This is a genomic window from Stenotrophomonas sp. Steno-C18 (genome assembly GCF_056393195.1).
The window spans coordinates 284,021-399,363 of record NZ_JBWJOX010000004.1 but is presented as its reverse complement, the minus strand read 5'-3'; the positions used below and the strand labels follow the sequence as shown (position 1 = coordinate 399,363).

The following is a 115,343-nucleotide window of genomic DNA, read 5'->3' as shown; positions in this document are numbered from 1 at the left end:
CGGCGCCCAGCTTGAAGGCAACGCCGGCGACCATGAACACCGCGCCGGTCAGCAGCAGCAGGCGCTCGTCGGAATGGGCGATGGCGCCGTGGATGACGTCCAGGTGCAGCGAGCCGGTGGCGCCATAGATCAGCGACATGCCGTACAGCAGCAGGCCCGAGGCCAGCGAACCCAGCACGATGTACTTCATGCCGGCTTCGGCGGCGAGCTTGTTCTCGCGGTTGCTGGCAACCAGCGCGTACGAACACAGCGCCAGCAGCTCCAGCCCCAGGTAGACCATCAGCAGGCTGCCGGCCGACACCAGGATCATCATGCCGGCGGTGGCGAACAGGATCAGCACCGGGATCTCGCCCTGGTACAGGTTGCGTTCGCGCAGGTAGCTCCAGCCGTAGATCAGGCTCAGGCCACTGACCAGCACCACCACCGTCTTCATGATGTCGGCGGCGTTGTCACGGATGAACATGCCATGGAACACCTCACCCTGCCCGCCCACGCCACCCAGCAGCAGGCCGAAGGCGACGGCCAGCACGGCCACCGAGATGAAGTGGGTCCAGACCTTGTGCCGGTTGCTGATGAACAGATCGAGGATCAGCAGGGCGAAGGCGCCACCAATCACCACCAGTTCTGGCAGCAACGGCGGGAGGTCGGCGGTGGTCAACGGCAGAAGCGTCGGCGTTGTCATCATCAAATCCTGGAATCAATACTCTCGACGGGCCGCTTACAGCAGCTTGCTCGATGCGATCTGCATCGCCAGCTTGGCGATGGACGGCTCCATCAGGTCAGTCAGCGGCTTGGGATAGAAGCCCAGCACCAGCGTGCCGACGGCGAACACACCCAACACCAGCCATTCACGACCGTTGATGTCCTTCAGTTCGGCCACATGGGCATTGCCCACCTCGCCGAAGAACACGCGCTTGTACAGCCACAGCGAGTACGCGGCGCTGATGATCAGCGTGGTCGCCGCACCCAGTGCCACCAGCGGGTTCCACTGGAAGGACGCCAGCACGATCATGAATTCACCCACGAAGCCGCTGGTACCTGGCAGGCCCGAGTTGGCCATGAAGAACAGCAACGCGAAGGTGGCGAACCACGGCATCACGTTGACCACGCCGCCGTAATCGGCGATGCGGCGGCTGTGCATGCGGTCGTACAGCACGCCCACGCAGGAGAACATCGCACCGGACACGAAGCCGTGCGAGATCATCTGCACCATGGCGCCCTGCAGGCCCAGGCGGGCGGCGTCGGCGTTGCCGGCCTCACGCACCAGCCACAGCGCGGTGAACGTGCCGAGGGTGACGAAGCCCATGTGTGCGACCGACGAATAGGCGATCAGCTTCTTCATGTCGTCCTGCACCATCGCGACCAGGCCGACGTAGATCACCGCCACCAGCGACAGCGCGATCACCAGCCAGGCCCACTCGGCGCTGGCGTCCGGCACGATCGGCAGGTTGAAGCGCAGGAAGCCGTAGCCACCGATCTTCAGCGCGATGGCCGCCAGGATCACCGAACCGGCGGTCGGCGCTTCCACGTGCGCATCCGGCAGCCAGGTGTGCACCGGGAACATCGGCACCTTGACCGCGAAGGCGATCAGGAAGGCGAAGAAGATCCACGTCTGTTCCTTGGCCGACAACTGCAACTGGTACAGGTCGGCCAGCTGGAAGCTGCCGCCCTTCAGGTACAGGTAGATCAGCGCCACCAGCATCAGCACCGAGCCGAGGAAGGTGTACAGGAAGAACTTCATGGCCGCGTAGATGCGACGCGGGCCGCCCCAGACGCCGATGATCAGGAACATCGGGATCAGCATGGCTTCGAAGAACACGTAGAACAGCATCGCGTCGGTGGCGGCGAAGATGCCGACCGTGACGCCTTCCAGGATCAGGAAGGCGGCGACGTACTGGTTCACGCGCTTGTCGACCACGCCCCAGGCGCCGATCAGGGCCAGCACGCCGACCAGGGTGGTCAGCAGCACCAGCGCGATGGCGATGCCATCGACGGCGAGGTTGTAGCCGATACCGAAGGCCGGGATCCACGGATGCTGCTCGACGAACTGCATCACGTCGGCGGCGCCGCGGTCATAGCCGCTGAGCAGGCCGAGGCTCAACAGGAAGGTGAGCAATGCCACCGCCAGCGACGCCCAACGGGCGGTCTGGGCGTTGCGCACGGCGAGGATCAACGCACCGCCGATGATCGGCAGCCAGATGAGAACACTAAGTAGGGGCCAGTTCGACACGTCTTCTATTCCGTACAGGTCAACGCCAGAAATGCATCAGCAGGCCCAGCAGGGCAATCAGGCCGATGATCATCGCGAAGGCGTAGTGGTAGAGGAAACCGGATTGGGTGCGGCGCAGCAGGTTGGCAGCCAGGTCGACCAGACGGGCCGAACCATTCACCACCACACCGTCGACGACCGTGCTGTCCACGGCACGGGCGGCCTTGCCGAGCTGCACACCACCGCCGGCAAAGCCGTCGATCCAGAGCTTGTCGAAGCCGTACTTGTTTTCCAGCACCGAAACCAGCGGTGCCAGGTTCTTGCGCGCCTGACCGGCCAGTTCCGGCTTCCAGACGTAGAACACCCACGCCAGGATGAAGCCCGCAACCGTCAGCCAGAACGCCGGCATCATCATGCCGTGCAGCGCGTAGGCCACTGAGCCGTGCCAGAACTCCTTGCCCACGGCGGCGATGGTGTCGCGTGCCGGGTCGTAGAAATCAACGATGCCGGTGAAGAACGACATGGCCTGGCCCGGCACGCCACCCTCGGCGGCATGACCGTCCCAGCCGGTGCCGAACAGCATCGGGCCAATGGTGAAGAAGCCGATCAGGATGGACGGGATGGCCAGCAGGATCAGCGGCACCGTCACCACCAGCGGCGACTCGTGCGGCTCGTGGGCGCCGTGACCGTGGTGGTCATCGTGGCCATGGCCGTGATGGCCGTGGTCATCGTGCGCGTCACGGAAGCGCTCCTTGCCGAAGAAGGTCAGGAACAGCAGGCGGAAGCTGTAGAAGCTGGTGACGATCACGCCACCAAGCACCGCCCAGTAGCCATACGTGGCCACCCAGCTGGACGAATGCTGCGCGTGGTGCGCGGCGGCTTCGATGATGGTGTCCTTGGAGTAGAAGCCCGCGAAGAACGGGGTGCCGACCAGGGCCAGCGTACCGATCCACATGGTGATGTGGGTGATCGGCATGTACTTGCGCAGGCCGCCCATCTTCAGCATGTTCTGCTCGTGGTGCATGCCGATGATCACCGAGCCGGCACCCAGGAACAGCAGCGCCTTGAAGAAGGCGTGGGTCATCAGGTGGAACACGGCGCCCGAGTAGGCGGACACGCCCAGGGCAACGGTCATGTAGCCCAGCTGCGACAGCGTCGAGTAGGCAACCACGCGCTTGATGTCGCTCTGCACGATGCCGATCAGGCCGGTGAAGAAGGCCGTGGTCGCACCGATGAACAGGATGAAGTCCAGCGCGGTCTGCGACAGCTCGAACAGCGGCGACATGCGGGTGACCATGAAGATGCCCGCGGTCACCATCGTCGCGGCGTGGATCAGCGCCGAGATCGGGGTCGGGCCTTCCATCGAGTCCGGAAGCCACACGTGCAGCGGCACCTGGGCCGACTTGCCCATCGCGCCGATGAACAGGCAGATGCAGATCACGGTGGCGATCGACCACTGGTGGTCACCGATCAGCTGCACCATGGCATGGCCGGTGGCATCGGTACCCAGCACGGTGCCGGCATTGGCGAACACGGTGGCGTAGTCCAGCGTGCCGAACGCCCACAGGATGCCGCCGATGCCCAGCAGGAAGCCGAAGTCACCGACGCGGTTGACCAGGAAGGCCTTCATGTTGGCGAAGATGGCGCTGGGCTTCTTGAAGTAGAAGCCGATCAGCAGGTACGACACCAGACCCACCGCTTCCCAGCCGAAGAACAGCTGCAGGAAGTTGTTGCTCATCACCAGCGTGAACATCGAGAAGGTGAACAGCGAGATGTAGCTGAAGAAGCGCTGGTAGCCGTCGTCCTCGGACATGTAGCCGATGGAGTAGATGTGCACCAGCAGCGACACGAAGCTCACCACCACCATCATCATGGCGGTCATGCGATCGATCATGAAGCCGACGTGGGCCGCGTACTGGCCGACCTCGAAGAAGGTGTAGATGTTCTGGTTGAACGGCTGCGCCCCACCCCACAGCAGCTGGTACAGCGTGTGTGCGGACAGCACGAAGCTGATCGCCACGCCGAGGATGGTGATGTACTGGGCGCCCTTGCGCCCGACCTGGCGTCCGAAGAGGCCGGCGATGATGCTGCCGAACAGTGGTGCGAGCACCACTGCGATCAACAGACTCTTGGAGAGAGTGATTTCCATCTCGGATCAGCCCTTCAGCGAATCAACTTCGCCCACGTTGATGGTGTGGCGAGTACGGAACAAGGTCACCAGGATCGCGAGGCCGATTGCAGCTTCGGCTGCGGCCACGGTCAGGATGAAGAACACGAACAGCTGGCCGGCGGTGTCGCCCAGCTCACGCGAGAAGGCGATGAAGTTGATGTTGACCGACAGCAGCATCAGTTCGATCGACATCAGCAGCACGATGATGTTCTTCCGGTTCAGGAAGATGCCGGCGACGGAGATGCAGAACATCACCGCGCCCAGCGCGAGCATATGGCCCAGGGAAATCATGGCTTGGCCTCCTCGCCACCTTCGTTGTTCGCTTGCACCTGCACCACCGGCTTCTCGGCGGCCATCTTGACGATGCGCAGGCGGTCTTTTGCCTTGACCATGGTCTGCTCGGTCGGGTTCTGCGTCTTCAGGCCCTGACGGCGGCGCAGGGTCAGCATCACGGCTGCCACCACGGCGACGGTCAGGATCACTGCGGCGAACTCGAACGGCAGCAGGTATTCGGTGAACAGGCTGCGCGCCAGCCAGGTGATGTTGGAGGTGTCCGCGGCGACCGCGGCGGCGTTGTCCACGGGGAACGGCGCCATGCGGGCCTTGATGCCGATCAGGGTCAGCATCTGCACCAGCATCACCACCGCGACCACCAGGCCCACCGGCAGGTAGCGCACCCAGCCTTCACGCAGGTTGGTGGTATCGATGTCCAGCATCATCACCACGAACAGGAACAACACCATCACCGCGCCGACGTACACCAGCACCAGCGTGACGCCCAGGAACTCGGCCCCCACCAGCAGCCACACGCAGGCCACCGAGAAGAAGGTCAGGATCAGGCACAGCACGGCATACACCGGGTTGCGCACGCTGATCACCGACGCGGCCGAAATGCCCGCGATGATCGAGAAGAACCAGAAAGCGATATTTACCCAATCCATCTCGAGACCTCAGCGGAAAGCAGCGTCGGCGGCGCGGCGCTCGGCGATTTCGGTTTCAAGCCGATCGCCGATGGCCAGCAGCTGCGGCTTGGTGATGATGTTTTCGCCACGCTTCTCAAAGTGGTACTCGAGAATGTGGGTCTCGACGATCGAGTCCACCGGGCAGCTTTCCTCGCAGAAGCCGCAGAAGATGCACTTGAACAGATCGATCTCGTAACGCGTGGTGCGGCGGGTGCCGTCCTCGCGCTTGGCCGAGTCGATGGTGATGGCCAGCGCCGGGCACACCGCTTCGCACAGCTTGCAGGCGATGCAGCGCTCTTCACCGTTGGGATAACGGCGCAGGGCGTGCAGGCCGCGGAAGCGCGGCGACTGCGGGAACTTCTCCATCGGGTACAGCACGGTGTACTTGGGCTTGAACGTGTACTTCAACGTCAGCCACAGGCCTCCGAGCAGCTCCAGGAGCAGCAGGCTCTTGAAATAGTGGGTGATCTTATTCATGAATCAAACGCCCTTCTGGATCACGCCGTAGAACACCATCAGTGCCGTCACCGCGATCCAGAAAATGGTCAGCGGGATGAACACCTTCCAACCCAGACGCATGATCTGGTCGTAACGGAAACGCGGGAAGCTGGCACGGAACCAGATGTAGGCGCTAGCGAAGAACAGCACCTTGAGCAGCAGCCACGGCCAGCCACCGTCCCAGATCCAGTTGATCCACGGCGACACATCGCCGCTGACCCAACCCTGCAGCGGGCTCAGCCAGCCACCCAGGAAGAAGATCGAGATCAGGAAGCTGACCAGGATCATGTTGGCGTATTCGGCCAGGAAGAACAGCGCGAACGCACCGCCGGAGTACTCGACCATGTGGCCGGCGACGATTTCCGACTCGCCTTCCACCACGTCGAACGGCGCGCGGTTGGTCTCGGCGACGCCGGACACCCAGTACACGACGAACAGCGGCAGCAGCGGCAGCAGGAACCAGTCGAACAGGCCCGAATCACCCTTCTGCGCCAGCACGATGTCGGTCAGGTTCAGGCTGCCGGCGGCGATCATCACGCCGACCAGTGCGAAGCCCATCGCGATTTCGTAGCTGACCACCTGGGCGGCCGAACGCATCGCGCCGAGGAAGGCGTACTTCGAGTTGGACGCCCAACCGGCCAGGATCACGCCGTACACGCCCAGCGAGGTCATCGCCAGCAGGTACAGCAGGCCGACGTTGGCGTTGGACAGCACCAGCTTGTAGTCGAAGGGCACCACCGCCCACGCCGCGAACGACGGCGCCAGCACGATCAGCGGCGCGATGACGTACATCGCCTTGTGCGCGCTGGCCGGAGCGATGATTTCCTTGAACAGCAGCTTGGTGACGTCGGCGAACGCCTGCAGCAGGCCGCCGAGGCCCACGTACATGGGCCCGTGGCGGACGTGCATCCAGCCGATCAGCTTGCGCTCCCACAACACGTAGAACGCCACCGAGATGATCACCGGCATCGCGATGAGCAGGATCTTCAGCACCGTCCACAGGACGATGCCGATGTCGCCCAGGGCGAGGAACCACTGGTGCAGCGGGTCGACCGCGTTCAACAGCAACTCGTTCATGCAGCCACCACCGTTACACGTGCGGCACCCAGCGGCGCGGTCGCGCCGTGGCCCGATTCAATCCAAACCGTACCGGCGGCGACGCGCGCGTCGACCACCACCGGCAGCGTGGCACGACCGGCATCGTTGCCGACCTTTGCCATCTGGCCCTCGCCCAGCGACAGGCGCGCGGCATCGTCGGTATTGAGCACGATGCGCGGGTCGGTGTTGAGCGGATGCGCCTGCAGTGCCTGGGCACGGCGGACGACGGCATCGGTGCGGTAGATGGCCGGGGTCGAAGCGACCTCTAGGCCCTCGCCCACCACCTGCGGCTGCGCCGAAGCGGCCACCTTGACCGACACCGGCGCGATGCTCGCGCGCAGGCCGGCCAGATCGGTGAAGCCGAACCCGGCCAGCTGCATGTCACCGCCCAGCGCACGCAGCACGCGCCAACCCTCGCGGGCCTCGCCCTGCAGCTTGCCACCGGCACGGGCGACCTGCTCGCGGCCGTCGAGGTTGGTCAGCGTGCCGTCGACTTCCGGCAGCGCGCCGATCGGCAGGATCAGGTCGGCGACGTCGCGGGTCGAGGCACAGGCGTACTGGCTGAAGGACACCACCTTGGCACCGGCCAGCGCCTTGCGGGCGGCGTTGGTGTCGGCGAAGTCCAGGCCCGGCTCGATGCCGTACAGCACGTAGGCCTTGCGCGGCTGCGCCAGCATCGCGTTGACGTCCTTGCCGGCCGGCAGCACGCCGACGCGCGACAGGCCAACGGCATTGGCGCCCTGCGGGATGCGGCACAGCTTGGCGCCGGTGGCGGCGGCGAATGCACTGGCGGCCGAACGGATCGCGGCGGCCCGCGGGTGATTCTCGGCAATCGCACCGACGATGATGACGGTGTTGGCACCGCCCTTCACCGCATCGACCAGCTGTGCGTTGCCCAGGGCCTCGACGAAGCGCGACGGGGCGACGATGTGCTTGCCGGCCAGCTTGAAGGCGAAGTCGAACTCCACCGGGTTGACCGCGAAGATCTGCGCGCCACGCTGGGTCTGCGCCTTGCGCAGGCGGGCATGCAGCAGCGGCAGTTCGTGGCGGATGTTGCTACCCAGCACGACGATGCGGTCGGCGTTCTCGATGTCGGCCAGCGAGGCGCCGAATACTTCGGCAACCGGCGCGTCGGAGAAGTCGCGGTTGTTGATGCGGTGGTCGATGTTGTTCGAACCCAGGCCGGCGGCCAGACGAGCCAGCAGCGCGCCTTCCTCGTTGGAGGTCGACGGATGCACCAGCACGCCGAGATCGTCGCCACGGTTGGCGTCAAGGATCTCGCGGGCAGCGGCCAGGCCCTCGGCCCAGCTCACTTCCTTCCACTCGCCGTTGACCTTCTGCAGCGGCTTGACCGCACGGTCAGCGGCATACAGGCCCTGGTGCGAGTAACGATCGCGGTCGGACAGCCAGCACTCGTTGACCTGCTCGTTGTCACGCGGCACCGCGCGCAGCACTTCGCCGCGGCGCACGTGCAGGAACAGGTTCGAGCCCATCGCGTCGTGGTAACCCAGCGACTCGCGCGCGGTCAGCTCCCACGGGCGTGCCTTGAACTGGAACACCTTGTTGGTCAGCGCGCCAACCGGGCACACGTCGATGACGTTGCCGGACAGCTCGGTGGTCAGCGGCTTGCCGTCGTAGGTGCCGATCTGCAGGTTCTCGCCGCGCGACATGCCACCCAGCTCGTAGGTGCCCGCCACTTCGGCGGTGAAGCGCACGCAGCGGGTGCACTGGATGCAGCGGGTCATCTCGGTGGCGACCAGCGGACCCATGTCCTCGTCGGCCACCACGCGCTTGCGCTCGTTGAAGCGGCTGACCGAACGGCCGTAGCCCAGCGAGACGTCCTGCAGCTCGCACTCACCGCCCTGGTCGCAGATCGGGCAGTCCAGCGGGTGGTTGATGAGCAGGAACTCCATCACCGAACGCTGGTACTTGAGTGCCTTCTCGTTGCGGGTCTGGATCTTCATGCCATCCATGACCGGGGTCGCGCACGCCGGTGACGGCTTGGGCGACTTTTCAACGTCGACCAGGCACATGCGGCAGTTGGCAGCGATCGGCAGCTTCTCGTGGTAGCAGAAGCGCGGGATCGGGATGCCGGCCTTGTCGGCGGCCTGGATGATCATCGAACCCTTGGGCACGACCAGTGCCTGGCCATCGATCTCGATCGAGACGTGGTCCGGCGGCACGTTTGGATTTACCGGTTGCGCGCTCATGCGGCAGCAGCCTCCACCTTCTTGCCGTCAACCATCGAATGACCGTTGACGATGTAGTACTCGAATTCGTCCCAGAACTGGCGCAGGAAACCCTGGATCGGCCATGCCGCCGCTTCACCGAACGCGCAGATGGTGTGGCCTTCGATCTGGCCGGCCACCGTCTTGAGCTGGTGCAGGTCGTCCATCGTGGCCTGGCCGGCGACGATGCGCTCCAGCACGCGGTGCATCCAGCCGGTGCCTTCACGGCACGGGGTGCACTGGCCGCAGGATTCCTTGTGGAAGAACTGGCTGATGCGGCAGGCGAACTTGACGCAGCACACGCTGTCATCCAGCACCACGATCGCACCCGAACCCAGGCCGGAGCCCAGCGCACGGATGGTGTCGTAGTCCATCGGCAGGTCCTTGAGCTGCTCGGCGGTCAGCACCGGCATCGAGACGCCGCCCGGGATCGCCGCCTTCAGCTTGCGGCCCGGGCGCAGGCCACCGGCCATTTCCAGCAGCGCGTCGAAGGTGGTGCCCAGCGGCACTTCGAAGTTGCCGCCCCTGGTGACGCAACCGGAGACCGAGAAGCACTTCGGGCCGCCGTTGTTGGTCAGGCTCAGGCCCTTGAACCACTCCGGACCGTTGCGGATGATCGCCGGCACCGAGCCGTAGGTCTCGGTGTTGTTGATCGTCGACGGCTTGCCGTACAGGCCGAAGTTGGCCGGGAACGGCGGCTTGTAGCGCGGCTGGCCCTTCTTGCCTTCCAGCGATTCCATCAGCGCGGTTTCTTCGCCGCAGATGTAGGCGCCGGCGCCCAGCGCACCGTAGATGTCGATGTCCACGCCGCTGCCCAGCACGTTCTTGCCCAGCCAGCCATGCTTGTAGGCATCGGCCAGGGCCTGCTCGAAGTGCTCGAACGGCTCGTGGTGGAACTCGCCCCGCAGGTAGTTGTAGCCCACGGTCGAACCGGTGGCGTAGCAGGCGATGGCCATGCCCTCCACCACCGAGTGCGGGTTGTAGCGCAGGATGTCGCGGTCCTTGCAGGTGCCCGGCTCGGATTCGTCCGAGTTGCAGAGGATGTACTTCTGCACGTCGCCCTTGGGCATGAAGGACCACTTCAGGCCGGTCGGGAAGCCCGCGCCGCCGCGACCACGCAGGCCGGACTGCTTGACCATCTCGATCACGTCGGCCGGCGGGATCTTCTCTTCGAGGATCTTGCGCAGCGCGGCGTAACCGCCGGTCTTGAGGTAGCTCTCGTACGACCACGGGGTGTCGTAGTGCAGCGTGGTGTAAACCACGTTGTGCGGAAGCGGCGCCGGTCCGACCGGGCCCTTGGATTCGTGGTGTGCCATGCCTTACTCCAGCCCGTCCAGCAGCGCGTCGACCTGGTCCAGCGTCAGGCGCTCATGGTAGTGACCGTTGATGACCATCATCGGCGCGCCCGCGCAGCCGGCCAGGCACTCTTCCTCGCGCTTGAGGTAGACGCGGCCGTCCGGGGTCGATTCACCGTGCTTGATGCCCAGCTTCTTCTCGCAATGGCGGACGATGTCGTCGGCGCCGTTGAGCCAGCAGCTGATGTTGGTGCAGATGGCGACGTTGTTGCGACCCACCTTCTCGGTCTCGAACATCGAGTAGAAGGTGGCAACCTCGTAGGCCCACACGAACGGCAGGTCCAGGTACTTGGCCACGCCGGCGATCAGCTCGTCGGTCAGCCAGCCCTGGTTCTGCTCCTGGGCGGCGTGCAGGCCCTGCAGCACCGCCGAACGCTTGCGCTCCGGCGGGAACTTGGTCAACCAGTGGTCAATGTGGGCACGCGTCTTGTCACTCAACACGACCATCGGGTCGACGTCGCGTGCTGCCTCGTAATTACCTGTCGCCTTCATCGGCCGACCTCAACGAATACCAAATCCTGAAAAACCGATACCTGCAGCAGGCAAGCCGCGCAGGCACCGGGCGCTGTGTTGTTGCCCGGCATTACCGGTCGACCTCACCAAACACGAGGTCGTAGGTACCAATCATCGCCACCACGTCGGCCAGCATGTGGCCGCGCACGATCGAATCGATCGAGGACAGGTGGGCGAAGCCCGGCGCACGCAGGTGCACGCGGAACGGCTTGTTGGCACCGTCGGACATCAGGTAGCAGCCAAACTCACCCTTCGGCGCCTCGACCGCGGCGTAGGTCTCGCCGGCCGGCACGCAGTAGCCTTCGCTGAACAGCTTGAAGTGGTGGATCAGCGCTTCCATGTCGTCCTTCATCTCGGCGCGGGCCGGCGGGGCGATCTTGAAGTTCTTGACCATGACCGGGCCCGGGTTGGCCTTCAGCCACTGCACGCACTGCTTGATGATGCGGTTGGATTCGCGCATCTCGGCCACGCGGACCAGGTAACGGTCGTAGCAGTCGCCATTGGTGCCCAGCGGGATGTCGAAATCAACCGCGTCGTACTTGGCGTACGGCTGCTTCTTGCGCAGGTCCCAGGCAATGCCCGAACCGCGCAGCATCACGCCGGTCATGCCCCATGCCAGCGCATGCTCCGGGCTGACCACGCCGATGCCGACCGTACGCTGCTTCCAGATGCGGTTGTCGGTGAGCAGGGTTTCGTACTCGTCGACGCGCGAAGGGAACTCGTTGGTGAAGTTCTCCAGGAAGTCCAGCAGCGAGCCTTCGCGCGAGGCATTCAAACGCTTCAGCGCGTTGCCCTTGTGCCAACGGGACTCCTTGTACTTCGGCATCGTGTCCGGCAGGTCACGGTACACACCGCCCGGACGGTAGTAGGCCGCGTGCATGCGCGCACCGGAGACCGCCTCGTAGCAGTCCATCAGCTCTTCGCGCTCACGGAAGGCGTACAGCATCACCGCCATCGCGCCCAGGTCGAGCGCGTTGGAACCCAGCCACATCAGGTGGTTCAGAATGCGGGTGACTTCGTCGAACAGGGTGCGGATGTACTGCGCACGCTCCGGCGCCTCGATCCCCACCAGGGTCTCGATCGCGCGCACGTAGGCGTGCTCGTTGCACATCATCGAGCAGTAGTCCAGGCGGTCCATGTAGCCGACCGACTGATTGAACGGCTTGGACTCGGCCAGCTTCTCGGTGGCGCGGTGCAGCAGGCCGATGTGCGGGTCGGCACGGACGATGGTTTCACCGTCCATTTCCAGGATCAGGCGCAGCACGCCATGCGCGGCCGGGTGCTGCGGGCCGAAGTTCATGGTGTAGTTGCGGATCTCCTGCCGGGCTTCGGCGGCATTGCTGGCGAAGGCCTGCGAGGCCTGATGGAACTCACTCACTTGATTGCCTCCGTCAGCGCGCGCTCGCCTTCCGCGGTCTGGAAGCGGGCGTCATCGCGGATCACGCGCGGCACGCCGACGCGCGGCTCGACCGAAGTCACCGGCTCGTACACCACACGCTTCTTTTCTTCGTCGTAACGCACTTCGACGTTGCCGATCAGCGGGAAATCCTTGCGGAACGGATGGCCCACGAAACCGTAGTCGGTCAGGATGCGGCGCAGGTCCGGGTGACCTTCGAAGATCACGCCGTACAGGTCGAACGCCTCGCGCTCGAACCAGTTCAGGCCCGGCCAGATGTCGGTCAGCGAGGCCACCACCGGCAGTTCTTCACTGGGAGCGAAGCAGCGCAGGCGCAGCAGCTGGTTGTGCTGGTAGGAACGCAGCTGGACGACCACTGCGAAGCGCTGCTTCGGCAGTGCATCCGGGCGGGCGCCTTCGGCGGTTTCGTGGCTGGGGAACTCGCCCCACGCGAAACGGCCGGCGCCCTTGCCTTCCACGCCACGGCTGAAACCGTGCGAGGAGACGTCCGAGGTATCCCACTCGTCGCTGCCGTAGCCGAGGTAATCGACGCCGCACAGGTCGGTGGCATGCTCGAAGCCGAGCTCGTCACGCAGCACCTGGGCCGTTGCATGCCAGTCCGCGGCGGGCACCTCCAGCGTCACTTCGCCACGCGGTTCGACCACGCTGACCTGCGCACCGGCGAAACGTGCGGCAAGTCGGTCGATGATTGAAGGTGCTTGCTGGGCCATGGGGGCTGGCGTGCTCTTGATTTGAAAGGGGGATCGTCAGCGGGAGATGGTCTGGGTGCGCCAGATCTTCTTCTGCAGCTGCAAGATGCCGTAGACCAGCGCCTCGGCGGTCGGCGGGCAACCCGGGACGTACACGTCCACCGGCACCACGCGGTCACAGCCACGCACCACGGCATACGAATAGTGGTAATAGCCGCCGCCATTGGCGCAGCTACCCATCGAGATGACCCACTTCGGGTCGGGCATCTGGTCGTAGACCTTGCGCAGCGCCGGGGCCATCTTGTTGACCAGGGTGCCGGCCACGATCATCACGTCGGACTGGCGCGGCGACGGGCGGAACACCACGCCGTAACGGTCAAGGTCCAGGCGGGCGGCGCCGGCGTGCATCATCTCCACCGCGCAGCAGGCCAGACCGAAGGTCATCGGCCACATCGAGCCGGTACGCGCCCAGTTCAACAGCGCGTCGACGCTGGTGGTCACGTAGCCCTTCTCGAGCAGGGGGTTCTCGCCTTCAGGCCGCAGAATGTCATCAACCCGCCCTTCCGGGACGGGGTTGTTCATCAGGCCGTCGAGAGTCTGAATCACTCCCATTCCAGCGCTCCCTTCTTCCAAACGTAGATAAAGCCGAGGAACAACATGCCCACGAACAGGCCCATGGTCACGAGCGAGCGGGCGCCCAGCTCCATGAAGACCTGGGTCCAAGGCACGATGAAGATGATTTCCAGGTCAAAGACGATGAACTGGATGGCGATCAGGTAGTAACGCACGTCGAACTTCATGCGCGCGTTTTCGAACGCCTCGAAGCCACACTCGTAGGCCGAGAGTTTCTCGTTGTCCGGCGAACGGGGAGCGAGGAACCGACCGATCAACATCAGCGTGACGCCGATGCCGGTGGCGACGATCAGAAACAGCAGAGACGGCAAATATTCGGCCAGCACAGCGATTCTCTCTTGCCTCTGCCCGGGACACCCGAAGGGCGCCAAGGCATGGGGGATTGACGGGACTTGCCACGACGGGAGGCTGCTGCATCCCGTGTACCCGCTTACAAACTATGGTGCCCAAGAGGGGACTCGAACCCCTACGACTCTCGTCGCTACCACCTCAAGGTAGTGCGTCTACCAATTCCGCCACCTGGGCTTACGTCGGCCCTGCTGGTTCAGCAGAGCGCCGCGTATTGTAACCGTCTTCAGTCTTTCTGTGCGCCTTCGGCAGGCTTTTCTTCACTACTGGACGGAATATTTTCTACCGGGGCTGCTGCCTGCGGCACTTCGCCGGCCGCCGGGGCCTGCGGGATGGACTGCAACTCACCGGCCGGCGCGGCCGGGGTAGCCGCCGGGGCCTCGATCTGGGTCGACATCAGGCCCAGGCCTTCACCGGAGGAGCGGGCGCCATGGCTGGCGTACCAGGCCATGAACAGGCTGATGCCGAAGAACACCACGGCCAGCCACTTGGTCGACTTGGACAGGAAGTTGGACGCGCCACGCGCACCGAACACCGTGCCCGAGGCGCCGGCACCAAAACCCGAGCCCGCCGCCGCGCCAGAACCGCGCTGCATCAGGATCAGCGCGATCATCGCGATCGCCACCAGCACATAGACCACATTGAGGATCAACATCAGCATTTGAAATCCGTCCCGGACAATTCACCCGTTAGCGACCGGCTGCTGCCCTCGCGATGGCCAGGAAATCCGCCGCCACCAGCGATGCGCCGCCTACCAGCCCGCCATCAACGTCAGGCTGCGAAAACAGCTCTGCGGCATTGTCGGGCTTGACGCTGCCACCATAGAGCAGCGGCAGCGAATCAGCGATTCTAGCATCGCGCTTGGCCACTTCGCCACGGATGAACGCATGCACGGCCTGCGCCTGCTCCGGCGTGGCGGTCCGGCCGGTGCCGATCGCCCAGACCGGCTCATAGGCCACCACCGCCCTGGCGAAGGCCTCGACCCCGGCCAACTCCAACACCGGCGCCAGCTGTGCGGCGATGACCTGCTCGGTCTGGCCGGCTTCACGCTGCTCCAGCGTCTCACCGACACACAAGACTGGGACCAGGCCAGCATGGATGGCTGCCACGAACTTGCGTGCCACCAACTCGCTGCTCTCATGGTGGTACTGGCGGCGCTCCGAATGCCCCACCAAGCCATGGCTGGCGCCGACATCAATCAGCATGCTGGCCGAAACTTCACCGGTATAGGCACCCTTTTCATTACAGCTGACGTCCTGCGCACCAAATTCCAGCGCCGTACCCTCGAAGTCCTCGACCAGGTCGCCCAGGTATGGCAACGGCGGCAAGATCACCACCTTCACTCCCTCCAGCGGCAGCCCGGCAGCCACCTGCCCCACCAACTCGGTGGCGAATTGACGGCTGCCATGCAGCTTCCAGTTACCGGCAACGATCTTCTGGCGCATTCAGGAGTGACTCCCAGTTCTAAAAAGGTGGGCGAAGGATAGCCGAAATGCAGACATCGGCAGGACAACTGCGGACAAAGCGGGACAACATGCACAAACGCCGCCGGGCCAGGGGCCGCGACGGCGCTTGCGGACGAACCGGAACCGGCAGAGCCGGCACCGGGCGTTACTTCAGCTTGATCTCGCGCAGACGCTCTTCCAGGAAGCCATGGGCGGTGATCGCCTCCGGGTACCGGCTCGGGTTCTCCGGGGTGATGCACGAGGGCAGCACATCGATCAGGAAGTCCGGGTTCGGGTGCAGGAAGAACGGCACCGAGTAGCGCGGCTGGCGAGCCAGGTCGCCCGGGGGGTTGACCACCCGGTGGATGGTCGACGGGTACACGTGGTTGGTCAGGCGCTGCAGCATGTCGCCGATGTTGACCACGATGGTGTCCGCGTCCGAGGTGAACGGCACCCACTCGCCCTCGTGCGACTGCACTTCCAGGCCGGCGGCGCTGGCGCCCACCAGCAGGGTGATGAAGTTGATGTCGCCATGTGCACCGGCGCGGACATTGGGGATGTCGTCGGTGGTGATCGGCGGGTAATGGATCGGGCGCAGGATCGAGTTGCCGTTGTTGGTCTTGTCGGCGAAGTAGTCCTGCGGCAGGCCGATGTGCAACGCCAGCGCCGACAGCACGCGCGAACCCAGGTTGTCGAGCTTCTGGTACAGGCCATAGCCGTACTCACGGAAACCCGGCACCTCGCTCGGCCACAGGTTCGGCGGCATCACGTCGCGGTACCTGGAATCGTCCGGGATCTCGCGACCGATGTGCCAGAACTCCTTCAGGTCGAAGTGCTTGGAGCCCTTAGCCGTTTCCACGCCGAACGGGGTATAGCCGCGGGCACCGCCACCGCCGGCGATGTGGTACTGCTTCTTCACCGCTTCGGGCAGGGCGAAGAAGGCCTTGAACACGTCGTAGGCAGCATCGATCTCGGCCTGCGGGATGCCGTGGTTGCGGATACCCGCGAAGCCCCACTCGCGGTACGCCGCGCCCAGCTCGGCCACGAAGGCCTCACGGTCGGTGTCAAAGCGGGTGATGTCGAGGGTGGGAATACGGGAACTCATTTGAAACTCCAGAAAGGGAAACGGGGCGGCGGCCATTGGAACCGAGCGCCCCGGGACAACACCATGATCCAGCTCAAACCTGTGCGGCAGCCGAACGCACCGCATCGGCCAGGGCTTCCAGCGTGGCGCTCATCAGCCCGGCCTCGTCGGCCTCGACCGTGACACGCACCACCGGCTCGGTACCGGAGAGACGCAGGAACGCCCTGCCCCGCCCGGCCACAGCCCGCTGCGCGGCGGCCAGCGCCTCTTGTACCGGCGCACTGTTCACCACCTCCCGCGCCCCGGACTCCAAGCGCACGTTGATGGTCTTCTGCGGCACCTGGGCCAGCCCCTGCAGCGCCTGGCGCAGGCTGGCGCCATCGCGTCCCAGCACTTCCAGCACCTGCAGCGCACTGACGATGGCATCGCCGGTGGTGGCGCGGTCCAGGCACAGGATGTGGCCGGACGCCTCTCCACCGAGCACGCCATTGCCTTCGACCAGCGCCTGGTGCACGTACCGGTCACCGACATTGGCACGCACGAAGGCAATACCCAGCTGCTCCAGCGCCTGTTCCAACCCGTAATTGGTCATCAGCGTACCGACCACCGGGCCGCGCAGACGGCCACTGGCCTGCCAGGCCTTGGCCAGCAGGTACAACAGGCCGTCGCCATCGACCGCCGCGCCAGTGTCATCAACCATCAGCACGCGATCGCCGTCACCGTCGAAGGCGATGCCCAGGTCGGCACCGACCTCGACCACCTTGCGCGACAGGTTGTCGATGTGGGTGGAGCCGACACCGTCATTGATGTTCACGCCGTTGGGCTCGGCACCGATCGCAACCACGTCGGCGCCCAGCTCGCGGAACAGCAGCGGGGCGACGTGGTAGGTGGCGCCGTGGGCGCAATCCAGCACGATCTTCAGGCCACGCAGGTAGAAGTCGCGCGGCACGCTGGCCTTGCAGAATTCGATGTAGCGGCCCACCGCGTCACGGGCACGCATCGCCTTGCCCAACTGCTCGGACTCGACCGTACTGAAGGGCTGGTCCATCGCTGCTTCCAGCGCCAGTTCAGTGGCGTCGTCGAGCTTCTCCCCTTCTCCAGAGAAGAACTTGATGCCGTTGTCGTAATGCGGGTTGTGCGAGGCACTGATGACGATGCCGGCATCAGCGCCCAGCGTGTGCGCCAGGAAGGCCACCGCCGGGGTCGGCATCGGGCCGATCAACTGCACGTTGACGCCGGCCGCGACCAACCCCGCCTCCAGCGCCGATTCGAACATGTAACCGGAGATGCGGGTGTCCTTGCCGATCACCACGGTGGGCTGGCCACCGTTGCGCTCGACCAGCACCCGGCCCAGCGCATTGCCCACGCGCAGCACGAAATCGGCGGAAATGACCCCCTTGCCGACGCGACCACGGATGCCGTCGGTACCGAAATACTTGCGTGCGCTCATCAGGCCGCTTCGTCCTGGTTCTGGGGCTGGCGCATCATGATGGCCAGCAGGTCGGACAGGCGGTCGCGCATTTCACGACGGTCGCAGATCTGGTCGATGGCGCCGTGTTCGAGCAGGAACTCGGAACGCTGGAAGCCTTCCGGCAGCTTTTCACGCACGGTCTGCTCGATCACGCGCGGGCCGGCAAAGCCGATCAGCGCCTGCGGCTCGGCGATGTTGATGTCGCCCAGCATCGCGAACGAGGCCGACACGCCACCGGTGGTGGGATGGGTCAGCACCGAGATGTACGGAAGGCCGGCCTCGCGCAGCTTGCCCAGCGCGGCCGAGGTCTTGGCCATCTGCATCAGCGAGAACAGACCTTCCTGCATGCGCGCGCCGCCGCTGGCGGAGAAGCACACGTACGGCGCCCCCATCTCCAGCGCGGTTTCAGCCGCCAGCGAGAAGCGCTCGCCGACCACCGAGCCCATCGAACCGCCCATGAAGGCGAAATCGAAGGACGAGGCCACCAGCGGCCGCCCCTTGAGCAGGCCACGCATGGCCACCAGCGCGTCGTACTCGCCGGTGTTCTTCTGGGTGGACTTGATGCGGTCGCTGTACTTCTTCTGGTCCTTGAACTTCAGCACGTCGGTCGGCCCGAGGCGGGCGGCGATCTCGGTGGTGCTGTCGGCGTCGAACAGCGCGGCCAGGCGCGCGCGCGCGCGGATGGCCATGTGATGCCCGCACTTGGGGCAGACCTCGAGGTTCTCCTCCAGCTCGGGGCGGTACAGGGCCGCGCCGCAGCTGCTGCACTTTTCCCACAGGCCTTCGGGGACGCTGCGCTTCTTGGAGGGCGTGTTGTCGGTGCGGATGCCGGACGGCATCAACTTGCTGAGCCAACTCATGCGGAATGATGGTTCCATTCAGGGCGGCCCGCAGGCCGCGACAGGGGCGACAGTCTAGCTCACCCCTGCGACCACGGCGTAGCCCGAAACCCTACTGCTGCGTACGTTTACAGCGCCGGCAAACCCGGCAGGAGCAGCCTCGGCCGCGGAGCCGATATCACCGACTGCCTCCCAGCGGGCCGGCGATTGCCTGTGTTCTGGCGGTATCGGTTTCGCGGCTGAAGCCGCTTCTACGGGCCGCTCAGTGACCCAGCGCGTCGCGCAACGGGACCAGGAAACGGGTGGCGGCTTCGGCAGCAGCCTCCGGGGTCGACGTCTCAGCCAGCGCGGAGACAAGCGCACTACCGACCACCACGCCATCAGCGTCCACCGCCATCGCCGCAGCGCTGGCCGCATCCTTGATGCCGAAGCCGGCGACCACCGGGGCCTTGCTGCGTTGGCGCAACAGGCGCAGGCGTTCACTGGCCGCCTGGCTGTCCAGCCGCTCGGAGGCACCGGTGACACCGGCAAAGCTCACGTAGTACAGATAGCCCTGCGCGGCTTCGCACAGCGTGGTGAGACGCTGCTCGCTACTGGTCGGCGAGGCCAGCAGGATCAGCGCCAGGCCGGCGGCCGTGAACGCCGCCCGGGTTTCCTCGGCCTCCTCGGGCGGCAGGTCGACCAGCAGCACGCCGTCCACGCCGGCGCTCACCGCTTCCTCGGCAAACCGGGCCGGGCCGCGGATCTCGACCGGGTTGAGGTAGCCCATCAACACCACCGGGGTCTTGCTGTCCTGCTGGCGGAAGGCGGCGACGCTGTCGAACACGTAGCGCAGCGTGGCACCCCGCGCCAACGCGTGCTCGGAGCTGCGCTGGATGGTCGGGCCGTCGGCCATCGGGTCGGAGAACGGCACACCCAGTTCGATCACATCGGCACCGGCGGCCACCAGGGCATGCATCACCGGCACGGTCGCCTCCAGCGACGGATCGCCGGCGGTCACGAACGGGATCAGCGCCTTGCGCCCGGAAGCGCGCAGGCGTGCGAAACATTCATCAATTCGGGTCACGGACATCTCAGGCACATCCTTCAATCAGTTCAACCGCGTCCGGCTGGCCCCAATAGATCGCGGTGACCACGCCATTGAGGGTTTCCAGCCGAATGGCCAGCTTGCTGGCCTTGTCGGTCCAGGTCAGGTAATCGCCATCCGGGGAGTTGTAGGCATGCGGCGATGTCACCACGCCGGCGGGCAGGCGCTTGTTGGCCTCGGCCACGCGCATGCCCGTCCACAGCCCGAACGGAAGAGCAGGCGCACCGGCCGGCGGCGCATCGAGCGCGACGCCGGGGTCCTGCTCCAGGTCCACCTCGAACCGGGCAATGCGGTCACCCAGCACCATCATCGACATGCTTTCCGGCAGGCTGCCCTGGTCGTAGTACTCGCAATCGCCTTCCATCAGCTCGCGCATGCCAGCCGAAACGAAGGCGCGGTCACCCGGCGCCTTGCCGAACGGCGCGCCGATGCGCAGCTCACCAAACCGGGAGAGATCGGCGGGCGCGGCAGCTGCCGGGGCCGGGGTCGGGGTCGGGGCCTGCACTGCAGGTGCAGGTGCCGCCGGGGCGGGCGGCACGACCTCCGGTTCGGCCGGCGTGCAGGCGGCCAGCCCGGCCACCACGCACATCAACGCTGCACGCAGCACCGGCACGCTCACAGCACCAGCCCTTCGCGGGCGGCGATGGTATGCACGTCCTTGTCGCCACGTCCGGACAGGTTGCACAGCACCAGCGCGTCCTTGGGCAGCTCGCGCGCCAGCTTGATCGCCTGCGCGACCGCATGGCTGGATTCCAGCGCCGGCAGGATGCCTTCGGTACGGGTCAGGCGATGGAAGGCGGCCAGCGCCTCCTCGTCGGTGATGCCCAGGTACTGCGCACGTCCGGTGTCGGCCAGGAAGGAATGCTCCGGCCCGACGCCCGGGTAATCCAGGCCAGCCGAGATGGAGTGGGTCTCGGTGATCTGGCCGTCGTCATCGCACAGCACATAGGTGCGGTTGCCGTGCAGCACGCCGGGGCGGCCGGCCGAGATCGAGGCGGCATGGCGGCCGGTGGAAATGCCGTCACCGGCGGCCTCGGCGCCGTAGATCTTCACCTGCGGGTCGTTGAGGAAGGCATGGAACAGGCCGATGGCGTTGGAACCGCCGCCGACGCAGGCGGTGATCGCATCCGGCAGCCGGCCGTAGTCCTCCAGCATCTGCGCGCGCGCCTCGCGACCGACGATGGCGTTGAAGTCGCGCACCATGCGTGGGTACGGGTCCGGGCCGGCGACGGTGCCGATGATGTAGAAGGTGTCGCGCACATTGGTCACCCAGTCGCGCATGGCCTCGTTGAGCGCATCCTTGAGCGTCGCCGAGCCGCTGCTGACCGGCACCACCGTCGCGCCGAGCAGCTTCATGCGGTAGACGTTGATCTTCTGCCGCTCGATGTCGGTGGCGCCCATGTAGACCACGCACTCCAGGCCCAGCCGCGCGGCCACCGTGGCCGAGGCCACGCCGTGCTGGCCGGCGCCGGTCTCGGCGATGATGCGGGTCTTGCCCATGCGTGCGGCCAACAGGGCCTGGCCGATGGTGTTGTTGATCTTGTGCGCGCCGGTGTGGTTCAGGTCCTCGCGCTTGAGCAGGATCTGCGCCCCGCCCACGTCCTTGCTCAACCGCTCGGCGTGGTAGATCGGGCTGGGCCGGCCGACGTAATGCTTCAGGTCCTTGTCATAGGCGGCGATGAAGGACGGATCGACCCGCGCCTGGTCGTAAGCCTGCGCCAGCTCCTGCAACGGGCCGACCAGGGTTTCGGCGACAAAGCTGCCGCCATAGCGGCCGAAATGGCCCCGGGCATCGGGAAAAGCGTGGAAATCGTCGATCGGGGCAGCGGTCATGGCAATCAGGCAACGAGGAACAGGCCCGCACTCTAACGCAGCCCTTGTTACATAAAAATCGATTCTTTCTGGGTCATGTGTTAGAAAAACTCACATGAAAGACCCTGCCACCCTGCCCTCGCTCAACGCCCTGCGTGCCTTCGAGGCCGCCGCCCGCCTGCGCAGCGTCAGCCATGCCGCCGCCGAGCTGCACGTCACCCATGGCGCGGTCAGCCGCCAGCTGCGGGCCCTGGAGGAGGAGCTGGGCGTGACCCTGTTCGAGCGTGACGGCCGCGGCATCCGTCCAACCGCCGCCGGTCATCGCCTGCTCGAAGCAACCTCCGGCGCGTTCGCCCAACTGCGCGATTGCGTGGCGGCCCTGCGCCGGCCGGCGCGCAACGCCGCGTTCGTGCTGGGCTGCCCGGGCAGCCTGCTGGCGCGCTGGGTGATCCCACGCCTGCAGGCATTGCAACGCGACCTGCCCGGGCTGACCCTGCACCTGGCCGCACAGGACGGCGATTTCCCGCCCCGCCTGGAAGGCATGGATGCAGCCCTGCTGCTGGGACAGGCACCATGGCCGGCCGGCTGGCAGGTGCATCACCTGGCCACCGAACGGATCGGCCCGGTATTCAGCCCTTCACTGATCGGCGCACATGCACTGGCACGGCAACCGCTGGAAGCGCTGCTGTCGCACGAGCTGCTGCATACCCGTTCGCGCCCACAGGCCTGGCCGACCTGGGCGGCGCTGAATGACCTTGACCCCGGGCAACTGCGCTACGGCACCGGATTCGAACACCTGTACTACCAGCTGGAAGCGGCGGTGGCCGGGATCGGCGTTGCCATCGCACCCGAGCCGTTGGTGGCCGAGGACCTGGTCAATGGCCGGCTGATCGCCCCGTGGGGCTTCGTCGATACCGAAGGCAGCTGGGCACTGTGCACGGCTGGCAACGGGGACGATCCGCGGGTGGATGCACTCTCGGCATGGCTGCAACGCCAACTGGCCTGACACCCGCCGCAGGCGCGGCCTCGGCTGCGAAACCGACACCCATCGACCGCTTACCTGAGCCGCACCCCGAGCCTGCGGGCTGGCACTGGTTTTGCCGACACCCGGATCTGCATCTGCGTCGCGGCCAAGGCCGCTCCTAGCGGCAGGTCAGCCTTGGGTGGGTTGGGCCAGGCGCTGCTGCACGTCCTCGCGCAAACGTGCCAGCTCCACTTCGGCCTGCTGGCGCTGCTGCATGCCTTCGCGATGGATGTTGCGCACCTCCTCCACCGTGGCGATCAGCTGCTCGTGCACATGCCGCAGGGTGGCCACGTCGATCACGGCGCGCTGGTTGGCCTTGGCGGTGTCCACCGAGGTCTGCCGCATCAGGTCGGCATTGCGGCGCATCAGTTCGTTGGTGGCGTCGTCGATGGCATTGGACAGCTCCACCGCGTTCTTCTGTTCCCCCAGCGACAACTGGATCGCGAACTGGCGCTTCCACGACGGGATGGTGATGTCGCGCACGGTGTTGAACTTCTCGATCAGCTGGATCGCATTGGCCTGGATCAACCGGATCATCGGCAGCGACTGGTCGGCCGCGTGCTGCATCACGGTCAGGTCGCCGACACGCTTGTCGAGCAGGCGCACCGCGTTGTCGATCTCGCCGCGACGGATCCGCGACTGCGGGTCTTCCAGCCCGACCAGCGACTGCAGCTCCTGCTGCAGCTCGGACAGCCGCTGCTTGCCGGCGGCGATATGGATGCCCAGGCTCTGCCGCTCGTCGCGGACGATAGCATGCATGCGGTCGAACTCGCCGACGCGCTGGCCCATCTGTGCCTGTTGGGTACCGACGTCGCGCATCAACTGCTCGATCTGTTGGTTGGTGTCACTGAACTTCTGCACCAGCTCGCCCTTGGAGGCGCGCATGCGGTCGATCAATCCGCCAATGACCGGCACCTTCGAGCGCTCCTGAAGGCTGTCCAGCTTCAGCGAACGGGCGATGCGCACCACTTCGCCCAGCTTGTCGCCGGAGGCGTCCAGGTCGCGGTTGCGCACGTGGTCCAGCAGTTGGGTGGAGAACGCGGCGCTCTTGCCCGCCGCTTCGCGGCCGAACACGTGCAGGTTGCCCGGGCTGATGTCGTCCAGGGTCCGCACGACCTGCGCGATCTGCGGGCGGTCGGCGTCGCTCAGGCCCAGCGCGACCAGCGTACCGGCATCCACTTCGGTGGAGGGGCCGCTCGGCACCGGGATATTGTCCTGCGTCATCAGCAACTCTCCTTGGGTGTAGATGCGCGGGCCATGCCGCGCCAACCAACATCAGAAACCGGGATTCACTCAGCGCAGTCTAGCCTGCATGGCCGCCACCTCGTCGAGGATGCGCGCCTGGCTGTCGGCCGCCTGCTGCAGCCGCGCCGGCATCTGCGCGGCCCTGACCGCCAGCGCCTGCTGCCGCCATACCGGCAGCAGCACGTCGCGGATCCGCTGGTAGCGCTCGCTCAGCTCCAGGCCCTGCGCATGCAGCAGGTGCAACTGGTCGGCCTCGATCTGGCGCAACCGGGCCACACCGCGCAGGTGTTGCAGGCGCCGTTGCAGGGTCAATTGCACGGCTTCTCGCGTCGGCGCCGGCATGGCCTCGCCGGCGTCGGCCCACTGCTCGATGGCGGTCACCGCCACGTCCACCCGCGCCGCCTGCCGCTGCTGGGCGACCATGTCCCGCTGCAGGCCGCGCAGCTCGGCATCGGCGCGCAGCAGGCAGATGTCCAACTGCTCGGCCAACTGCTCGGCGCGCTCCTGTGCCTCGACATCGCGCCCCAGCAAACGGCCGATCAGGCCTGCCGAACGCCGCAATGCGGCCACGTCCGTGGCCTGCAATGCCAGTTGGATGTTGGCCATCTCATCGACCAGCCGCTGCGCGGCCGTTGCCCGTTGCGGCGGGCCGATCAGTCGCTCCGCCGCTGCCAGCACCTCGTTGCCGAAGCCGGCCGCCTCCAGCGGATCGTCCACCTGGCGTGACCGGTCCGGGGGCGGCGGCAGGGCGACGAGCGCGGACTCAGGCATCGTCGGGCGACGGCTTGGCCTGGCTGCCCTGCTGGCCCGGCACCACCACGCTGCCACCGTAGAAGTGCCGCATCAGTGCTTCGTCCAGCGCTTTTTCCTCGGGCGTGCGTGCGCGGCGCACGCGCGGGGTCGCCGCCTTGCCGGTGCCCTCCTTCGCCAACCACTCCTGCAACTGCGTGGCCAAGCCGGCGAGCGCATCGCCCACCTGTCCCTGCCGCGCCTGCGTGGCGGCCAGCGCCTGCAGCAGCGGAGTCAGGTCCGGTGGCTGCGCCGGCGTGACCGCAGGTGCCTCCACCACCGCCGGCGGACGCGCGGCCAGCGCCTGCAGCAGGTCGACGATCCGCGCCCACGGGGCTTCCTCGGCGGCCGCAACCGGGGCAACCACCTGCGGTTCCTCGACCCGCAGCCCCTGCAGGCCGGTGGCGATGTCGGCCAACTGCGCGACCACGCGGGCGCCGGTGTCGGCGTCGTCACCGCCCATCGCCTTGTCGCGCATGAAGTCGCGCTTGATCTGCTCCCAGCGCGTCTGCTGCGCGGCATCGAGCACGCCGCGCAGTTCGGCCAGCTTGAGCAGGTTTTCTTCAGAACCACTGGTCAGCAGCTGTGACTCGCCCAGGTAGTGGTCGGACACCAGCTGCTGCAGCTCGGCGGCATTCATCACCGGCGAGATCTTCTCGGTCAGCTTGTTCATGTTGCGGTAGCTGCCCTGCAGCTTGAACGGCGGCTCGACGCGGTACTTGTCCGCCTGCGCCGCGCTGGCGATGTATTGCTGGTTGACCCGGTAGACCACCTCGCGCACCTGCATCAGCCGCTCCAGCGTGGCGACGATCTCGTTGATCTCCGCACCGCTATAGGCATGGCTCAATGCATTGGTGGACACCTCCTTGCCGCTGGCCTTGTCCACCAGCACGTACAGGTCGGCCATCTCGCGCGTGGCCATCGGTGCCAGCACCTGGCTGGAGGTCAGGCTGTTCTCGATGTAGCTGAGCTTGAAGGCGTCTTCCATGCCACCCAGCACATCGCCGAGGTTGTAGATGTCGGCGCGGTTGGCCAGCATGTCCGGCACCTTGAACACCTCGCCGGACTCGGTGTACGGGTTGCCGGCCATCACCACGCAGAACTTCTTGCCGCGCAGGTCGTAGGTCTTGGTGCGGCCCTTCCACACGCCCTCGATGCGACGGGTGCCGTCGCACAGCGAGATGAACTTCTGCAGGAACTCCGGGTGGGTGTGCTGGATGTCGTCGACATACAGCATCGTGTTGTTGCCCATCTCCAGCGCCAGGTTGAGCTTGAGCAGCTCCTGCCGGGAGGTCGCATCCGGGGCCTGCTCCGGGTCCAGCGAGCGCACCTCGTGGCCCAGCGCCGGGCCATTGACCTTCATGAAGACCAGCCCCAGCCGGTTGGCCACATATTCCATCAACGTGGTTTTGCCGTAACCCGGCGGGCTGATCATCATCAGCAGGCCCATCAGGTCGCTGCGCTTGTTCTCGCCGACCGTGCCCATCTGCTTGGCCAGGTTGTCGCCGATGATGGGCAGGTAGACGTCGTTGATCAGCTTGTTGCGGACGAACGAACTCAACGGCCGCGCCTGGAACTCGCTCAAGCGCAATGCATCGCGTTCACGCGCACTGATGCGCTGGCGCAGCGCCTGGTAGCGCTCGAAGCCAGGCTGGAACTGGCGCCGGTGGGCCTGCCAACGTTGCAGGAAGTCGTCCACCGACAGCTGCAGGTGCCCCTCGCGCACGCGTGGATGCTCGCCGAGCAGGCCGGCGACATCGGCGATCAGGGTCACCTCGCGGACCTGGCTGCGCAGCGCCCGCTCGCCCAGCAACATCGCCGCCGCTTCGGGCACATAGCCGGTCAGCGCCGCGAACTTCGGCTGGCTGCACATGGCGTTCAACCACTGCACCACCTGCGCCCACTGCAGCGAGAGGCGCTTGGAAAGCCGCTGCAGGCTGCGGTCGAAGGCATCGGCCTGCCCGGCCGCCTGCAATTGCTCGCGCAAGCCGGCCTGCAACTGCCGTGCATAGCCACTGAAGCCAAAGGTCGGCTCGCCGCTGGCCAGTTCGGCCAGCAGGTAGTCGCCGGCCAAACCGGCGATGGCGGCATCGAACGGCAACTGGTGTTCGGCCTGGAAAGCGTCCAGCGCACTGCTGATTTCCTGGCGCAGCGCATCCAGTCCTTCGCGCGCGTTGAACAGGCGGGCGATGGCGAACACGCCGGCGGCACGCTCGGCCCATTGGCTGACATCCTCGCGCTTGCCCTCGCGCGCCCAGAACAACACCGCCAGCGCACGCGGCGCGGCGGCGTGCACCAGCGTGCCGGCGTTCTGGTACAGCGGCAGCAGTGCCTGCAGGATCAGGGTGGCGTCGTGGTCGTGGATGCCCTTCTCGTAGCCTTCGCGGTACCGCGGCGCGGCGAAGTCGCGCATACGCTTGCCCAGCGCCTCCGGCTGCGCGGCATCGCGCTGCAGCAGTTCCAGGCTCAGGCCATCGCTGCCACGCAGGGCCGCATCCAGCACCAGCCCGGCCAGGTACTCGCCGCGGTACAACGCGGGCGACTCCGAATCCAGCGCCACCGGCCAGTAGTCGCGCAGCTCCTCCAGCTCCGGATCAACGATGGACTCGTAGTAATCGGTGCCGGTGAGGTGCACGGCCAGGCCGTCGCCGCGCGGCAGGATGGTCAGGTCCAGCGGCTGGGTATTGACGCTGAAACGGTGGCGGCCGAGCCGGATCACGTTGCCGCCGCCCTCGAACAGGTCGCTGCGGTCGCGCAATGCCCGCACTGCCTGGTCGCGCACGCCCTTCAGGCGGGCCTCGACGTCATCGGCCTTGACGCTGTCCTTGTACTCGCGCAGCCGGTCGGCCAGCTCGCGCAGCTTCAGGATCAGCGGATCACCGGCAAAGAACGCATTGAGCTCATCGACGCTGGCAAAGCGTTCGGTACGCTTGGCCAACCCATCGAGGATGCGGTTGGCCGCGTCCAGCACCGACTGCGCCTTGCGCTGGCGTGCGTCCAGCAGGGTCTGCTTGTGCGACTCGAAGGTGTCGAGCAGTTCCTCGCGCTTGCTCAGGATGTCGCCCAGGAATTGCTCGTGCTCGCCGAACTGGCTCTCCAGCTCCTCCAGCTGCACCATCAGGCGCGAGAGCTGCTCGTCGGCCCGTTCCGGGTCGGTGGCCAGGCCCAGCGCGCTGGTGATGGCCTGGCTGAACAGCGAGAACTGCGCGCCGAACTGCGCCACGGCTTCGGCCGAGCCCAGCGAACGGCGACGCTGGTCGGCACGCGCACGCGCCTGGTTGAGCTTGGCGTAGATGCCGGAAATCGCCTCGACCACCTGGGTGCGCTGCGCGGCATCATCCACCTTCAAGCTGGCCATCAGCTCGGACAGCATGTCCAGCTCGCCGGACATGCCCTGCATCTGCTCGATCTGGTCGGCAAGCTGGCGCGCGGTCTGCGCCTGCTGCGCGGCGCCATCCAGCGCCTGCAGGCGTTCGGCGAACGGCTGCAATGCCTTGTCGCTGCCCAGGAACTGGCCGGTCGCCGCGCCCACGCGGTCATGCGCTTCCTGCAACGAGGCATTCATCGCATCGATGGCTGGCACGTCCACGTAGCGGAAGTCGCGCACGGTCAACAGCCGTCCGCGCAGCTTGCCGATTTCACCCAGCGCCTCGACGAACTCGCCGATCTTCGACCAGTTCTGCGGCTGCAGCCGGCCAAGCAGCGCCTTGTGCTGTCCGGTGACCTCGGCCATTGCCTGCGCCGATTGCTTGCGGATGCTCTCGACCTTCTCGTACTCGTCGAGCATCGACTCGCCGGTCGCGCTGATCTCGCGCAGCAAGGTAGCCGCGCCCTCGCAGTTGGCGTCATCCAGCCAATGGTGTGCGTCGAACAGGCGCCGCGCGTTGTGGGTCAGCAGTTCATAGCGCGTCAGCGACACCTCTCGGCTGTCGATCTCGCGGCCGAGATCGAGCAGGTTGGAGATGCCACGCACCAGCTCGGCGTTGCCGATGCGGGCCATGAAGCTGGTGCCGGCCGGGCGGTGCGCGGCGAACTCGTCGCTGCTGAACGGCGTCTGCCAGACCTGCATCGGATGGATGCGGGTCGGCTCCTGGTTCTCAGCGTTGAACAGCACCATGCGGCCATCGCGCAGGAACGCGTAGCCCAGGCCGAACACGGGGTTCTGCAATGCGCGCTGGATGCTGTTGTAGACGAACAGCGCCGACTTGCCGGCCTCGCGTTCGTAGAAGATGTACAGCATGTCCTCGCCGTTGGGCGAGCGGATCGAGCGCTTGTAGCGCATGCCCTGCATCGAGGCATCGAAGGCCTTGTGCTCGCCGTTCTGCAGGTAATAGCCGCCCGGGAAGATGATGCCGTGGTCATCGGGCAGCTGTACGCAGGCCTGCACGATGGCGTCGTTGCGCACCACCTTGCCGGTCAACGTGTTGTAGATCAGGCCACGCCAGGTGTCCTCGCGGTAGGGCTGCACCTTGAGCAGGATCAGCGAGCCGACCTGGGCGAAATCGATGGTGGCATCGTCCACCGATTGCGTGCTGTCCTCGACCGGCTCGCTGTACACGCCCTGCCCGGTCTCGGTGTTGTTCTCCACCTTGATGGTCAGGTCGCCACCGGTGGTCTCCACGAAGATGGTGTCCAGGATGTTCAGGTGCGGGAAGCGTCCGGTCACCAGCATGTCGCGACTGGCGCGGGTCCACTCGAAGTCGAACGGCGGCGGCAGTGCGATGTCACGTTCGCCGCGCGCATCGATGTAGGTCAGCTCGCCCCCGGGCGCGACCGCCCAGCGGAACACGCGCACGTCGGTGCTGCGCTCGCCGATCTGGAACGCCGCCAGCAGCTTGCCGTCGCGCACGATCAGCTGCAGCAGCCGGGCGTGCTTGTAATAGGCATAGAGCTCGTTGAAATCGTGGACGAAGCCGGGCTGGGCCAGGAAGCTGCTCTTCAGGTCGACCGGGGTGACGTCATAGCCTTCGGCGCCGTCCACCAGCCGGTACAGGCCAAACACGTCCTCGACCCGGGTCTGCGTCTTCAAGCCGATAAATACGTTGTAGCCGAACAGCAGCAGGTCATCGCCGACCTGCACGATGTCGCGGCCGACGCAGTTGTTCTCGGTGCGGATGCGGAAGCGCCCGATCACCTCCATGCGGCTGTCGCCGAACTCCTGCAGGCGCCGCTGGTTCAGCACATCCACGACCTGGCGCAATCGCGCGCCCTGGTCACTCAGGCGCTTGCGCAGCACCTCGTAGGCACCGCCCTGGGCGACTGCCTGATCGGCGATGGAGCCGGCGTCGCTGACGGCGGCCTCCTGGTTTGTATCGGCCATCGATTGTTCCCTGCCATGGCAACCGCCCGGCCACCGCGTCGGCGGACCATGCGCGCCATCATCCACGCAGGCCGCCCGCTGTTGGCGGACGGCCCCGGTTGCGCCCCCGCGCGGCCGCGCCGCGCAGGGACGTACTCACTCAGCCGGCGTCCGCTTCCGCGGCACCTTCATTGGCGATGCGCCTGGCCGGCTTGCCGCGTGCGCTCATGTCCACGCCAAGGTAACGCTGCATCAGGTCCTGCACGATCGGGCTCTTGTCGGTCAGCCCTTCGATCGACTTGCCCAGCGAGACCGCCTTGACCAGGTTCTCGAACATGCCGCCGTCGCCACCGACCATGTCGATGTCGGCATTGCGCAGCGCGCTGGCGATGACCTCGGCGTTTTCCTTGGAGATTTCCTTGCCGGCGTCCAGCGTGGCCAGGGCCTGCTTCAGGCTGGTGTCCAGGGTCATGCGGAACTCTTCGTGGCCGCGCGCGGTTTCGCCCAGCGAATCGATCGCCTGGAACTTGCGGGTCAGGCCCTCGGCCTCGGCGGTCAGCTTCTTCTCGATGACCGAGGCTTCGGCCAGGCCCAGCGTCTCGGCGGCGGTCGCCTTGGCACGGCCCATCTGCTCTTCGCCGCTCGCACGCGCGGCCAGCTGTTCGGCCAGCACCTTGGCCTCGGCGCTGCCCTGCTTGAAGTTGGCATCGGCCATCGCATCGACCACGCGGGCCTCGGCGATGCCGACCTTCTCGATCGCCAGCGCACCGGCTTCCTTGACCTGCGCATCGGCCAGGCCCGGCGCCGCACGTTCGGCACGGATACCTTCGGCCAGGGCCTTCTTGGCCTCGGCCTGCTTGCCGGCCGCGTCGAACTCGGCCTGCGCCAGCGTGGTGATCTCCACCGCGCGGTGCTTGGCCGCCGCTTCGGCGGCCTCGGCTTCCTTGACCTGCTTGAGCAGGGCTTCCTGCGCCTCGGCCTCGGCCTCGAGGATGGCGACCTGCTTCAGGCGGTCGGCCTCGGACACCTGGCGCACTTCCTTGATGCGCTCTTCTTCCTGCGCTACGGTCTTGTCGATGGAGATGCGTTCGCGGGTGATGTTGGCTACGTCCATCTTGCCCTGCTCGACCACCTTGTCACGCTCCACGCCCTGCAGCTGCACCTCGCGGTCGGTGGTGACCTGCTCCAGCTGGCGTGCACGGGCCACGCGCTCGACCTCGATGGCCACCGCGCGCTGGCGGTTCTGCTCGGCCACTTCCACCTCGCGCAGGCGGTTCTGCTCGCGGATGTCGATCAGCTGCTGCGCCTCGATGCGGGCATTCTCGGACAGCTGGCGTTGCTCCTCCTGCACCTTGAGGGTTTCGGCCTCTTCGCGGGCACGGATGGTGTCCACCTCGCGCTTCTGGCGCGCCTCGGCCTCGGCCTGCTGGCGTTCCAGCGCCAAGGTCGCTTCCTTGGCCTCGACGTTCTTCTTGGTGATGGCCAGGCGCTCGTTCTGCGCCAGCTCGTTGGTGATCACGTTCTGCGCGGCGGTCAGTTCGGTGATCTTGCGGATGCCTTCGGCGTCGAGGATGTTGCTCGGGTCCAGCAGCGACTTCGGGGTCTGCTCCAGGTAGTCGATGGCCACGTCTTCCAGCGCATAGCCGTTGAGGTCATTGCCGATCACCGCGATGATCTCGTCGCGGAACTCCTGGCGCTTCTCGAACAGCTGGGTGAAGTCGAACTTCTTGCCCACCGTCTTCAGTGCTTCGGAGAACTTGGCGTTGAACAGCTCGTCCACCGCATGCCTGTCCGAGGCGCGGTCGGCACCGATGGCCTTGGCCACGCGCAGCACGTCGGCCTGGGTCTCGTTGACGCGCAGGTAGAACGCCACGGTGATGTCGGCGCGCATGTTGTCGCGGCAGATCAGGCCTTCCTTGCCGCGGCGGTCCACCTGCAGCGTGATCAGGCTGATGCGCATCAGCTCGGCGCGGTACAGCACCGGGATGATCAGCGCGCCGGTGAAATGCACCTTCGGCGTGGAACTCATGTCATTGACGATCAGGGCGGTGCCCTGGTCGACCTTCTTGTAGAACGCCTTGAACAACCCGGCCAGGCCAAGGAGGAATACCAGCAATATGCCCACGCCGATAATGAACGGGGCCAGCGCAGCTAAACTCATCAGTGCTTCTCCTTGTCGCCTGATACTTGGGGAATGAAAACGTCCAACGCTGGCAGGTCGGCTTCGCCAACCACCAGGTAATGATTGTGTTGCGGGAAATACTGGACCAGGCGCACGCGGTCACCGCGCACGAAACGGCTGCCCGGCTGCGCACGCACCTGCAGGATCAGGCCGGCACCGCCATCGTCGACGCTGGCGTAGCCCTGCTCGGCGGTGACTTCCGGCGAGGAGACCCGCCCGGCCTTGCCGAGGATGGACTCCTGCGGCACCGCGCGCAGCTTCATCAGGAAACGACGGATCGGGCGCAGCACCCATGCCGACACCACGGCGCCCGGGACCAAGGCAGCGATTGCCACTGCCGTGCCCACGCCCCAGCGCAGCAGCGCCGGCAACGGCTGCAGGAAGAACAACTGCACCAGATAGGTGATCGACCAGCCAAAGAATGCCAGCAGCAGGACCACCAGCATGGTCGGCGCCCCGCCAAGGCCCATCCGCGCGAACATGCCCGCAAGCCCGGTCGCGCCGGCGTCACCGGAGTGGAAATCCGCGCCATCGCCACTACCGATGCCCCCGTCGTCGACGATGCCGGTCGCAGCCAGCAGCCAATAGATGACGGCAAAACACAGCACGACGCTGTAAGGCAGCGTCGGATAGGACAGCGCTACTTCCAAGAATTCCGCCATGCACCCTTTCCTTGTGGCACCCGGCCGCCGTGCGGACCGCCCTGCACTCCTTACCCGAAGTGATGCGCGTGGTTCCCCATCCGCCGGCATCCGTGCTTTCGCCGATTTCCCGATGATAAGGGAATTGCCGTGACGACAACGACCAGGTCCACGGTTTTCATCGGGAATGTGCGTGCCGTCGCCGGCATCTGCGGCCATTCAGCCAATTGCAATGACTCAGTCCTGCGCCGGCTGCGCATCCGCGCGCCGCACTTCCTCGACGAACTGGCGCATCCGGTAGCCGTCCTTCAGGCCGGGCGCCGACTCGATGCCGCTGGATACGTCCACGCCCCACGGCTGGGTCGCGAGCACCGCGTCATGGACGTTGTCAGGGGTGATCCCGCCGGCCAACAGGTAGGGACGATGCACGCCGGGCGGGATCCGCGACCAGTCGAAGGCCACCCCGCTGCCGCCGCTGCCGCCCTTGACGTGGCTGTCGAACAGGAAGCCGGCCGCATGCGGGTACAGCTGCTGCAACCCGCGCGCGGTGACCTCGGCATCGCCGCCCATGGCGATCGCCTTCAGGTAGGGCATGTTGAAGCTGCGGCAGAACGTGTCGTCTTCCTCGCCATGGAACTGCAGCAGGGTGGGCCGCACCGCGCGCAGCACCTCACGCACTTCCTCGCGGTTGTTGTTCTGGAACAAGGCGACCACGTCCACCATCGGCGCGATGGCCTGGCGCATCGCCCGCGCCTCGGAAGGCGCCACGCGGCGCGCACTGGACCGGGCAAAGATGAAGCCGATCGCGTCCACGCCCAATTCGCTGGCCAAGCGGATGTCGCCGGCCCGGGTCATGCCGCAGAACTTGATGCGGGTACGGAACAAGGTACGGCTCACAGCGTCACCTCTGCCGGCAGATGCCAGTGTTCAGGATACAACGGCCCGACGAACACCAAGCCCTGCGCAGGCGCGGTCGGCCCGGCCTGGTTGCGGTCACGCCGCGCCAGCACCTCGCCGATCCAGCCCTCCGGCTTCTCGCCGGCCCCCACCATCAGCAGCGAGCCGACGATGTTGCGCACCATGTGGTGCAGGAACGCATTGGCCTGCACTTCCACCTCGACCACCTCGCCCAGGCGCCGCACCGAGATGGCCTGCAGTTCGCGCCGCGCATGCAGGGCCTCGCACTGGGCACTGCGGAACGCGCTGAAGTCGTTCTCGCCCAGCAACGCCTGGCCGGCGCGGTGCATGGCATCGGCATCCAGCGCGCGGCGCTCCCAGCTCAGGGTCTGGCGGTACAGCGCCGGCCGCACCTGGCGGTTGAGGATGCGGTAGCGGTAGCGACGCGCCCTGGCCGAGAAGCGGGCATGGAACGCATCCACCACCGGCACGCACCAGCGCACGCAGACCGAGGGCGGCAGCCGCGTGGTCGTGCCCAGCACCCAGCCGCGCGGGGCACGGCTGACCTCGGTATCGAAGTGCACCACCTGGCATTCACCGTGCACGCCGGCATCGGTACGGCCAGCGCAGACCACGCTGATCGGCGCATCGGCCACCGAGGACAACGCGTCCTGCAAGGTGGCCTGCACGCTGGCGCAGCCGCTCTCGCCGAGCTGCTGCCAGCCCTTGAACTCGCTGCCGTCGTATTCCACGCCCAGCGCGTATCGCATGTTTGAACCTCTTGATTGCAGTCGCCGCGGCCGGGCGCGATGGATCAGTCGCTGTCGCGCTCGGACCAGATGGCCAGCTCGTTGCCGCCCGGCTCGATGAACTGGAAACGGCGCCCGCCCGGGAAGGTAAACACCGGCTTGACCACCTTGCCGCCGTGCGCTTCCACCGTGGCCTGCAGCGGCGCCAAGCGCTCGGCATACAGCACCACCAGGGCCGCCCCCGCCTCGCTGGTCGACGGCGTGCCGCGGAAGAAGCCGCCCTGCAAGCCGCCGTCATCGAAGGCGGTGTAGTCCGGGCCGTAGTCCTCGAACGTCCAGCCGAACACCTGTTCGAAGAAACGGCGGCTGGCGGCCGGGTCGCGCGAGGCGAACTCGACGTAGTCGATGCGTTGCTCACGTTTCATGCGGTGTCCTCAGCCCAGTCGGTTCAGCAGTTCAAGCGCTTCGGCGCGCGCCTTGGGGTCGGTGCCGACCGCCACCTCGTTGAGCAGGGTACGCGCGGTCTCGGCATCGCCCAGGTCCAGGTAGGCGATCGCCAGTTCCAGCCGCTCGCGGCCGGCCGGCGCGGGATTGAGCGGCGCCACCGCGGCCATGTCGCCGGCCAGCCAGCCAGCCTCGTCACGGGCGCTGGGTTCGGGGGCCGCCGGCGTCTCGAGCGCCGGCCGGTCGAACTGGCGCGACGCCTCGAACAGCAGCACCGGCTTGGGCTCGTTGCGCGACTCCGGCACGACCTCCATGGGCGCGACCACCGGCGCGGTCGGCTTCAACCAGGCCGGCATCGGCTCGTCATATGGCGAGGGCTCGGCGACCTGGGGGGCTTGGACAACGGCCAGGGCCTCGGCAACGTCGTCCCGCCTCGCTTCCTCGAAGGACACCTCGGCCACATCCTCATCATCCAACGGGTCCGCCTCGGCTGGCTCGCCGGCCGCGGTTGCGGCGCCCGCCACCGGCAGCGTGGCCGCCAATGCATCGACGTCGAACCCGCCGCGCGGGGCCGCCGGTAGCGGCGAGGGTTTGCGGCGACGGGCCAACCACCAACCAAGGCCGGCGACCACCACCAGCGCCAGGCCCAACCACAGCCACATCGGCGAGCTGCCGCCCTCACGCTTGGAGGCCTCGGCCAGGCGCTGCTGGGCAGCGGCCAGGTCCGAGTCCTTCATCGCGATCAGCGACTGCTGCTGTGCCTTGAGCTTTTCCAGCTCACCGACGCGCTCACGCAGTTCCTGCAACTCCGCATCACGGGTGGCAAGGTCTTCCTTGGCCTGACGCAACTGTTCATTTGCCAACATGTCACCCTCACCACCGGCATCGAGCCCGGTCGTCATTCCTGCTGTCTGTTGCCCACCGGCCACGGCCGGCGCGATTTCCAATCGTGCGCCATTGCTGGCCGCCGCGGCGGACGGATTGGCGGACGGCGATGCCGCCGGGGCCGTCGCATCGGCGATGGCCGGCTGCGGGATCGCCGCACGCGCCTGCCGCCATTGCGCGGTCTGTTCCTGGACGATGGCCCGCGCCTGGGCGGCATCGACCCGCGCCAGTTCCTCCTGCGCCGGGGTGCGTAGCACCGCGCCCTGCTTGAGCAGGTTGATATTCCCGCGGATGAAGGCCTCCGGGTTGGCACGCAGCAGCGCCACCATGGTCTGGTTCATCGACACGCCGTTCTGTCGCGACAGCTCGCCGGCGATCTGCGACAGGGTCTGGCCACGGCGCACCGGCGCCAGCCCGCCCTGCACCGGCATCGCCGGAGCGGGCACCGCTGGACGCGTCGCGACCGCCGCGGGTGCAGGCACGGGAGCAGGCGTCGGGGCCGGCGGCGCGACAGGCGCCGGCACGGGGGCCGGGGCTTCCGGCAGCGGTTCGGGCTCACGCGCAATCAGGTTGGACGGCGCGGCGGCCGGGGCCTCGATCACCGGCTCGGCGAGCGCGGTGGCTGTTTCCGGCGCGGCGACCAAGGCCGAATACTCACGGACCAGGCGGCCCTGCCCCCAATCCACTTCGATCAGGAAGCCCACCGACGGCGCGTCCACCGGTGTGGCGCTGGTCACACGAATGACCGAACGGCCTTCACGGTCCTGCGCGAAGGTGAACTGCAGCTCGTTGACCAGCCCCTGTGGCGGCGGCAGGCCCACGCGCTCGAACGTGGCTGGCGACGCCAGCCCGACATGCGCGTTCTCGATCTCGCCCGGATCACTGGAAATGATCGGGATCTCGGCCACCAACGGCTGGCCCGGCTTGGAAAGCACGCGGATGTTGCCCAGTCCCAAGGCCATCGCGGCACTGCTGAACAGCGCCAGGATGAGAACCAGCACGCCTTGTAATGAGCGCATCACGCCCCTGCCCCAAAGTTTCATGGCGGCAAATATAACGGCTGCCCCGCCTTTCGAATACCGCAGCCGTGCACGGGAGTGGAAACGCCGGCCCTCGGGCCGGCGCTTTGGGAGGGGCTCAGCCGCCGTTGGCGACCAGCTCGGCCAGCTGCACCGCGTTGAGCGCGGCGCCCTTGCGGATGTTGTCGGCCACCACCCACATGTTCAGGCCACGCGGGTGCGAGAGATCTTCGCGGATACGCCCGACGTAGACCGGGTCGGTGCCGGAGGCATGGGTGACCGGGGTCGGGTAGCCGCCGGCCTTGCGCTCGTCGACGACCTTCACGCCCGGGGCGCTGGCCAGCAGCGCGCGGGCCTGCTCGGTGCTGATCTTCTTCTTGGTCTCGATGTTGACCGCCTCGGAGTGGCCATAGAACACCGGCACGCGGACGGCGGTCGGGTTCACCTGGATGCTGTCGTCGCCGAGGATCTTGCGGGTCTCCCATACCAGCTTCATTTCCTCCTTGGTGAAGCCGTTGTCCAGGAACTCGTCGATGTGCGGGATCAGGTTGAAGGCGATCTGCACCGGGAACTTGGTCGGCTCGATCTCCTGGAAGCCCAGCAGCTGCGCGGTCTGCTTGCCCAGTTCCTCCATGCCGGTCTGGCCGGCACCGGAGACGGACTGGTAGGTGGCCACGTTGATGCGCTCGATGCCGTATTCGCGATGGATCGGCGCCAGCACCGGCATCAGCTGCATGGTCGAGCAGTTCGGGTTGGCGATGATGCCGCGCGGGCGGCTCTTCGCCGCTTCCGGGTTCACCTCGGAGACCACCAGCGGCACGTCGTCGTCGTAGCGGAACGAGGACGAGTTGTCGATGACGACCGCGCCGGCGGCGGCGAACTTCGGCGCATATTCCTTTGAAATGCCGCCACCTGCCGAGAACAGCGCAATCTCCACGCCGGCCGGGTCAAACGTGGCCAGGTCCTGGATGGTGATCTTCTGGCCTTCGAAATCGACCTGCTGGCCGGCCGAACGCTCGGAAGCGAGCAGGCTCAGCGTGCTGATCGGAAAATTGCGCTCGGCCAGGATCGACAACATGGCCTGGCCGACGGCGCCGGTGGCGCCAACAACGGCTACGTGGAAACGACGGGCTTCATTGCTCATGGGGTGCACTCGAAAAAAGGATGGGGGGACACACGTCGAGCCAGGTTCGGGGAACCTCCGGCAGACAGCCTCGGAGGCTCCCTATCGTTTTTTGGTGTCGATGATGCGGGCGTTGCCGCCGGCCAGCAGCTCACCATTGATGGCATTGGCCGGCTGCCCGGCCGCCGGGCCAAGACCCAGCCCGGCCAGCAGGTTGTCCACGGCCACCTGCACCATCGCCCGGCGCGTGGCCAGCGAGGCGCTGCCGATATGCGGGGTCAGCACGATGTTGCGCAGCGCCAGCAGCTCCGGGCGCACGTTGGGTTCGTTCTCGTAGACGTCCAGGCCGGCCGAGGCGAGCCGGCCGCTGGCCAGCGCGTCGGCCAGCGCCAGCTCATCGACGATGCCACCACGGGCGATGTTCACCAGCGTGGCACTGGGCTTCATCTTCGCCAGGGCAGCGGCGTTGATCAGGTGGTGGTTCTGCGCGGTGTACGGCAGCACCAGCACCAGGTGATCGGCCTGCGCTAACAGCTCGTCGAAACCGACGTAGTTCGCCCCGACCGCCTGCTCCACGTCCTGCAGCAGCCGCGAACGGTTGTGGTACAGCACCTTCATGCAGAAGCCGTGATGGCCGCGGCGGGCGATGGCCTGGCCGATGCGGCCCATGCCCAGGATGCCCAGCGTGCTGCCATGCAGGTCGGCGCCGAGCATGGTGGTGAACGACCATTGCCCCCAGTTGCCCTCGCGCAGCCAGCGGTCCGATTCGACGATGCGCCGGGCCGCCGCCATCAGCAGCGAGAAACCCAGGTCGGCGGTGGTTTCGGTGAGCACGTCCGGCGTGTTGGTGGCGATGACGCCGGCCGCGCTCAACGCCGCGATGTCCAGGTTGTTGTAGCCGACACCGACGTTGGCGACGATCTTCAGGTCCGGCGCGTTGGCGATCTCGGCCGCACCGACGCGCTCGTTGAGCGTGATCAGCGCGCCGTCCATGCCGGCCAGGCGGGCACGGATCGACGCACTGTCATGCGCGGTGACCTCCGGCGTGGCGACCACCTCGCAGTACGCGGCCAACTGCGCGACGGTGTCGTCGAACAGCGGCTGCGATACCCAGACGCGGGGCCGTGGTTCAGCCATCGATGCTGCCCGGGATGCGCGGGCTCTTCTGGCCGACATCACCGCATTGCGCGCGGTAGCGCAATGCCTGGTCAACCAGCACCAGCGCCAGCATCGCCTCGGCGATGGGGGTGGCGCGGATGCCGACGCAGGGGTCGTGGCGGCCGGTGGTGATCACATCGACCGCATTGCCGGCCGTGTCCACCGTGGCGCCGGGCAGACGCAGGCTGGAGGTGGGCTTGAGCACCATCGAGGCGACGACCTGCTGCCCGGTGGAAATGCCCCCGAGGATGCCGCCGGCATGGTTGGACTGGAAGCCCTCCGGGCTGATCAGGTCACGGTGTTCGGTGCCCTTCTGCGCGGCACTGGCAAAGCCGTCGCCGATCTCCACGCCCTTGACCGCGTTGATGCTCATCAACGCGGCGGCGATGTCACCGTCGAGCTTGCCGTAGATCGGCTCGCCCCAGCCCGGCGGCACACCGTCGGCGACCACGTTCACGCGCGCACCGACCGAATCACCGGACTTGCGCAGCGCATCCATGTACGCCTCCAGCGCCGGCACCTGGGCGGCGTCGGGCCAGAAGAAGGGGTTTTCCTCGACCACGCTCCAGTCGAAACCGACCGGGGTGATCTCGCCCAGCTGCGACAGGTAGCCACGCACGGTCACCCCGTGGCGCTGCTGCAGCCATTTCTTGGCGATGACGCCGGCGGCCACGCGCATGGTGGTCTCGCGCGCGGAGGAACGGCCGCCACCGCGTGGGTCGCGGATGCCGTACTTCTGCCAGTAGCTGTAATCGGCATGGCCCGGACGGAACTGCTGGGCGATGTTGCTGTAGTCCTTGCTGCGCTGGTCGGTGTTGCGGATCAGCAGTGCGATCGGCGTGCCGGTGGTGCGGCCTTCGTAGACGCCGGACAGGATCTCGACCTCGTCGGCCTCGCGGCGCGCGGAGGTATGGCGGCTCTTGCCGGTGGCGCGGCGCTGCAGGTCGTGGGTGAACTCCTCCGGCGCGATCTCCAGCCCCGGGGGACAACCGTCGATCACGCAGCCAATGGCCGGCCCATGCGATTCGCCGAAGGTGGTGACACGAAAGAGTTGTCCGAAGGTATTCACGTTGCCGATTCTGTCCTGCGCTTGTGCCGTCAATCCCGCACCGGGGAAACCACGGCGAAGGCCCGGGCCCTCGCCGCCTGCGCCCTTACGGGCGCTGTGCCGCCAGTTCGGCGATCCGCGCATGGTGGGCGCGCAGCTCGGCCGCCTCCACCGCGAAGATGCCCATCTGGCCGACCTTGAACTCGATCCAGGAGAAATACACTTCCGGCAGCAGCTTGATCAGGTGCTGCTCGGAGTCGCCCACCTCGCAGATCAGCAGGCCTTCCTCGGTGAGGTGGTCCGGCGCATCGCGAAGGATCTTCAGCACCAGGTCCAGGCCATCGTCGCCGGCGCGCAGGGCCAGGTCCGGCTCGTGCGAATACTCCTGCGGCAGCGCATCGGTCTCGTCGTTGGTGACGTACGGCGGGTTGGTGACGATCAGCTCGTACACCCGGCCCTGCAGGCCGTTGAACAGGTCGCTCTTGACCAGTTCGACGTTGTGCGCGAGCAGGCGTTCCTTGTTCTCGAACGCCAGCGACAGCGCGGCGTCGTTGACGTCGCTGCCGTCGACCTGCCAGTTCGGGTAGTAGTGGCCCATGGCGATGGCGATGCAGCCCGAGCCGGTGCACAGGTCCAGCGCGCGGGTGACATCACGGCCGGCCAGCCACGGCTCGAAGCCGTTGAGGATCAGCTCGGCGATCGGCGAGCGCGGCACCAGTGCGCGCGCGTCGCTCTTGAAGCTCAGTCCCGCGAACCAGGCTTCGCCGGTCAGGTAGGCCGCCGGCTGGCGCTCGTTGATGCGGCGCTCGAACAGCGCCAGCACGCGTTCGCGCTCGTCCGGCAGCAGCCGCGCCGCGCCGTAGGCCGGGCCGAGGTCCGGCGGCAGGTGCAGGCTGTGCAGCACCAGCTGGGTCGCCTCGTCCAGGGCGTTGTCATAGCTGTGGCCGAAGGTCAGGCCTGCGGCATTGAAACGGCTGGCGCCGTAGCGGATCAGATCGATGATCGTGTGGAGTTCGGCAGCCGCCTGGGCAGTCATGGCAATACGGAAATACTTGAAAGGTCTGCGATTATAGGCGCGTGCCCGGTATATTGAGTGCCCAGTTGCAGCCGAAACTTCGGCAACGGCCGCCAGCACCCGCCCGGCGGGGCCTTCCCGGCCCATGGGAACAGGCCTGCAATCCCCTACACTCCCGTGTCCCGCCCGTGGCCCACTCCCGCAGTGGCCACCTCCGAACGGAAGCAACGGCCCATGTTCAACCGCAATATCGGCATCATCCTCGCCATCGCCCTGGCGGCCGGCCTCGGCCTGGTACTGGCACAGAAGGTATTCGGCCCGTCCAGCAAGGGCACCAACGGCACCCGCTCGATCATCTTCTACGGCACCCCGCGCACCCTGCCGGAATTCGACCTGGCCCAGTCCGACGGCACCCGGCTGATCCCCGGCGAACTGCATGGGCACTGGAGCCTGGTGTTCCTGGGCTTCACCGCCTGCCCGGACGTCTGTCCCACCACCCTGGCCGAGCTGGCCCAGGCCCAGAAGCAGTGGCAGGCCATTCCCGACAGCCTGCGCCCGCGCGTGGTGCTGGTGTCGGTGGACCCGGAACGCGACACCCCGTCCAAGCTGGGCGAATACGCCCATGCCTTCCACAAGGACACCCTGGCCGCGACCGCGGACATCCCGTCGCTGGAGCGTTTCGCCACCGCGCTGGGCATGGTGTTCCAGAAGGTGCCGGGCAAGCATTTCGAACAGAACCCCAACGACTACAGCATGGACCACTCCTCCAGCATCGCGGTGCTGGACCCGAAGGGCCGCCTGGCCGGCCTGATCCGCCCCCCGTTCAACCCGCAGGCCATTGCCAGCGACCTGACTAAGCTCACCGAGAACACCGCCCCATGAGTCTGGTAACAACGCTCACCTACGTCCTGCCCCATCGCCTGCTGTCCTCGATGGCGCGCTCGCTGGCCTATTCGCAGAACCCGCGGATCTCGCGCTGGCTGATCGACACGGTGACCGAAAAATTCAACGTCAACCTGGCCGAGGCGGCCAACCCGGACCCACGCAGCTACCCCAGCTTCAATGCGTTCTTCACCCGCGCCCTGAAGCCGGGCGCACGTGCGGCCGCCGCCGACCCGCGCACCCTGACCATGCCGGCCGATGGCCGCATCAGCCAGCTGGGCCCGATCCAGGACGGTCGCATCTTCCAGGCCAAAGGGCAGTCGTTCACCGCCGCCGAGCTGCTCGGCGATGCCGCCGACGCCGTCCCGTTCAACAACGGCCTGTTCGCCACCGTGTACCTGTCCCCGCGTGATTACCACCGCGTGCACATGCCCTGGACCGGCACCCTGCGCGAAACCGTGCACGTGCCGGGCCGTCTGTTCAGCGTCGGCACCGACGCGGTGGCCAACGTGCCGCGCCTGTTCGCCCGCAATGAGCGCCTGGTCTGCCATTTCGACACCGATTTCGGCCCGATGGTGCAGGTGATGGTCGGTGCGCTGCTGGTCAGCGGCGTGGAGACGGTATGGAGCGGCGAGGAGATCCCCGCCTACGGTGACCGCATCACCCGCAAGGACTGGCGCGGCAAGGGCATCACCCTGGAACGCTTCGCCGAGATGGCGCGCTTCAACTATGGCTCCACGGTGATCGTGCTGCTGCCGCCGGGCGTGGCCGACTTCGAGCCGTCGTTGAGGGCCGAAAGCCCGGTGCAGCTGGGCCAGGCGCTGGCGACGTTGAAGTAGGCCAGACGGAGCCTCCCCCTCCCCGACCCAAAAAAAGGGCGCCCTGCGGCGCCCTTGTTCATTGCAGGAACCGCCTCAGCGGTCGCAGCCTTCCAGCTTCAGCCGCTGCCCCGGCTTGATCGCATAGGCCGGCGCGCGCAGGCCATTGGCGCGTGCCAGGGCCGGCACCTCGCACTGGAAGCGGCTGGCGATGCGGCCCAGCGTGTCCCCCCGCGCCACCGTGTAGCTGCGTGCCTGGCGGCGTGCCGGAGTGGCCGGACGCGGCGCCGGGGCGGGCGTGGCGACTGGCGGCGGCACCTGCCCGCCCTGCATGGCCTGCACATCGCCCACCGCCACGCTGCCGGTGAAACTGGTCGCGGTCGGGCGCTTGATCGCCGCATTGACGTCGGCGGTGATCAGCGTGCGCGCCAGATCCGCGCGCGGGCCGCTCACGCAGTAGCGGTTGTACAGGCCGGCAATGCGGGTGGTCGCGTTGATCGTGGTGCCGCCCGGGATCCAGCCATCAGCCTCGTAGCGCGGGTTGAGGTTGCGCAGCGCACGCATGTAGCCATCGCGCGTGCCGGTGCTGCCCAGGCAGATGGTCAGCTCATAGATGGTGGTCGAACGGGCCAGCCGGATCGTCGCCGGCTGGCCGTTGATCTTCGGGAACTCCACGCCGTACTGCTGCGGGTGCAGGAAGATCCAGGCCGCAGCGATCACCATCGGCACGTAGTCCTTCGTTTCGCCCGGGAACTGGTTGTACGCCGAGTCCGTCCAGAAGCTCTGCCCGCCCATGTCGCGGTAGATGCGGGCCGCCCGGCCCTCGCCGCCATTGTAGGCGGCCAGCGCGTATTCGATGTTCCGGTTGAGTCCGCGCATGCGCTCGTTCATGTAGGCCGCACTGGCCTCGGCGGCGCTGCGCGGGTCAAAGCGCGTGTCAAAGCCGGTACCATCCGGGCCCAACCCGAAGCGGCGGCCGGTGGCCGGCATGAACTGCATCAGGCCGGCGGCGCCCACCCGCGAGGACGCATGCACACGGCCATTGGACTCCTTGGCCATGATGCCGAACAGCAACGCCTCCGGCAGACCGCCCTTCTCCCACTCCGGCCACATCACGCCGCGCAGGTTCATGTAGTTCTCGTAGCTGGTCAGCAGCGCCGGGCGCATGTCGGTCAACCAGCGGCGGATACCGGCCTGGATCGCCGGGTTGTACTCGACCATGTCGTCGAAGGCATGGCGGTGGTCGTTGAGCAGGGCCGCGGCACGGGCCGCTTCCGGGACATCGGCCCGCAGCGGCGCGACATGGTCCGGATCCGCCTCGACCGGCATGCCGGCGTCGTCCTCCTCGTCGGCCGCCGCACCGTCCACCTTCTGCTTGAGCAGGCGCTTGTAGGTGGTCAGCAGGCCGCTGACCGTACAGCCCTTCTGCGCGATGCAGGCGGTGATCACGTCCTCCATGTCCTCCAGCGCCGCATCCGACTCGGCGGTGCCCTTGGGATCGGCGTTGTTCACCAGCACCAGCGCGTCGCTGTAGCGCTTCTCCGCCGCCGCCATGCGGGCCTCGATGGCCTCCACCCTGGCCTTGTCGCGGGCCGACAGCGCATGCGCCGCCGGCACCACCGTCAACAACGAAACCGCGACCAGCAGCGACCAGGGACGAAGAGAGAACAGGGATACGGACATCAGCAACACTGCGCGCGAAAGGTCAGGCAGGGTAGCCGCCGGACTTGCCCGGGGGCAACAATGACACCGTCCCGATACAGTCGGCCGTTAGAATCCCCCTTCATTCATCTATGAGTGCTTCCATGGACCCGATCCTGCTCGGCAAAGGCGTCACCGACGACATCGCCGTCACCCTGCTCCCGCGTTTCGGCAACCGCCATGGCCTGATCGCAGGGGCGACCGGCACCGGCAAGACGGTGACCCTGATGACCCTGGCCGAGGGCTTCTCGCGCCTGGGCGTACCGGTGTTCATGGCCGATGTGAAGGGCGACGTGGCCGGCCTGGCCGTTCCCGGGGAGGGCGGCGAGAAGCTGGCCCAGCGCGCCGCCGAGATCGGCGTGGACGGTTACGCCCCGGCGGCCAGCCCGGTGGTGTTCTGGGACCTGTACGGCCAGCAGGGCCACCCGGTCCGCACCACCGTCAGCGAGATGGGCCCCACCCTGCTGGCGCGCATCCTGGAGCTCAACGACACCCAGTCCGGGGTGCTGGACATCGTGTTCAAGCTGGCCGACGACCGCGGCCTGCTGCTGCTCGACCTGGACGACCTGCGCGCCCTGCTCAACCTGGTGGCCGAGGAACGCAAGGACATCTCCACCGAGTACGGGCTGGTCAGCGCGCAGTCGGTGGCCGCCATCCAGCGCTCGCTGCTGCGGCTGTCGCAGGACGGCGGTGAAGCCTTCTTCGGCGAGCCGGCGCTGGAACTGGCCGACATCATGCGCGTGAACCATGACGGCCGCGGGGTGGTCGGCATCCTCGCCGCCGCCCAGCTCATCCTCAAGCCGCGCCTGTACTCGACCTTCCTGCTGTGGCTGCTGTCCGAGCTGTTCGAGCAGCTGCCGGAGGTGGGCGACCTGGACAAGCCCAAACTGGTGTTCATCTTCGACGAGGCGCACCTGCTGTTCGACGACGCGCCGCCGGCGCTGGTGCAGCGCATCGAGCAGGTGGTGCGACTGATCCGCTCCAAGGGCGTGGGCGTGTACTTCTGCTCGCAGTTCCCGGATGACGTGCCGGCCAACATCCTCGGCCAGCTCGGCAACCGCGTGCAGCACGCCCTGCGCGCCTTCACCCCGCGTGACCAGAAAGCGGTCAAGACCGCGGCCGAGACCTTCGTCCCCAACCCCAAGCTCGACGTGGTCGCCACGCTGTCACAGCTGGGCACCGGCGAAGCCCTGGTCTCCACGCTGCAGGACAAGGGCGTGCCCTCGCCGGTGCAGAAGACCCTGATCGCCCCGCCCCGCTGCCGGATGGGCGCGATCACCGAGCCTGAGCGCGCCCAGGTGCGCGCCGGCAGCCCGGTCGGCACCCGCTACGACACGGCGGTCAACCGCGAGTCGGCGGCCGAGCTGCTGGCCAAGCGTGCCGAGAAGGCGACCGAGCAGGCGCAGGCACCGAAGGCCCGCACGCGCCAGCAGGACGAGGAGCAGGAAGGCGGTTTCGGCCAGAGCATCAAGGACGCCATCTTCGGCACCAAGCGCCGTCAGGGCATGATCGAGACGATGGCCAAGCAGACCACCCGCACCGTCGGCACCAAGCTCGGCAACCAGATCGTGCGCGGCATCCTCGGCAGCATCTTCGGCGGCAAGCGCTGAGTAGGCCGGGTGCCGGCCGTTGCCGGCACCCGGCCCTGACCCCCAGAATGTGCGCAGCACCACGGGGGATTCATGGAAGATCGTTCGCATCGCAACTCGTCACGCAGCACGCCCGAGCCGTTCTGGCAGCGGCTGCCATCCATCACGTTCTACCCGGTGCGCGGCGCGGCGCTGTATGCACTGATCGCGCTGACCCTGTGCACCCTGCTCGGCCTGCTGCCGGGCATCGGCTGGATCCTGGCCATCGTGGTCTGGGTCGGCGTCTACCGTTACGCCTTCGAGATCCTGCGCGAGACCGCCAACGGACGCCTGGCCGCGCCGGAGAACACGCTGTACTCCAGCGACGGCACCGTGATCCGCCTGCTGGCGATGATGATCCTGATGGGCATCTTCGTGGTCGTGGTGGCAGCCTTCCTGGGCCCCATCATCGGGTTGGCCGCACTGGCCGCGGTAGTGTTCCTGCAACCGGGCTGCGTGATCTCGCTGGCCATGGACGGCAGCCTGCGCGCCGCCCTGAACCCGGCCACGCCGATCACCCTGGCCGTGCGTATCGGCTGGCCCTACCTGGCGGTGTTCCTGCTGCTGTTCGTGATCCAGGCCAGCGCACTGACCGCCGGCAAGTGGCTGCATGCGGTCATGCCCCCGATCATCGGCGACCTGGTGCTGACCTTCTTCAGCATCTGGGGGTTGTTCGCCACCTTCCACCTGCTGGGCTACATGGTCTACCAGTACCACGATGTGCTCGGTTTCGAGCCGGAAGGCGCGCCGCAGCCCCTCTCCCGCAATGCCCCTGACCAGGCGCTGCTGGACGAGGCCGAGCACTTCGTCCGCGACGGCCACCCCGAAGCCGCCATGGATGCACTGCGCGCGGCCGTCCGCAGCCGCGCGGTCGGCTTGCCGGTCCATGAGCTCTACCATCGCCTGCTGCGCCGCAAGGGAGTCTCCGACGCCCTGCGCGAGCACGGCCGCCAGTACATCACCCGCCTGCTGGCCGAAAAGGAGGAACGCCAGGCGATGCAGGTGCTGCGCGAGCTGCTCGAAACCGATCCGGACTTCACCCCGGCCGATCCGGAGCAGGCCACCACCCTGGCCGAGCGCGCCCACCTGAGCGGCCAACTGCAGCTGCAGCTCGATGCCCAACTGGCCATGCTCAAGGCCTGGCCGCGCGCGCCGCTGGCACCGCAATGGGCGGTGCAGGCCGCACTGCTGCTGGCCGAACGCTACAGCCGCGATGACGAAGCGCGCGCCCTGCTGGAAGACGCACTGGGCCGCTGCGAAGACCCCGAACAGCGCCGCAAGCTCGAAGCCGCGCAACGGGCATTGAGCCCGCACCTGGCGTGAACCGGTTCGGCCCCTGACAGTGGCGGGGAGTTCATCCCCGCCTATGGTCTGGCGACCGGGGCACGACGGGCCTCAGTTGTTCTCGAGCAGGAACCGCGCCTTCCCCGCCTGCTCCGAACCGGGGTAACGCCGCGCGATGCCATCGAGCAGGCGGCGCTGCTCCTCCGGCGCGTGCAGCTCACCGTGGCGCAGGGCCAGGCGCAACCACAACTGGGCCTGTTCGCCCTCCGGCAGCCCGGAGGCCTTCAGCAGCAGGGCCTCGGCCTCCGCCAACCAGGCCTGCTTGAAGCAACGCGCCAGCACTGCCCGCAACGTCGACGCGGGCGGCATCACCGGCGAGGCCTGCAGCTTTTTGACCAGGTCATGCTGCGCGGCGCGCTCGGCGGGGTCCGCCGCCTCCAGCATCATCGCCTCACCCAGCCGCGCCTGTGCGGCCGTACCGCGGCCATCGTTGTCGGCGACACGCAAGCGCGCCAACGCCACGTCCAGCCGGTGCGGCTGCTCGGCGGCCAGCGCGGCGAGCAGCCGTTCGGCGGCGGCATTCTCCATCCGCCCCATGTGCAGCAGCGCCTGCTCCCAGCGCGTGTCGGGGGCTGCCGGGGCCTCGTCCTCACGCATGAAGAATTCGCGGGTCTGGTGGGTGAGCACCAGCACGCCGCCCAGTAACGCGCCACAGACCAGGCCACCGGCGTGTGCGTCGAAACCGATGCCCGCCCCCTGGTTGGTGAAAAGGTTGAACACTTCCCAGCCCAGCCAGACCGGCAGCAGCCAGATCGCCGGCGCGCGCACGTAGTTGAAGAGGATCCCGAACCAGTAGAAGAACCGCACCGGGCGCAGCCCCCACACCACGCAGAATGCCCCCATCACCGCGGCGATCGCGCCCGAGGCCCCCAGCCCGCCGCCGGCCTCGCCCCAACGCCACAGCACGCTCACCGCACTGGAACCCAGCGCGCCCAGCAGGTAGACGGCCAGAAAGCGCCAGCTGCCGATCGCCCCTTCCAGCAGCAGGCCCAAGGCCACCAGCAACACCATGTTGCCGAACAGGTGCAGCGCGTCACCATGCAGGAAGGCCGAGGAGAACATCCGCGGCAGCGACCATTCCGAACTGCGCAGCAGATGGCGCAGGGTGAACACCTGGTCCAGCCGGGACTGGTACTGCTGGTGCAACGGTGCCCATTCGTTGCGCTCTTCTTCCGTCTCGAACAGTTCGCCGTGCTGCAGGGCCTGCTGGAATGCGACGTCAGTCTGCGTCGAGGCGGCCAGATAAACCGACTTGTCACGCGCGGGCAGCGCCTCGAACGCCTGCAACGCTTCGACCTGCCCGGTTTCGATCAGGTGCTTGCGGTAGGCCGGCACCTCGCGGGCGTCGAGGCCGGAGGCCAGGTACCAGGCCTGTGCAGCCTGGACCTTGTCCTCGTCCGGCACCTGCCAACCGAAGTAGATCAACACATTGACCAGCACCAGCAAGGCCGTCACGCAGGGAAACGTGGCCAGGCTCAGGGGCTTGTGCAACGGCAGGATCAACATCGACGGACATTCCCTTGTCTGGACGGCGCAGCTTCAGCGATCCGATAGCCGCGCGCAAGCGCCCGCGGCTACCATGGCGTCCTCCCGCAAAGCATGCATTCCCGCAATGAGCCGTTGGCGCCCACCTGCAGAAAAAAGCACCGCGCTGATCACGCCCCAAGGCCACGCGCGCCTGAAGGCCGAGCTGGACGAGCTGTGGCGCCAGCGCCGCCCGGAGGTGGTCAAGGCGTTGGCGGCGGCGGCGGCCGAAGGAGATCGCTCGGAGAACGCCGAATACACCTACCGCAAGAAGCAGCTGGGTGAAATCGACCGGCGCGTGCGTTACCTGAGCAAGCGCCTGGAAGCCCTGCGCGTGGTGGACACCCGCCCCAGCGACCCGGAAGCGGTGTTCTTCGGTGCCACGGTTGAACTGGAGAACATCGATTCGGGCGACAGCCATGTCTACCGCATCGTCGGCCCCGACGAGACCGATGCGGCCACCGGCTGGATCAGCATCGATTCACCACTGGCCCGTGCCCTGCTGAAGAAGCGCATCGACGATGAGTTCAGTGTCGAGCTGCCCGGCGGCATCACCCGCTTCGTGCTGGTCGATGTCAGCTACGAGGGCTGACCCGGGCAAAACCCCCATCGCAGAAAGCGGCCAACACGCAACAACGTAGCGACCGTTGCGGGGATTGCATCCCCGCCTACGCGGGTTCGGCCAACGCGGGCGGATAGCGACGCCCCTCACGCAGCGGGCGGAAGTAGTCCGCCTGCGCCAGGAATGCCGCATCCTGGTGCGGATGCCACCCGGGGATACCGGCCAACGGCAACGGGCGCAATTCGGATGCAGCGGCCAAGACCTGCCCGGCGGTGATCACCGCGGCGACCCGCGCCACGGCAGCGGCGTCCGCTTCACCGTGCACCACCACGCACTTGCCGACCAGCAAGCGTCCCGGCACCAGCATCTGTTCCATCAACGCGTGCCCGATCACGGCGGCCACGGCGATGTCACCCCGTTGCCAGCCCGCTGGCGCGAACAGTGCCGGCCAGTCGTGCCGATCCCACGCCAGCAGCAGCGCCGGATCGCGCACGCGCACGATCACGCCGGATTCGTCGAACTGGGTCAGGGCCTGCTGCGCAGGGTTGCGTTCGCTCGCCCCCAGCCGCGCGATATGCAGGCACTGCCGCGCATTGAGCGCATGCTTGATCGCCGGATGGCGCATCCACACCAGCGCATTGAACAGGTCATGCCAGTTCTCTTCGCGCGTGGCGATGCGCCCCTGCGCAATGCGGGTTTCGTAGTGCAGGCCGTCGGCCAGCAGTGCGGCGTCCTGTGCCACGAAACGGTGATCCGGCGACGCCAGCCGCGCATTGAGCGCATCGATGGCGGGCCAATCCGCGCCGGTCAGCAGGTCCCGTTGGTCGGCATAACCGTCGAACACGGGATGCCGGAAACACACGGCATCCACCTGCCCGCGCAACGGGGCAATGAACCGACGCCGGCCCTGGCCGGCGCCTACTTCATTCACCGTTGCGGTCACAACACCTTGAGATCGAACGGCTTGGCCGTCTGCTCGACCAGTGCATCACCGAACAGGTCGTGCTCGTCGCTGTCGGTGATCTCCACGTTGACGAAGTCACCCACGCGCAGGCGTGCTTCCTCGCCGTTCTGGATATGCACCAGGCCATCGATCTCCGGCGCATCGGCCTTGGAACGGGCCACCGCGATGCCGTCTTCGATCACATCGACCAGGCACTGCTGCACGCTGCCGATCTTCGCTTCCAGCTTGGCGGCGGAGATGGCTGCCTGCTTCTCCATGAAGCGAGCCAGACGCTCCTGCTTCACCGCTTCCGGCACCGGGCCCGGCAGGTCGTTGGCGGTGGCGCCGTCCACCGGCGAGTACGCAAACGCACCCACGCGGTCGAGCTGGGCGACATCCAGGAAGTCGAGCAGCTGCTCGAACTCGGCGTCGGTCTCGCCGGGGAAGCCGACGATGAAGGTCGAGCGCACGGTGATGTCCGGGCTGATCTGACGCCAGCGCAGCACGCGCTCCAGGGTCTTGTCGACCGCGCCCGGGCGCTTCATCAGCTTGAGGATGCGCGGGCTGGCGTGCTGGAACGGGATGTCCAGGTACGGAAGGATCTTCCCTTCGGCCATCAGCGGCACCACGTCGTCCACGTGCGGGTATGGGTAGACGTAATGCAGGCGGGTCCAGGCATCGAGTTCGGACAGGCCTTCGCACAGCGCCTTCATGCGGGTGGCGTACTCCTTGCCGCGCCAGGTGCCCGGCGCGTACTTGCGGTCCACGCCGTAGGCAGAGGTATCCTGCGACACCACCAGCAGCTCGCGCACGCCGCCCTTCACCAGCCTCTCAGCCTCGCGCAGCACTTCATCGACCGGGCGCGACACCAGGTCGCCACGCATCGACGGGATGATGCAGAAGCTGCAACGGTGGTTGCAGCCTTCGGAAATCTTCAGGTAGGCGTAATGACGCGGGGTCAGCTTGATGCCGTAGTCCGGCACCAGGTCCACGAACGGGTTGTGCTTGGGCGGCAGGGCCGCATGCACGGCGTCCATGACGCTGGTGTAGTCCTGGGGGCCGGATACCGACAGCACGTCCGGGTAATGCTCGCGGATCATCTCCGACTTCTTGCCCAGGCAGCCGGTGACGATGACCTTGCCGTTCTCGTTCATCGCCTCGCCGATGGCATCCAGCGACTCGGCCACGGCCGAATCGATGAAGCCGCAGGTGTTGACCACCACCACGTCGGCCGAATCGTAGGACGGCACGATGTCGTAGCCCTCCACCCGCAACTGGGTGAGGATGCGCTCGGAGTCGACGAGGGCCTTCGGGCAGCCAAGGCTGACGAAGCCGACTTTGGGGTTCAGCTGGGACATGTTCACGGAATTCTGGGGGCCGGGGCCGGAATGACCACAGGGCCGGAAAGCGGGCGATTATACCGGTCACCCACCGCTCTGCCCTGCAACTGGCTTAATGCGCCCCGCACACACCAATGAGCGACGCCAAAGTCCCTCTCCCGCACGCAGGAGAGGGATTGGGGTGAGGGCAGGCGTCCCGCACCCTGCGTCGGAATCAAAAGCGCCCTCATCCGCCCCTTCGGGGCACCCTCCCGCTGGCGGGAGAAGGGAGCGCCGCCGCCTGTGCCGTGCATGCATGGCCCCGCTGTGCCGCGCAGCCACCGTCCAGTGCCGCAGAAAGTGAAAGCCCCTCTCCCGCACGCGGGAGAGGGGTTGGGGTGAGGGCCGCTCTCCAGCACCCGTCCCAGAATCCAAAGCCCCTCATCATCCGCCCCTCTGGGGCACCTTCTCCCGCCGGCGGGAGAAGGGAGCACCATCCCCGACTTCCCCCTCAATTGGAGCTTCCCCCATGTCCCAATGGATCACTCTCTCCACCGCCCACGGTCCGGTCCGCGCCTGGCAAGCCCTGCCTGAGGGAACGCCCCGTGCCGGTCTGGTCGTCATCCAGGAGATCTTTGGTGCCAACGCGCACATTCGCCACGTCGCCGAACAGTACGCGGCCGAGGGCTACGCGGTGCTCGCCCCGGCCTTCTTCGACCTGCTGGAACCGGGCCTGGAGCTGGCCTATGACGCCGAGGGCGTGAACCGCGGCAAGGAACTGGTCACCGCGCTGGGCGTGGACCGCGCGGTCAGCGTGGTCCAGGCCGCCGCCCAGCAGCTGGAGCGCCACGGCAAGGTCGGCACGGTCGGCTACTGCTGGGGCGGCACCATTGCCATGCTGGCCGCGCAACGGCTGGGCCTGCCCTCGGCCAGCTACTACGGCGCGCGCAACGTGCCATTCCTGGACAGCCCATTCAAAGCCCCGGCAATCTTCCACTTCGGCGCGCAGGATGCCTCGATCCCACCAGCCGCCGTTGCAGCGCATCGTGAAAAGCAACCCACATTGCCGGTATATGTGTACCCGGCCGACCACGCCTTCAACCGCGAGGTCGGCATGCACTACCACGCCCCCAGCGCCGAACTGGCGCGCGAACGCACCTTGGCCTTCTTCAGTGAGAACCTGCGATGACCGAAGCTGTGACGTCCGATTTCGAACTTGATTCCCGCCTTGCCACCGACAGCGTGCTGATCGCCGATGGCCCCCTGTCCCAGATCCGGCTGATGAACGACGACCGCTTTCCCTGGGTCGTGCTGGTGCCCCGCGTTGCCGGGGCCAGCGAATGGATCGACCTGGACGGCGCCCAACAGCGCCTGCTGCTGGCCGAGATCAACCAGATCTCCCAGCACCTGAAGCAGAAGCCCAACGTCAGCAAGATCAACATCGGGGCGCTGGGCAACATCGTGCGCCAGCTGCACGTGCACCTGGTGGGCCGCAACGAGAACGACCCGGCCTGGCCGGGCCCGGTCTGGGGCAGCGGCAAGGCCCAGCGTTTCGATCCGGACGTTCTGGCCGAGCGTGTCGAAATCTGGCGCCAGCGGCTACGATAGGCGCCTCACCACCAACGGACACTGCACGCCGATGCGCTCCAACCTGATCGCCGCCCTGATCCTGATCATCGTCGGCCTGTTCTTCCTGGCCAAGAACCTGGGCTGGATCAACGGCAACATCGGCTCCATGCTCGCCACCTGGTGGCCGGCCATCCTGGTCGCAGTGGGCATCGGCATGCTATTCGGGCGGGGCAAGTAAGGCCGCCGCACCTGCCGCAGAACCGGCGAAAAACAAAAAGGGCGCGGAATCCGCGCCCTTTTTCGTTGTCGCATGCCGGGCTCAGGTGCGCGGCAAGGTCACGCCGGTCTGGCCCTGGTACTTGCCGCCGCGGTCCTTGTACGAGGTCTCGCAGACATCATCCTTGTCGGCCTGGAAGAACAGCATCTGTGCCACGCCTTCGTTGGCATAGATACGCGCCGGCAGCGGCGTGGTGTTGGAGAACTCCAGCGTCACGTGGCCTTCCCATTCCGGCTCCAGCGGCGTGACGTTGACGATGATGCCGCAGCGCGCGTAGGTACTCTTGCCCAGGCAGACCACCAGGGTGTCGCGCGGGATGCGGAAGTACTCCACCGTGCGTGCCAGCGCGAACGAATTCGGCGGGATGATGCACTCGTCGGCCTCGATGTCGACGAAGCTCTTCGGGTCGAAGTGCTTGGGGTCGACGATGGTGGAGTTGATGTTGGTGAACACCTTGAACTCGCGCGAGCAACGCACGTCGTAGCCATAGCTGGAGGTGCCGTAGCTGACGATGCGGCTGCCATTGACCTGCTTGATCTGCCCGGCTTCATACGGCTCGATCATGCCGTGCTGCTCGGACATGCGGCGGATCCAGCGGTCGCTCTTGATGCTCATTCAATGGTCCTGATTTCGTGGGATCGCGCAGCCTGGTGCGCCGGTCGGGGCACGATTCTAGCGCAGGGGCCTTGTATCGCCGAGCCCGAGCCGGGGCTGCCACGGCTCGGCGGGCAGCGGCCGGACGACGCCGGCAGCCGGTCAGATCAACGAGGACACGATCGGGATGCTGGCGCGTGGGCGCTTGGCCAGTTCCTCGGCCATGCGCCGGGCCGCGGCCAGGTAGGCCTGGGCCGGTGCGGAATCCGGTGCAGCGGCCACCACCGGGGTACCGACGTCCCCCTGCTCGCGGATGCTGATGTCCAGCGGCAGCGCACCCAGCAGCGGCACGCCGTACTGCTCGGCCATGCGCTGGCCGCCGCCCTCGCCGAACAGATGTTCGGTGTGGCCGCAGTTGCTGCAGGTGTGCACGGCCATGTTCTCGACGATGCCGAGCACCGGAACCTCGACCTTCTCGAACATTTTCAATGCCTTGCGCGCATCCAGCGTGGCGATGTCCTGCGGCGTGGTGACGATCACCGCACCGGCCACCGGGATCTTCTGCGACAACGTCAGCTGGATGTCACCGGTACCCGGCGGCAGGTCGATCAGCAGGAAGTCCAGGTCGCCCCACAGCGTGTCGTTGAACAACTGGGTCAGCGCCGAGGTGGCCATCGGGCCACGCCAGATCATCGGCGAGTCGGGCTCGACCAGGAAACCGATGGACATCGCTTCCACGCCAAACGCCCGCAACGGCTCGATGGTCTTGTTGTCCGGGCTCTCCGGACGGCCACTCAGGCCCAGCATGGCCGGCACGCTCGGCCCGTAGATGTCGGCATCGAGCACCCCGACCCGCGCCCCCAGCGCGTGCAGCGCCAAGGCCAGGTTCACCGCGGTCGTGGACTTGCCCACCCCGCCCTTGCCGGACCCGACCGCAATGACGTTGCGGATACGTGAATGGGGAGAGAGCCCCTTTTGAACCTTGTGGGATGAACCCAATGCGATCGAACCGCCCACCACAACCTCAGCCTTTCAGACAGGGCGCAACTATAGCGCCTCGCCCGCATGACATCCCCACCCGCTTCCGATCGGCACCTGCCTTTCCGCACTACGCGCTGGATGGCGGTTCTGCTACCTTTTCCGCGTTGTTGTTCCATTCAGCAAGCTTGTGACCCCAAGCAATCAACGTGTCCAAAGGATGAGATATGCACGTGGTTTTCGGCCGTACCTTGCTCCTCACTGCTGTTTCACTCGCTGCAGCCAACAGCTACGCAGAGTCTTCCGGGCCGATTGCCATCGAGGACCTGGCGCGGCTGCCCGCACTGCAATCGGTGTCGATGAGTCCTGACGGGAAGCACCTCATCGCCCTGGTGCCTTCACCGAAGAATGCGGAAGAAACCGCATTGGCCACCTGGGACACCAGCGCGCTTTCGTCCGGCCCCAAGGTGGTGACGCCGTCGGGTGATCGCATGAAGTTCATTGCCGCCGGTGCCCTGAAGTCGGACAAGATTCTGGTGATCGGCCGCCAGGAGTGGACCGGGCAGCTGGGCGGTTGCGGCGAAGGCAACGCGTCCGGCGCGACCAAGACCTTTGTAGTGAAGACCTACCTTACCGGTGACGATCAGAAGGAGTTCAACGAGGCCTTCACCGACAACACCCGCAGACTCGGCGTGAGCGAGCAGACCCAGCGCTGCCTGGAGCTCGCTGGCACGGCATCGCTGGTGAACATGCTGCCGCTGGACCCGGACCGGGTCGTCATCCAGCAGCTCAGCGAGCTGAGCCTGACCTCGAACTACTACCTGTACAACCTCAAGACCAAGGAAACCGAACTGCTCTTCCGCGGCGGTACGCGCGCCTCGCCAGCCCTGTTCGACTCGCGCACCGGCAAGGTGCTGGCGAAGTCCCAGATCGAAGCGGCAGGCAGCGACTATGAGCAGCAGGTACTGATCCTGGACCCGGCCTCGGGCCAGTTCGTCCTGCAGCGACCGCTGACCACCAAGCTGTCCGACCGGCATACGGTTGAACTGGCGGGCGTGGATGACGCCACCGGCAAGTATTACGTCTTGACCGACCTGTTCTCGGACAAGGTGCAGGCGCACCTGTATGACCCGAAGCAGCAGAAGTTCGATGCCGAGCCCGTGGTGGCCAACCCGGAGTTCTCCATTGCCCGGTTGATCTTCAGTACCCAGGCCAGCAACTTCAACCAGGTGCTGGGCTTCGTGATCGACGGCCCGTCACCGCAGACCGTCTATGTCGACCCGACCCTGAAGGCGATCCAGGACAACCTCAAGCAGGCCTTCCCCAACAAGCAGATCGATATCGCGCGCTACACGGACGACTTCTCGCGCATCCTGTTCAAGACCAGCAGCAACGATGCCCCGTCCAGCCACCATATCCTGCTCGACAGGAAGAACGTGGTGAACCTGGGGAGCGAGCGCCCGTGGGTCGGCGAAGGCCGGACCGGCGAGGAGCGTTGGGTCACCTACACCGCGCGTGACGGCCGCCAGATCCCGGCCATCCTTGATCTTCCCGCAGGCTGGAAGCAGGGGGATCCGGCCGCACCGGCCATCGTCCACCCCCATGGCGGCCCGTGGGCACGGGATTACATGGGCTGGGACGTGTCTGGCTGGGTGCCGCTGCTGACCTCGCGCGGCTATGCCGTGCTGCGCCCGCAATACCGTGGCTCGGCCGGCCTTGGCCGCGACCTGTGGATCGCGGGCGACCGCGAGTGGGGGCAGAAGATGTCCGATGACAACGATGATGCCGCGGCCTACCTGGTTTCACAGGGCATCGCTGGCAAGGACCGCATCGCCATCTTCGGCTACTCCTACGGTGGTTTTGCCGCCGCAGCCGCAACGGTCCGGCCGAACTCGCCGTTCCAGTGCGCGATCGCGGGCGCGCCGGTCACCGACCTGGGCCGCCTGGGTACGTCCTGGAGCGACAACCGCCTGCAGCGCATCCTGCAGGGCCAGACCGTGAAGGGCATGGACCCGCTGAAGAACGCCGCCAATGCCAACATCCCGGTCATGCTGTTTGTCGGTGACCGCGACGTGCGCACCCCGGCGTTCCACGCCCAGGGCTTCTACGATGCGGTGAAGAACAAGGTGCCGGCCCAGTTCCACCTGATCGCCGACCAGCAGCACAGCATGCCGTGGTACCCGCGGCAGCAGCGGGAAACCCTTGGGCTCATCGAGAATTACCTGAAGAGCGATTGCGGCCCCGGCGGGCTCTGATCCCCGGCTGTATCGAAGTACCCAACCGGGGAGCGAAGGCTCCCCGGTTTTTTTTTGACTGCCAGGGACGGGGGATCCCTCGTGGCCGACCATCGGGGCTGTTGTGGGTACCGCGGAGGAAACCGGGGGACAGCGCCGCCGACCACGCCGATCCTGTAAAGCCGCGACCACCGGGCACCTCATTGCTTCGAATTCATATACGTGAATGAGAGGAAGTGAGATCAGAAAACCGTTGCAAGCGCAACCCCTCCAACCTACATTCGCTTAACCAGCCCATAACGCTGGCGAAACATTTTGCTGAACATTTTTCATCAGGAGAGAGCCGCATGAAGATGTCCGTCCAACGCGGACTGCAACAGTTGCCTTTGGTAATTGCTGTCGTCGCAGCACTGCAAGTCGTTCCGGCCTTTGCCCAGGAGCAATCCGAAAAGACCGAAACCACCAGCCAAAGCGCAACCTCAAGCGAAAAGGCCAAGGATCTCGATACGGTCACCGTCACGGGCTCGCTGATCAAGCGTCCGGAGTATGAAACCACCTCGCCAGTGCAGGTGATCTCGATCGAGAAAGGCTTGGCCGCAGGCCAATTTGATACCGCCAGCTTCCTGCAGACCTCGGCTGCCGCCGCCGGCTCCACCCAGATCAACAACCAGTTCGGCGGCTTCGTCGTCGAAGGTGGTACCGGCGTGCAGACCGTCTCGCTGCGCGGCCTGGGCTCGAACCGCACGCTGGTGCTGCTCGACGGCCAGCGCCCCGGCCCCGCCGGCACGCGCGGCCAGGTCGGCTCGTTCGACCTCAACGTCATCCCGCAGGCCATCCTGCAGCGCATCGAGCTGGTGAAGGATGGTTCGTCCTCCATCTACGGCTCCGACGCGCTGGCCGGCGTGGTGAACCTGGTCACGCGCAAGACCATGGACCGTCCGGAAATGACGTACATGATGAGCGTGCCGCAGCATGGCGGCGGCGAGCAGTTCTCCGCGTCGATCGCCAACGGCTGGAACTTCGACAACGGCAGCATCGTCGCCGGCGTCCAGTGGGACAAGCTCAACGCGCTGACCAACGGCGACCGTGACTACTTCTCCTGCGCACAGGACCGTGTCTGGGGCACCGATGGCAAGCGCATTGACCGCGTGGACCACTCGATCCTGGAAGGCACCCCCCTGGCCGGCTGCAGCGCGGGCAACCTGTACGCCAACACCATCATCAAGCTGTTCGACTCGCGCGTGCGCTACGTGCCGACCAAGGACGGCAGCACCATTGGCCCGTTCCCGGGCTACAAGCCGCGCCCGTACCCGTCCAAGAGCTATGCCAACTCGCCTGAAGCTTCCTATGAGGACGTGCTGAACTACGACTTCCTCAAGAACGGCGAAGTCATCAACGAACGCGAGCGTGCCAGCTTCTACGCGGCAACCGACTTCAGCTTCGACAGCTTCAGCTGGAAGACGCAGTGGTTGTACAACCGCCGTGAGACCAACGCCCACAGCTACCGGCAGTTCTTCCCGATCGTCTACAACGAAAGCGACGACGACTACTACCAGCCGATCATGCCGTTCGTCGATGACCAGAAGGTCAAGGTCGACTACTTCTACGGTGCCACCAAGTTCGACGGCCTGTTCAAGGGCACCGACAGCTGGGCCTGGGAAATCAACGGCACCTACAGCCGCTCCAAGGGCAAGTACGGCAACCTTGCGATCGACGCCGCGCGTACCGGCGACCTGGGTGACCCGATGGGCGGCGATACCACCCCGGTGAACTACTTCGACCCCGGCTTCCTCAGCGGCGAGCGGATGGGCGAACTGGTCAATGCCATCGGCGTCTGGGCCAACGGCAGCACGATCTACGAACAGTCCACCGTCAACGCGGTGGTCACCGGTGATCTGTTCGGCCTGCCTGCCGGCAATGTCGCCGGTGCATTCGGTGCGGAGTTCCGCCACACCAAGATCGACGACCAGCCGTCCGACCTCTCCAAGCAGGGCCGGATGTGGGGCTACAGCTCGGCCAATGAAACCAAGGGCACCGACAACGTCAAGGAAGCCTTCGCCGAGTTCGACATCCCGCTGCTGAAGGGGCTGCCGGCCGTCGAATCGCTGTCGGTCAACCTGTCCGGCCGCGTGTTCAAGTACGACTCGGTTGCCGATTCGGACAACGTGTGGAAGGCCGGCCTGAACTGGCAGATCATCCCCTCGCTGCGTGTGCGCGGCACCATCGGCACCTCCTACCGTGCCCCGGGCCTGTACGAGCTGTACCTGGGCGACCAGACCGGCTACCAGACGCAGGCACTGATCGACCCCTGCATCCTGTGGGGTGACAGCAACAACCAGTACATCCGTGCCAACTGCGCGGCGGCGGGCATTCCGGACGACTATGCCGGTGGCTCCTCAAGCGCGACCGTGTACGAGAGCGGCGGCAAGGGCAAGCTGAAGCCGGAGACCTCCAAGGCCAAGACGCTGGGCCTGGTGTGGACCCCGACCTTCGCCGACCTGAACGTCGCACTGGATTACTTCGACTACGACGTCCGTGGCGAGATCACCCAGCTCGGCGCTCGCAACATCGTGTACAGCTGCTACGCCTCGCCGGTCTACCCGAACTCGTTCTGCGACCAGATGGAGCGTAATGCGCCGGATGACGCATCCGCCCCGAACTCGATCGTCAACATCTACAGCACCTACGTGAACATCAACCGCGAGCGCACCCGCGGTTACGACCTGCAGGTGAACTACGATCGCGACTTCTCGTTCGGCAAGCTGTCCGTTGACGCGCAGGTCACCTACACCATCGAGGACTCGTTCCGTCTGTTCGACTCCGCCGCCAACAGCGGCATCTCGACCGACGAGCAGATCGGCTACATCGGTCGTCCGAAGACCGTGGGTATCGGCAACGTCAGCCTGAAGCGTGGTGACTGGACGTTCAGCTACCAGGGCCAGTACGTGAGCAGCACGTCCAGCAAGGACTACGACCGCACCTTCACCTACTCCGGCTACCAGAACGCGACCCGCGACATCAAGGCCGGCTGGCAGTTCCTGCACCACGCCTCCGTGGCGTATGAACAGGGCGACTGGGGCATCCTGTTCGGTGTCCGCAACCTGTTCGACAAGGCGCCGGACCTGGTCTCCTCGGGCCTGGGTTCCGATGCCGCCGTGTACGGCAACGTGCCGGTCTATGCCTCGCAGTACGACTGGTACGGCCGCACCTTCTTCGCGCGCGTGCAGTACAAGTTCTGATCCCTGCGTTGAAGTGGCAATACGAGGGAGGCGACGTCATGTCGCCTCCCTTTTTCGTTGGCGCGCGGCGCTTCTGCCCGGTCCGGCGGCCGCAGACGGGTCGCCTTCAGATCTCCGCCGCGATCACCTGCGCCGCATTGTGCCCCGGCGCCCCGGTCACGCCGCCGCCCGGGTGCGTGCCCGACCCACACAGGTACAGGCCGGGGATCGCGCCCCGGTAGTTGGCCTGGCCCAGCATCGGGCGGGCGCTGAACAGCTGGTTGAGGCTCAGCGCACCGTGGAAGATGTCGCCCCCGACCAGGCCGAAGGTCCGCTCCAGGTCGAGCGGGCTCATGATCTGCCGGCCCAGCACCGCGTCGGCGAAGCCCGGCGCCTGCCGGTCAACCGTGGCGATCATCAGGTCGGCCACTTCGTCGCGGTGATCGTCCCAGCTGCTTCCGTCCGGCAGCTGCGGTGCCACATGCTGGCAGAACAGGCTGGCCACATGCTGCCCCGGCGGTGCCAACGAGTCGTCCAACGTGCTGGGAATCAGCATTTCCACCACCGGCTCACGCGACCATCCATGCTGGCGTGCATCCAGATAAGCACGGTCCATGTAGTCCAGGCTCGGGGCGATGATGATGCCCGCGGTGAGGTGATCGCCCTGCCCCGGCAACACCGTGAAATCGGGCAGCCGCGACAGCGCCACGTTCATCCGGAACGTGCCCGAGCCACAACGCCAGCCGCGCATGCGTTCGCGCGTGGCGGCCGGCACGTCGGCCGGTTCAAGCAACTGTTCGTACAGCAGCTTCGGGTTGACGTTGGCCACCACCGCCCTGCCGCGCAGCACGTGCCCAGCGCTGGTCACCACGCCGCAGGCACGGCCCTGCTCGACCAGTACCTTCCGCACCCCGCAGTCGGTCCGGATCTGCACGCCGGCTTCCTGCGCCGCACGCGCCATCGCCTGGGTGATTGCGCCCATGCCGCCGATCGCGTGCCCCCAGGCACCCTTGACGCCATTGCTCTGGCCGAACACGTGGTGCAGCAGCACGTAGGCGCTGCCCGGCGAGTAGGGGCTGGCGTAGTTGCCGACAATGCCGTCGAAGCCGAACAGCGCCTTGATCGGCGCGCTCTCGAACCAGCGGTCCAGGTACTCCGCCGCCGAGATCGTGAACAGGTCCAGCAACTCCTGTTTCAACCCCGCGTCCAGCCGCTGCAGCTGGCGGCCGAGCTTGCCGGCCTTCCACAGCGCCGGCAGCGCCTGCAGCCAGCCACCCTCGCCCACGTTTGGCGGCGCCTGCAGCGCCTGTGCCCGCAGCACGTCGGCAAACACTTCCAGCCGACGCTCGTAGTCAGGCAGGCGCTCGGCGTCGCGGGCCGAGAACTTCGCCACTTCGGCCTGGGTGCGACCACCGCCGGCCAGCAGGTACTGGCCATCGGGCAGTGGCAGGAAGTTGTTGATGCGCCGGGGCACCACGCGCAGGCCGTGACGCTCCAGCGCCAGGTCGGCGATCACCTGCGGCTGCAGCAGCGACACCGTATAGGAGGCCACCGAGTTGCGGAACCCGGGATGGAACTCCTCGGTCACCGCCGCCCCACCGACGACTGCCCGCCGTTCCAGCACCAGCACCCGTTTGCCGGCCTTGGCGAGATAGGCCGCGCACACCAGCCCGTTGTGGCCGCCGCCGATCAGGATCGCATCCCACTGCTTGCTTGATGTCTGGCTCATCGCGCCTGTATAGCACCCACCAGCCGCCTGCGGCGCACCGGTGGCTGCGCCCGGCGGGCATGACCTTCGACACCCTTTCGGTGACAGTTTCAGGCGTATCTTCTGGTGTCGGCTCCGCCCCGGAGCCCATTTCGTGCTCTGAAATCGGCCTGGAGGCCTATCCCGTGATCGTTCGCAAACCCCAGATCCTGCTGCTGTCCCTGGCCGTCTCGGCCGCGCTGATCGGCTGCAAGAAAGAAGAGACCCCGGCCGCTCCGGCGGCCGCACCGGCTGCGGCCGCCGCCACCGAACTGAAGCTGGACGAATCCAAGCTGCCGGCCTACAACGCCTTCACCGCCGCCGACCTGGACACCAGCAAGGACGCCTGCACCGACTTCGGTGGCTACGTGAATGACAAGTGGCTCACCGCCAATGCCATTCCGGGCGACCGCACCAGCTGGGGTGCCTTCACCATCCTGGACGAGCGCTCGGTCGCCGTGCAGCACCAGTTGGCCGAACAGGCCGCCGCGATCAAGGACGCCACCGGCATCGAGAAGATCGTCGGCGACTTCTGGGCCTCGGGCATGGACGAAGCCAAGATCAACGCGCTGGGCATCACCCCGCTGCAGGGTGACCTGACCGCCATCGACGGCCTGCAGGACGGCGCCGCCATCGCCAACTACCTGCGCGGCACCGCCGCCAAGGGCGAGAACTTCCTGTTCGGCTTCGGTCCGGAAGCGGACTTCAAGAACTCGACCATGAACATGGCCTACGCCAGCCAGGGCGGCCTGGGCCTGCCGGACACCACCTACTACACCGACGCCAGCAAGGCCGACAAGCTCAACGCCTACAAGGCCCACGTGGCCAAGGTGCTGGAGCTCAGCGGCGTTGCCGCCGCCGACGCCGCCAAGCAGGCCGAGGAAGTGATCAAGTTCGAGACCCGCCTGGCCCGGGCTTCCAAGTCCAGCGCCGAGCTCTCGCGCAACGTCGAGCTGTACTACAACCCGGTCACCGTGGCCGACGCCGACAAACTGACCCCGAACTTCAGCTGGACCGAGTTCTTCAAGGCCCAGGGCATCACCGCGCCGGAGAAGTTCTCGCTGGCCATGCCGGCCTTCCACGAGGAAGTGAGCAAGATGCTGGGCGACACCGACCCGGCCGTGTGGCGCGCCTACCTGCGCTTCCACACCGTTGACGGTGCCTCCCCGTACCTGAGCGATGCCTTCGTGCAGGAAAACTACGCCTTCTACGGCCGCGACCTGAACGGCCAGAAGGAAATCAAGCCGCGCTGGAAGCGCGTGCTGGGCACCATCGAGAGCGATGCCGGCGAAGCCTTCGGCCAGATGTACGTCAAGGTCGCCTTCTCGCCGGAAGCCAAGGCCAAGATGGAAGACCTGGTCAAGAACCTGGCCGCGGCCCTGAAGGACCGCATCCAGAACCTGACCTGGATGAGCGACGAAACCAAGGCCAAGGCCATCGCCAAGTGGGAAACCTTCACCCCGAAGATCGGCTACCCGGACAAGTGGCGTGACTGGTCGGGCCTGAGCACCACCCACGACGACTACCTGGGCAACGTGCGCGCCGCCAATGCCTTCAACTACAAGTTCGCGCTGTCCAAGATCGGCCAGCCGGTGGACAAGACCGAGTGGGGCATGACCCCGCAGACCGTCAACGCCTACTACAACCCGCTGCAGAACGAGATCGTGTTCCCGGCCGCCATCCTGCAGCCGCCGTTCTTCGACCCGAACGCCGACGACGCACTGAACTACGGCGGCATCGGCGCGGTGATCGGCCACGAGATGACCCACGGCTACGACGACCAGGGCGCCAAGTTCGGCCCGACCGGCAACTTCGAGGACTGGTGGACCGAGGCCGACTCCAAGGCCTTCGGTGGGCTGACCAGCAAGCTGATCAACCAGTTCAACGAGTACAAGGTGGGCGACCAGAACGTCAACGGCTCGCTGACCCTGGGCGAGAACATCGCCGACCTCGGCGGCCTGGCCACCGCCTACGATGCGCTGCAGAAGGCATCGGCCGGCAAGGAAGACCCGAAGGTCGATGGCTTCACCCGCGACCAGCGCTTCTTCTTCAACTGGGCCACCGTGTGGCGCACCAAGTACACCCCGGAGAACGCCAAGGTCCGCCTGGCCACCGACCCGCACGCACCGGCGCAGTTCCGCGCGATGGGCGCGCCGTCGAACCTGCCGACCTTCGCCGCCGCATTCCAGTGCAAGGCGGGTTCGCCGATGGTCCGCGCCGGCGACAAGCAGGTGGTGATCTGGTAATCACCGCCCTGCGGTGAGGCAACACCCGAAGGCCCGGCATCGCCGGGCCTTCTTCTTGCCAACGCGTAGGAGTGGCCTTGGCCGCTCCTGCCTCGCCACTCCCGCCTGGCTGCCAACGTGACCGGCTTCGCGGCCAGGACTGCTACTCCGCCCGGATGCGCAACATTGCCCCGGCGGCTTGTTAAACTCCGCGCACTTTGTCCTTGCGTGGATATGCCCCAGATGCCAACCGTTCGCCCGCTTTCCCTCGCCCTGGCCCTGGGCCTGGTGACCGTCCTGTCCTCGACCGATGCCGAGGCCGCACGCAAGAGGTCTTCGGCCCGGGCACCGGCAGTCAGCGCAGCCTGTACCGACTTCTACGAAACCAGCAACGCCGACTGGCTCAAGGCCAACCCGGTGCCGCAGGTTGGCGCCACCACCACGCTGGGGCAGCTGGCCAACAACACCCGCAACCAGCAGCTGCAGCTGCTGGACCGCGCCATGAATGCCCCGCAGGGCAACGTGCAGAAGCTGCTGGGCGACTTCTGGGCCAGCGGCCTGGACGAAGCGGCGGTGGAAGCCGATGGCTCCAAGCCGATCGCGCCGCTGCTGACCCGCATCAATGCGATCCGCAAGGCCAAGGACATCCCGGCCTCGATCGCCGCCCTGCACCAGGTCGGCATCCCGGTGGCCTTCAACTTCGCCCCGGACGTGGACCTGAAGGCACTGGACCGCCACATCGGCTACTTCATGCAGGGCGGCATGGGCCTGCCCGACCCCGCCTTCTACACCCGCACCGACGCCGACACCGTGGCGCTGATGGGCCGCTACCGCGGCTACGTGAAGCAGGTACTGGCCCTGACCGGCACCCCGGCCAACAAGCTCGACGCCGAGTCGGCGCTGGTCATCCAGCTGGAAACCGAGCTGGCGCGCAGCGCGCAGTCGGTGGCCGACATCAACAACCCGTTCAACAACTATGCGCCGGTTGCCACCCGCGACCTCAACAGCCGCTACCGCAACCTGCAGCTGGACGCCTTCCTGAAGGCCCAGGGCGTCAACGACGACCTGGTCTCGCTGGCCGATGCGGCGCTGTTCCAGCAGCTCAACGGCATGATCACCCGGCTGCCGGCCGAGCAGTGGAAGGCCTACCTGCGCTGGCGCGTGGGTGATGCGATGGCCCCGTACCTGTCCAAGGCCTACCGCGATGCCGAATTCGAATTCCGTGGCCGCGTGCTGCGTGGCCTGACCATCGCCCCGGCCCGCAACGAAGCCGTACTCGATGCCATCAACGTCGCCGCTGGCCCGATGCTCGGCCACGAGTACGCCAGCACCTACATCAGCCGCGACGTCCGCCGCCAGGCCGGCGTGATGGTCGACCAGGTCCGCGAGGCGCAGATCGCCGCGGTCAAGCGCAGCACCTGGCTCAGCGCCGAAGCCAAGACCGAGGCCGAAGCCAAGCTGGCGGCGATGAAGATCGAGATCGGCACGCCGCTGCGCGACCTGGACTACACCGTGCAGCCGATGGGCCGTGGCAGCTTCGGCGGCAACATGCTGATCGCCTCGACCTGGCGCCACGCGCAGGAAATGAAGCGTATCGGCAAGGGCAACGCCGACCGTCGCTGGGACGTGTTGCCGCAGCAGCCGGCCATCGCCTATGACATCGCGCAGAACCGCCTGATCGTCACCGCCGCCGCGCTGCAAGGCCCGATCTTCGCCGAGGCTGCCACCCCCGCCGAGAAGTTCGGCGCCTTCGGTGGCCTGGTCGCGCATGAGGTCAGCCGTGCCATCGACGCCAAGGGCGCGATGATCGACGCCAAGGGCGAACTGCGCAGCTGGTGGACGCCGGCCGACAAGAGCGCCTGGACCCTGCTGGGCAACCGCGTCGCCGCCCAGTACGGCGGCTACGCCTTCCCGGGCGTGAAGGACGCCAAGGTCAACGGCGAGCTCACCCGCGACGAGAACCTGGCCGACATCTCCGGCGTGGAAATCGCCTGGGAAGCGTTCAGCACCTCGCCGCAGGGTACGGCGGCATCGGCTGCCGACAAGCAGGCATTCTTCAAGGGCTGGGCTGGCCTGTGGGCGCAGCAGCTGTCGCCGAACGAAGCCGTGCAGCGCCTGGCCTCGGACGTGCGTGCTCCGGGCCGCTGGCGCACCAACGCCCCGCTGTCCAACCTGCCGGCCTTTGGCGCGAGCTTCAGCTGCAAGCCGGGCCAGCCGATGCAGCGCACCGACGCCGAGCAGATCCGCATCTGGCGTTGATGCGGGGGTGAGGGGCACGAAAAAGGCGCGGATTCCGCGCCTTTTTCTTTGCCTGCACGGCGCAGCCATACTCTGGCCTTGCCCTGCCGAGCCTGGCTCGGCACTACCGGTTGCATCACCGCCGGGGGTGGCCCGGCACGGTCACTTCACGCTGCGCAGGTGCGGCCCACGCTTGTTCTTGTTGTTGAACGGCGGCTGCCCGCGCCAGTAGCGGATCAGCAGCCAACCGAACAGCATGCCGCCCAGGTGGGCGAAATGGGCCACGCCCGGCTGCCAGCCGGTGAAGCCCAGAAGCAGTTCGAGGGCACCAAACACGATCACGAAGGTACGCGCCTTCATCGGGATCGGCGGGAACAGCAGCACCACCCGTTGGTTCGGGAACAGCATGCCGAACGCCAACAGCAACCCAAACACGCCACCGGATGCACCCAGCACCGGGTTGAACTCGCCGAACAAGGCGGCCACCACGATCTGGCAGATGCCCGCGCCCACCACGCAGACCAGGTAGTAGGTCAGGAAGCGCTTCTCACCCCAGGTCATTTCCAGCGGCGCGCCAAACATGAACAACGCCAGCATGTTGAAGAACACATGCCCGAAGCCGCCGTGCAGGAACCCATAGGTCAGCAACTGCCAGGGCTCGAAGCCCGGCGAATCCATGAACACTTCCTGCGATCCCAGCGGCCACAACATCAGCTGGTTGAAGATGCCGGCGGTCTGCGGCAGCTGCTGCAGCAGGAACAGGGCGACGTTGGCGATCAGCAGCGTCTGGGTGATCTTGGGCAAGCGCGGGAACATGGGGACATCCTGGGAAACTGCCGCCATGATAGCCGCAGCATCAGCCCGGTCCCCAGATCGCCTCGTCCATCGTGCGCGCGGGTTTGCTGCGCTTCACCCGGCCATTCTCGACCACCACGCCCTCGGCGCGCAGGCGCTGGCTCTGCTCGCGCCAGCCGCGTGACCCCTCGGGCATGGCGATGCGCCCATCCGAGCGCAGCACGCGGTGCCAGGGCAGGTCCGGGTCGTCATTGCCGCCCAGCAAGCGTGCCACCAACCGGGCCCGGCCCGGCAGGCCGGCCTTGGCCGCGACCTCGCCATAGCCCAGCACGTGGCCGCGCGGGATGGCGCGGATGACCTGCAGGATGCGGCCGTGCCCCGCCGCCGGATCCGGCGGCGTGCTCAGCGCCTCTTCGCCGCGCCGCCGCCCACCAGCAACACGCCCAGCAGCACCAGCACGGTGCCGGCGCTCTGCCACAGGCCCATCGGTTCGTCGAGCAGCCATACACTCAGCACAATGGTGGAAACCGGGCCCAGCATACTCACCTGCGCCGCCAGCGACGAGCCGATCCGCTTGACCCCGATCATGATCGCCAGCACCGGCAACACCGTGCACACGGTGCCGTTGATCAACGACAGGCCGTAGACCGGCCGGGCCTGGCTCCACAGGCCGCTCCAGGGCTGCAACAACAGGTACTGGCCGATGCACAGCACGCACGCCACCATGCTTGCGTAAGCGGTCAGGCGCACCGCACCGATCCGCGCCACCGCCTGGCCACTACCGAACAGATACACCGCGTAGCTCAAGGCACTGGCAAACACCAGCGCCGAGCCGATCAGGGTGCGTTGGCCCTCCAACTGGATGTCATGCCCGAAGGCCAGCAGCACGCCGAGGTAGCTGACCAGCAATGCCGCCACCTGGGTGCGGGTGGGCTTGTGCTTGAGTACCACCAGCGCGATCAACACCACCAGGGTCGGGCTGAGGTACAGGATCAGCCGTTCCAGCGTCGCGCTGATGTACTGCAGGCCAAGGAAGTCCAGGTAGCTGGACAGGTAATAGCCGCTGAAGCCCAACAGCACCACCCGTCCCCTGTCGCCCCAGGACAAGGGTTGCGCGCGCCGGGCCGCCCAGAGGCCCATGAAGATGAAGAACGGGAAGGCGATCAGCATGCGCAGCGCCAGCAGCGTGGTGGCATCGGCACCGTGGCGGTAGGCCAGCTTGACGATCACCGCCTTGCCCGAGGCGGCGATGGCACCCGTGCCCGCAAGCAACAGGCCGCTGATCAGCAGGCGGCGGGAACGGGTGGGCAGCGCCGAGGCGCCGGTTGAAGCATTCATGGAGGAAGCGGGAACTGCAGGGGACGCCCATTATGCGGAGCCGGTGATGCGATGCGGGGAAGCTCCCCTCCCCAACCCTCCCCTTCGCTACGCGAAAGGGAGGGGGCAGAAGCAGAAGCAACGGCTACGGCTACGGCAGGCTGCCGTCCGGCACTGTCCGTTCAACGCATCAACACCACTTCCTCGGCCGAGGTCGGGTGGATCGCCACCGTGTCTTCCATCTGCCGGCGGGTCACGCCGGCCTTCAAGGCCACCGCGAAGCCTTGCAGGATCTCGTCGGCGCCTTCGCCGAGCAGGTGGATGCCGACCACCTTCTCGTCCTCGCCGGCGCAGACCATCTTGAACACCGTGCGCACCTCCCCGTCGCCCAGCGACTGCAGCATCGGGCGGAAGCGGCTGTGGTAGGTGGTCACCTTGTCGAAGCGACGGCGCGCCTCCTCCTCGCTCAGGCCCACGGTGCCGAACGGCGGATGCGCGAACACCACGCTGGGCACGTTCTCGTAGTCCAGTCGTGCCTGCGGCTGCCCGCCGTACAGGCGGTCCATCAACCGTCGTGCGGCGGCGATGGCCACCGGCGTCAGGGTCACCTTGCCGGTCACGTCGCCCACCGCCAGCACGCTGGGTACCGAGGTGTTCTGGAAGGCATCCACCACGATGGCGCCCTTGTCATCCAGCACCACGCCCGCCTGCTCCAGGCCCAGCCCCTGCGTATTCGGCGCGCGTCCGGTGGCGAACAGCACGGTGTCGAACAACGCGTGCTCCGGACCGTTCTCCAGTGTCGCGTGAATGCGCCCCTGCTGGCGCTGCAGGGCCTCGATCTGGCAACCGAAATGCAGGCCCACGCCCTGCAGGCGCAGGTTCTCGGCCAATTGGTCGGACAGCTCGGCGTCGAAGTGGCCCAGCAGGCGCTGGCCACGCACCAGCAGCGCGACCTCGCTGCCCAGCGCGCGCAGCACGCCGGCCAGTTCCACCGCGATGTAGCCACCGCCGATGATCGCCACCCGGTCCGGTCGCGCATGCAAGGCGAAGAAATCATCCGACACGCCTCCCAGCTCGGCACCCGGCATCGATGGCTTGACCGGATGCGCGCCGGTGGCGATGACGATGTGCCCGGCATGCAGCAGGCTGCCGTCCTCGCATTCCACCGTGTGCGCATCGACCAGACGACCACGCTGGCCGATACGCTCCACGCCGGTCTCGTCCAGGCGTCGCTGGTAGCTGGCGTGGATGTTGGCGATGTAGCGCTGCCGCCGCGCGACCAGCGTTTCCCAGTCCAGCGCCGGCGTGGCCGGCACGTCGAAGCCCAGTTGCGCGGCCAGGGCGAAGCGGTCGGCCAGGTCCGCCGCCAGCCACATCGCCTTCTTGGGCACGCAGCCCACGTTCACGCAGGTGCCGCCCAGCGGCGCGGGTTCAAGCATCGCCACCCTGGCCCCATGGCCGGCGGCGCGGAACGACGCTGCCAGTCCCCCGGAACCACCGCCCAGTACCACCACATCGTATGACGCTGCACTCATTGGAAACGCTCCGTGCGACAAGGCGTGGGATCAATGGAGGGCGTTTGCCCGGTAATCAAGTCGGCCATCAATTGTCCACTTCGGCTGCTCATGCTGATGCCGAGCATGCCATGACCGGCGGCGCACCGATGGCCAGGACACCACCATGGCAGGCGCCCACCCGCCCATCCCCGCGTCAGCCCCGTGCATCACGGCGCATGGGCGGCACTTGCAGGTACGTGGCCGCGCGCCACAGCCATTCCACCGGACCGAAGCGGAAGCGCTGCAGCCACCAGCCACTGACCACCACCTGCACCAGGAACAACACCAGCGCGAACAGCAACTGCCATGCCCGCCCCATCTGCTCGAACCTGCCCAGCCCATACCCGTAGAACACCAGCGTGCAGACCAGCGACTGCACGAGGTAGTTGCTCAAGGCCATCCGGCCCGCCGGTGCCAGCCACTGCAGGTGGGCACTCCAGCGCACGCCCCAGGCCAGGTAGCCCAGGCACATCAGCAGGCCGGCCAGCGCGGTCAACGCGTAGGCGGTGGCGGTCTGCATGTCGAAGCGTCCCGGCGCGATGTTGGCCAGCAGCCGCACGCTGAGCAGCATCACCAGCAGACCGGCCGGCCATGCCACCCAACGCAGTCGCGCGAACAGGCGCCGGTACTGCTGCGGCTGCGCGATCGCCCCGCTGCGTGCGAACCAGGCGCCGATCAGGAACATGCCCAGCACCTGCGGGCCGACAATCAGCAGCGCACCCAGCGAGCTGCGCAGATCCGCCAGCCGCTGCGCCACTGCCTGCAGGTAGGTGCCGTGCCCGTAGGCCTGCCGCTGCGCGGCGATGTCCACCAGCGCGGACGCCGCCTGCCCGGCCTGCGCATCGGCCGGCATCATCGCTATCAGCATGCCCAGCAACAGCATCAGCGCCGCCGCGCCCAGGTAGGCCGCCGCACCCAGTGCCGGCAGCCAGTTGCGGGGCGCCTCGCGGAAGGCCAGCAGCACGAAGGACAGCAGCGCGTAGGTGGTCAGGATGTCGCCGGACCACAGCAGCACGGCGTGCAACAGGCCGATGCCCAGCAGGGCCAGGCTGCGGCGCAGGTAGAAGCGGGTGAAGTCGCGCCCGGCCACTTCGGCGCGCTGCGCCATCACCGCGAAGCCGGCACCGAACAGCAACGAGAACAGGGTGAAGAACTTGCCCTGCACGAAGATATAGACGAAGCCATCGGCCCAGCGGTCGATCCCCTGCCAGTGCGGGTCGATGCCGGTGAAGGACAGGTCCAGCGGCCCACTGAAAGCCTCCATGTTCATCAGCAGGATGCCCAGCAGCGCCAGGCCGCGCAGGACGTCCAGGGTGGCGATGCGCTCGCTGGCGGCGATGGGCTGGAAAACAGTGCTGGACAAGGCCCGGGTTCCTCTCGGCAAGGCGCGATTAGAACATGCGCCACGACCGGCGCGGACGCCGGTTCCGGCAGCCCCGCGAACGAAAACGGCCCGCGCGGGGCGGGCCGTTGTCTGCAACATCGCCGGTGCGGCGGATCAGTGCTGGTGACCGCCGTCGCCGTGCACGTGGCCGTGCTGCACTTCTTCCTCGCTGGCCTCGCGGACTTCAACGATTTCCACGTCGAAGTGCAGGTCCTTGCCGGCCATCGGGTGGTTCAGGTCGACGTCGACCACGGTCATGCCGACCTTCTCGACGGTGACGGCGCGCGGGCCGAAGTTGGTCTGCAGGATCACCTGCGTGCCCGGCACCAGGCGGGTGTTGCCGAAATGCTTCTTCGGCACGCGCTGGGTCAGGCCCTCGCGGCGCTCGCCGTAGGCATCGGCCGACTTCACGTCCACGCCGAAGCTCTCGCCGGCTTCCTTGTCCATCATCGCCGCTTCCAGGCCCGGGATGATGTTGCCGTGGCCGATCAGGATGGCCAGCGGATCACGGTCCTTGGAGCTTTCGATCGGCTCCTGGCCGACTTCGGAAACGGTGTAATGGAAACGGACGACGCGGTCTTTTTCGATCTTCATGCCTAACTCTGTCTATATGGCTGCCGGTGGCAGACGGTAGGACGGCTTGTCGGCCGCCGGGTGCGCCGCCATGATGACGGCTGTCCAAGGTGGCGCATTATCCGGGCTCCATGCATATCACGCCAGTTTTCCGCTCCCGTACGTGGCAATTGACCGCCGCGATCCTGGCCACGGCCCTGCTCGCTGCCTGCGGGCACAGCCCGAAGAAGCCGGCCCCGCCGCCGGCCAGCAGCCACCACTACCCGCCGGTGGCCCCTTCCGACCCGGTCGCGGCCGCCTCGGTGATGATGCGGGCCTTGGGGCTGGTCGGCACGCCCTACCGCTACGGCGGCAACACCCCCGAATCGGGTTTTGACTGCAGCGGGCTGGTCACCTATGTCTACCGGGACATGCTCGCCCTGAACCTGCCGCGCACCTCGCGGGAGCTGGCCGCCATCCAGGGGCCGAAGATCGCCCCGGACCGCCTGGCCTCCGGCGACCTGGTCTTTTTCGGCAACAAGGGCAATGTCTGGCACGTCGGCATCTATGTCGGCGAAGGCCGCTTCGTGCATGCGCCGAGCACCGGCGGCACCGTCCGTCTGGACCAGCTGGACGGCCCCTACTGGCGTGACCATTACACTGGCGCCAAGCGGGTATTGCGGTAAAGCGTGACATCCATCGGTATAAATAACGAATATTTAACGAAATTTGTACCTATCCTCACGCTTGGCAGGGCACTATCCCCCATCGAATTTTTCTGTGACTGCCGCGTGACGACTGAAAACACGTCCCAACCGGAACAGCCCAAGAGCATTCCCACCTCCTTCCGTCGCCTGCTTTGCGGTGCCGCACTGGCCTTGGTCAGCCTGCCGGCCTTCGCACAGAACGCCCCGGCCGACGCCGCCAAACCGGCACCGGCCCGCGCCGAAGCCCAGCGCAGCAAGGCCGACGCCGCCGCTACCGCCACCCTGGCCGCCCTGCTGCCACACCTGGCCGCCAGCGACACGATTCCGCTGATGGACCGCTCGGCGATGTTCGCCGGTGATCTCAGCCGCCTGATTTCCGCCTATGACGCCTCCAAGGGTGTCGCCGCCGCCACTGACGCGGCGCTGGCCAATGATTCCGATGGCAAGGTGCAGTCGCTGCTGCGCCGTGCGATGACCCTGCTCGGCACCCCGTACCGTTGGGGCGGCACCTCGCCCGACGCCGGCTTCGACTGCAGCGGCCTGGTCGGCTACGTGTTCCGCACCGCGCTGGGCATCGAGCTGCCGCGCGTCTCCCGCGAGATGGCCAGCCAGGCCAACGCCGAACTGATCAACGACCGCGCTGCCCTGGTGGCCGGCGACCTGGTGTTCTTCGGCCGCCGCGGCCGCGTCGACCACGTCGGCATCTACGTCGGTGATGGCCGTTTCCTGCATGCACCGAGCACCGGCAAGGATGTCCGCACCGACACCCTGCTGAGCGGTTACTGGGGCGACAAGTTCATGCAGGCACGTCGCGTGGCGCTGTAAGCGCCCCCGGCCTTGTCCTGCGAAAGCCGCGGCCTCCGGGTCGCGGCTTTTTTCATGCCAGGCGCAGCCGATACCCGCCTGCCGGAACATGAATGGGGAAACCCGCCAAGCGTGACCCAATTCACGATTGCACCCGTCTGAATCCCGGGTATAAGGTGGCGCCGAATGGAGAGGTGACCAGGCATGGCTGCAGCACCTGACACGGGCAAGCGTTGTGTTATCTGGTTCGGCAATCCGGGGGCGAGAGAAAAGGTGATGCTGGCTGCGGATGGCTGGCAGGTGCGCGCGGTACTCCCTCAACAGCCTGCCGAGATCGGCATGCGTGATGGCGACGTGGTGGTCGGCCTGATCGATTTCCGCACCAGTTCGGACAGCGAGCTGGAGCGCATCGGCAGGCTCACCGCCGAGCATCGTCACATGCCGCTGTTCGCCCTCACCCCGGCCGACGACGGCCACGTGCTGCACCCGCTGCTTTCCAGCTGCCAGCGCCAGTTCCCGCACCCCCCCGACCTGAAGGACCTGCTGCGCCAGCTGCAGCTGGTGGGCGAGGACTCACCTGCCCCGGTGGTCGATGACGTGATGGCCACGCTGCTCGGCGAGAGCGACGTGATGCTGGCCATGCGCGCCACCCTGCGCAAACTCGCACCGGTCGACCTGCCGGTGCTGATCACCGGTGAAACCGGCACCGGCAAGGAAGTCGCGGCGCACGCGCTGCATCGTCTTTCACCGCGCGGCAGCCGGCCCTTCCAGGCGGTCAACTGCGGCGCGATCCCCTCCACGCTGCTCCAGTCGGAACTGTTCGGCCATGAACGCGGCGCCTTCACCGGCGCCACCAGCCGCCGCCAGGGCCTGTTCGAGACCGCGCATACCGGCACGGTGTTCCTCGATGAAATCGGCGACCTGCCGCTGGATGCGCAGACCAGCCTGCTGCGCGTGCTGCAGGAAGGCACCATCGAACGGGTCGGCAGCAACCAGCCCATCACCGTGGACGTGCGTATCCTGGCCGCCACCCACGTTGACCTGGAACGGGCGGTGGAAGAAGGCCGCTTCCGCCGCGACCTATATTACCGCCTCAACGTGCTGCGGCTGTCGATGCCGCCGCTGCGCCACCGGCAGGGCGACATCGACCTGCTTTCGCGCCATTTCCTCAACAGCTTCCGCACCCGCCATCGGATCCGGGCGCGTGGTTACACCACCCAGGCGCGGCAGGCGATGGAGCGTTTCGATTGGCCGGGCAATGTGCGCGAGCTGCTCAACCGGGTGCAGCGCGCCGCGATCACCGCCGACGGCGAACTGATCACCAGCGCCGACCTGGAGCTGGCAGGTGACGGAACCCCCGATGCCGCGCGGCTTGGCAACGCACGCAGCCACGCCGAGCGCGAGACCCTGCTGTCATGCCTGCAGCAGAGCCGGTTCAACGTCAGCGCCTGCGCACGCTTGATGAAGGTCTCGCGGGTGACGGTGTACCGCCTGTGCCGCAAGCACCAGTTGACGCTGGAAACCCTGCGTTGAGCCCGCGCAGGGCGCAGCCGTGCTCTGCTGTCGCCCTGCCGCTGAAGCCTGTGCCGAGCGTGGCTCGGCACTATCGCAGGCCATGATCCCGCTCACAGCATGTACGGCAACTTGAACGACAGGCTGAAGTCCGGTGCGTCCGGCGTCAGGCCCACGCCGAGCATGCTGACGAAGGTCGCCTTGTTGGTCAGCGCGTAGGTCACGCCCAGGTTCAAGGTGCCGGCGTTGGCATCACTGCCGATCACCTTCACCCATTGGCCGTTCTTGTAGCGGGTGGAAGCGCGCGCACTGAGCTTGTCGCTGAAGGAAATGCTCAGGCTGGTGCGCTCGTTGAAGGCGAACGCCACGCCGGCACCGAAGTAATACGAATCACCCAGCCGGACCTCGCCGGGATTGATCGTGTCCGGGTTGGAGTCCAGGTCGTCGAAGCTGCGCTTGAACGAACGGATGTAGCCGATGTTCGCGAACAGGATCGCCGGATCGGCCGTCTTCACCGCCGACAGACCGATGTTGGCCTGCCACACGCCATTGCCGGTGGGCTGCCGGCTGGGCACCGCGAAGCGGATGAAATCATCGTCGTCGCGCTCGATGACCTTCCAGTCCAACCCATAGGGCTCGCGTCCGGTCGGGGCGGTCACGCCACCGGTCAACACCGTCTCCGGCCGCCAGCCACGCTCGCCGAACAGCTTGTAGTTGGCGGTGAAGCTGACATCGCCGATGCCGTTGCCGTTGGTTTCCTCCTGCGCGATGCCGGCCGCCGAACCACCCGCGCCGCCCTTCTGGTAGACGGTCTTGCGCGCCAGGTAGGGCACGTCCAGGTTGAGGGTCAGGCGCGGATTGACGCCCCAGCGCGCGGCGAAGTTGTAGGTCGCCGTATCCGATTCCACGTTCTCGATGGCGATGTTGCCCAGGAAGATCGCATCCAGCGCCAGGAACCCATTGAGGGTGAGCTGCTTGCGGTCATAGCGCGCGTAGCTGATGCTGTTTTCCAACGTCAGCCTGCGGTTGAACAACGCCGATTGCTGCTGCTTGACGTCATCCACGCTGCGCCGCGCGGCCTCCTTGGCCTGCTGGGCCTCGGCGGCGGTGCTGGCATAGCCCTCGCCGGTGGGCGCTGTTGCCGCCGCCGGGGGTGCCGGTTCGTCCTGGGCGGCCTGTGCCACGGCAGGCGGCGGTGTCGGCAGGGCCTGCGCGGTCTTGCCGCTCACCCGCGCCTGGATCGCCTGCACCTGCATGTCCAGTTCCCGCAACCTGCGTACTTCCTGCGCGTAGCTGGCCTTGAGTGATTCCAGCTGCGCCGCCAGGGCCCTCACGTCTTCTTCGTCATTGCCGGTACCTGTCTGCTGTGCCGCCACCTTGGGCGAAACCACGGCAAGACTCACCAGCGCCGCCATCGCCAGTCGATTCATTGTCCTGATCCTCGTTGTTGCCTGGAAGGATGCCCGTGCCATGCACGGACCTATTGGCCACCGATCCCGCCCACTCCCCGGTTGAGCGTGATGGCCTGTGCCACGTTCTGGGCCAGCGGCAGGTTGCCTGCCACCGATTGCCGGACCAGATCGATCTGCAGGCGATTGGCCGCCTGCTGCCCGTCGGCCATCAGCTGGATGCTCTGCCCGACACCTCCATTGCGCAGCCACTGCTGCACTGCCCCCTGCCCGTCGATGCTCAACCGCAACGTGGCCGCATTGCCGTCGAAGCTGGCCACGGCGCTGGCATCGCCCGAGCGCACGGTCGACGCCCCGCTCGCTGCGCCACCATCGCCGCCCGGCACCACGCCGTCGTTGCGTACGTTCAGGTGGATCGCGTTGCTGGCACGGTTGCCGTCGCCGGCCACCTGCACGCTCTGCACCAGCCCGCCGACATTGGCCAGGCCGCTGCCGTCGATGCTGCGACCGGCCGAGGCTGGCAGCGGCGCATTGGCCGCGGTGATGTTCACGCTGGGCGTGAAGCTGACCTTCGGCGTGCGGCCCTTGCTGAAATCCATGCCCAGCGTCAGCGCGCCCTGCAGCGACTGTCCCCCGGCCGTCTGCCAGGTGGAGATCATGGTCACGCCGAACCAGGCCACCTCGTTGCCGCCGACGGTGTACCGGCCGCGCATCAGGTTCAGCTCCGGATCGGGGATCTCGTGCAATCCCTTGCCGGTGGTGCCCCTGCCCTCTTCGGCCAGCGCCGGCAGCGCGAAACCCAGCGCCAGTGCCAGCAGACCGCATGCATGCATCTTCATCTGGATACTCCTTCAGAACAGGTCGGCATGGGTGAAGCCGAAGTCGACCAGCTCCGCATCGGTAATGGGGCCCCGTCCCTGTCGCGCGGCAAGCGCGCGGGCACTGGGCCGTTCACTGGGTTGCAGCAGCACCGTGTTGCGATCGAAGTCACTCCCGATCACCACGAATACGGCACGGGAGGGCCAGGCACGGACGAACTCGTCCAGCGGAATGGCCCGGTTGCCGAGGATCGGGTCGCCGATCTCGGCCACGTCATCGCGGACCTGCTTGAGCACGACGAAGTGGCGGAAGCCGCGCACGTCCATCAGTACCAGGCCGGGAACCCGCAGGCTCTTGAGCCGCTCCTCGTCGACGCGGTAGCCACGTCCACGCATGCCAAGCGACTCGACGTAACGCTTGATGTCCAGCAGCGAAAACCCACGCTGACGGACAAGTTCAGGATCAGCCACGCCCATCATCCCTTCGATCACCGTCGCCTCGTCCGTGTTGAGGTGGTAGGCATGCTTGAGGATCGTGGCCAGCGCGGCCGCGCCGCAGCTGTAGTCGGTGTGCTGGCGCACCAGGTTGCGGAAGCGCCGTTCGCGCATGCTCTCGACCTGCCCGGTGTACATCGCACCGTTGGGCAACACGCTGCTGAAGGCGACATCGCCTGCCCGCGCCACTCCCGGCACGGTCAGCAGCACACACAGCAACACGAGCATCTTGCCGAACATGGGTGCGTGATCTCCTTGCACGTCCGCCAGGTGGGAGCCCCGGTTCCCCGGGGGAGAGAAACAGGGGCTCCCTGGAACACCCGGCCATTGGCGGATGGCCGGGCTTGTTGCTCAGGACAGGGCAATCACCTTTGCAGGTGACCTGTTCGATTACGGGCCTTCGCCACCACCGCCACCGCCGCCGGTGGAGGGCTGGGCAACGGCCAGTGCCAGGCTGTTGGCCTGCAGGTTGCCGGTGCCGGAAGACACGTTCACGCCGATGTTGCCGGAGGCATTGGAGAACGCGCCGCCGGACAGCGAGGCGGTGTTGGTTGCATCCACCGCGATCCAGTCGATGTCGATCACGTGGCCACTGAGGCTGGCGGTCAGGTCAGCCGTGCCCATCTCGGAGAACGACAGGTTGCCCTTCTCGTCGGTATCCCACGCCATGCCACCCACGCCCGGGCGGTTCGGATTGGCGACGGCACCCTGGGTCTGGTTGTCCCAGTCGGTATGGCCGGTCTGGTTGCCACCGGTGTGCGTGTTGCCACTCCAGTTGTCCGGGTAGAAGTTGGTCTTCTGGTAGGAGTTGCCGGTGCCACTGTAGGTACCCGATCCGGTGCCCTTGGTGGTGCCGGTGACCTTGCCGGACATGTTGATGGCGTAGCTGTTCACGACGTAGTCGTAGTAGCCATCGTTGGTCACGTCGTTGCCCGAGGACACCTGGTTGGAGCTGATGCTCGAGGTGGCATAGGCACTGGTGGCGACCGAGGCGGCCAACGCGTTCTTCTGCTCGTTGTTGTTGCCCGAGGTGACGTTCACGCCGATGTTGCCGGCCGCACCGGAGAAGGCATTGCCACCGATGCCGGCGTTGTTGGTCACGCCGTAGTTCATCGTGGCGTTGTTCATGCCGCTCTGGTTGACGAAGACTTCGGCGTCGGCCATGCCGAAGCTGAAGGACGCGTCGGCCGCGGACAGCGCTGCGGCGTTGTCCTGGGCGTTGTTGTCGCCGGCGGCGACGTTGAAGCCCAGGTTGCCCGAGGCATTGGAACCGACGTCATCGCCAATGGCGGCATCGTTGGTCAACAGCCCGTTCTCGGCGGTGTTTCCCGAGATCGACTGGCGGTTGTCGATGATCGCGATCGCCGCCGAGTCCAGGTCGATGTTGCCGGTGATGGTCGGGTCGCCGGAGAAGTTCACGTCCGAGCTCAGGCGCATGTCCTTCTCGAGGTTCACGTCGACGCCGTGGTTGTTCTTTTCCTTGCGCTCGTCGGCGGTGATGTTCGAGGTCTTCTGCACCGTCTCGGTGACTTCCTTGTTGCTCACCGAGTTGCTGCGGGAGTCGCGGTAACGCAGCACGGCGGCGGCGTCGAGCTTCAGGTCCACGTCGGTGTCGACGTTGGTATTGATGTTGGTGTTGGTATTGGTGCGCGTCTCGTTCACGTTGTGCTGGTGATCGATGTTGGCGCTCTTGTTCTGGTTGTCCGCCGCATTGGCAGCCGCACTCATCGTGAATGCGGTTACCGCCATGGCGAGTACGGTCCATTTAATCGCTTTCATGGTGCCCCTCTTCAGGTTCTCTGATGCATCGGGTGGATGGAACGATTGCTCACGGGATGGCCTGCACGGAGATGCTCAGGCTGTTCGCCGTTGCATTGCCTGATCCCGCGATCTGATTGAGTTGCAGCACGCCGTCGAATCCGCGCATGGCGGATGCCTCCACGCCCACCCTGCGGGTGGCACGTGGATCGCTGGCGACAGGCTGCTCCCCCGCCGACGCGAGCGCTGCCGAGGACGCCATCGCGTCATCGCTTGCCTCGCGTATGCCCTGTGCGGCCAGCGTCGCGCTCACGGCGTTCAACGCCGTGTTGCCACCACCGCTGGCCTGGTTGATCGATGCGATGCCGCTGGCCCCGGCCAGCGCATTGCCACCGATGGAGGCCGAGGCCTGCAGCGGTGTATTGAAGACGTTTCCGTGCTGTTGCTGGCCGACGCGCACGCCGGCATCGGCGTGACGGCCACTGGCCATGCTGTGCAGGTTGGCCTGCAGGTTGAGGTCGCCGGCGGCCTGGTTCACCTTGATCGAGCCGTTGCTGCCGGCCAGCGCGTTGCCGTCGATGCGGCTGTCGGCCGACAGGTACGACAACATGCCGTTGTAGCTGTCCGCCTGCGATTGCGCACCGGCCAGCGCTGGCGCTGCCACGCAGGCCAGGCCAAGCAATGCCACGACGGTCGGGTGCAGGCGCTTCATTTGCCACCTGCCGGCTGGCCGAGCGGGAACTGTGCCAACGCGCCGCGCACCTGGTCGCCGATGCCACGGGTTGCACCGCCCACCGCGCCCATCGGGCCGCCGATCGCACGGGACAACTGGCCACCGGAGAGCGGGCCACCGTCACCGGTCACGCGGCCCAACGTGCCGCCGACCACGCCACCGGTCACGCGCTCCACCGTGGTGTGGCCATGGCCCGCCATCCCGGCATCGGCCAAGCCGGACTGCATGTCCGCGTAGTCGGCATCGCTGAGTTCGTCCATGCCCCCGGCGCCCAGCGCCGAGCCAAGCTCCTTGCGCGGTGACGGGTCGGCGATCAACGCCATGCCCGGCGGCTGCATGCGATACGCCGGCCGCGCCGAGACATCGCGCAGCAACACCATCTCGCCGGGTTGTGCCTTCACGCCCTGGCGTGCGCCCGATGCCTGTGCGACACCACTGGCCGCCAGCAGCAAGGCCATCGCGCCCATCAGGGCGATACGTCGATTGGTGGTTGTGCTGTCCATTGCTTCCTCCCTGCCGGGTTTCACGGGAGGAGTGAGCAGCAACCATGCCAACAGGATTTTTACTTCAAATACATGCAGTTACGATGAAAGCGTAACAACGCCTGCTGTATCGCTGTCACACCGGCAGGCCGGGAGCCCGGCCGTAAGGGCCCTCCATTCAGTGGGGCTCGGGCCAGCCAATACGTGCCTTCCGAGGGGTGTATCGGCGGTGTTACAGCCCGCTGTTACAGCCTGCTACACCCCGAACGCGCAAGGCCGGGTTGCCCCGGCCTTGGATGCGGACGAAAGCGATGTCACGCCCTCAGCTGCGGGGGTCGCCCCCCGCGGTGATGGCGGTCCTCGACCCGTCGTAGACCTGCTGGTCGAGCAGCCCGGTTTCCTTGGCCACGATCACCGGCACCACCATCTGCCCGGTGACGTTGGTCATCGTGCGCATCATGTCCAGGATGCGGTCGATGGCATACAGGTAACCGATGGCCTCCAGCGGCAGGTTGGCCGCGCTCAGCACCACCGTGGCCATGATCACCGCCGTGCCCGGCACGCCGGCGGTGCCGAAGCTGCCCAGCACCGAGGCGATCAGCACGATCAGGTACTGTTCCGGGGTCATCGGCACGCCGGTGTACTGGGTGATGAACACCGCGCACAGCGCCGGATAGATCGCGCCGCAGCCGTCCATCTTGATGCTGGCGCCCAGCGGCACCGCGAACGATGCGTAGTCCTTGTTGACGCCCAGGTTGTCGGTGATCGAACGCATCGCCACCGGCATCGCCGCGAAGCTCGAGGAGGCCACGAACGCCACCTGCATGCCCGGCGCGGCGCCACGGAAGAACTTCCACGGGTTCAGGCCATGGACCAGCAGCAGGCTGCTGTACACCACCACGATCTGCAGCGCGCAGGCCACGTACAGCGCCAGCACGAAGTTGCCCAGCGGCAGCAATTTGTCGAACCCGTAGCTGCCGACCAGGCCGGCGATCAGGCCGAAGGTACCCAGCGGGGTCATCTCCAGCACGAAGCGGGTGACCTGGATCATGATCTCGCTCATCTGGCCGACCAGCTTGCGCGCCTCGCTGACCTTCTCGCCCAGCTTGACCATCGCAAAACCGAGCAGCCCGGCGAAGAAGATCACCGGCAGGATCGAGCCGCGCCCGGCCGCCAGCACGGTTTCACCGGCGGCATTGACCTTGGTGCCGATGCCGGCCAGTGCGTAGAACACGTTGGACGGCACCACGTCCATCAGCACCTTGGTCACCGACGGCACGTCGCGCGGCGTGTAGGTGCCGTCCATGGCCAGCTTCAGGCCGCCGATGCCCGGTTGCATCACCGTACCCACCAGCAGGCCGATGCCCACCGCCAGCGCGGCGGTGATCACGAACCACAGGAAGGTCCGCCCGCTGAGCGCGGCCAGCGATTTCTGCCCGTGCAGCGAGCCGATCGCATTGACCACCGCGAAGAACACCAGTGGCACCGCGATCATCTTGATCAGGGTGACGTACAGCTCGCCCAGCGGACCGAAGAAGGTCTCGGCCGCCGGCCCCATCGCCCACCCCGCCAGCGCGCCGAGCACGAAGCCGCCGACCACGCGTAGCCAGAAGGGGATCCGCAGCCAGGCAGACACCACGTTCATAGAAGGAATCCATCAGAAAATCCAAGCTGGGCACGATAGCGCAAGCCTTGCCACAGCACGATCCCGGCAGGGAAAAGCTGCGTGTCATATGCATGCCTTCCGTGCTTGACCATAATGAACGCCTGACAACATGCCAGCGACACCTTTCCCGATGCACAAAGCCACATTCCTTTCCGCCGCCCTGACCTCCCTGCTGCTGGGCGCCTGCGCCAGCACCGCCCCGCAGTCCAGCACCGCCGCCGCGGTCAGCGTGGACGTGCCGACGGTGGCCCATCCGGCCGGTGAAACCCCGCAATGGTGGTACCGCGATGGCGCGGCCCGCGCCGCCGGCAATGGCGCCATGGCGGGCAAGGCCAAGAATGTGATCCTGTTCCTGGGCGACGGCATGAGCCTGACCACCGTTGCCGCCGCGCGCATCCTGGAAGGCCAGCGCCACGGCAGCTCGGGCGAGGAGAACCTGCTGTCCTGGGAGCGCTTCCCGGCCACGGCGTTCAGCAAGACCTACAACACCGACTCGCAGACGCCCGACTCGGCCGGCACCATGACCGCCATCACCACCGGCGTGAAGACCCACATGGGCGCCATCGGCGTCAGCGCCGGTATCCGCAGCGATTGCAGCGACAGCCTGTCCAAGGGCCTGCTGACCTGGCTGCAGCTGGCCGACAGCGCCGGCCTGGCCACCGGCATCGTCTCCACCGCCCGCCTCACCCATGCCACCCCGGCCGCCACCTACGCGCATTCGCCGGAACGCAACTGGGAGAACGACACCGACCTGCCGGAAGCAGCCAAGGCCGCCGGCTGCGTGGACATCGCCCAGCAGCTGCTGTCGACCTCGCGCTACGGCCAGGGCCCGCTGGTCGCACTGGGCGGCGGCCGCGGCCAGTTCACCACCGTCAACGAGGAAGACCCGGAGTACGCGGACAAGGTCGGCCTGCGCCTGGACGGCCGCAACCTGGTCGCCGAATGGCAGGCCGCCCACCCGCAGGGCGCCTACGTCTGGAATGCCGACCAGCTCAAGGCCGCGGCCAACGCCCCGGCACTGCTGGGCCTGTTCGAGCCGGACCACATGCAGTATGAGCAGGACCGTTCGAAGGACCGCGGCGGTGAGCCCTCGCTGGCCGAGCTGACCCGCGCCGCCATCGCCAACCTGTCCAAGCACCAGGACGGTTATGTGCTGATGGTCGAGGGCGCCCGCATCGACCACGCCAACCACAGCGGCAATGCAGCCCGTGCACTGGGCGACACCATCGCCATGTCCGACGCGGTCAAGGCCGCCGTGGAAGCCACCTCGGCCGACGACACGCTCATCATCGTCACCGCCGACCACTCGCACACGCTGAACTTCGTCGGCTACCCGGCACGCGGCAACCCGATCCTGGGCAAGGTCAAGGACAAGGGCGGCGAAGACGGCGCCGGCAAGCTGGACCTGGCCCGCGACGGCCTGGGCCTGCCCTACACCACGCTCAGCTACGCCAATGGACCGGGCTACACCGGCGCCAGCAACCAGCAGCCGGCCGGCCCGAAGAAGTTCCCGCACGGCCCGAGCAGCTTCGAGCCCGCCGTGGGCCGCCCGGACCTGACCCATGTCGACACCGAGCACCCGGACTACATGCAGGAAGCCCTGGTCCCGGCCAAGGCCGAATCGCACGGTGGCGAGGACGTGGGCATCTGGGCACGTGGCCCGGGCAGCAAGGCGGTGCGCGGCACGATGGAACAGAACACCATCTACCACCTGATCGTGCAGGCCACACCGCGCCTGCGTGCGCGCCTGTGCGAGCTGGGCACCTGCGATGCGCAGGGCGTGCCGGTGGAACTGCCGCAGCCCAGGCAGTTCGAACGCAAGGCGCCGTGAGCCGCGCGCGACGGTATCGGTTCGGCGCGGTGGCAGCCCTGCTGCCACTGCTCGCGCTGTCCTGCCTGGCGCATGCCGGGGAGGCCTGTTACCGCCGCGACACCGGACGTCCCGACGTGCTGCCCGGCTGCAAACAGACCGCACCGGGCACGCTCGTCATCAGCGCGGCCGCACTGGCCGCGCTGCAGTTCGACGAGAACGGGCTGGCCGCCCTGCAGGCCGGCCACCAGTATTACTACGTGCGCCGCGATGGCCGGCACCTGCCGGTCATCACCTACGACAATGGCCCGGACTATTTCCAGGAAGGCCTGACCCGCGCCCGCGTGGACGGCCGCATCGGCTACTACGACACCCAACTGCAGCCGGCCTTTGGCGAACATTTCGACTGGGGCTTCCCGTTCGAGAACGGCAGCGCCGAGGTCTGCAATGGCTGCCACGAAGGCCCGCCGGACGCCGGCGGCCATACCGGCATCGTCGGTGGCACGCATTTCCGCATCGACCGGCAGGGCGCGCATCTGTCCACCGCGCGTTGAAGCATCGGCGCCCTGCCCCGCATTGCGGCCGCCGCAACCGGCGCCGATACTCGGCACCGCCATGAACCTGCTTTCCCCTGCCCTGCTCGACGCGGCGTCCGTCCATCCGGTGATGGTCGGCTTCAGCGGCGGGCTGGATTCGACCGTGCTGCTGCACCTGCTTGCGCAGGCGCCGGGCCGCGCCGCCGGCAGCGTGCGCGCCGTGCATGTGCACCACGGCCTGCAGGCGCAGGCCGACGCCTGGGCCGAACACTGCCACCAGGTATGCGCGGGCTGGGGCATCGCCCTGCAGGTCATCCACGTGGCCGTGCGCCGCGATGACGGCGACGGACTGGAAGCGGCGGCGCGCACCGCGCGCCATGCCGCCTTCCAGGCCTGCCTGCAGGCAGGCGAATGGCTGGCGCTGGCCCACCACCAGGACGACCAGGCCGAAACCTTCCTGCTGCGCGCCCTGCGCGGTTCCGGCGTGGACGGACTGGCCGCGATGCGGCCATTGCGCGCCTTTGGCCATGGCCAGCTGTGGCGACCACTGCTGGAGGTGCCGCGTGCAGCGCTGGAAGCCCATGCGCGGCGCCATCGGCTGCACTGGATCGAAGACCCCAGCAACCAGCACGATGAGGTCGACCGCAATTTCCTGCGCCTGCAGCTGATGCCCCTGCTGCGCCAACGCTGGCCGCACGCCGCCACCGCGCTGGCGCGCAGCGCCGGCCTTGCCGCGCAGGCCAGCGACCTGCTGGCCACGCAGGACGACGCCGCGCTGCAGTCCTGCACGGACGCCTCCGGCGCGCTGCGGATCGACGCCCTCGGCGCCCTGCCCGACACCGCGCAGGCACGCGTGCTGCGGCGCTGGGTACAGCAGCAGGGGTTGCCGCCATTGCCCGGCAACGGTGTGCGCGTCATCCAGCAGCAGCTGCTGTCCGCCGGGCATGACCAGCCCGCGGAATTCCGCTGGCAGCACGCCCGCATCCGGCGCTGGCGCGGGCAGTTGCATGTCGTGCCTGCGCTGTCGCCCTGGCCCGCCGGCTGGCAGCAGCCCTGGCAGGGCGATGTCCCTGCCCTGCTGCCGGACGGCGGCGTGCTGACGCTGCAGGGCGCGGACCGGCTGGACCGTCCACTGTTGCTGCGCCAGCGCAGGGGCGGGGAACACATCCACCTGCCGCAGCGCACGCACCGCCACGCGCTCAAGCAGTGCCTGCAGCAATCCGAGGTCCCCCCCTGGCTGCGACCGCACCTGCCCCTGCTCTGCGACGGGGACGATGTCCTGGCCGCCGGCGACCGGATTGTTTCCGGCACGCTGCAGCACTGGCTGCAGGCACATGGCGCGCGCCTGCACTGGCAGCCGCCGCACCCGTCGAATTGACCCTTTCCCGCTGGCCGCTACACTGGCGCCATGCCCAAGAAGTCCCCCAATGAAGCCTCCCCGGTCGCCCACTTCGAGCAGTCGCTCGAGGAGCTGGAGCAACTGGTCGAGAAGATGGAAGCCGGCGACCTGAGCCTGGAGCAGTCACTGACCGCCTATGAGCGCGGCGTGGGCCTGTATCGCCAGTGCCAGCAGGCGCTGGAACAGGCCGAACTGCGCGTGCGCCTGCTCACCGATCCGGCCCAGCCCGAGAAATCCGAGCCTTTCAGCAGCACCGGCAATGACGACTGACGCCCTGTTCGCCGCTTGGCTGCAACGCACCGAACAGCACCTGCAGCACGTCCTTCCCGATCCCGAACGCGCCCCGCAGGGTCTGCACCAGGCCATGCGCTACGCCGGGCTGGGTGGCGGCAAGCGCATGCGTCCACTGCTGGTGCATGCCGCCGGCCACCTGTTCGATGCCGCACCGGCGCGGCTGGATGCCGCCGCCGTCGCGGTCGAGCTGATCCACGCCTATTCGCTGGTGCATGACGACCTGCCGGCGATGGATGACGACGACCTGCGTCGTGGTCGCCCGACCACCCATATCGCCTTCGACGAGGCCACTGCCATCCTGGCCGGTGACGCCCTGCAGACCCGTGCCTTCGAAGTGCTGGCCGAGGCCGAGATGCCCGCCGAGCTGGCATTGGCCTGCCTGCGCACCCTGGCCACGGCCTCCGGTGCCGCCGGCATGTGCGGCGGCCAGGCGCTGGACATCGATGCCACCGGCAAGCAGCAGTCGCTGGCCGACCTCAAGCGCATGCATGCGCTCAAGACCGGCGCGCTGATCCGCGCGGCGGTACGCATGGGGGCACTGTGCGGCAATGCCGGCAGTGACGACCTGGCACAGCTGGATGCATTCGCCGACACACTGGGGCTGGCGTTCCAGGTGCGCGATGACATCCTCGATGTCGAAGCCAGTTCCGAACAGTTGGGCAAGACCGCTGGCAAGGACCAGGCACAGGACAAGTCCACCTTCCCCTCGCTGCTGGGCATGGACGGTGCGAAGGCCACGCTCGAGGAGCTGGCCAAGGCCATGCAGGATGCATTGGCCCCGTTCGGCGCACGTGCCGGGGCACTGGCCGCGCTGGCCGAACTGACCGTCCGTCGCAGGCACTGAGGCTGCCCGAGCGGCCTCGGCGGCGAAGAAGCCGGGACAGCTGGAACAATGGCATCTCCGACGCCGGCGGCAGGCATCGCCCGTCCCACGGCCAAGGCCGCGCTCACCGCTCCCCTTCGCATCAGGAACAAAAAAGCCCGGGAAATCCCGGGCTTTTTCCTGCGACCAGCGCGCTGATTACTTGATCAGGCGGATGGTCATCGGATAGCGGTAGGTCTGGCCCTTGTTGGCAGCCAGGCCAGCGATGATGCTGAACACGATGCACGCAATCCATGCAGCGAAGTTGATCAGCGCGCCGATCAGGATGATCGTCAGGATCGTGCCGATGATGTAGACGCCGATCAGCGTGATCTGGAAGTTGAGCGCCTCCTTGGCGTTGTCGGACAGGAACTTCTTGTCCTGGTTGTCCTTGTTCACCAGCCAGATGATCAGCGGCACGATGAAGCTCAGGATGATGCCCGACAGGTGCACCAGCATGGCGATGGTGTTGTCATCCGAGCTCGAGTTTCCTGCCGGTGCCGGCGGAGGCGTGGTGTTCTGATAGTCGCTCATTGCTTCCCCTAGATCCTTGTTATGGGTTGAAAGATACGCCGACAGTGCCGGTGTAAGGATGGCTCCATGGCCATTATGAGAATAGTCCGACCTTTGACAAGGATCCGTCAATCATTACCCGCAATTGTCATCTTTCCGACCAAAATTGACCCCACCGACACGTGCGAACGCACGTCCACGTCGCTGCCGACCGCTTCAATGCCGGCAAACATCTGTTTGAGATTGCCCGCGATGGTGATGCCGTCGACCGGGTAGGCGATCTGCCCGTTCTCCACCCAGAAGCCTGCCGCACCGCGCGAATAGTCACCGGTCACCCCGTTCACGCCCTGCCCCATCAGCTCGGTGACCAGCAGGCCGGTCCCCATACCTGACAGCATGGACGCACGGTCGCCGGCATTGGCCGCCACGCGCAGGTTGTGCACGCCGCCGGCATTGGCGGTGGTCTTCAGCCCCAGCCGCCGCGCCGAATAGCTGCCGAGGATGTACCGCTGCAACACGCCCGCCGACACCAGGGCCGAATCGCGCGTGGCCACGCCCTCGCCGTCGAACGCATTGGAGCGCAGGCCACGCCGCAGCAACGGCAGCTCGTCGATGCCGAACCAGTCCGGGAACAGCTGCGTCCCGGCACTGTCGAGCAGGAAGCTGGCACGCCGGTACAGCGCGCCGCCGGACACGGCCCCCAGCAGGTGGCCGATCAGCGAGCGCGCGGTTTCGGCAGCGAACAGCACCTGCACCTGCCCGGTCGGCAGAGAGCGCGGCTGCAGGCGCGCGACGGTGCGTTCGGCCGCGCGCAGGCCCACCGCCGCCGGGTCGTCCAGGTCTTCGCGGGCGATGGCGCTGGTGTACCAGCCATCGCGCTGCATGCCATCGCCGCTGCCGGCGATCAGCGCACAACCAATGGAATGGTGGCTGCTGCGCTCACGGCCGATGAAGCCGTGCGAGTTGGCATACACCGACAGGCTCTGCGCGGTGGCCGCCGAGGCCCCGTCGGAGTTGCTGATCCGGCCATCGGCGCCGCGACCGGCGGCCTCGCAGGCCAGCGCCAGGTCCACCGCCTGCTCGGCGCCCAGCGCCCAGGGGTGCCAGCCGTCCAGGTCGGGGAAATGGGTGGCCATCAGTTCGGCATCGGCCAGGCCCGCGGCCGGGTCGTCCTCGGTATGGCGGGCGATGGCGCAGGCCTGGGCGACGGTGGCCTCCAGGCTGCCCTCCTGCAGGTCGGCGGTGCTGGCACTGCCCTTGCGCTGGCCGAAATACACGGTCACGGCGATGCCACGGTCATGCGTGGACTCCACCGTTTCCACCTCCCCCAGGCGCACGTTCACGTCCAGCCCGCGCTCTTCGCTGCAGCTGACCTCGGCCTGGGTGGCCCCCATCGCGCGTGCTTTTTCCAGCAGCCGCTGGGAGATGTCGGCCAGCGTTTCCAGGCGTTGCAGGCTGTCGTCGTGGGTGGGGGTATCGGTGGTGATGACGTTCAATGCTTTATCCTTGTAGGGAGATTCCCTTCACATGTGCCCGGCCATCCTTGCCCGGGTGCTGGGTCGCGGGTGCCTCGCCACGCGGCTGTCCGGCCTAGACCGGACCTCATCCGCGACGGGCGGCCCGCCAAACCCCGGCCTCGATCGGCCGGCCTTTCAATGCTTGAAGTTTAGTGGGTAGCAGTGCAATGCGTGGACGTGACGAAGACACCGGTGAGTTTTTCAGTGAAAGCCGCAGCCAGAACCGGCGCGAGGCGCTGGAAGTGCTGGCCCTGGGTGAAAAGCTAGTGGACCTGACCCCGGCCCAGTTGGCACGCCTGCCGATCCCCGAAGGCCTGCTGGAGCACATCGAGTACACCAAGCGCATCACCTCGCACGGCGCGCGCAAGCGTCAGCTGGCCTTCCTGGCCAAGCAGATGCGGCGCGAGGAAGATGAAACCCTGGAAGCGATCCGCGACGCGATGGACGCCAACAGCGAAACCTCCCGTCGCGAAGTGGCCATCATGCACCGCATGGAGCGCTGGCGTGAGCGCCTGATGGCCGAGGGCGATGCCGCGCTGGCCGAACTGCTGGACGAGCACCCGGACGCCGACCGCCAGCAGCTGCGCACCCTGGTACGCAATGCGTTGACGGAAAAGGCCAGGAACAAGCCGCCGCGCGCTTACCGCGAGATCTACCAGGTGCTGCGTGGGCTGATGTTGACGCCGCAGGCAACCGCAGGGCTGGAAGCAGAAGCGGACGACGAAGACGAAGCGCTGGACGACGACCAGGCATAAGGGCTTCGGCTCCTTGGTGGATTGGTGTTCTCGGCGGTTCGTACGGTAAAGCAGGAGCATTGCCCCCATCCGCCCCATTGGGGCACCTTCTCGCGCAGGCGGGAGAAGGGTTATGACTTCCCGCACAGCGGCAGCTCAAGCCGCGCGCAGACCGCCCTTCTCCCGTGCGCGGGAGAAGGTGCCCCGAAGGGGCGGATGAGGGCGCTGTCCGCCGCCAACCTCAGGCCTGCGTACCGCCCACCGTCAGGCCATCGATCAACAGCGACGGCTGGCCCACGCCGACCGGCACGCTCTGGCCATCCTTGCCGCAGATGCCCACGCCTTCGTCCAGCGCCAGGTCGTTGCCGATCATGCGCACCTTCTGCATGGTCTCCGGGCCGTTGCCGATCAGGGTCGCGCCCTTCACCGGCGCGGTGACCTTGCCATCCTCGATCAGGTAGGCCTCGGTGGCCGAGAACACGTACTTGCCGCTGGTGATGTCGACCTGGCCGCCGCCGAAGTTGACCGCGTACAGGCCCTTCTTCACCGAACGGATCATTTCCTGCGGATCGTGGTTGCCGGCACGCATGTAAGTGTTGGTCATGCGCGGCATGGTCATGTGCGCGAACGATTCACGACGGCCGTTGCCGGTCGGTGCCACGCCCATCAGGCGCGCGTTGAGCGTGTCCTGCATGTAGCCGACCAGGATGCCGTCCTCGATCAGCGTGGTGCACTGGGTCGGGGTGCCTTCGTCGTCGATGTTGAGCGAGCCGCGACGGCCATCGAGCGTGCCGTCGTCGACGATGGTCACGCCCGGCGAGGCCACGCGCTCGCCGATGCGGCCGGCGTAGACGCTGGTGCCCTTGCGGTTGAAGTCGCCTTCCAGGCCGTGGCCCACCGCCTCGTGCAGCAGCACGCCCGGCCAGCCCGGGCCAAGCACCACCGGCATCACCCCGGCCGGGGCCGGGATCGCCTCCAGGTTCACCAGCGCCTGGCGCAGGGCCTCGCGGGCGAAACCTTCCGGGCGGTCTCCGGCGAACAGTTCCTCGTAGCTGTAACGTCCACCGCCGCCGGCATAGCCGGACTCGCGGCGCCCGTTCTGCTCGACGATCACCTGCACGTTCAGCCGCACCAGCGGGCGTACGTCGGCGGCGAGCACGCCATCGCTGCGCGCGATCAGCACGGTGTCCACGCCACCGGACAGGCTCACCATCACCTGCTGCACGCGCGGGTCGGCCGCGCGCAGGTAACGGTCCAGCCGCTTGAGCACCTCGACCTTGGCCTCGTTGCCCAGACTGTCCACCGGGTCCAGCGCCGGGTACAGCGCGCGGCCACTGCCACGCACCAGCGACCGCACGTTCTGTGCCCCGCCTTCGCGGGAGATGGCGCGCGCCGACTGCGCGGCCGCCAGCAACGCCGCCGGCTGGATGTCGTCGGAATAGGCGAAGCCGGTCTTCTCGCCGGCGATGGCGCGCACGCCCACGCCCTGCTCGATGGAATGGGCGCCGTCCTTGACGATGCCGTCCTCCACGCTCCAACTCTCGCGCCGCGAATGCTGGAAATACAGGTCGCCGAAGTCCACCCCCGGCCCCAGCAGGGTGCCGAAGGTGCGTTCGAGGCGGTTGGCGTCCAGGCCGGCCGGCAGCAGCAGGCGGGTCTCGGCAAGCGTGAGGGCGTTATCGGTCATGACTATCCAGATGGGGGCGGGCCCGCGCGAGGCAAGCCGGCGGTGAATCAGGGGGTGCGGGCGGCGTCAGTGGCGGCGGGCGGCGGCGCGGCGCGGGTTTCGTCGCGGTCGATCACCTCCACCTTGGGATCCTTCCACGGGCCGGTCACCTTGTAGGTCTTGGCGCCAATGGTACCCAGCGGCTTGCCGAGCACGGCATTGGCGGCCGCGCCCACCGCCGCCCCGACCGGGCCGCCGGCCACGGCACCGACCACGGCCAGCAGGTTGCCCGAGCGCGGGTTGACGTCGATGGTCTGGTCGAACTGCTGGCTGCGCAGGTCGGCCTGGCCACGGATGGTGATGTCGGCGGCCGGTGACTCGATGCCGATCCGGTCGGTACTGGCCAGACCACCGGCGAATCGCACATGCCCTTCGACGTGGTTGAAGGCCAGGCCCTTGGAAAACAGGTCGCGGAAATCGAACAGCAGCCGGCGCGGCAGCTGGGCCACGCTGAGCAGGCCCAGCACGCGGCCGGCGCCGGGTTCCACTTCCAGCAGCTGGCCATTGCGCACGCTCATGTCCAACCCGCCTTCCAGACTGGCGGCGCTGAAGGCCATCGGTGAACCGTTCCAGCCGGCCTGCAGCTGCATGCGCCCCTCGCCGCCGCGCACCTGGCCGCCGTAGCCCAGCCGCTGCAGCAGGTCGCCCAGGTCTTCGGTCTGCACGTTGGCGCTCATCTGCGTGGCCGCACGTGCACCGACGCCGCGCCATGTGCCCTGCAGGTCGATGACCTGCCTGGGCGCGCGCACCTGCAGCTCCTGCACCTGCAGGCCGTCGGGCAAGGGCCGGGTCCGCAGGCGGGTCTGGCCCAGCTTGAGCGCACCGAACTCCAGGTCGCCGATGTCCAGCGCCAGCGGCGGGATGTTGGCCGGGTTCATCGGTGCGAGCGGGGTGTCCGAGGACTCCACCGTCGCCGCCTGGGCGGCCTGCCAATGCACCCGGTCCAACTGGCCGCTGACGGTTCCACCATCGGCGGTGGGAATGTGCAGGCTGCCGGCCAGCGCCGGGCCATTGAGCTGCACCGCGACCGCATCGGCCCCGGGTCGCAGCTGCAGACGGGTCTGTTCGAAGCGCCCGCCGATCAGCAACAACTGGTCGGCCAGCACGTCCACCTGCTTCAGCGCCAACCCGCCCGGGTCGCTGGAATCGCCGCCCTTGGCCAGGCTGATCCACTCCAACGCATCCAGCGACGGGGTGCGGCCATTGACCATCAGGCCATCGGCCGGCGGCTCGTGGTCGACCCGGTCGCTGCCCATCGTCACCTGCACGCCGGTCTTGCCATTCTGGCTGCGCGCGGCCAAGGCCATCACCTTGCCGAAGGCGACGTCGATGCGGCCGGCGCCCATCGGCAGCGCCGCCTGCACGTGCGTGGGCAGTGCGTCGGCCGCAGGTTTGTTGAGCGGCGCCGGCAACTGCAGGCGGGTGCCCTGCAGGTTCGAATCCAGGGTCAGCAGGGTCGGTGCCGCGGTGCGTGCGCCCACTGCGGTCGCCGGCAGGGTGACGCCCACGGTCCAGTCCGAGGTGCCATGGATGTACGGTTTCAACCAGCCCAGTTCCGGCGCGCGATCGAGCAGCTTGCCCGCGTCCAGGGCAGCGGTCAGCTCGGCCTCGAAGGCATGCGAGGCATCCTTCACCGGCATGCCGGCGCGCAGGGCCAGCACGCCATCCCGCTCCTGGTGGCGAACCTGCAGCGCCGGTGCCTCGAAGCCGCCGCCGCTGTAGTTGATCTTGCCGCGCACATTGTCGAACTGCAGGTCCCAGCGCTTGTCGGCCATCTGCACGCCGCGCAGGTCCACGTCGCCCTGCAGCACGCCGGGACCCTCATCGCGGTGCAGCGGCAGCATCAGGTCGAAGTTGACCGCCGCCGGGCCGCGCAGGGCCAGGTTGTCCAGCGTGTCGCCGTAGCTGGCCTGCAACGGGCTCTGCCGCAGCATCGCCAGCAGGCGGTTGCTGTCGTCGGCGGTGGTCGCCTTGACCTGCAACCGCGACTGCCCCCAGTCGGCGATGCCGGCCTGGATCTGGTCGACCTTCACGCCGGCCAGTTCACCCTTGCCGTGCACGTCGAAGCCGGCACCGATGAAGGTGATGTCCGCATCCATCCGGCGCATCACCGGCCAGTCCTGGTGGAAACGGATGCTGCCATCGACGATGTGCCCACCGGCCTCGAACCGACCGTTGTTGCCCTTGAACGGCCAATCATCCAGGTCGCCCACCGCCAGGCCGGTGGCGCCGCGCAGGGTGCCGTCGACCAGCGCCGCGTCCAACCAGTCCACCGCGGCCTTGCTCATGCTCGAACGTACCCAGAACCCCTTCGCGGCGGTCAGCGGCACGTCGTCGATCTTGGCCGCCAGGTTGATCCACGGCCGCGTGCCGTCGCCCTGGAACCACAGGCCGCCGCGCACGTCGGCGGCGTAATCCTTGCCCTGCACGCGCAGGGCCGGCGTCCCCACCTGCCAGCCGGCACCTTCGCGCCAGCCGATCACCTGCCCGGACAACTGCAGCTCATGCAGCACGCCGAAACCGGTGGGCCAATCGAAGCGCACGACGTGGTCGGGGCGCAGGTCCAGCGACACCGCCTGCCCGTCGCCTTCGAAATGCCCGCGCAGGCCACTGATGCCCGGGCTGTTGCCGACGGTGCGGAAACTGGCATCGAGGAGTTCACCCTCGGCACGCACCGGGCCATCCGCGCTGCCGGCGATACGCACAGCACCGAAACGCATGCTCGGCCGCGACTGGTACAGCCAGCGGCGCAGGCCAGGCTCGACCCGGTCGCTCAATGCCGCCACCTGCAGCAGCGGCGCCACGTCCAACTGTTGTCCCTGCAGCGCGAAATGCTTGCCGCCGGCCAGCAGCAGGCCGTCGAGCACCTGCGACCCCGCGCTGGTACCGTCGTTGATGCGCAGGCGCGGTGCGTCCACCCGCCAGCCGCCATCCAGCGCGGTCCAGCGCGCGCGCAGCTGCAGGTTGCGGAAGCTCACGCCCGGCGCCGCGGTCGCGCCCTGCAGCGGCGCGCCGGACAGCTGCACCTGCTCCAGTTCGCCTTCGGCGGTCACCGCGACCACGCGGTGGTCCTGCAACTGCACCCAGGCATTCAACTCGCCGCTACCCTGGCGTACCTGCACGCCGGCCACCTGCAGCAACGGGGACCACGCGGCCAGGTCGGCCGGCTCGGCGGCGAACCAGGCCTGGCCATCGCCCTGCCTGCGCTGGAAATCCAGCACCGCCGTCAGTGGCGGCGCCTGTGTGTTGATCCAGCCCCGCGCGCCGACGCGCAGGCGCTGGCCATCCACGCGCAGGCGTACGTCCACGCGTGGAATCCGGGTCTGGATGCCGATCGACGGCGCCATCACCTGCAGTTGCCCACCGATGACCTGCAGCTCGCCCAGGCGGCGCAGGGCCTCCAGCGGGTCGCCGCCGCTTTCGCTGCTTGGCAGGCCACGCACCGACCAGCGCCCGTCATCGGCGCGCTCCAGGGTCAGCGCCAACCCGCGCAGGCGCAGTTCGGTCAGCGGCTCGCCCGGCAGCAGGCCCGAGTACATCGCCACCAGTACCTCGGCCTGCCCCACCCGCACGCCATTGCCCTGGCCGATGCGCAGCCCGTCGAGCTGCAGCAGCGGGCCACGCCGGGTCCAGCGCGTGTCCAGCCGGTCGAACGCCACCGGCAGGCCGGCGCGTTCACTCAACCACGCGGCAACCTTGTCCGGGTGCGACTCCACCATCGGCAGCAGTTGGCTGATCGTCCCGACCAGCAACGCCACGGCCACGAGCACGACCGCCAGTGCGATGAGCACATGACGGCGGAGGTGACGCAGCCGATAGCGCAACAGCGTGGTCATCGGACCACGCCGTCCTCCCTGACGGGGGTATGGCTGCGGTCAGAGCAGCACGACATCGAACTGTTCCTGCAGGTACTGGTCATCGGCCTGGAAGCGGATGCTCTTGCCGAGGAATTCCTCCAGCTCGGCCACCGCCGCGGACTCCTCGTCGGTGATCCGCGCCACCACCTTGGTCGAGGCGATCACCAGCAGGCGCGCGGCGTCGAACTGGCGCACCGCGCGGGTGATCTCGCGGAAGATCTCGTAGGTCACCGTTTCGGCGGTCTTGATGCTGCCGCGGCCGCTGCACTGCGGGCAGGTCTCCGACAGCTGCCGCTCCAGGCTCTCGACCGTGCGCTTGCGGGTCATCTCCACCAGGCCCAGCGGCGAGAAGTCGTAGACGGTGGTCTTGGCATGGTCGCGGGTGAGCGCCTTCTCCAGCGTGCGCAGCACCTGGCGACGGTGCTCCGGATCATCCATGTCGATGAAGTCGATGATGATGATCCCGCCCAGGTTGCGCAGCCGCAGCTGCCGGGCCACCGTCTGCGCCGCCTCCAGGTTGGTGCGGAATACGGTTTCCTCCAGGTTGCGCTGGCCAACGAAGGAACCGGTGTTGACGTCGATGGTGGTCATCGCCTCGGTCTGGTCGATGACCAGGTAGCCACCGGACTTGAGCGGCACCTGCTTGTTCAACGCGCGGACGATCTCGTCCTCCACGCCGAACATGTCGAAGATCGGGCGGTCGCCGGTGTACAGCTCCAGCTTCTCGTCCAGCACCGGCATGTACTTGGCGACGAACGCCTTGAGCTGGTTGAAGGTTTCCTTGGAGTCCACCTTGACCTTGTCCACGTCCTTGCGGATCAGGTCGCGCACCGAACGCAGCGGCAGGCTCAGGTCTTCGTAGATGATGCTGGCCGGCGGCGCCTCGCGGCCACGCCGCTCGACCACGTTCCAGACCCGCGACAGGTAGGAGATGTCCTCGGCCAACGCCTCGGCCGGCTGGCCCTCGGCATTGGTGCGCACGATGTAGCCGTAGCCACCGTGCTGGGCGGAGATCTCGGTGACCAGTGCCTTGAGCCGCGCCCGCTCGGCCTCGTCCTCGATCCGCGCCGACACACCGACCATCTTGGACTGTGGCAACAGCACCAGGTAGCGCGAGGGAATGCTGATCTGCGTGGTCAGGCGCGCGCCCTTGGTCCCGATCGGGTCCTTGACCACCTGCACCACCACGTCCTGGCCGTCGCGCAGCAGTTCCACGATCGGCACCGAGGAGGGCAGCGGCAGGCTGGGCGCGGTTTCCTCGGTGTCGGCCGCCACCGGTGCAGGGCGCACCACGTCGTTGGCGTGCAGGAACGCCGCGCGCTCCAGGCCGACCTCGACGAAGGCGGCCTGCATGCCCGGCATCACCCGCTGCACCTTGCCCTTGTAGATGTTGCCGACCACGCCACGGCGCCAGCCGCGCTCGATGTGCAGCTCCTGCAGCATGCCGTTCTCGATCACCGCCACGCGGGTTTCGCGCGGGGTGACATTCACCAGGATCTCTTCGGACACGTCCCTTACTCCCCCTTGTCCATGGAATCGTCTGCTGCCACGGCACCGAAGGCCGCCAGCAGCGTGGCCGTCTGTTGCAGCGGCAGGCCCATCACCCCCGAATAGCTGCCCGACAGATGGCGGATATGGCGTTCGGCCCCGCCCTGGATGGCATAGGCGCCGGCCTTGCCCATCGGCTCGCCGGTGGCCACGTAGGCAGCAATCTGCGCCGCGCTCATCGGCGCGAAGCTGACCTCGGAGGTGACCACCTCCAGCGCGTGCCGCCCAGCCGCGGCCAGGGCCACCGCCGTGATCACCTGGTGGGTACGCCCGGCCAGCGAGGCCAGCATGGCCGCCGCATCGGCCGCATCGACGGGCTTGCCGTAGACACGGTCCCCGAGCACGACCTCGGTGTCCGAGCCCAGCACCACCGCCTGCGGGTCGTCGGCCACCCGCGCCAGCCCGGCCAACGCCTTGTCCAGCGCCACCCGTCGCACGTACGCTTCGGCCGACTCCGCGGCCCCACGCACTTCGGGGACTTCCAGGTCCAGGGCGCGGAACGGCACGCCAAGGCGCGTCAGCAGTTCATTTCGGCGGGGCGAGCGGGAGGCGAGATAAAGCATCGCGGAAGGATAACCTGAGGGGACTGCCTGAATGATTGGCAAAGATGCCAAAGTGGTGACAACCCCGGGCCGGCTCACCACCCGTTCATCGCCCTGACTTCACTTTCACGATCCATCCAAGGAGGACCACCATGCGCCATCTCACCCTCGCCCCGCTGCTGCTGTCCCTGTCACTCGTCCTGGGAGCCCCGATGACCGCCCATGCCCAAACCGTCCCCACCGCCGTGGCCAGTGACGCCACCCTGCTGAACATCTCCGCCCAGGCCGAAGCCAAGCGGGTGCCGGACGTGGCGACCCTGTCGGCCGGCGTGGTCACCCAGGCCGTGGACGGCAACACCGCCATGCGCGAGAACGCGGTGCAGATGGACAAGGTGATGGCCGCGATCAAGGCCGCCGGCATCGCCGAGCGCGACATCCAGACCAGCGGCATCAACCTCAACCCGCAGTACCGCTACGCCGAGAACGAAGCGCCGAAGATCACCGGCTACCAGGCCACCAACACGGTCAGCCTGAAGGTGCGTGACATCACCAAGCTCGGCCGGGTGCTGGACAGCCTGGCCGCGCAGGGCGCCAACCAGATCAATGGCCCCAGCTTCGAGATCGACCAGCCCGAGCCGGTCTACGACGAAGCCCGCCTGGCCGCGCTGAAGAAGGCCCAGGCCCGTGCGGAGACCTATGCCAAGTCGCTGGGCCTGCGCGTGCGCCGCATCGTCAGCATCTCCGAAGGCAGCCAGGGCGGCTTCCGCCCGATGCCGATGATGGCCATGGCCCGCTCGGCCAAGGCCGAGATGGACACCTCGGTGTCGCCGGGCGAAAGCAGCGTCTCGGTCAACCTGGACGTGGTGTTCGAACTGGGTCGCTGAGCCCGGGTCATGCTCGACGACAACGGCGCCCAGAGGGCGCCGTTGTCGTTTCAAGGCTCCAGGCACCCACGCCGCTGCCACACTTGGCCTCCCGATCGTGCCCCGCCTGCCACCACCCGGTATGGGACCGGGCTGGGCCCCGCCGCGCTCCGTTGCTGTCTGGCAGATAACCGGAAACCGGACCCCTGCTTGTCGGCACGCGCGATTGCAGGCGCTATGGCCTTACGCGGGCCGGAACCTGCAACCCCGTCCTGTGTCACCGCGCGTTGTTCCTTGTACACGCCCACGCATGGAGGTGGTTTATGGTCCGCACGCAGCATCGTGTCCCCTCGCTCCACGTCGAACCGTCCCGCATCTTCGCCTACAGCACGGCGCTGGCCCTGCATGTACTGGCCGCCGGACTGCTGTTGATCCCGTTGTCCCAGGTCCCGGTGCGCAGCGATGCGGTGCGTGAACCCCGTTGGCAGGTTCCGGACACCAAACCCATCGAACCACCGCCACCGATTCCCCCGACCATCCCGGTCAGCAAGACCCCGGCACCACCAAAGCAACCGGCGCTGCCGGCGCCGGTGGAAACCGCCCCGATGCCGGTGTTCCCCACCGAAGCGGTGATCACCGCGCCGGTCGACGTGGCCCCGGTCGCCGACCCCACCCCTGCCATCGATTCGATCGCACCAGCCACGCCGCTGCAGGGCGTGCAACTGCGCTATGAGCGGGCCCCGGCCCCCATCTACCCGATCGATGCGCTGCGCGCCGGCATCGAAGGCACGGTGCTGCTGCGGGTGCTGGTCGGCCAGGACGGCAAGCCATTGGAAGTCAGCATCGAACGCAGCAGCGGCAACCGCAGCCTGGACAACGCCGCACGCACCCAGGTGCTGCGTCGCTGGAAGTTCCAGCCGGCCACCGACGGCGGACACGCCGTGCAGGCCTACGGGATCATCCCGATCGACTTCAAGGTCGGCTGAGTTGCTGAATGGCCCGCAAGGAGGGGCTTCCTGAACCCTTCCTTGCGGCCAAGCTGAAAACCGCCCCTGTTAATCGATTTTTCACCTCTCCGTCATCTCCAGCGAACCTAGATTCGCGGCCGTCGATGTTCTTCGGCCGCGCCTTCTGGCGGCCATTTCCGCAGTTCCACTGGAGAGATGACTGTGAAACATCCGACTCGCCGGCATTCCGCCTGCCGCCCCACCCGACTTTGCAGCTCCCTTTCACGCCTGCTGCTGGTGCCCACCGCCCTGCTCGCCACCGCCCCCCTGGCCATGGCCCAGGATGAAAAGGCCACCACCCTGGACCGGATAACCGTCACCGGTTCCAACATTCCCCGCGCCACCACCGAAACCGCGTCGCCGGTGCAGATCATCACCCGCCAGGAGATCGACCGCACCGGCAAGGCCACCATCGCCGAGTACCTGCAGACCCTGACCAGCGACGGCGCCGGCTCCATCCCCAAGAGCTTCGGCACCGGTTTTGCCGGCGGCGGCTCGGGCATCTCGCTGCGCGGCCTGGGTGCCGCGTCGACCCTGGTGCTGCTCAATGGCCGGCGCATGGCCCCGTACGGCCTGGCCGACGACGGGCAGAAGGTGTTCACCGACCTGAGCGTCATCCCGATGGATGCGGTCGAACGGGTCGAAGTGCTCAAGGACGGCGCCTCGGCCATCTACGGCTCGGACGCCATCGCCGGCGTGGTCAACATCATCCTGCGACGCGACTTCACCGGCGCCATGCTCAAGGCGTCGTACGGCACATCCGGCGACAGCGACGGCGATGCGCGCAAGGCATCGCTGACCGCCGGCGTCGGCAACCTCGATGAGGACGGCTTCAACGCCTTCGTCAGCATCGACGTCAGCAAGACCGACGGCATCCGCATCTCCGACCGCCGCGATCGCAAGTGGATCGGCAACGGCGACCTGAGCCGCTACGGCTTTGATCGGGTCGCCGGCGGCCAGTTCTTCCCGCTCAACGGCGCGATCACCGCCGGCGGCACGGTGGCCGGCAACTCGCCGGTGGGCAGCATCCGCGACCCCGCCACCGGCCTGTACCAATCGCTGCCCGGGTGCGCGCAGTTCTCCCGCATCACGCCGGTGGACCCCGGTGGTGGCTGCCTGTGGGAAACGCAGGACTTCCGCAGCCTCACCCCCAGCGAGGAGTTCGGCAACCTGTTCGCGCGCGGCACCTTCGCGCTGTCGGACAACTTCGAGATGTACGGCGAGTTCGGCTACTCGAAGAAGAAGACCGAGTTCTACAACACGCCCAACGGCGTGTCCGGCTCGTGGGGCTACCCGGGAGGCCCGGTGAACGCCAGCAGCGGCAGCGGCGCCACCGTGCTGGGCGCCGCCCATCCGGACAACCCGCTCGGCGTGGACGCGCGCCTGCGCTATGCCGCGTTCGACGTGGGCCCGCGCGTGACCACCAACACCAACGAGTTCACCCGCTTCCTGGTCGGGGTGAAGGGCACCGCGGGCGCATGGGACATCGACACCGCCTACCTGCACTCGGCCACGCAGCTGGTCAACGAGCGCCGGGGGTTCCTGCGCTACAGCCATGTCCGTACTGCACTGACCGATCCCAACAGCCCGGTCGGCTGGTGGCGCATCGGTGCCAGCGCCGGTCAGAACACACAGGCGCTGTACGACTACATTTCGCCGACCATCCACGCCGACGCATCGACCACGCTGGACATGATCGACTTCAAGGCCAGCCGCAGCATCGCCGACCTTGCCGGCGGCCCGCTCGGCCTGGCCTTCGGTGCGGAATACCGGCGGCAGAAAGCCAACCTCGACCCGCAGAGCTACACCGACCTAGGCGACATCATCGGCCTGGGCTATTCGGCCTACAAGGGCACCCAGGAAGTAGCGGTGGCGTACGCGGAAATGGTGGCCCCGGTGCTCGAGTCACTGGAGCTCTCCGGCGCGCTGCGCGTGGACAAGTACAAGGGCGGCGATACCGCCACCACGCCGAAGGTCGGCATCAAGTGGACACCGGCCGACTGGATCGCGGTGCGCGCCACCTATGCCGAAGGCTTCCGCGCGCCAGGGCCGGCCGAAGCCGGTGACGGTGGCCTGGCGGCCTTCAGCACCGCCCGCGACCCGGTCCGTTGCCCCGGCGGCACGCCTGCACCGGGCGCCACCGCGGCCGATTGCGCGGTCAACCTGGCCATCATCACCTCGGCCAATCCCAACCTGAAGCCGGAGAAATCCAAGAGCTACACCGTCGGCCTGGTGCTGGACCCGACGCCCACCACCACGCTGACCCTGGACGCCTGGCAGATCAAACGCACCAACGAGATCAACCAGGGCGACACCGACCTGGCATTGGCCGCCGGGCGCGGCATCCGCAGCGACAACGACCTGCCGGGCGTTCCCAACAGCGGCAGCCTGTTGGCGGTCAGCGTGGACTACATCAACTCCGCTTCCACCACCATCCGCGGCTTCGACTTCGACATCCGCCAGCGCGTGGAAATGGGCGCCTACGGCAAGCTGCTGATGGACCTGCAGTGGACCCGGATCAACTCCTTCGAGCGCGACGATGGCACCGGCACCAAGTTCCAGTACGCCGGTACGCATGGCAACTGCGACGTCACCAACTGCATCGGCACGCCGAAGGACCGCTTCAACCTGGGCGTAACCTGGGACATGGACCGTTTCAGCGTGAGCGCGATCGGCAACTACATCGGCAGCATGGACAACGTCGCCTTCGAAGGTGACAGCTGCGCCAACCACTATGCCGATGGCAGTGATGCGCCACGTGGCTGCGAACTGCGTTCGTTCTACACCATCGACCTGTCCGGCCGCTGGCGTGCGACCGACGCGCTGGAGATCTTCGGTTCGGTCCAGAACGTCACCGACCGCATCGCGCCGCTGGATCCGTTGACCTATGGCGCGGTCAATTACAACCCGCTGCATTTCAGTGGTGCGGTGGGCCGCTACTTCACGCTCGGTGCCAAGTACACCTTCAACTGAGCCAGACAGCTGCCGCGGCCCGACGGCCGCGGCAGCACGCGACGCACACAAAGAAAAAGCCGCGATTGCTCGCGGCTTTTTCGAATCTGGCGCCCGAAGTTGGACTCGAACCAACGACCCCCTGATTAACAGTCAAGTGCTCTAACCGGCTGAGCTATTCGGGCGGGGAGGCGCATTCTATACGCTAATCACGCGCGATGGTAGGGGTGGTTGGCCAACATCGCCGCCGCGCGATACAACTGCTCGGCCACCACCAGCCGCACCAGCATGTGCGGCAAGGTCAACGGACCGATCGACCACTTTTCATCGGCCACCGCCGATACCTCGGCCGCATGTCCTTCCGGGCCGCCGATCAGGAATGCCAGGTCGCGCCCCTGCGAACGCCAATGCTCCAGGCGTTGCGCCAACTGCTCGGAACTGAGCTGCCGGCCCGGTACGTCCAGCGCGACCACATAGGGATTCTTCGGCAACGCCGCCAACACGCGCTTGCCCTCGTCCTCGATCGCGCGCTTCGGGTCCCTGCCCTTGCCACGCAGGCCCGGCTCGATCTCGACCAGCTCCAGCGGCAACCAGTGCGACAGGCGCTTCTGGTATTCGGCGAAGCCCTGCGCGACCCAGGACGGCGCACGTTCGCCGGTGGCAATCAACTTGGCTTTCATCGGCACGCTCCGGCGCGGCGGGGTCAAATGGAAACGGCGCCCTGCGGCGCCGTCATGGCTGCTACGGCGGGGCGATCAGCCCTGCTGCGCGTCCTCGTCGTCCGACGGCGGCTGGTCACCCACCGTCCACAGGCGCTCCAGCGCATAGAACTCGCGCACGCGCGGCAGCATCACGTGGACGATGACGTCGCCCAGGTCCACCAGCACCCATTCCGCTTCGCGCTCACCTTCCACGCCCAGCGGCATCACGCCCAGTTCCTTGGCAAAACGCACCACTTCGTCACCGATGGACTTGACGTGGCGGGTCGAGGTGCCCGAAGCGATCACCAGGTAATCGGCGACGCTGGACTTGCCGCGCACGTCGATCTCCACCGCATCCTTGGCCTTGATCTCTTCCAGTGCGGCGTGAACGGACGCCAGCAGGGCCGGGACGGACGGCGGCGGGCTGGGTAGTTGGGTCTTGATGACTTGGGCTTCGGTGCTCAAAGCGGCATAACTCGATGAATAAGGGGACGATTATAGAGAACCCGGCCGCTGCCGGCATTCACTGCGTGGGGGGACAGCCATACAGGCCCCGTGCCTGGATGTAGGCGGCCACCGCTGCGGGCACCAGGGGCCGCCAGTTCCCGCCGCTGGCGATCAGCGCGCGCACGGCGGTGGCGGACTCGCCCTGCAGCGGTTGGCGCAGCCGCCAGACCCGCCCGGCAGGCAAGGCGGCCAGCACCTCCGGGCCGTTGGCCCAGGCCTGGCGCAGGTGGCTGGCCAGCGGCTCGGGCAGCCCATCCTCCAGTGCGCTGCCCGGACGGTCGGCCACCACGATGTGGGCCAGTGGCAGCAGGGATTCCCATTCATGCCAGGTGGGCAGGCCCAGCAGGCTGTCCGCGCCCATCAGCAGCGCCAGCGGCCGTTGCGGTCCCTGTTCGGCCCGCAGTTCGCGCAGCGTATCCACCGTCCACGACGGTACGCCGGGCAGGCGCCGGGCCCGCTCCAGCTCACGCCGGTCCACGCGCAACGCCGGATCATCGGCGACCGCCCGCTCCAGCATCGCCGTACGGGTCTGCGCATCGGCGCCCGGTGGCGCGCGGTGCGGCGGATCGGCCGCCGGCATCAGCCGCACCGGCACCTGCAGCTCCTGCGCGGCACACCGGGCGATGGCCAGGTGGCCGTTGTGGATCGGGTCGAACGTGCCACCGTAGAACACCAGCAGCCCGCCTTCACGGCCGGCGTGCCGCATGTCAGCGCACCCGCGCCAGCAGGCGCACCGCGCGTGCTTCGGACACGGCCACCAGCAGGCGCTCCAGCGCCAGCCACGGATCACCTTCGGCGCGCCCCTTGGCCATGCGGTCAACCAGCGAGGCCTCGGCGACGAAGCGCTCCCAGCGCTTGGGGTCCGGGTGGCGCTGCAGGGCCCGCTTGAACGGTGCCTGGCGCGACTCCCAGATGCCCTTGGCCTTCATCTCGCCGGCCAGGTTGCCGCCGCTGGCCTGCACCCGGGCAAGGCCTGCGGTGAGCAGCAGTTCACGGATCAGGATCGGCATCAGCGCGGCCACGGCCTCGCCTTCGCCACGCAGGCCGGCGAGCATGCGCAGGACGGCCTGCGGCTGCCCGGAGAAGGTAGCCTCGCTGAGCCTGAATACGTCGTAGCGGGCGGCATCGGCCACCAGCGATTCCATCTTCGCCACGTCCAGCGCCTGCCCTTCGGCGAGCAGCGCCAGCTTGTCGATTTCCTGCGCGGCAGCCAGCAGGTTGCCTTCCACCCGCTCGCTCAACCGCTGCACGGCGGCCGGGTCGGCGCGCAGGCCCTTGGCCCGCAGGCGGCGCTCGATCCAGTCCCCCAGTTCATGCGGCTTGATCGCCCAGGCCACCGAGAGCACACCGATGCGGCTGACCGCTTCGGTCCATTTGCCCTGGTGCGCCTTGCTCCACTCGCCGGCGGTGATCAGCAGCACCACATCCGGCGGCGGCTGTGCGCAGAAATCACTGATGACCTCGGCGCCTTCCTTGCCCGGCTTGCCGCTGGGCAGGCGCAGTTCGACCAGGCGGCGCGCACTGAACAGGCTGGGCGCGTTGAAGCTGGAAGACAGCTGCCCCCAGTCGAAATCGCGGCCGTCGGCATCGAACACCTCGCGTTCGCCGATGCCCTCGGCGCGGGCGCGGGCGCGCACCGCGTCGGCGGCTTCGATCACGCGCAGCAGCTCCGGGCCGGCGATCAGGTAAGCCGGGGCCAGCGGTTGACCACCGATCTGCCCGGCAAGCTGTTCAGGACGCAGTTCCACGGCTCAGCCCCGCCACGCCTGCAGCGCAGTCATTCCGGGGCGCTCAATGGGCATCGCCCTTGCCGTCTGCCGGGGGAGCCGGGGGCGTTGCCTTGAGTTTCTCGGCATCGGCGCGGACAACGCTGTCGATGCGGCGCAGGATCGAGGCCGACATCTCGCGACGGAGCTCGTTGGCCAGGATCTCACGCTCGGTGGTAGTGCCGGAGGCATTCGTCGGCGGCGACACGTAGTCGCGCGCAAGCTCGATCACCTGCTCCGGCACGATGGTCGAGCCATCCGGGCGGTAGAAGCCGAACACCACCGCATAACGCAGGCTGTACTCCTGCGAGCGACCCTGCGCGTCGATGGCGATCGGCAGGTCGCCCCAGCGCTCGGAACGTACCTGCAGGCGGGCGAACTGGTCGCTGTTGGTCGGCGGCAAACCGTCGCTCTGGATCACGGTGGCGCCGGATGCATGCAAGCCCCGGTTGAGCAGCTTCACCAGCTCGCTGTAGCGCACGGTCGAATCAACGCGGACCGCAGGCGTGTCCGCCGGCAGGGTCAGCGTGTTGCGCAGATGGAAACCACAGCCGGTCAGGCCGGTGGCGAGGATCAGGGCAATCAGGGTTCGGGTCATGGGCACAGTCTGGCGGAGCCGGCCGGGAGCGGCAATAGAAAGCGGCCCGCATCATCGCGCATCACGCGTGAGCGCCAATGAAACCACGCCCTCTGCCGGCCAGGGCTGCCGGGGTGAAGCCTTTCCCCTGCCCCGTCCACGGGAACACCGGTACCCGCGGCATCACCGCGGGTACCGGGCCATCACGGCCGCTCAGGCCGCGACGATGTTGACGATCTTGCCCGGAACGATGATCACCTTGCGGATGGCCAGGCCTTCCAGGAACTTGGCCGTGTTCGGCTCTTCCTTGGCCACGGCCTCGATCAGCTCGCGCGGGGCATCGGCGGCCACTTCGATCGTGCCACGCAGCTTGCCATTGACCTGCACGGCCAGGGTCAGCGCGTCCTTGACCAGTGCCGCGGCGTCGACCTGCGGGAACGGCTGGTCTTCCAGCAGGGTCTGCGCGTTGCCCAGCAGCTGCCACATCGCGTGGCAGGCATGCGGGGTGATCGGGTTCAGCAGCAGCACGGTGGCCTGCAGGGCCTCCTGGCGCACCGCGCGGCCCTGCGCGCTGGCATCGTCGAACTTGGCCAGCGCGTTGAGCAGTTCCATCACCGCGGCGATGGCGGTGTTGAAGGCGTGGCGGCGACCATAGTCGTCACCGACCTTGCCGATCGTCTCGTGGGTCTTGCGGCGGATCGCCTTCTGCTCGGCACTCAGCGCCGCAACGTCCAGCGCCGGCGCGCTGCCGTCGGCGGCATGCTTCTGCACCATCGTCCACAGGCGGCGCAGGAAGCGGGACATGCCGTCCACACCGGCCTCGTTCCACTCCAGCGATTGCTCCGGCGGCGCGGCGAACATCGAGAACAGGCGCACGGTGTCGGCACCGTACTTGGCCACCATCGCCTGCGGGTCGACGCCGTTGTTCTTGGACTTGGACATCTTCTCGGTGCCGCCGATCACCACCGGCTGGCCATCGCCACGCAGGGTGGCACCGGTGATGCGGCCGCGCTCGTCGCGCACCACGTCCACGTCGGCCGGGTTGAACCAGTCCTTGGAACCGTCGCTGTTCTGGCGGTAGAAGGTTTCGGCGATGACCATGCCCTGGCACAACAGGTTCTGCGCCGGCTCGTTGCTCTCCACCATGCGTGCATCGCGCAGCAGCTTGTGGAAGAAGCGGAAATACATCAGGTGCAGGATGGCGTGCTCGATGCCACCGATGTACTGGTCCACCGGCAGCCAGTAGTTGCCGCGCTTGTCCACGGCCTCGCGTGCTCCCGGCGAGGTGTAGCGGGCGTAGTACCAGCTCGACTCCATGAAGGTGTCGAAGGTGTCGGTCTCGCGCTCGGCCGCGCCGCCACATTCCGGGCAGGTGGTCTTGCGCCATTCCAGGTCGGCCTTGAGCGGCGAACCGGTACCGTTGAGGGTGACGTCTTCCGGCAGCAGCACCGGCAGCTGGTCTTCCGGCACCGGCACCGCGCCGCAGGTGTTGCAGTAGATCACCGGGATCGGGCAACCCCAGTAGCGCTGGCGGCTCACGCCCCAGTCGCGCAGGCGGTAGTTGACGCGGCGCTGGCCCTGGGCCTTGCGCTCGAAGCGCTCGGCCAGCGCCTCGAAGGCGCCCTGGAAATCCAGCCCGTCGAACTCGGCGGAATTGACCAGCTCGGTTTCGCGGGTCTTGTCGGTGTACCAGTCCTGCCAACGGTTGGCGTCGTAGGTGCGCTCGTCGTCGTTCTTCGGATGCTTCAGCGCGATGACCTGCTTCTTGGGCAGGTTGTACTTGGTGGCGAACTCGAAATCGCGCTGGTCGTGGCCCGGCACCGCCATCACCGCGCCGGTGCCGTAGCCCATCAGCACGAAGTTGGCGACCCAGATCGGCACCTGTTCGCCGCTGACCGGATGGATGGCCTTCAGGCCGGTGTCCATGCCACGCTTTTCCTGGGTTTCCAGTTCAGCCTCGGACACGCCGCCCTGCTTCAGCTCGGCCAGCATCGCGGCCAGCGCCGGGTTGCTCTTGGCGGCGTGCAGGGCCAGCGGGTGCTCGCCGGCGATGGAGACAAAGCTCACGCCCATCACCGTGTCCGGGCGGGTGGTGAACACGCGCAGCGGGTCCAGCGCGGCGCCATCCACGTCACGCACGTCGAACTGGATTTCCAGACCTTCGGAGCGGCCGATCCAGTTGCGCTGCATGGTCTTGACCGAATCCGGCCAGCCCGGCAGTTCGTCCAGGCCGTCCAGCAGTTCCTGGGCGTAGTCGGTGATGCGCAGGAACCACTGCGGGATCTCGCGCTTCTCGACCAGGGCGCCGGAGCGCCAGCCACGGCCGTCGATGACCTGCTCGTTGGCCAGCACGGTGTTGTCGACCGGGTCCCAGTTCACCACCGAGTTGCGGCGGTAGGCCAGGCCCTTGCGCATCAGGCGGGTGAACATGCGCTGCTCGTGGACGTAGTAGTCCGGCGTGCAGGTGGCGAACTCGCGCGACCAGTCGATCGCATAGCCCATCGCCTTGAACTGGCCACGCATGTGGTCGATGTTGGCGTAGGTCCACTTGGCCGGCGCGGTCTTGTTCTTGATCGCGGCATTCTCGGCCGGCAGGCCGAACGCGTCCCAGCCCATCGGCTGCAGCACGTTGTGGCCGGTCATGCGCTTGTAGCGGCTGATGACGTCGCCGATGGTGTAGTTGCGCACGTGGCCCATGTGCAGCGCACCGGACGGGTACGGGAGCATCGACAGGCAGTAGTACTTGGGCTTGTCCGAGGTCTCGCTGACCTCGAAGGCACGCGTGTCCTCCCAGAATTTCTGGGCGGCGGATTCAACCTGCTGGGGATCGTACATAGTGGGTTCGACGCTGGACATGGCAACGCTGGGCAACGGCAAAGCCGCAAAGGGTACCGCAGTGCATCATGGCACTCCAATCCAGTCCCCTCCGCTGTCCGCGGGACAAACGCAGGTCATTGATATCGCAATGGTTTCAACAAACCTGCGATGTACGGCCCACGGCCTGCTGGCCGGTTTCCGCGTCAGCCGGGCTCAACCACGCGCTGGCGCCAGGCGTGCCGCGCCCAGCAGCCAGACCAGCCAGCCCAGGAAGGCCAGGCGCTGGGCCATGGCGACCGGCAGGGCGATCTCGAACAGGAACGCGCTGCACAGGCTCCACAGCGCACACCCCACCGCGAGGTTGGCCAGCGGCCGCCAGGCCGCGTCCCGGGCACTGCCAAGGCGCAATGCGAGCGCACCGGCACTGAAGCCCACCAGCCACAGCAGCCAGGCGCTGGCGTGGTACTGGCTGGCGCGGTTCTCGATGTCTTCCACGTCCAGCGGCAACAGGCCCATCGCGGCGAACGCCACCGCGGCCAGCAGCAGCATCTGCCCACCCACCCGCAATGCGCGCGGGGCGGTCACCGGCATGCGCAGCGCCAGATCAAGCGCAGCCGCGGCAGCAAGGATGCCGGGCAGCACGAAACCCAGCATGCTGAAGGCAGTGCCGCCGGGGACGCCATGCGCGCCCAGCAGCGACACCGGATGGCGCAGCTGGTCGTACCCCTCCAGGCGCATGCCGAAACCGAACACGGCCAGCAGCCACACCACCGCCGCGACCGGACCGGCCCAGCCCCACATCTGTTTCCTGCTCGACGCCACCACGCACCCTGCCTGACCCGGGTCGCCCGCGGAACGCGGCGACCATCGGCGTCATTGTGAAGGCAGCGGCCGGCAATCGCACGGATTGCCGGCCGTTCCTTCCCCCCCCGTTCCAGCCCTGCCCCGTCAGTTGCCGATGCCGGCGATCTCCACGCGGCGGTTCGGTGCCAGGCAGGCCACCAACGCCGCCCGGCCGCCATCGTTGCACTGGACCAGCGGCTCGGCGCTGCCGCGTCCTTCGGCACGGATCGACCCGGCCGGGATGCCCTGTTCGACCAGGTAGCCGCGCACCGCCGCGGCGCGGCGCTGTGACAGGTCCATGTTGTAGGCATCGCTGCCGATGCGATCGGTGTAGCCGATCACGGTAAGGTCCATGCTTGCACCCTGCCCGCGCACGGTGCTGGCCACCTCTGCCAACCGTGCTTTGCCGGCATCCGAAAGCTTGGCGCTGTCGAAGGCGAACAGGGCATCGGCGGCGATCCGCAGCGGTGCCGCCGCAACCGGTGGCGGCGGTGGTGCGGGTGGGGGTGGTGCGGGAGCGGGTTCGAGCAGGGCGGCGCAGCTTTCAGGCTGCCACGCGTGGCCCACCGCCACGCCGTCGTGGTCGAACTTAACCTGGAACTGGCATTGCACCGGCGTGGCCCCTACCGCCCGCCGGAAGTTGAACAGGTAGTTCCACTCCCGCACCCCCCATAGGCCTTCGTTGAAATGCGGCGTGCCCAGCAGCGTCTGCACCTGGTGCTTGTTCATGCCCGTCGCGTATTGGCGCAGGTTGTCCAGGTTCACGTAGGTGCCGCCGGCCGGGTACGCCCGTGCGGGATCCGGGAACCCCCGCTCGCGTACCTCACCCTTGCTGCTGCAGGCCGCCAGTGCCACCACCAGCGCCAGTACCGACCATTTGCTGTTCATGACTTCCCCCGCGCCCAGGCGCTGTTGTCCGGAAGCCGGTGCCAGGCACCGGCAGGTTGCATGCCATCACCACTGGAAGCCGGCGCCGACGGTCACGCCGCCATCGCCGCGGGTATTGGCCGAGCCGCTGAGCTTGTAGATCCAGCGCCCGCCATCGGAGACCCCGGACACGCCCACCGCCATGCTGGATTCGCCATGGAAGGTGCTGGCCGCGAACGAAGCCATACGCTTGCCTGCCTCCGAAGGCTGCGGCAGGCCGGCCATCGCCATCGCCGAGGCGATGCCGGCCGAGGCGCGGTCATCCACGCGCTTGATGTCGCGCGAGATGCTGTTGAAGCGCTGATCGGTGTAGTTCCTGGACCAGTCCATCACGTCCCCCATGCCCTTGTTGAGTTGTGCGACGTTCACCGCATCGGTGGGTGCCACGCCGGTGGCCACGTTGTGGATCACCGTGGAGGTACCGGCCTTGCCCATGGTCACGCTGGCGTAGTTGGTGCTGCCGTCGGTGTTCTTGTCGTAGCGCACCGTGCCTTCCTGCGATGCCTGCAGCTGGCGCAGGTTGACCGCATCGGTGGCCTGGCTGCCGTCGGCGACATGGGTGACCTGGCGTTCGGCGCCGGTCGCACCCACCGAGACGGTGTTGGCACGGTCGGCCACCGAGCCTGCGCCCAGCGCCACGCTGTTGGCTGCCGACGCGTTGGCGCCGTTGCCGATCGCCACCGCCTGGGTACCGCTGGCGGTGGTCTGAGGGCCGGCGGCGACGGCATCCTGGCCGGTGGCCGAGGCCGCCGCCTTGGTCGAGTTCACCGAGAAGTAGGCATTGCCCGCGCCACCGTTCTGGATGTTGTCGATGCGCTTGTTGACGTTGACGATGGAGCCGTCCATCACTGCCAGTGCATCGGTCACGTTGTCCAGCACCTGCTGGTTGGTCCCGCCACTGGCATTGATCGAATTGACGGTGAAGCTCGCCGAGGACCATTGGCCAGTGGTGCTGTTGTACTGCAGGGTGCCGCCAATGGCCGAGGCGAGCGCCTCGTTGGTGGTGGCCAGTTGGCCGCCGTTGATCGCATCGCGGCTGCCGGCCACGACGCTGCCCTCGGCCACGTTGCGCACCGCCACCGCCGCACCGCTGCCATCCCCCTTCAGCGCGACCACGTTGGTCGGGTTGCCGGCGCCATCGGGGGTGTACTCCACCGCCAGCGGATTGCTGCCGGGGTTGGGGTTGGTCCCGGTGGCCAGGTTGGCCAGCGACTGGCTGATCGAACTGAACGCTGCGCCGATGTTGCCGAAGGTGGCCGAGGTCAGCTGCCAGTTCGCGCCGATTTCATTCAGCACGTAGGACGGCGCGGACAGCACCCCCGCCACGCTGAAGGTGGAGCCGCCGCCCAGGTAGCTCGCCATCGACTGGCCGATGCCGAACAGCTGTGCACCGTTCACCGCCTCGGTGCTGGTGGCGCTGAGCTGGCCCGCGGCCAGGTTCGAGACCACCGTGCCGTTCGGCGCATTGCCACCGCCCAGGGTCACATGGCCGTAGTCGGCCACGTCATTGGCATCGGTGTCGTACAGCACCGCGTTCTGCTCGATGGTGTTGATCTGCGACAGCGCGCCCTGCAGCTGGGCGAGGTTGACCGCGTCGGTGGCCTGGCTACCGGCCGCGACGTGGGTGATCTGCCGCTCGCGGCCGGCCGAGCCGACCGCCACTTCGCCGATCGAGGTCTGCGCCGCGGTGAGGCCGAATGCGCTGTAGTTGTCCAGTCCACCGCGGTCGGCATTGGACTTGTAGCCCATCGCCACGCTGTTGGCCTTGTTGGACGTTGCACCGGCACCGAGCAGGGTCTGTGCGTTGGCCGTACCCAGCGCACTGTCACCGATCACCACCGACTGGCCCTGGCGCGCGTCGTAATCGGCGGTGGGCACGCCGGTCATCACGCCATTGGCGTCGACGAAGACCTGGCTGGCGTTCTGCTGCGCCAGCTCGTGCCGCGCATTGGTGCCGATCACCACCTCCTTGGAGCCGTTGGCGTAGGCACCGTCGCCGATCAGCACCTGGTAGTCCTGCGCGGCCGGCACCGCCCAGCACTTGTCCTTGATGATCCCCGCCAGGTTCAGGCAGTCCGACGCCCAGTCCGGCGCGCTGTCGGGAAGCAGCAGGCCCAGCAGGCCACCGGCCGCGCCGTTGTTGATGTTGGTGATGTAGCTGTCGGAGGTCACGCCACCGATCAGGGTCAGGTGCGAATCGCCGCCGGTGATGGCGCTGCCCGCGCCGTCGAGCAGTTCGCCCACCGGGCTGAGGTTGACCACCGGCAGCCCTGCGACCTCGACGGTCGAATAGGCCTGCGCGAAATTGACGTTGTTGATCGTCAGGCTGCCGTTCTGGGTGTAGCCACTGCCGCCGAACAGCGAGGTGGCGGTCGGCCCGATCAGCTGCCCGACCGTTCCCACCAGGCCACCGTTGCCGACCACCAGGCCGCTCGGGCCCGCCGGTGGCGGCGCATTCGAGGTGGGCGCCGGATTGCCGGTGAGCTGGCCGACGACATTGGACAACCCACCGGTCACGCCGCCGGTCACGCCCGTCAGCAGATTGGTCAGGCCATTGACCCCGGATGCCGAACCGGTGATCCCGCCCAGCGTGCTTCCGACCGCACCCAGCAGGGTGCCGGCCGTGGTGTTGACGGTTCCCAACGCGCTCTGCACGGTCCCGGTCAGGTCGCCCTGGGCGAGCGCGCCGGTCGTGTTCTGCAGGCCACCGGTCAGTGCGCCGACCGTGCCGCTGACGCCGTTGCCCAGTGAGGTTGACCCGGTGAGGCCGCCGACCAGCCCTCCCACTGCCGCGCCCGCCCCGTTGACCACCGGTGCTGCCCCATCCACCACGCCGTCCACCACACCCCCCACGCCGGTCTGCGCCACCAAGCCACCGGTGAGATCGACCACGCCGCCAATCCCGTTGGTCACCGCCTGGCCCGGTGAAGTGGGCGTCGTGCCGCCGCTACCACCGCCCAGTTGGCCCAGCAGACCCGTCACCGCGCCGGTCAGTCCACCGACGACGTTGCCCAGACCGCCAAGTCCCGCCCCGGCGCCACCATTCCCGTTGCCGCCGGCCGCACCACCCACTGCACCCAGCAGGGTCGAGACGGTACCGCCCACCGTCCCCACCAGGTGCTGCACGGTTTCCTGCACGTCACCTTGTGCCAATGCACCGGTGGTGTTCTGCAGGCCGCCGGTCAGCCTACCCACCGTGGCGGTCACGCCGGCTCCCAACCCGGCCGAACCGGTCACGCCGCCCACGACATGGCCCAGCGCGCCACCCGCGCCATTGAGCACCGGCGCGACGCCATCGACCACGCCATCCACCGGCGTGCCGACTGCCGCGATCAGGCCATGGCCTGCGCCGCCGCCCAGGCTGCCGGTCAGGCCACCGATCACACCGGTCAACCCGCCCAGGCCGCCACCGCTGCCGCCGGCATCGCCGACCGCACCCACCAGCGTGGAGACCGTGCCCTGTACCGTGCCGGCCAGGTGCTGCACCGTGCCCTGCACATTGCCTTGTGCCAATGCACCGGTGGTGTTCTGCAGCCCGCCGGTCAGCGTACCGACCGTGGTGGTCACGCCGGTTCCCAACCCGGCCGAACCGGTCACGCCGCCCACGACATGGCCCAGCGCGCCGCCCGCGCCATTGAGCACCGGCGCGACGCCATCGACCACGCCATCCACCGGCGTGCCGACTGCCGCGATCAGGCCATGGCCTGCGCCGCCGCCCAGGCCGCCGGTCAGGCCACCGATCACGCCGGTCAACCCACCCAGGCCCGCGCCCTCGCCTGCACCACCGCCGGTCAAGCCCCCCGTCAAACCACCGATCACACCGGTCAGCCCACCAAGACCGGCGGAGCCGCCACCCGACGCGCCATTCCCCAGGCTGCTG

General features: G+C 67.3%; 94 protein-coding genes, 2 tRNA genes and 2 pseudogenes (2 of these 98 running past the window's edge). 25 read left to right on the top strand and 73 right to left on the bottom strand.

All coding sequences use genetic code 11. The features are described 5' to 3' along the window. From nuoN to trpB, 23 genes are all read right to left on the bottom strand, one after another. A protein-coding gene (gene nuoN / locus AC06FE_RS11185; protein WP_132864338.1) for an NADH-quinone oxidoreductase subunit NuoN crosses the window boundary here: on the bottom strand, positions 1–682 show its 5' portion. The gene continues 779 nt to the left of window position 1, outside the view; the window shows 682 of its 1,461 coding nt (coding positions 1–682); the start codon lies at positions 680–682; the stop codon falls past the left edge of the window. Between the two features lie 36 nt (positions 683–718). Next, the gene (locus AC06FE_RS11180; RefSeq protein ID WP_313254691.1) at positions 719–2,230 is read right to left on the bottom strand and encodes an NADH-quinone oxidoreductase subunit M; all 1,512 of its coding nucleotides are present in this window, start codon (positions 2,228–2,230) and stop codon (positions 719–721) included. 19 nt (positions 2,231–2,249) lie between these two features. Continuing rightward, positions 2,250–4,358 (bottom strand): NADH-quinone oxidoreductase subunit L, encoded by a 2,109-nt coding sequence (nuoL, locus tag AC06FE_RS11175; protein ID WP_192286186.1) that lies wholly within the window; start codon positions 4,356–4,358, stop codon positions 2,250–2,252. Positions 4,359–4,364: 6 nt separating this feature from the next. Next, a complete protein-coding gene (nuoK, locus tag AC06FE_RS11170) occupies positions 4,365–4,670 on the bottom strand; it encodes an NADH-quinone oxidoreductase subunit NuoK (protein WP_054656949.1) in 306 nt (101 codons plus the stop codon). Next, positions 4,667–5,320, bottom strand: coding sequence for an NADH-quinone oxidoreductase subunit J (locus tag AC06FE_RS11165; RefSeq protein ID WP_192286187.1), 654 nt, complete (start codon positions 5,318–5,320; stop codon positions 4,667–4,669). Before AC06FE_RS11165 ends, nuoK begins: the two co-directional genes overlap by 4 nt. A gap of 9 nt (positions 5,321–5,329) precedes the next feature. After that, positions 5,330–5,818, bottom strand: a complete 489-nt coding sequence (gene nuoI / locus AC06FE_RS11160) for an NADH-quinone oxidoreductase subunit NuoI (RefSeq protein WP_132864343.1) — start codon at positions 5,816–5,818, stop codon at positions 5,330–5,332. A gap of 3 nt (positions 5,819–5,821) precedes the next feature. After that, a complete protein-coding gene (nuoH, locus tag AC06FE_RS11155; RefSeq protein ID WP_132864344.1) occupies positions 5,822–6,916 on the bottom strand; it encodes an NADH-quinone oxidoreductase subunit NuoH in 1,095 nt (364 codons plus the stop codon). After that, positions 6,913–9,147, bottom strand: a complete 2,235-nt coding sequence (gene nuoG / locus AC06FE_RS11150) for an NADH-quinone oxidoreductase subunit NuoG (RefSeq protein WP_478073064.1) — start codon at positions 9,145–9,147, stop codon at positions 6,913–6,915. The genes nuoH and nuoG overlap by 4 nt, the downstream gene beginning before the upstream one ends. Further along, positions 9,144–10,481, bottom strand: a complete 1,338-nt coding sequence (gene nuoF, locus AC06FE_RS11145) for an NADH-quinone oxidoreductase subunit NuoF (RefSeq protein WP_478073063.1) — start codon at positions 10,479–10,481, stop codon at positions 9,144–9,146. The genes nuoG and nuoF overlap by 4 nt, the downstream gene beginning before the upstream one ends. Before the next feature lie 3 nt (positions 10,482–10,484). Further along, positions 10,485–11,012: an NADH-quinone oxidoreductase subunit NuoE gene (nuoE, locus tag AC06FE_RS11140; RefSeq protein WP_192286190.1), complete on the bottom strand. Its 528-nt coding sequence runs from the start codon at positions 11,010–11,012 to the stop codon at positions 10,485–10,487. Positions 11,013–11,103: 91 nt separating this feature from the next. Continuing rightward, positions 11,104–12,411, bottom strand: a complete 1,308-nt coding sequence (locus AC06FE_RS11135) for an NADH-quinone oxidoreductase subunit D (protein ID WP_478073062.1) — start codon at positions 12,409–12,411, stop codon at positions 11,104–11,106. Next, on the bottom strand, positions 12,408–13,160 hold the full coding sequence (locus AC06FE_RS11130) for an NADH-quinone oxidoreductase subunit C (RefSeq protein WP_478073061.1): 753 nt from the start codon (positions 13,158–13,160) through the stop codon (positions 12,408–12,410). The genes AC06FE_RS11135 and AC06FE_RS11130 overlap by 4 nt, the downstream gene beginning before the upstream one ends. A 36-nt stretch (positions 13,161–13,196) precedes the next feature. Next, positions 13,197–13,751, bottom strand: coding sequence for a NuoB/complex I 20 kDa subunit family protein (locus AC06FE_RS11125; RefSeq protein WP_132864350.1), 555 nt, complete (start codon positions 13,749–13,751; stop codon positions 13,197–13,199). Then, on the bottom strand, positions 13,742–14,098 hold the full coding sequence (locus AC06FE_RS11120) for an NADH-quinone oxidoreductase subunit A (RefSeq protein ID WP_057633772.1): 357 nt from the start codon (positions 14,096–14,098) through the stop codon (positions 13,742–13,744). Before AC06FE_RS11120 ends, AC06FE_RS11125 begins: the two co-directional genes overlap by 10 nt. 114 nt (positions 14,099–14,212) lie before the next feature. Then, positions 14,213–14,297, bottom strand: a tRNA-Leu gene (locus AC06FE_RS11115). A gap of 49 nt (positions 14,298–14,346) precedes the next feature. Beyond that, complete coding sequence (gene secG, locus AC06FE_RS11110) at positions 14,347–14,781, bottom strand: preprotein translocase subunit SecG (RefSeq protein WP_478073060.1); 435 nt, start codon at positions 14,779–14,781, stop codon at positions 14,347–14,349. 28 nt (positions 14,782–14,809) lie between these two features. Further along, positions 14,810–15,565, bottom strand: a complete 756-nt coding sequence (gene tpiA, locus AC06FE_RS11105; RefSeq protein WP_192286193.1) for a triose-phosphate isomerase — start codon at positions 15,563–15,565, stop codon at positions 14,810–14,812. 166 nt (positions 15,566–15,731) lie between these two features. Continuing rightward, positions 15,732–16,670: an isopenicillin N synthase family dioxygenase gene (locus tag AC06FE_RS11100; RefSeq protein WP_478073059.1), complete on the bottom strand. Its 939-nt coding sequence runs from the start codon at positions 16,668–16,670 to the stop codon at positions 15,732–15,734. Positions 16,671–16,743: 73 nt separating this feature from the next. Further along, positions 16,744–18,099, bottom strand: a complete 1,356-nt coding sequence (gene glmM, locus AC06FE_RS11095) for a phosphoglucosamine mutase (protein WP_478073058.1) — start codon at positions 18,097–18,099, stop codon at positions 16,744–16,746. Continuing rightward, positions 18,099–18,980 carry an acetyl-CoA carboxylase, carboxyltransferase subunit beta gene (gene accD, locus AC06FE_RS11090; protein WP_478073057.1) on the bottom strand — a complete coding sequence of 294 codons (882 nt, stop codon included), beginning with the start codon at positions 18,978–18,980 and terminating at the stop codon, positions 18,099–18,101. Before accD ends, glmM begins: the two co-directional genes overlap by 1 nt. A gap of 241 nt (positions 18,981–19,221) precedes the next feature. Beyond that, positions 19,222–20,025 carry a tryptophan synthase subunit alpha gene (gene trpA, locus AC06FE_RS11085; RefSeq protein WP_478073089.1) on the bottom strand — a complete coding sequence of 268 codons (804 nt, stop codon included), beginning with the start codon at positions 20,023–20,025 and terminating at the stop codon, positions 19,222–19,224. A gap of 7 nt (positions 20,026–20,032) precedes the next feature. Continuing rightward, positions 20,033–20,659, bottom strand: a complete 627-nt coding sequence (locus AC06FE_RS11080; RefSeq protein WP_478073056.1) for a hypothetical protein — start codon at positions 20,657–20,659, stop codon at positions 20,033–20,035. A 2-nt stretch (positions 20,660–20,661) separates the two neighbouring features. After that, positions 20,662–21,879, bottom strand: a complete 1,218-nt coding sequence (trpB, locus tag AC06FE_RS11075) for a tryptophan synthase subunit beta (RefSeq protein WP_132864357.1) — start codon at positions 21,877–21,879, stop codon at positions 20,662–20,664. A 94-nt stretch (positions 21,880–21,973) separates the two neighbouring features. Here trpB and AC06FE_RS11070 point away from each other — a divergent pair, with 94 nt between their 5' ends. Next, complete coding sequence (locus AC06FE_RS11070) at positions 21,974–22,864, top strand: LysR family transcriptional regulator (protein ID WP_478073055.1); 891 nt, start codon at positions 21,974–21,976, stop codon at positions 22,862–22,864. Positions 22,865–23,011: 147 nt separating this feature from the next. On the opposite strand, the gene AC06FE_RS11065 is transcribed toward AC06FE_RS11070, so the two are convergent. The 13 genes from AC06FE_RS11065 to prmB form a co-directional block, all read right to left on the bottom strand. Beyond that, positions 23,012–24,106: a toxic anion resistance protein gene (locus AC06FE_RS11065; RefSeq protein WP_478073054.1), complete on the bottom strand. Its 1,095-nt coding sequence runs from the start codon at positions 24,104–24,106 to the stop codon at positions 23,012–23,014. A gap of 69 nt (positions 24,107–24,175) precedes the next feature. Continuing rightward, positions 24,176–24,898 (bottom strand): hypothetical protein, encoded by a 723-nt coding sequence (locus AC06FE_RS11060; protein ID WP_478073053.1) that lies wholly within the window; start codon positions 24,896–24,898, stop codon positions 24,176–24,178. Beyond that, the gene (locus AC06FE_RS11055; protein WP_478073052.1) at positions 24,891–30,236 is read right to left on the bottom strand and encodes a DNA repair ATPase; all 5,346 of its coding nucleotides are present in this window, start codon (positions 30,234–30,236) and stop codon (positions 24,891–24,893) included. Before AC06FE_RS11055 ends, AC06FE_RS11060 begins: the two co-directional genes overlap by 8 nt. A 139-nt stretch (positions 30,237–30,375) precedes the next feature. After that, on the bottom strand, positions 30,376–32,376 hold the full coding sequence (locus AC06FE_RS11050; RefSeq protein ID WP_478073051.1) for a flotillin family protein: 2,001 nt from the start codon (positions 32,374–32,376) through the stop codon (positions 30,376–30,378). Next, positions 32,376–33,059, bottom strand: a complete 684-nt coding sequence (locus AC06FE_RS11045) for a hypothetical protein (RefSeq protein WP_132864363.1) — start codon at positions 33,057–33,059, stop codon at positions 32,376–32,378. Before AC06FE_RS11045 ends, AC06FE_RS11050 begins: the two co-directional genes overlap by 1 nt. A 216-nt stretch (positions 33,060–33,275) precedes the next feature. Next, the gene (locus tag AC06FE_RS11040) at positions 33,276–33,935 is read right to left on the bottom strand and encodes a phosphoribosylanthranilate isomerase (protein ID WP_132864364.1); all 660 of its coding nucleotides are present in this window, start codon (positions 33,933–33,935) and stop codon (positions 33,276–33,278) included. Beyond that, on the bottom strand, positions 33,932–34,705 hold the full coding sequence (gene truA, locus AC06FE_RS11035) for a tRNA pseudouridine(38-40) synthase TruA (RefSeq protein ID WP_132864365.1): 774 nt from the start codon (positions 34,703–34,705) through the stop codon (positions 33,932–33,934). Before truA ends, AC06FE_RS11040 begins: the two co-directional genes overlap by 4 nt. Before the next feature lie 44 nt (positions 34,706–34,749). Further along, positions 34,750–35,109 carry a VOC family protein gene (locus AC06FE_RS11030; RefSeq protein ID WP_478073050.1) on the bottom strand — a complete coding sequence of 120 codons (360 nt, stop codon included), beginning with the start codon at positions 35,107–35,109 and terminating at the stop codon, positions 34,750–34,752. A 9-nt stretch (positions 35,110–35,118) separates the two neighbouring features. Next, complete coding sequence (locus tag AC06FE_RS11025) at positions 35,119–37,032, bottom strand: FimV/HubP family polar landmark protein (RefSeq protein ID WP_478073049.1); 1,914 nt, start codon at positions 37,030–37,032, stop codon at positions 35,119–35,121. A gap of 118 nt (positions 37,033–37,150) precedes the next feature. Then, positions 37,151–38,176: an aspartate-semialdehyde dehydrogenase gene (locus AC06FE_RS11020; RefSeq protein ID WP_478073048.1), complete on the bottom strand. Its 1,026-nt coding sequence runs from the start codon at positions 38,174–38,176 to the stop codon at positions 37,151–37,153. Positions 38,177–38,257: 81 nt separating this feature from the next. Beyond that, the gene (locus AC06FE_RS11015) at positions 38,258–39,292 is read right to left on the bottom strand and encodes a 2-hydroxyacid dehydrogenase (RefSeq protein ID WP_478073047.1); all 1,035 of its coding nucleotides are present in this window, start codon (positions 39,290–39,292) and stop codon (positions 38,258–38,260) included. Next, a complete protein-coding gene (aroC, locus tag AC06FE_RS11010; RefSeq protein ID WP_478073088.1) occupies positions 39,285–40,391 on the bottom strand; it encodes a chorismate synthase in 1,107 nt (368 codons plus the stop codon). The genes AC06FE_RS11015 and aroC overlap by 8 nt, the downstream gene beginning before the upstream one ends. Before the next feature lie 76 nt (positions 40,392–40,467). Next, positions 40,468–41,397, bottom strand: coding sequence for a 50S ribosomal protein L3 N(5)-glutamine methyltransferase (prmB, locus tag AC06FE_RS11005; RefSeq protein ID WP_132864370.1), 930 nt, complete (start codon positions 41,395–41,397; stop codon positions 40,468–40,470). Positions 41,398–41,610: 213 nt separating this feature from the next. On the opposite strand from prmB, the gene AC06FE_RS11000 reads away from it, so the two are divergent. After that, positions 41,611–42,258, top strand: a complete 648-nt coding sequence (locus tag AC06FE_RS11000) for an SCO family protein (protein ID WP_313254754.1) — start codon at positions 41,611–41,613, stop codon at positions 42,256–42,258. Then, positions 42,255–43,097: an archaetidylserine decarboxylase gene (gene asd, locus AC06FE_RS10995; RefSeq protein WP_478073046.1), complete on the top strand. Its 843-nt coding sequence runs from the start codon at positions 42,255–42,257 to the stop codon at positions 43,095–43,097. The genes AC06FE_RS11000 and asd overlap by 4 nt, the downstream gene beginning before the upstream one ends. Before the next feature lie 75 nt (positions 43,098–43,172). Here the strand turns inward: asd and AC06FE_RS10990 are convergent, their stop codons facing one another. Beyond that, positions 43,173–44,759: a transglycosylase SLT domain-containing protein gene (locus AC06FE_RS10990; RefSeq protein WP_478073045.1), complete on the bottom strand. Its 1,587-nt coding sequence runs from the start codon at positions 44,757–44,759 to the stop codon at positions 43,173–43,175. Positions 44,760–44,881: 122 nt separating this feature from the next. Between AC06FE_RS10990 and AC06FE_RS10985 the strand changes: the two genes are divergently transcribed. Together AC06FE_RS10985 and AC06FE_RS10980 are read left to right on the top strand one after the other, a co-directional pair. Next, on the top strand, positions 44,882–46,387 hold the full coding sequence (locus AC06FE_RS10985) for a helicase HerA-like domain-containing protein (protein WP_192287251.1): 1,506 nt from the start codon (positions 44,882–44,884) through the stop codon (positions 46,385–46,387). 72 nt (positions 46,388–46,459) lie between these two features. Then, a complete protein-coding gene (locus AC06FE_RS10980) occupies positions 46,460–47,728 on the top strand; it encodes a hypothetical protein (protein WP_478073044.1) in 1,269 nt (422 codons plus the stop codon). Positions 47,729–47,800: 72 nt separating this feature from the next. Here AC06FE_RS10980 and AC06FE_RS10975 read toward each other — a convergent pair whose 3' ends face one another. Then, entirely contained in the window at positions 47,801–49,255 is a 1,455-nt protein-coding gene (locus tag AC06FE_RS10975; protein ID WP_478073043.1) for a rhomboid family intramembrane serine protease, read from the bottom strand. Positions 49,256–49,361: 106 nt separating this feature from the next. Here AC06FE_RS10975 and greB point away from each other — a divergent pair, with 106 nt between their 5' ends. After that, entirely contained in the window at positions 49,362–49,865 is a 504-nt protein-coding gene (gene greB, locus AC06FE_RS10970; RefSeq protein ID WP_478073042.1) for a transcription elongation factor GreB, read from the top strand. 76 nt (positions 49,866–49,941) lie between these two features. On the opposite strand, the gene AC06FE_RS10965 is transcribed toward greB, so the two are convergent. After that, a complete protein-coding gene (locus AC06FE_RS10965; protein WP_478073041.1) occupies positions 49,942–50,778 on the bottom strand; it encodes a DUF3025 domain-containing protein in 837 nt (278 codons plus the stop codon). Next, positions 50,775–52,136 carry a 30S ribosomal protein S12 methylthiotransferase RimO gene (gene rimO / locus AC06FE_RS10960; RefSeq protein ID WP_478073040.1) on the bottom strand — a complete coding sequence of 454 codons (1,362 nt, stop codon included), beginning with the start codon at positions 52,134–52,136 and terminating at the stop codon, positions 50,775–50,777. The genes AC06FE_RS10965 and rimO overlap by 4 nt, the downstream gene beginning before the upstream one ends. 490 nt (positions 52,137–52,626) lie before the next feature. On the opposite strand from rimO, the gene AC06FE_RS10955 reads away from it, so the two are divergent. From AC06FE_RS10955 to AC06FE_RS10945, 3 genes are read left to right on the top strand one after another with little or no spacing between them, the layout of a single operon-like run. Beyond that, positions 52,627–53,286 (top strand): dienelactone hydrolase family protein, encoded by a 660-nt coding sequence (locus AC06FE_RS10955; protein ID WP_478073039.1) that lies wholly within the window; start codon positions 52,627–52,629, stop codon positions 53,284–53,286. Then, entirely contained in the window at positions 53,283–53,705 is a 423-nt protein-coding gene (locus tag AC06FE_RS10950) for an HIT domain-containing protein (RefSeq protein WP_192286217.1), read from the top strand. Before AC06FE_RS10955 ends, AC06FE_RS10950 begins: the two co-directional genes overlap by 4 nt. Positions 53,706–53,736: 31 nt before the next feature. Next, positions 53,737–53,904 (top strand): LiaI-LiaF-like domain-containing protein, encoded by a 168-nt coding sequence (locus AC06FE_RS10945; protein ID WP_089153126.1) that lies wholly within the window; start codon positions 53,737–53,739, stop codon positions 53,902–53,904. An 81-nt stretch (positions 53,905–53,985) separates the two neighbouring features. On the opposite strand, the gene dcd is transcribed toward AC06FE_RS10945, so the two are convergent. Next, positions 53,986–54,558, bottom strand: coding sequence for a dCTP deaminase (gene dcd, locus AC06FE_RS10940; protein ID WP_192286218.1), 573 nt, complete (start codon positions 54,556–54,558; stop codon positions 53,986–53,988). Between the two features lie 141 nt (positions 54,559–54,699). Next, entirely contained in the window at positions 54,700–55,542 is an 843-nt protein-coding gene (apbC, locus tag AC06FE_RS10935; protein ID WP_478073087.1) for an iron-sulfur cluster carrier protein ApbC, read from the bottom strand. A 200-nt stretch (positions 55,543–55,742) separates the two neighbouring features. Between apbC and AC06FE_RS10930 the strand changes: the two genes are divergently transcribed. Beyond that, positions 55,743–57,770 carry an alpha/beta hydrolase family protein gene (locus AC06FE_RS10930; protein WP_478073038.1) on the top strand — a complete coding sequence of 676 codons (2,028 nt, stop codon included), beginning with the start codon at positions 55,743–55,745 and terminating at the stop codon, positions 57,768–57,770. Between the two features lie 326 nt (positions 57,771–58,096). Further along, entirely contained in the window at positions 58,097–60,988 is a 2,892-nt protein-coding gene (locus AC06FE_RS10925) for a TonB-dependent receptor domain-containing protein (protein ID WP_478073037.1), read from the top strand. Positions 60,989–61,094: 106 nt separating this feature from the next. Here the strand turns inward: AC06FE_RS10925 and AC06FE_RS10920 are convergent, their stop codons facing one another. Further along, positions 61,095–62,696 carry a phytoene desaturase family protein gene (locus tag AC06FE_RS10920; RefSeq protein WP_478073036.1) on the bottom strand — a complete coding sequence of 534 codons (1,602 nt, stop codon included), beginning with the start codon at positions 62,694–62,696 and terminating at the stop codon, positions 61,095–61,097. 167 nt (positions 62,697–62,863) lie between these two features. On the opposite strand from AC06FE_RS10920, the gene AC06FE_RS10915 reads away from it, so the two are divergent. Both AC06FE_RS10915 and AC06FE_RS10910 read left to right on the top strand, forming a co-directional pair. After that, a complete protein-coding gene (locus tag AC06FE_RS10915) occupies positions 62,864–64,960 on the top strand; it encodes a M13 family metallopeptidase (protein ID WP_243694088.1) in 2,097 nt (698 codons plus the stop codon). Between the two features lie 222 nt (positions 64,961–65,182). Beyond that, entirely contained in the window at positions 65,183–67,198 is a 2,016-nt protein-coding gene (locus AC06FE_RS10910) for a M13 family metallopeptidase (RefSeq protein ID WP_478073035.1), read from the top strand. Positions 67,199–67,339: 141 nt separating this feature from the next. Here the strand turns inward: AC06FE_RS10910 and AC06FE_RS10905 are convergent, their stop codons facing one another. The 7 genes and pseudogenes from AC06FE_RS10905 to AC06FE_RS10875 all read right to left on the bottom strand — a co-directional run bounded on the left by AC06FE_RS10905 (position 67,340) and on the right by AC06FE_RS10875 (position 72,823). Next, positions 67,340–67,993: a rhomboid family intramembrane serine protease gene (locus tag AC06FE_RS10905; protein WP_132864388.1), complete on the bottom strand. Its 654-nt coding sequence runs from the start codon at positions 67,991–67,993 to the stop codon at positions 67,340–67,342. A gap of 40 nt (positions 67,994–68,033) precedes the next feature. Beyond that, positions 68,034–68,378 carry an MGMT family protein gene (locus tag AC06FE_RS10900; protein WP_478073086.1) on the bottom strand — a complete coding sequence of 115 codons (345 nt, stop codon included), beginning with the start codon at positions 68,376–68,378 and terminating at the stop codon, positions 68,034–68,036. Next, positions 68,375–69,310, bottom strand: coding sequence for a DMT family transporter (locus tag AC06FE_RS10895; protein ID WP_478073034.1), 936 nt, complete (start codon positions 69,308–69,310; stop codon positions 68,375–68,377). The genes AC06FE_RS10900 and AC06FE_RS10895 overlap by 4 nt, the downstream gene beginning before the upstream one ends. Before the next feature lie 161 nt (positions 69,311–69,471). After that, positions 69,472–70,824 (bottom strand): glutathione-disulfide reductase, encoded by a 1,353-nt coding sequence (gene gorA / locus AC06FE_RS10890; protein WP_478073033.1) that lies wholly within the window; start codon positions 70,822–70,824, stop codon positions 69,472–69,474. Further along, positions 70,821–70,991, bottom strand: a pseudogene (locus AC06FE_RS10885) (amino acid dehydrogenase); the annotation flags it as partial. The gene gorA and the pseudogene AC06FE_RS10885, both read right to left, overlap by 4 nt. Before the next feature lie 8 nt (positions 70,992–70,999). Continuing rightward, positions 71,000–72,208 (bottom strand): DUF418 domain-containing protein, encoded by a 1,209-nt coding sequence (locus AC06FE_RS10880; RefSeq protein ID WP_478073032.1) that lies wholly within the window; start codon positions 72,206–72,208, stop codon positions 71,000–71,002. Positions 72,209–72,343: 135 nt separating this feature from the next. Beyond that, positions 72,344–72,823 (bottom strand): FKBP-type peptidyl-prolyl cis-trans isomerase, encoded by a 480-nt coding sequence (locus tag AC06FE_RS10875; RefSeq protein ID WP_132864393.1) that lies wholly within the window; start codon positions 72,821–72,823, stop codon positions 72,344–72,346. Between the two features lie 46 nt (positions 72,824–72,869). Between AC06FE_RS10875 and AC06FE_RS10870 the strand changes: the two are divergent. The 3 genes and pseudogenes from AC06FE_RS10870 to AC06FE_RS10860 all read left to right on the top strand — a co-directional run bounded on the left by AC06FE_RS10870 (position 72,870) and on the right by AC06FE_RS10860 (position 75,825). Beyond that, positions 72,870–73,467 (top strand): annotated as a pseudogene (locus tag AC06FE_RS10870) (C40 family peptidase). Positions 73,468–73,572: 105 nt separating this feature from the next. Then, positions 73,573–74,313: a C40 family peptidase gene (locus AC06FE_RS10865; RefSeq protein ID WP_478073031.1), complete on the top strand. Its 741-nt coding sequence runs from the start codon at positions 73,573–73,575 to the stop codon at positions 74,311–74,313. Between the two features lie 183 nt (positions 74,314–74,496). Next, a complete protein-coding gene (locus AC06FE_RS10860; RefSeq protein ID WP_446541113.1) occupies positions 74,497–75,825 on the top strand; it encodes a sigma-54 interaction domain-containing protein in 1,329 nt (442 codons plus the stop codon). Between the two features lie 92 nt (positions 75,826–75,917). On the opposite strand, the gene AC06FE_RS10855 is transcribed toward AC06FE_RS10860, so the two are convergent. The 7 genes from AC06FE_RS10855 to AC06FE_RS10825 form a co-directional block, all read right to left on the bottom strand. Continuing rightward, entirely contained in the window at positions 75,918–77,234 is a 1,317-nt protein-coding gene (locus AC06FE_RS10855) for a transporter family protein (RefSeq protein ID WP_192286232.1), read from the bottom strand. A 50-nt stretch (positions 77,235–77,284) separates the two neighbouring features. Then, positions 77,285–78,052 (bottom strand): hypothetical protein, encoded by a 768-nt coding sequence (locus tag AC06FE_RS10850; protein WP_192286233.1) that lies wholly within the window; start codon positions 78,050–78,052, stop codon positions 77,285–77,287. A gap of 12 nt (positions 78,053–78,064) precedes the next feature. Continuing rightward, the gene (locus AC06FE_RS10845; protein ID WP_192286234.1) at positions 78,065–78,766 is read right to left on the bottom strand and encodes a C39 family peptidase; all 702 of its coding nucleotides are present in this window, start codon (positions 78,764–78,766) and stop codon (positions 78,065–78,067) included. Positions 78,767–78,916: 150 nt separating this feature from the next. Beyond that, the gene (locus AC06FE_RS10840) at positions 78,917–80,305 is read right to left on the bottom strand and encodes an adhesin (RefSeq protein WP_478073030.1); all 1,389 of its coding nucleotides are present in this window, start codon (positions 80,303–80,305) and stop codon (positions 78,917–78,919) included. 49 nt (positions 80,306–80,354) lie between these two features. Next, positions 80,355–80,996: a hypothetical protein gene (locus AC06FE_RS10835; protein WP_192286236.1), complete on the bottom strand. Its 642-nt coding sequence runs from the start codon at positions 80,994–80,996 to the stop codon at positions 80,355–80,357. Beyond that, positions 80,993–81,520 carry a hypothetical protein gene (locus AC06FE_RS10830; RefSeq protein ID WP_132864404.1) on the bottom strand — a complete coding sequence of 176 codons (528 nt, stop codon included), beginning with the start codon at positions 81,518–81,520 and terminating at the stop codon, positions 80,993–80,995. The genes AC06FE_RS10835 and AC06FE_RS10830 overlap by 4 nt, the downstream gene beginning before the upstream one ends. 301 nt (positions 81,521–81,821) lie before the next feature. Then, the gene (locus tag AC06FE_RS10825) at positions 81,822–83,144 is read right to left on the bottom strand and encodes a dicarboxylate/amino acid:cation symporter (RefSeq protein WP_192286237.1); all 1,323 of its coding nucleotides are present in this window, start codon (positions 83,142–83,144) and stop codon (positions 81,822–81,824) included. 151 nt (positions 83,145–83,295) lie between these two features. Between AC06FE_RS10825 and AC06FE_RS10820 the strand changes: the two genes are divergently transcribed. The 5 genes from AC06FE_RS10820 (at position 83,296) to AC06FE_RS10800 (ending at position 88,048) form a co-directional block, all read left to right on the top strand. Further along, positions 83,296–84,996 (top strand): alkaline phosphatase, encoded by a 1,701-nt coding sequence (locus tag AC06FE_RS10820; RefSeq protein WP_478073029.1) that lies wholly within the window; start codon positions 83,296–83,298, stop codon positions 84,994–84,996. After that, complete coding sequence (locus tag AC06FE_RS10815; RefSeq protein WP_478073028.1) at positions 84,993–85,529, top strand: WG repeat-containing protein; 537 nt, start codon at positions 84,993–84,995, stop codon at positions 85,527–85,529. The genes AC06FE_RS10820 and AC06FE_RS10815 overlap by 4 nt, the downstream gene beginning before the upstream one ends. Before the next feature lie 61 nt (positions 85,530–85,590). Further along, positions 85,591–86,889, top strand: a complete 1,299-nt coding sequence (gene tilS / locus AC06FE_RS10810; protein ID WP_478073027.1) for a tRNA lysidine(34) synthetase TilS — start codon at positions 85,591–85,593, stop codon at positions 86,887–86,889. A gap of 30 nt (positions 86,890–86,919) precedes the next feature. After that, positions 86,920–87,180, top strand: coding sequence for an exodeoxyribonuclease VII small subunit (locus AC06FE_RS10805; RefSeq protein ID WP_132864408.1), 261 nt, complete (start codon positions 86,920–86,922; stop codon positions 87,178–87,180). After that, entirely contained in the window at positions 87,170–88,048 is an 879-nt protein-coding gene (locus tag AC06FE_RS10800) for a polyprenyl synthetase family protein (protein WP_478073026.1), read from the top strand. Before AC06FE_RS10805 ends, AC06FE_RS10800 begins: the two co-directional genes overlap by 11 nt. Positions 88,049–88,225: 177 nt before the next feature. Here AC06FE_RS10800 and AC06FE_RS10795 read toward each other — a convergent pair whose 3' ends face one another. Together AC06FE_RS10795 and pmbA are read right to left on the bottom strand one after the other, a co-directional pair. Beyond that, positions 88,226–88,600, bottom strand: a complete 375-nt coding sequence (locus AC06FE_RS10795) for a DUF4870 domain-containing protein (protein ID WP_132864410.1) — start codon at positions 88,598–88,600, stop codon at positions 88,226–88,228. Positions 88,601–88,707: 107 nt separating this feature from the next. Then, positions 88,708–90,075, bottom strand: a complete 1,368-nt coding sequence (gene pmbA, locus AC06FE_RS10790) for a metalloprotease PmbA (RefSeq protein WP_478073025.1) — start codon at positions 90,073–90,075, stop codon at positions 88,708–88,710. 188 nt (positions 90,076–90,263) lie between these two features. On the opposite strand from pmbA, the gene yjgA reads away from it, so the two are divergent. After that, positions 90,264–90,851, top strand: coding sequence for a ribosome biogenesis factor YjgA (yjgA, locus tag AC06FE_RS10785; protein ID WP_478073024.1), 588 nt, complete (start codon positions 90,264–90,266; stop codon positions 90,849–90,851). 220 nt (positions 90,852–91,071) lie between these two features. On the opposite strand, the gene tldD is transcribed toward yjgA, so the two are convergent. The 4 genes from tldD to AC06FE_RS10765 are packed head-to-tail and all read right to left on the bottom strand — an operon-like array spanning position 91,072 to position 98,524. After that, entirely contained in the window at positions 91,072–92,517 is a 1,446-nt protein-coding gene (gene tldD / locus AC06FE_RS10780; protein WP_313256181.1) for a metalloprotease TldD, read from the bottom strand. Positions 92,518–92,564: 47 nt separating this feature from the next. After that, complete coding sequence (locus tag AC06FE_RS10775; protein ID WP_478073023.1) at positions 92,565–96,392, bottom strand: YhdP family protein; 3,828 nt, start codon at positions 96,390–96,392, stop codon at positions 92,565–92,567. 39 nt (positions 96,393–96,431) lie between these two features. Continuing rightward, positions 96,432–97,922: a ribonuclease G gene (rng, locus tag AC06FE_RS10770; RefSeq protein WP_132864416.1), complete on the bottom strand. Its 1,491-nt coding sequence runs from the start codon at positions 97,920–97,922 to the stop codon at positions 96,432–96,434. Between the two features lie 5 nt (positions 97,923–97,927). Next, the gene (locus AC06FE_RS10765) at positions 97,928–98,524 is read right to left on the bottom strand and encodes a Maf family nucleotide pyrophosphatase (protein ID WP_323437874.1); all 597 of its coding nucleotides are present in this window, start codon (positions 98,522–98,524) and stop codon (positions 97,928–97,930) included. Between the two features lie 131 nt (positions 98,525–98,655). Here AC06FE_RS10765 and AC06FE_RS10760 point away from each other — a divergent pair, with 131 nt between their 5' ends. The 3 genes from AC06FE_RS10760 (at position 98,656) to AC06FE_RS10750 (ending at position 103,346) form a co-directional block, all read left to right on the top strand. Beyond that, positions 98,656–99,387, top strand: coding sequence for an SIMPL domain-containing protein (locus AC06FE_RS10760; RefSeq protein WP_192286246.1), 732 nt, complete (start codon positions 98,656–98,658; stop codon positions 99,385–99,387). A 302-nt stretch (positions 99,388–99,689) separates the two neighbouring features. Beyond that, on the top strand, positions 99,690–100,352 hold the full coding sequence (locus AC06FE_RS10755) for an energy transducer TonB (protein ID WP_478073022.1): 663 nt from the start codon (positions 99,690–99,692) through the stop codon (positions 100,350–100,352). Between the two features lie 183 nt (positions 100,353–100,535). Next, positions 100,536–103,346 (top strand): TonB-dependent receptor, encoded by a 2,811-nt coding sequence (locus AC06FE_RS10750; protein ID WP_478073021.1) that lies wholly within the window; start codon positions 100,536–100,538, stop codon positions 103,344–103,346. Positions 103,347–103,433: 87 nt separating this feature from the next. On the opposite strand, the gene AC06FE_RS10745 is transcribed toward AC06FE_RS10750, so the two are convergent. The 10 genes from AC06FE_RS10745 to AC06FE_RS10700 all read right to left on the bottom strand — a co-directional run. Further along, positions 103,434–103,510: transfer RNA gene (locus tag AC06FE_RS10745), tRNA-Asn, on the bottom strand. Positions 103,511–103,534: 24 nt separating this feature from the next. Continuing rightward, positions 103,535–104,005, bottom strand: a complete 471-nt coding sequence (rlmH, locus tag AC06FE_RS10740) for a 23S rRNA (pseudouridine(1915)-N(3))-methyltransferase RlmH (protein ID WP_132864423.1) — start codon at positions 104,003–104,005, stop codon at positions 103,535–103,537. Between the two features lie 75 nt (positions 104,006–104,080). Then, positions 104,081–104,491, bottom strand: a complete 411-nt coding sequence (gene rsfS, locus AC06FE_RS10735; protein ID WP_132864424.1) for a ribosome silencing factor — start codon at positions 104,489–104,491, stop codon at positions 104,081–104,083. 58 nt (positions 104,492–104,549) lie between these two features. Further along, a complete protein-coding gene (gene nadD / locus AC06FE_RS10730; protein ID WP_478073020.1) occupies positions 104,550–105,239 on the bottom strand; it encodes a nicotinate-nucleotide adenylyltransferase in 690 nt (229 codons plus the stop codon). A gap of 1 nt (position 105,240) precedes the next feature. Continuing rightward, positions 105,241–106,281: a DNA polymerase III subunit delta gene (gene holA, locus AC06FE_RS10725; RefSeq protein WP_192286249.1), complete on the bottom strand. Its 1,041-nt coding sequence runs from the start codon at positions 106,279–106,281 to the stop codon at positions 105,241–105,243. A 43-nt stretch (positions 106,282–106,324) separates the two neighbouring features. Further along, a complete protein-coding gene (locus tag AC06FE_RS10720; protein WP_192286250.1) occupies positions 106,325–106,897 on the bottom strand; it encodes an LPS-assembly lipoprotein LptE in 573 nt (190 codons plus the stop codon). A 192-nt stretch (positions 106,898–107,089) separates the two neighbouring features. Further along, positions 107,090–109,732 (bottom strand): leucine--tRNA ligase, encoded by a 2,643-nt coding sequence (gene leuS / locus AC06FE_RS10715; protein WP_192286251.1) that lies wholly within the window; start codon positions 109,730–109,732, stop codon positions 107,090–107,092. A 174-nt stretch (positions 109,733–109,906) separates the two neighbouring features. Further along, positions 109,907–110,494: a DUF998 domain-containing protein gene (locus AC06FE_RS10710; RefSeq protein ID WP_132864429.1), complete on the bottom strand. Its 588-nt coding sequence runs from the start codon at positions 110,492–110,494 to the stop codon at positions 109,907–109,909. Positions 110,495–110,641: 147 nt separating this feature from the next. Then, the gene (locus tag AC06FE_RS10705) at positions 110,642–111,424 is read right to left on the bottom strand and encodes an OmpA family protein (RefSeq protein ID WP_478073019.1); all 783 of its coding nucleotides are present in this window, start codon (positions 111,422–111,424) and stop codon (positions 110,642–110,644) included. Positions 111,425–111,490: 66 nt separating this feature from the next. Next, positions 111,491–115,343: the 3' portion of an ESPR-type extended signal peptide-containing protein gene (locus AC06FE_RS10700; protein WP_478073018.1), read on the bottom strand. Its footprint extends 1,046 nt past the window's final position; the window shows 3,853 of its 4,899 coding nt (coding positions 1,047–4,899); its start codon lies off the right edge, out of view; it ends in the stop codon at positions 111,491–111,493.

Coding starts and splice junctions, on each gene's coding strand:
- AC06FE_RS11125 (WP_132864350.1), bottom strand. CDS start 13,751: ATGGGAGTGATTCAGACTCTCGACGGCCTGATGAACAACCCCGTCCCG.
- tpiA (WP_192286193.1), bottom strand. CDS start 15,565: ATGCGCCAGAAGATCGTTGCCGGTAACTGGAAGCTGCATGGCAGCCGT.
- AC06FE_RS10910 (WP_478073035.1), top strand. CDS start 65,183: ATGCCAACCGTTCGCCCGCTTTCCCTCGCCCTGGCCCTGGGCCTGGTG.
- nuoE (WP_192286190.1), bottom strand. CDS start 11,012: ATGAAGGCGACAGGTAATTACGAGGCAGCACGCGACGTCGACCCGATG.
- AC06FE_RS10805 (WP_132864408.1), top strand. CDS start 86,920: ATGCCCAAGAAGTCCCCCAATGAAGCCTCCCCGGTCGCCCACTTCGAG.
- greB (WP_478073042.1), top strand. CDS start 49,362: ATGAGCCGTTGGCGCCCACCTGCAGAAAAAAGCACCGCGCTGATCACG.
- AC06FE_RS10795 (WP_132864410.1), bottom strand. CDS start 88,600: ATGAGCGACTATCAGAACACCACGCCTCCGCCGGCACCGGCAGGAAAC.
- AC06FE_RS10875 (WP_132864393.1), bottom strand. CDS start 72,823: ATGAAGATCGAAAAAGACCGCGTCGTCCGTTTCCATTACACCGTTTCC.
- AC06FE_RS10705 (WP_478073019.1), bottom strand. CDS start 111,424: ATGAACAGCAAATGGTCGGTACTGGCGCTGGTGGTGGCACTGGCGGCC.
- AC06FE_RS10800 (WP_478073026.1), top strand. CDS start 87,170: ATGACGACTGACGCCCTGTTCGCCGCTTGGCTGCAACGCACCGAACAG.
- AC06FE_RS11020 (WP_478073048.1), bottom strand. CDS start 38,176: ATGAGCAATGAAGCCCGTCGTTTCCACGTAGCCGTTGTTGGCGCCACC.
- AC06FE_RS11130 (WP_478073061.1), bottom strand. CDS start 13,160: ATGGCCCAGCAAGCACCTTCAATCATCGACCGACTTGCCGCACGTTTC.
- AC06FE_RS11050 (WP_478073051.1), bottom strand. CDS start 32,376: ATGAGTTTAGCTGCGCTGGCCCCGTTCATTATCGGCGTGGGCATATTG.
- gorA (WP_478073033.1), bottom strand. CDS start 70,824: ATGAGTGCAGCGTCATACGATGTGGTGGTACTGGGCGGTGGTTCCGGG.
- tldD (WP_313256181.1), bottom strand. CDS start 92,517: ATGACCGATAACGCCCTCACGCTTGCCGAGACCCGCCTGCTGCTGCCG.
- AC06FE_RS10860 (WP_446541113.1), top strand. CDS start 74,497: ATGGCTGCAGCACCTGACACGGGCAAGCGTTGTGTTATCTGGTTCGGC.
- AC06FE_RS10990 (WP_478073045.1), bottom strand. CDS start 44,759: ATGTCCGTATCCCTGTTCTCTCTTCGTCCCTGGTCGCTGCTGGTCGCG.
- AC06FE_RS10905 (WP_132864388.1), bottom strand. CDS start 67,993: ATGTTCCCGCGCTTGCCCAAGATCACCCAGACGCTGCTGATCGCCAAC.
- AC06FE_RS10975 (WP_478073043.1), bottom strand. CDS start 49,255: ATGTTGATCCTGCCGTTGCACAAGCCCCTGAGCCTGGCCACGTTTCCC.
- AC06FE_RS10710 (WP_132864429.1), bottom strand. CDS start 110,494: ATGTGGGGCTGGGCCGGTCCGGTCGCGGCGGTGGTGTGGCTGCTGGCC.
- AC06FE_RS10950 (WP_192286217.1), top strand. CDS start 53,283: ATGACCGAAGCTGTGACGTCCGATTTCGAACTTGATTCCCGCCTTGCC.
- AC06FE_RS11015 (WP_478073047.1), bottom strand. CDS start 39,292: ATGGCTGAACCACGGCCCCGCGTCTGGGTATCGCAGCCGCTGTTCGAC.
- AC06FE_RS10925 (WP_478073037.1), top strand. CDS start 58,097: ATGAAGATGTCCGTCCAACGCGGACTGCAACAGTTGCCTTTGGTAATT.
- dcd (WP_192286218.1), bottom strand. CDS start 54,558: ATGAGCATCAAGAGCGACCGCTGGATCCGCCGCATGTCCGAGCAGCAC.
- AC06FE_RS10760 (WP_192286246.1), top strand. CDS start 98,656: ATGCGCCATCTCACCCTCGCCCCGCTGCTGCTGTCCCTGTCACTCGTC.
- AC06FE_RS11060 (WP_478073053.1), bottom strand. CDS start 24,898: ATGCCTGAGTCCGCGCTCGTCGCCCTGCCGCCGCCCCCGGACCGGTCA.
- AC06FE_RS10755 (WP_478073022.1), top strand. CDS start 99,690: ATGGTCCGCACGCAGCATCGTGTCCCCTCGCTCCACGTCGAACCGTCC.
- rimO (WP_478073040.1), bottom strand. CDS start 52,136: ATGTCCCAGCTGAACCCCAAAGTCGGCTTCGTCAGCCTTGGCTGCCCG.
- AC06FE_RS10985 (WP_192287251.1), top strand. CDS start 44,882: ATGGACCCGATCCTGCTCGGCAAAGGCGTCACCGACGACATCGCCGTC.
- AC06FE_RS11100 (WP_478073059.1), bottom strand. CDS start 16,670: ATGAGTTCCCGTATTCCCACCCTCGACATCACCCGCTTTGACACCGAC.
- AC06FE_RS10980 (WP_478073044.1), top strand. CDS start 46,460: ATGGAAGATCGTTCGCATCGCAACTCGTCACGCAGCACGCCCGAGCCG.
- prmB (WP_132864370.1), bottom strand. CDS start 41,397: ATGACTGCCCAGGCGGCTGCCGAACTCCACACGATCATCGATCTGATC.
- AC06FE_RS11045 (WP_132864363.1), bottom strand. CDS start 33,059: ATGGCGGAATTCTTGGAAGTAGCGCTGTCCTATCCGACGCTGCCTTAC.
- leuS (WP_192286251.1), bottom strand. CDS start 109,732: ATGTCCAGCGTCGAACCCACTATGTACGATCCCCAGCAGGTTGAATCC.
- AC06FE_RS10835 (WP_192286236.1), bottom strand. CDS start 80,996: ATGAAGCGCCTGCACCCGACCGTCGTGGCATTGCTTGGCCTGGCCTGC.
- nuoG (WP_478073064.1), bottom strand. CDS start 9,147: ATGAGCGCGCAACCGGTAAATCCAAACGTGCCGCCGGACCACGTCTCG.
- AC06FE_RS10720 (WP_192286250.1), bottom strand. CDS start 106,897: ATGACCCGAACCCTGATTGCCCTGATCCTCGCCACCGGCCTGACCGGC.
- AC06FE_RS11065 (WP_478073054.1), bottom strand. CDS start 24,106: ATGACGCAGGACAATATCCCGGTGCCGAGCGGCCCCTCCACCGAAGTG.
- AC06FE_RS10830 (WP_132864404.1), bottom strand. CDS start 81,520: ATGGACAGCACAACCACCAATCGACGTATCGCCCTGATGGGCGCGATG.
- nuoH (WP_132864344.1), bottom strand. CDS start 6,916: ATGAACGAGTTGCTGTTGAACGCGGTCGACCCGCTGCACCAGTGGTTC.
- nadD (WP_478073020.1), bottom strand. CDS start 105,239: ATGCGGCACGCCGGCCGTGAAGGCGGGCTGCTGGTGTTCTACGGTGGC.
- AC06FE_RS11055 (WP_478073052.1), bottom strand. CDS start 30,236: ATGGCCGATACAAACCAGGAGGCCGCCGTCAGCGACGCCGGCTCCATC.
- AC06FE_RS10955 (WP_478073039.1), top strand. CDS start 52,627: ATGTCCCAATGGATCACTCTCTCCACCGCCCACGGTCCGGTCCGCGCC.
- AC06FE_RS11070 (WP_478073055.1), top strand. CDS start 21,974: ATGAAAGACCCTGCCACCCTGCCCTCGCTCAACGCCCTGCGTGCCTTC.
- secG (WP_478073060.1), bottom strand. CDS start 14,781: ATGCTGATGTTGATCCTCAATGTGGTCTATGTGCTGGTGGCGATCGCG.
- AC06FE_RS11165 (WP_192286187.1), bottom strand. CDS start 5,320: ATGGATTGGGTAAATATCGCTTTCTGGTTCTTCTCGATCATCGCGGGC.
- AC06FE_RS11030 (WP_478073050.1), bottom strand. CDS start 35,109: ATGAAACGTGAGCAACGCATCGACTACGTCGAGTTCGCCTCGCGCGAC.
- truA (WP_132864365.1), bottom strand. CDS start 34,705: ATGCGATACGCGCTGGGCGTGGAATACGACGGCAGCGAGTTCAAGGGC.
- asd (WP_478073046.1), top strand. CDS start 42,255: ATGAGTCTGGTAACAACGCTCACCTACGTCCTGCCCCATCGCCTGCTG.
- nuoI (WP_132864343.1), bottom strand. CDS start 5,818: ATGAATAAGATCACCCACTATTTCAAGAGCCTGCTGCTCCTGGAGCTG.
- AC06FE_RS10765 (WP_323437874.1), bottom strand. CDS start 98,524: ATGCTTTATCTCGCCTCCCGCTCGCCCCGCCGAAATGAACTGCTGACG.
- AC06FE_RS11000 (WP_313254754.1), top strand. CDS start 41,611: ATGTTCAACCGCAATATCGGCATCATCCTCGCCATCGCCCTGGCGGCC.
- AC06FE_RS10775 (WP_478073023.1), bottom strand. CDS start 96,392: ATGACCACGCTGTTGCGCTATCGGCTGCGTCACCTCCGCCGTCATGTG.
- nuoL (WP_192286186.1), bottom strand. CDS start 4,358: ATGGAAATCACTCTCTCCAAGAGTCTGTTGATCGCAGTGGTGCTCGCA.
- AC06FE_RS10820 (WP_478073029.1), top strand. CDS start 83,296: ATGCACAAAGCCACATTCCTTTCCGCCGCCCTGACCTCCCTGCTGCTG.
- AC06FE_RS10930 (WP_478073038.1), top strand. CDS start 55,743: ATGCACGTGGTTTTCGGCCGTACCTTGCTCCTCACTGCTGTTTCACTC.
- tilS (WP_478073027.1), top strand. CDS start 85,591: ATGAACCTGCTTTCCCCTGCCCTGCTCGACGCGGCGTCCGTCCATCCG.
- AC06FE_RS10855 (WP_192286232.1), bottom strand. CDS start 77,234: ATGAATCGACTGGCGATGGCGGCGCTGGTGAGTCTTGCCGTGGTTTCG.
- rlmH (WP_132864423.1), bottom strand. CDS start 104,005: ATGAAAGCCAAGTTGATTGCCACCGGCGAACGTGCGCCGTCCTGGGTC.
- yjgA (WP_478073024.1), top strand. CDS start 90,264: ATGCGTGGACGTGACGAAGACACCGGTGAGTTTTTCAGTGAAAGCCGC.
- AC06FE_RS10920 (WP_478073036.1), bottom strand. CDS start 62,696: ATGAGCCAGACATCAAGCAAGCAGTGGGATGCGATCCTGATCGGCGGC.
- AC06FE_RS10845 (WP_192286234.1), bottom strand. CDS start 78,766: ATGTTCGGCAAGATGCTCGTGTTGCTGTGTGTGCTGCTGACCGTGCCG.
- AC06FE_RS11025 (WP_478073049.1), bottom strand. CDS start 37,032: ATGCGCTCATTACAAGGCGTGCTGGTTCTCATCCTGGCGCTGTTCAGC.
- AC06FE_RS10895 (WP_478073034.1), bottom strand. CDS start 69,310: ATGAATGCTTCAACCGGCGCCTCGGCGCTGCCCACCCGTTCCCGCCGC.
- trpB (WP_132864357.1), bottom strand. CDS start 21,879: ATGACCGCTGCCCCGATCGACGATTTCCACGCTTTTCCCGATGCCCGG.
- AC06FE_RS10850 (WP_192286233.1), bottom strand. CDS start 78,052: ATGAAGATGCATGCATGCGGTCTGCTGGCACTGGCGCTGGGTTTCGCG.
- AC06FE_RS10825 (WP_192286237.1), bottom strand. CDS start 83,144: ATGAACGTGGTGTCTGCCTGGCTGCGGATCCCCTTCTGGCTACGCGTG.
- accD (WP_478073057.1), bottom strand. CDS start 18,980: ATGAGTTGGCTCAGCAAGTTGATGCCGTCCGGCATCCGCACCGACAAC.
- nuoF (WP_478073063.1), bottom strand. CDS start 10,481: ATGGCACACCACGAATCCAAGGGCCCGGTCGGACCGGCGCCGCTTCCG.
- AC06FE_RS10840 (WP_478073030.1), bottom strand. CDS start 80,305: ATGAAAGCGATTAAATGGACCGTACTCGCCATGGCGGTAACCGCATTC.
- glmM (WP_478073058.1), bottom strand. CDS start 18,099: ATGAGCGCACGCAAGTATTTCGGTACCGACGGCATCCGTGGTCGCGTC.
- nuoK (WP_054656949.1), bottom strand. CDS start 4,670: ATGATTTCCCTGGGCCATATGCTCGCGCTGGGCGCGGTGATGTTCTGC.
- AC06FE_RS10945 (WP_089153126.1), top strand. CDS start 53,737: ATGCGCTCCAACCTGATCGCCGCCCTGATCCTGATCATCGTCGGCCTG.